The sequence below is a fragment of the Plantibacter sp. Mn2098 genome (assembly GCF_049319745.1).
Classification (GTDB): Bacteria; Actinomycetota; Actinomycetes; order Actinomycetales; family Microbacteriaceae; genus Plantibacter.
In genome coordinates this window covers 1-114288 of sequence record NZ_JBMOUH010000008.1, presented here as the reverse complement: position 1 = coordinate 114288, position 114288 = coordinate 1, and the positions used below count along the sequence as shown (strand labels likewise).

At 67.5% G+C, this 114288-nt stretch carries 110 protein-coding genes, 1 tRNA gene and 2 pseudogenes (1 of these 113 only partly in view); 40 read left to right on the top strand and 73 right to left on the bottom strand.

All coding sequences use genetic code 11. From position 1 onward, the window contains the following. From ACL9RL_RS13545 to ACL9RL_RS13485, 13 genes are all read right to left on the bottom strand, one after another. Positions 1–824: the 5' portion of a glycoside hydrolase family 1 protein gene (locus tag ACL9RL_RS13545; protein ID WP_422780794.1), read on the bottom strand. It extends 349 nt beyond the left edge of the window; 824 of the gene's 1173 nt are visible here — the first part of the coding sequence; it begins with the start codon at positions 822–824; the stop codon falls past the left edge of the window. A 192-nt stretch (positions 825–1016) separates the two neighbouring features. Continuing rightward, positions 1017–2027 carry an alpha/beta fold hydrolase gene (locus ACL9RL_RS13540; RefSeq protein ID WP_422780793.1) on the bottom strand — a complete coding sequence of 337 codons (1011 nt, stop codon included), beginning with the start codon at positions 2025–2027 and terminating at the stop codon, positions 1017–1019. Continuing rightward, on the bottom strand, positions 2024–3916 hold the full coding sequence (locus tag ACL9RL_RS13535; RefSeq protein WP_422780792.1) for an ABC transporter ATP-binding protein: 1893 nt from the start codon (positions 3914–3916) through the stop codon (positions 2024–2026). The genes ACL9RL_RS13540 and ACL9RL_RS13535 overlap by 4 nt, the downstream gene beginning before the upstream one ends. Beyond that, positions 3913–4830, bottom strand: a complete 918-nt coding sequence (locus ACL9RL_RS13530; RefSeq protein WP_422780791.1) for an ABC transporter permease — start codon at positions 4828–4830, stop codon at positions 3913–3915. Before ACL9RL_RS13530 ends, ACL9RL_RS13535 begins: the two co-directional genes overlap by 4 nt. Next, on the bottom strand, positions 4827–5807 hold the full coding sequence (locus ACL9RL_RS13525) for an ABC transporter permease (protein WP_422780790.1): 981 nt from the start codon (positions 5805–5807) through the stop codon (positions 4827–4829). The genes ACL9RL_RS13530 and ACL9RL_RS13525 overlap by 4 nt, the downstream gene beginning before the upstream one ends. Positions 5808–5811: 4 nt before the next feature. After that, positions 5812–7527 carry an ABC transporter substrate-binding protein gene (locus ACL9RL_RS13520; protein ID WP_422780789.1) on the bottom strand — a complete coding sequence of 572 codons (1716 nt, stop codon included), beginning with the start codon at positions 7525–7527 and terminating at the stop codon, positions 5812–5814. Between the two features lie 226 nt (positions 7528–7753). Next, positions 7754–8932, bottom strand: a complete 1179-nt coding sequence (locus ACL9RL_RS13515) for a LacI family DNA-binding transcriptional regulator (RefSeq protein ID WP_422780788.1) — start codon at positions 8930–8932, stop codon at positions 7754–7756. Between the two features lie 133 nt (positions 8933–9065). Beyond that, positions 9066–9935 (bottom strand): prenyltransferase, encoded by an 870-nt coding sequence (locus tag ACL9RL_RS13510; protein ID WP_422780787.1) that lies wholly within the window; start codon positions 9933–9935, stop codon positions 9066–9068. After that, a complete protein-coding gene (locus ACL9RL_RS13505; protein WP_422780786.1) occupies positions 9932–10360 on the bottom strand; it encodes a lycopene cyclase domain-containing protein in 429 nt (142 codons plus the stop codon). The genes ACL9RL_RS13510 and ACL9RL_RS13505 overlap by 4 nt, the downstream gene beginning before the upstream one ends. Continuing rightward, on the bottom strand, positions 10357–10764 hold the full coding sequence (locus ACL9RL_RS13500; RefSeq protein ID WP_422780785.1) for a lycopene cyclase domain-containing protein: 408 nt from the start codon (positions 10762–10764) through the stop codon (positions 10357–10359). Before ACL9RL_RS13500 ends, ACL9RL_RS13505 begins: the two co-directional genes overlap by 4 nt. Continuing rightward, complete coding sequence (gene crtI, locus ACL9RL_RS13495) at positions 10764–12395, bottom strand: phytoene desaturase family protein (RefSeq protein WP_422780784.1); 1632 nt, start codon at positions 12393–12395, stop codon at positions 10764–10766. Before crtI ends, ACL9RL_RS13500 begins: the two co-directional genes overlap by 1 nt. Then, positions 12392–13333, bottom strand: a complete 942-nt coding sequence (locus ACL9RL_RS13490; protein WP_422780783.1) for a phytoene/squalene synthase family protein — start codon at positions 13331–13333, stop codon at positions 12392–12394. Before ACL9RL_RS13490 ends, crtI begins: the two co-directional genes overlap by 4 nt. Continuing rightward, on the bottom strand, positions 13330–14400 hold the full coding sequence (locus tag ACL9RL_RS13485; protein WP_422780782.1) for a polyprenyl synthetase family protein: 1071 nt from the start codon (positions 14398–14400) through the stop codon (positions 13330–13332). The genes ACL9RL_RS13490 and ACL9RL_RS13485 overlap by 4 nt, the downstream gene beginning before the upstream one ends. A gap of 83 nt (positions 14401–14483) precedes the next feature. Between ACL9RL_RS13485 and idi the strand changes: the two are divergent. After that, positions 14484–15005 (top strand): annotated as a pseudogene (gene idi, locus ACL9RL_RS13480) (isopentenyl-diphosphate Delta-isomerase); the annotation flags it as partial. Positions 15006–15289: 284 nt separating this feature from the next. On the opposite strand, the gene ACL9RL_RS13475 reads toward idi, so the two are convergent. Further along, positions 15290–16180, bottom strand: coding sequence for an EamA family transporter (locus ACL9RL_RS13475; protein WP_422780781.1), 891 nt, complete (start codon positions 16178–16180; stop codon positions 15290–15292). Positions 16181–16237: 57 nt separating this feature from the next. Here ACL9RL_RS13475 and ACL9RL_RS13470 point away from each other — a divergent pair, with 57 nt between their 5' ends. Beyond that, on the top strand, positions 16238–16744 hold the full coding sequence (locus ACL9RL_RS13470) for a MarR family winged helix-turn-helix transcriptional regulator (protein WP_422780780.1): 507 nt from the start codon (positions 16238–16240) through the stop codon (positions 16742–16744). A 56-nt stretch (positions 16745–16800) separates the two neighbouring features. On the opposite strand, the gene ACL9RL_RS13465 is transcribed toward ACL9RL_RS13470, so the two are convergent. Further along, positions 16801–17355, bottom strand: coding sequence for a hypothetical protein (locus ACL9RL_RS13465; protein WP_422780779.1), 555 nt, complete (start codon positions 17353–17355; stop codon positions 16801–16803). Between the two features lie 46 nt (positions 17356–17401). Beyond that, a complete protein-coding gene (gene dcd, locus ACL9RL_RS13460; RefSeq protein WP_422780778.1) occupies positions 17402–18007 on the bottom strand; it encodes a dCTP deaminase in 606 nt (201 codons plus the stop codon). Between the two features lie 523 nt (positions 18008–18530). Here dcd and ACL9RL_RS13455 point away from each other — a divergent pair. Further along, positions 18531–19967, top strand: a complete 1437-nt coding sequence (locus ACL9RL_RS13455; protein ID WP_422780777.1) for a hypothetical protein — start codon at positions 18531–18533, stop codon at positions 19965–19967. Between the two features lie 302 nt (positions 19968–20269). Here ACL9RL_RS13455 and ACL9RL_RS13450 read toward each other — a convergent pair whose 3' ends face one another. Next, on the bottom strand, positions 20270–21010 hold the full coding sequence (locus tag ACL9RL_RS13450) for a CHAP domain-containing protein (RefSeq protein WP_422780776.1): 741 nt from the start codon (positions 21008–21010) through the stop codon (positions 20270–20272). Positions 21011–21796: 786 nt separating this feature from the next. Between ACL9RL_RS13450 and ACL9RL_RS13445 the strand changes: the two genes are divergently transcribed. Together ACL9RL_RS13445 and ACL9RL_RS13440 are read left to right on the top strand one after the other, a co-directional pair. Then, positions 21797–21870, top strand: a tRNA-Gly gene (locus tag ACL9RL_RS13445). A 686-nt stretch (positions 21871–22556) separates the two neighbouring features. Next, entirely contained in the window at positions 22557–23933 is a 1377-nt protein-coding gene (locus ACL9RL_RS13440) for an alpha/beta hydrolase family protein (RefSeq protein WP_422780775.1), read from the top strand. Positions 23934–24009: 76 nt separating this feature from the next. On the opposite strand, the gene ACL9RL_RS13435 is transcribed toward ACL9RL_RS13440, so the two are convergent. Next, the gene (locus tag ACL9RL_RS13435) at positions 24010–24969 is read right to left on the bottom strand and encodes an SDR family NAD(P)-dependent oxidoreductase (RefSeq protein WP_422780774.1); all 960 of its coding nucleotides are present in this window, start codon (positions 24967–24969) and stop codon (positions 24010–24012) included. A 106-nt stretch (positions 24970–25075) separates the two neighbouring features. Between ACL9RL_RS13435 and ACL9RL_RS13430 the strand changes: the two genes are divergently transcribed. Further along, positions 25076–25684, top strand: coding sequence for a TetR/AcrR family transcriptional regulator (locus tag ACL9RL_RS13430; protein WP_422780773.1), 609 nt, complete (start codon positions 25076–25078; stop codon positions 25682–25684). A gap of 99 nt (positions 25685–25783) precedes the next feature. On the opposite strand, the gene ACL9RL_RS13425 is transcribed toward ACL9RL_RS13430, so the two are convergent. The 3 genes from ACL9RL_RS13425 to ACL9RL_RS13415 all read right to left on the bottom strand — a co-directional run bounded on the left by ACL9RL_RS13425 (position 25784) and on the right by ACL9RL_RS13415 (position 27957). Then, on the bottom strand, positions 25784–25918 hold the full coding sequence (locus ACL9RL_RS13425) for a hypothetical protein (RefSeq protein ID WP_422780772.1): 135 nt from the start codon (positions 25916–25918) through the stop codon (positions 25784–25786). Between the two features lie 65 nt (positions 25919–25983). Then, positions 25984–26874 carry a S1 family peptidase gene (locus ACL9RL_RS13420; RefSeq protein ID WP_422780771.1) on the bottom strand — a complete coding sequence of 297 codons (891 nt, stop codon included), beginning with the start codon at positions 26872–26874 and terminating at the stop codon, positions 25984–25986. Positions 26875–26970: 96 nt separating this feature from the next. Then, positions 26971–27957, bottom strand: coding sequence for a quinone oxidoreductase family protein (locus ACL9RL_RS13415; RefSeq protein WP_422780770.1), 987 nt, complete (start codon positions 27955–27957; stop codon positions 26971–26973). Positions 27958–28043: 86 nt separating this feature from the next. Here ACL9RL_RS13415 and ACL9RL_RS13410 point away from each other — a divergent pair, with 86 nt between their 5' ends. From ACL9RL_RS13410 to ACL9RL_RS13395, 4 genes are all read left to right on the top strand, one after another. Beyond that, the gene (locus tag ACL9RL_RS13410) at positions 28044–28709 is read left to right on the top strand and encodes a TetR family transcriptional regulator (protein ID WP_422780769.1); all 666 of its coding nucleotides are present in this window, start codon (positions 28044–28046) and stop codon (positions 28707–28709) included. A 148-nt stretch (positions 28710–28857) separates the two neighbouring features. Next, positions 28858–29853, top strand: a complete 996-nt coding sequence (locus tag ACL9RL_RS13405; protein ID WP_422780768.1) for an alpha/beta fold hydrolase — start codon at positions 28858–28860, stop codon at positions 29851–29853. Between the two features lie 72 nt (positions 29854–29925). Next, the gene (locus ACL9RL_RS13400) at positions 29926–31278 is read left to right on the top strand and encodes a sensor histidine kinase (RefSeq protein ID WP_422780767.1); all 1353 of its coding nucleotides are present in this window, start codon (positions 29926–29928) and stop codon (positions 31276–31278) included. After that, on the top strand, positions 31275–31877 hold the full coding sequence (locus tag ACL9RL_RS13395) for a response regulator transcription factor (protein ID WP_422780766.1): 603 nt from the start codon (positions 31275–31277) through the stop codon (positions 31875–31877). The genes ACL9RL_RS13400 and ACL9RL_RS13395 overlap by 4 nt, the downstream gene beginning before the upstream one ends. A gap of 96 nt (positions 31878–31973) precedes the next feature. On the opposite strand, the gene ACL9RL_RS13390 is transcribed toward ACL9RL_RS13395, so the two are convergent. Continuing rightward, positions 31974–32342, bottom strand: coding sequence for a DUF2200 domain-containing protein (locus tag ACL9RL_RS13390; RefSeq protein WP_422780765.1), 369 nt, complete (start codon positions 32340–32342; stop codon positions 31974–31976). Between the two features lie 147 nt (positions 32343–32489). Here ACL9RL_RS13390 and ACL9RL_RS13385 point away from each other — a divergent pair, with 147 nt between their 5' ends. From ACL9RL_RS13385 to ACL9RL_RS13375, 3 genes are all read left to right on the top strand, one after another. Next, positions 32490–33338, top strand: a complete 849-nt coding sequence (locus ACL9RL_RS13385) for a MerR family transcriptional regulator (protein WP_422780764.1) — start codon at positions 32490–32492, stop codon at positions 33336–33338. An 83-nt stretch (positions 33339–33421) separates the two neighbouring features. After that, positions 33422–34252, top strand: a complete 831-nt coding sequence (locus tag ACL9RL_RS13380) for an oxidoreductase (RefSeq protein ID WP_422780763.1) — start codon at positions 33422–33424, stop codon at positions 34250–34252. A gap of 23 nt (positions 34253–34275) precedes the next feature. Beyond that, positions 34276–34614 carry a hypothetical protein gene (locus ACL9RL_RS13375; RefSeq protein WP_422780762.1) on the top strand — a complete coding sequence of 113 codons (339 nt, stop codon included), beginning with the start codon at positions 34276–34278 and terminating at the stop codon, positions 34612–34614. 225 nt (positions 34615–34839) lie between these two features. Here the strand turns inward: ACL9RL_RS13375 and ACL9RL_RS13370 are convergent, their stop codons facing one another. Beyond that, entirely contained in the window at positions 34840–35646 is an 807-nt protein-coding gene (locus tag ACL9RL_RS13370; protein WP_422780761.1) for an SDR family NAD(P)-dependent oxidoreductase, read from the bottom strand. 158 nt (positions 35647–35804) lie between these two features. On the opposite strand from ACL9RL_RS13370, the gene ACL9RL_RS13365 reads away from it, so the two are divergent. Continuing rightward, the gene (locus tag ACL9RL_RS13365; RefSeq protein WP_422780760.1) at positions 35805–36404 is read left to right on the top strand and encodes a TetR/AcrR family transcriptional regulator; all 600 of its coding nucleotides are present in this window, start codon (positions 35805–35807) and stop codon (positions 36402–36404) included. 6 nt (positions 36405–36410) lie between these two features. Here ACL9RL_RS13365 and ACL9RL_RS13360 read toward each other — a convergent pair whose 3' ends face one another. Then, positions 36411–36884 (bottom strand): DUF6790 family protein, encoded by a 474-nt coding sequence (locus ACL9RL_RS13360; RefSeq protein ID WP_422780759.1) that lies wholly within the window; start codon positions 36882–36884, stop codon positions 36411–36413. Between the two features lie 172 nt (positions 36885–37056). Then, positions 37057–37611 (bottom strand): hypothetical protein, encoded by a 555-nt coding sequence (locus ACL9RL_RS13355; protein ID WP_422780758.1) that lies wholly within the window; start codon positions 37609–37611, stop codon positions 37057–37059. A 360-nt stretch (positions 37612–37971) separates the two neighbouring features. Between ACL9RL_RS13355 and ACL9RL_RS13350 the strand changes: the two genes are divergently transcribed. The 3 genes from ACL9RL_RS13350 to ACL9RL_RS13340 all read left to right on the top strand — a co-directional run bounded on the left by ACL9RL_RS13350 (position 37972) and on the right by ACL9RL_RS13340 (position 40590). Continuing rightward, entirely contained in the window at positions 37972–38421 is a 450-nt protein-coding gene (locus tag ACL9RL_RS13350) for a Fur family transcriptional regulator (protein ID WP_422780757.1), read from the top strand. Between the two features lie 8 nt (positions 38422–38429). Then, the gene (locus ACL9RL_RS13345) at positions 38430–39926 is read left to right on the top strand and encodes a catalase (protein WP_422780756.1); all 1497 of its coding nucleotides are present in this window, start codon (positions 38430–38432) and stop codon (positions 39924–39926) included. 181 nt (positions 39927–40107) lie between these two features. Beyond that, positions 40108–40590, top strand: a complete 483-nt coding sequence (locus tag ACL9RL_RS13340) for a hypothetical protein (RefSeq protein WP_422780755.1) — start codon at positions 40108–40110, stop codon at positions 40588–40590. 83 nt (positions 40591–40673) lie between these two features. Here ACL9RL_RS13340 and ACL9RL_RS13335 read toward each other — a convergent pair whose 3' ends face one another. The 10 genes from ACL9RL_RS13335 to ACL9RL_RS13290 form a co-directional block, all read right to left on the bottom strand. Beyond that, positions 40674–41807 carry a hypothetical protein gene (locus ACL9RL_RS13335; RefSeq protein ID WP_422780938.1) on the bottom strand — a complete coding sequence of 378 codons (1134 nt, stop codon included), beginning with the start codon at positions 41805–41807 and terminating at the stop codon, positions 40674–40676. A gap of 282 nt (positions 41808–42089) precedes the next feature. Then, positions 42090–43685: a GH39 family glycosyl hydrolase gene (locus tag ACL9RL_RS13330; RefSeq protein ID WP_422780754.1), complete on the bottom strand. Its 1596-nt coding sequence runs from the start codon at positions 43683–43685 to the stop codon at positions 42090–42092. A 138-nt stretch (positions 43686–43823) separates the two neighbouring features. Then, complete coding sequence (locus tag ACL9RL_RS13325; protein ID WP_422780753.1) at positions 43824–44768, bottom strand: aldo/keto reductase; 945 nt, start codon at positions 44766–44768, stop codon at positions 43824–43826. Between the two features lie 11 nt (positions 44769–44779). After that, positions 44780–45673: an amidohydrolase family protein gene (locus tag ACL9RL_RS13320; RefSeq protein WP_422780752.1), complete on the bottom strand. Its 894-nt coding sequence runs from the start codon at positions 45671–45673 to the stop codon at positions 44780–44782. Then, a complete protein-coding gene (locus ACL9RL_RS13315) occupies positions 45673–46479 on the bottom strand; it encodes a ribonuclease activity regulator RraA (RefSeq protein ID WP_422780751.1) in 807 nt (268 codons plus the stop codon). The genes ACL9RL_RS13320 and ACL9RL_RS13315 overlap by 1 nt, the downstream gene beginning before the upstream one ends. Further along, positions 46479–48467 (bottom strand): hypothetical protein, encoded by a 1989-nt coding sequence (locus ACL9RL_RS13310; protein WP_422780750.1) that lies wholly within the window; start codon positions 48465–48467, stop codon positions 46479–46481. Before ACL9RL_RS13310 ends, ACL9RL_RS13315 begins: the two co-directional genes overlap by 1 nt. 7 nt (positions 48468–48474) lie before the next feature. Then, a complete protein-coding gene (locus ACL9RL_RS13305) occupies positions 48475–49401 on the bottom strand; it encodes a carbohydrate ABC transporter permease (RefSeq protein WP_422780749.1) in 927 nt (308 codons plus the stop codon). After that, positions 49398–50489, bottom strand: coding sequence for a carbohydrate ABC transporter permease (locus tag ACL9RL_RS13300; RefSeq protein ID WP_422780748.1), 1092 nt, complete (start codon positions 50487–50489; stop codon positions 49398–49400). The genes ACL9RL_RS13305 and ACL9RL_RS13300 overlap by 4 nt, the downstream gene beginning before the upstream one ends. Further along, positions 50476–51732 carry an ABC transporter substrate-binding protein gene (locus ACL9RL_RS13295; protein WP_422780747.1) on the bottom strand — a complete coding sequence of 419 codons (1257 nt, stop codon included), beginning with the start codon at positions 51730–51732 and terminating at the stop codon, positions 50476–50478. Before ACL9RL_RS13295 ends, ACL9RL_RS13300 begins: the two co-directional genes overlap by 14 nt. A gap of 142 nt (positions 51733–51874) precedes the next feature. Then, positions 51875–52516: a GntR family transcriptional regulator gene (locus ACL9RL_RS13290; protein ID WP_422780746.1), complete on the bottom strand. Its 642-nt coding sequence runs from the start codon at positions 52514–52516 to the stop codon at positions 51875–51877. A gap of 63 nt (positions 52517–52579) precedes the next feature. Here ACL9RL_RS13290 and ACL9RL_RS13285 point away from each other — a divergent pair, with 63 nt between their 5' ends. From ACL9RL_RS13285 to ACL9RL_RS13260, 6 genes and pseudogenes are all read left to right on the top strand, one after another. Next, positions 52580–53020 (top strand): L-rhamnose mutarotase, encoded by a 441-nt coding sequence (locus tag ACL9RL_RS13285; protein WP_422780745.1) that lies wholly within the window; start codon positions 52580–52582, stop codon positions 53018–53020. Positions 53021–53098: 78 nt separating this feature from the next. Next, positions 53099–53326: pseudogene (locus tag ACL9RL_RS13280) on the top strand (right-handed parallel beta-helix repeat-containing protein); the annotation flags it as partial. 274 nt (positions 53327–53600) lie between these two features. Beyond that, positions 53601–55451 (top strand): carbohydrate-binding protein, encoded by a 1851-nt coding sequence (locus ACL9RL_RS13275; RefSeq protein WP_422780744.1) that lies wholly within the window; start codon positions 53601–53603, stop codon positions 55449–55451. Between the two features lie 231 nt (positions 55452–55682). Then, complete coding sequence (locus ACL9RL_RS13270; protein ID WP_422780743.1) at positions 55683–56597, top strand: dihydrodipicolinate synthase family protein; 915 nt, start codon at positions 55683–55685, stop codon at positions 56595–56597. Between the two features lie 280 nt (positions 56598–56877). Continuing rightward, positions 56878–57654, top strand: coding sequence for a winged helix-turn-helix transcriptional regulator (locus tag ACL9RL_RS13265; RefSeq protein ID WP_422780742.1), 777 nt, complete (start codon positions 56878–56880; stop codon positions 57652–57654). Beyond that, the gene (locus ACL9RL_RS13260; RefSeq protein ID WP_422780741.1) at positions 57651–58466 is read left to right on the top strand and encodes a zeta toxin family protein; all 816 of its coding nucleotides are present in this window, start codon (positions 57651–57653) and stop codon (positions 58464–58466) included. Before ACL9RL_RS13265 ends, ACL9RL_RS13260 begins: the two co-directional genes overlap by 4 nt. A gap of 67 nt (positions 58467–58533) precedes the next feature. Here ACL9RL_RS13260 and ACL9RL_RS13255 read toward each other — a convergent pair whose 3' ends face one another. Next, positions 58534–59703, bottom strand: coding sequence for a sensor histidine kinase (locus tag ACL9RL_RS13255; RefSeq protein ID WP_422780740.1), 1170 nt, complete (start codon positions 59701–59703; stop codon positions 58534–58536). Continuing rightward, positions 59703–60476: a response regulator transcription factor gene (locus tag ACL9RL_RS13250; protein WP_422780739.1), complete on the bottom strand. Its 774-nt coding sequence runs from the start codon at positions 60474–60476 to the stop codon at positions 59703–59705. The genes ACL9RL_RS13255 and ACL9RL_RS13250 overlap by 1 nt, the downstream gene beginning before the upstream one ends. Positions 60477–60740: 264 nt before the next feature. Between ACL9RL_RS13250 and ACL9RL_RS13245 the strand changes: the two genes are divergently transcribed. Together ACL9RL_RS13245 and ACL9RL_RS13240 are read left to right on the top strand one after the other, a co-directional pair. After that, positions 60741–61196: a DM13 domain-containing protein gene (locus tag ACL9RL_RS13245; RefSeq protein ID WP_422780738.1), complete on the top strand. Its 456-nt coding sequence runs from the start codon at positions 60741–60743 to the stop codon at positions 61194–61196. Positions 61197–61201: 5 nt separating this feature from the next. Continuing rightward, on the top strand, positions 61202–61750 hold the full coding sequence (locus tag ACL9RL_RS13240) for a DoxX family membrane protein (RefSeq protein WP_422780737.1): 549 nt from the start codon (positions 61202–61204) through the stop codon (positions 61748–61750). A gap of 142 nt (positions 61751–61892) precedes the next feature. On the opposite strand, the gene ACL9RL_RS13235 is transcribed toward ACL9RL_RS13240, so the two are convergent. The 3 genes from ACL9RL_RS13235 to ACL9RL_RS13225 form a co-directional block, all read right to left on the bottom strand. Next, positions 61893–62963, bottom strand: a complete 1071-nt coding sequence (locus ACL9RL_RS13235; RefSeq protein ID WP_422780736.1) for a hypothetical protein — start codon at positions 62961–62963, stop codon at positions 61893–61895. 129 nt (positions 62964–63092) lie between these two features. Then, a complete protein-coding gene (locus ACL9RL_RS13230) occupies positions 63093–63260 on the bottom strand; it encodes a hypothetical protein (protein ID WP_422780735.1) in 168 nt (55 codons plus the stop codon). Between the two features lie 184 nt (positions 63261–63444). Next, the gene (locus ACL9RL_RS13225; protein ID WP_422780734.1) at positions 63445–63894 is read right to left on the bottom strand and encodes a VOC family protein; all 450 of its coding nucleotides are present in this window, start codon (positions 63892–63894) and stop codon (positions 63445–63447) included. A 240-nt stretch (positions 63895–64134) separates the two neighbouring features. Here ACL9RL_RS13225 and ACL9RL_RS13220 point away from each other — a divergent pair, with 240 nt between their 5' ends. Continuing rightward, the gene (locus tag ACL9RL_RS13220) at positions 64135–65904 is read left to right on the top strand and encodes a DUF222 domain-containing protein (RefSeq protein WP_422780733.1); all 1770 of its coding nucleotides are present in this window, start codon (positions 64135–64137) and stop codon (positions 65902–65904) included. A 152-nt stretch (positions 65905–66056) separates the two neighbouring features. Here ACL9RL_RS13220 and ACL9RL_RS13215 read toward each other — a convergent pair whose 3' ends face one another. The 6 genes from ACL9RL_RS13215 to ACL9RL_RS13190 all read right to left on the bottom strand — a co-directional run bounded on the left by ACL9RL_RS13215 (position 66057) and on the right by ACL9RL_RS13190 (position 72703). After that, a complete protein-coding gene (locus ACL9RL_RS13215; RefSeq protein ID WP_422780732.1) occupies positions 66057–67352 on the bottom strand; it encodes an acyl-CoA dehydrogenase family protein in 1296 nt (431 codons plus the stop codon). Between the two features lie 72 nt (positions 67353–67424). Then, positions 67425–67835: a putative quinol monooxygenase gene (locus tag ACL9RL_RS13210; RefSeq protein ID WP_422780731.1), complete on the bottom strand. Its 411-nt coding sequence runs from the start codon at positions 67833–67835 to the stop codon at positions 67425–67427. Next, positions 67832–68929, bottom strand: coding sequence for an ABC transporter permease (locus ACL9RL_RS13205; protein WP_422780730.1), 1098 nt, complete (start codon positions 68927–68929; stop codon positions 67832–67834). The genes ACL9RL_RS13210 and ACL9RL_RS13205 overlap by 4 nt, the downstream gene beginning before the upstream one ends. Beyond that, positions 68929–70092: an ABC transporter permease gene (locus ACL9RL_RS13200; RefSeq protein WP_422780729.1), complete on the bottom strand. Its 1164-nt coding sequence runs from the start codon at positions 70090–70092 to the stop codon at positions 68929–68931. Before ACL9RL_RS13200 ends, ACL9RL_RS13205 begins: the two co-directional genes overlap by 1 nt. Next, positions 70089–71660, bottom strand: a complete 1572-nt coding sequence (locus ACL9RL_RS13195) for an ABC transporter ATP-binding protein (protein ID WP_422780728.1) — start codon at positions 71658–71660, stop codon at positions 70089–70091. Before ACL9RL_RS13195 ends, ACL9RL_RS13200 begins: the two co-directional genes overlap by 4 nt. Next, a complete protein-coding gene (locus tag ACL9RL_RS13190; RefSeq protein ID WP_422780727.1) occupies positions 71657–72703 on the bottom strand; it encodes a BMP family ABC transporter substrate-binding protein in 1047 nt (348 codons plus the stop codon). The genes ACL9RL_RS13195 and ACL9RL_RS13190 overlap by 4 nt, the downstream gene beginning before the upstream one ends. A 201-nt stretch (positions 72704–72904) precedes the next feature. Here ACL9RL_RS13190 and ACL9RL_RS13185 point away from each other — a divergent pair, with 201 nt between their 5' ends. The 5 genes from ACL9RL_RS13185 (at position 72905) to ACL9RL_RS13165 (ending at position 79547) form a co-directional block, all read left to right on the top strand. Further along, positions 72905–73060, top strand: coding sequence for a hypothetical protein (locus ACL9RL_RS13185; protein ID WP_422780726.1), 156 nt, complete (start codon positions 72905–72907; stop codon positions 73058–73060). Beyond that, positions 73057–74439 (top strand): NtaA/DmoA family FMN-dependent monooxygenase, encoded by a 1383-nt coding sequence (locus ACL9RL_RS13180; RefSeq protein ID WP_422780725.1) that lies wholly within the window; start codon positions 73057–73059, stop codon positions 74437–74439. The genes ACL9RL_RS13185 and ACL9RL_RS13180 overlap by 4 nt, the downstream gene beginning before the upstream one ends. After that, a complete protein-coding gene (locus ACL9RL_RS13175; protein ID WP_422780724.1) occupies positions 74432–75649 on the top strand; it encodes an acyl-CoA dehydrogenase family protein in 1218 nt (405 codons plus the stop codon). The genes ACL9RL_RS13180 and ACL9RL_RS13175 overlap by 8 nt, the downstream gene beginning before the upstream one ends. A 75-nt stretch (positions 75650–75724) precedes the next feature. Next, the gene (locus ACL9RL_RS13170) at positions 75725–76606 is read left to right on the top strand and encodes an aldo/keto reductase (RefSeq protein WP_422780723.1); all 882 of its coding nucleotides are present in this window, start codon (positions 75725–75727) and stop codon (positions 76604–76606) included. A gap of 340 nt (positions 76607–76946) precedes the next feature. Beyond that, positions 76947–79547 (top strand): LuxR C-terminal-related transcriptional regulator, encoded by a 2601-nt coding sequence (locus ACL9RL_RS13165; protein WP_422780722.1) that lies wholly within the window; start codon positions 76947–76949, stop codon positions 79545–79547. 101 nt (positions 79548–79648) lie between these two features. On the opposite strand, the gene ACL9RL_RS13160 is transcribed toward ACL9RL_RS13165, so the two are convergent. From ACL9RL_RS13160 to nrdI, 13 genes are all read right to left on the bottom strand, one after another. Further along, positions 79649–80284, bottom strand: coding sequence for a hypothetical protein (locus ACL9RL_RS13160; protein WP_422780721.1), 636 nt, complete (start codon positions 80282–80284; stop codon positions 79649–79651). A gap of 82 nt (positions 80285–80366) precedes the next feature. Continuing rightward, the gene (locus ACL9RL_RS13155) at positions 80367–80987 is read right to left on the bottom strand and encodes a hypothetical protein (RefSeq protein WP_422780720.1); all 621 of its coding nucleotides are present in this window, start codon (positions 80985–80987) and stop codon (positions 80367–80369) included. Between the two features lie 263 nt (positions 80988–81250). Next, positions 81251–81817: a signal peptidase I gene (locus ACL9RL_RS13150; RefSeq protein ID WP_422780719.1), complete on the bottom strand. Its 567-nt coding sequence runs from the start codon at positions 81815–81817 to the stop codon at positions 81251–81253. Then, positions 81814–84348, bottom strand: a complete 2535-nt coding sequence (locus ACL9RL_RS13145; RefSeq protein WP_422780718.1) for a LuxR C-terminal-related transcriptional regulator — start codon at positions 84346–84348, stop codon at positions 81814–81816. The genes ACL9RL_RS13150 and ACL9RL_RS13145 overlap by 4 nt, the downstream gene beginning before the upstream one ends. A 162-nt stretch (positions 84349–84510) precedes the next feature. After that, entirely contained in the window at positions 84511–85092 is a 582-nt protein-coding gene (locus ACL9RL_RS13140) for a signal peptidase I (protein WP_422780717.1), read from the bottom strand. A 70-nt stretch (positions 85093–85162) separates the two neighbouring features. Then, a complete protein-coding gene (locus ACL9RL_RS13135; protein WP_422780716.1) occupies positions 85163–85831 on the bottom strand; it encodes a hypothetical protein in 669 nt (222 codons plus the stop codon). 27 nt (positions 85832–85858) lie between these two features. Next, positions 85859–86512 carry a hypothetical protein gene (locus tag ACL9RL_RS13130; protein WP_422780715.1) on the bottom strand — a complete coding sequence of 218 codons (654 nt, stop codon included), beginning with the start codon at positions 86510–86512 and terminating at the stop codon, positions 85859–85861. Then, the gene (locus tag ACL9RL_RS13125; protein ID WP_422780714.1) at positions 86509–87165 is read right to left on the bottom strand and encodes a hypothetical protein; all 657 of its coding nucleotides are present in this window, start codon (positions 87163–87165) and stop codon (positions 86509–86511) included. Before ACL9RL_RS13125 ends, ACL9RL_RS13130 begins: the two co-directional genes overlap by 4 nt. Beyond that, positions 87162–87734: a hypothetical protein gene (locus tag ACL9RL_RS13120; RefSeq protein ID WP_422780713.1), complete on the bottom strand. Its 573-nt coding sequence runs from the start codon at positions 87732–87734 to the stop codon at positions 87162–87164. Before ACL9RL_RS13120 ends, ACL9RL_RS13125 begins: the two co-directional genes overlap by 4 nt. 131 nt (positions 87735–87865) lie before the next feature. Further along, positions 87866–88534, bottom strand: coding sequence for a hypothetical protein (locus tag ACL9RL_RS13115; RefSeq protein WP_422780712.1), 669 nt, complete (start codon positions 88532–88534; stop codon positions 87866–87868). 211 nt (positions 88535–88745) lie between these two features. After that, positions 88746–89156 carry a hypothetical protein gene (locus tag ACL9RL_RS13110; RefSeq protein ID WP_422780711.1) on the bottom strand — a complete coding sequence of 137 codons (411 nt, stop codon included), beginning with the start codon at positions 89154–89156 and terminating at the stop codon, positions 88746–88748. 172 nt (positions 89157–89328) lie between these two features. After that, positions 89329–90360, bottom strand: coding sequence for a class 1b ribonucleoside-diphosphate reductase subunit beta (gene nrdF, locus ACL9RL_RS13105; RefSeq protein WP_422780710.1), 1032 nt, complete (start codon positions 90358–90360; stop codon positions 89329–89331). Further along, positions 90357–90827: a class Ib ribonucleoside-diphosphate reductase assembly flavoprotein NrdI gene (nrdI, locus tag ACL9RL_RS13100; protein ID WP_422780709.1), complete on the bottom strand. Its 471-nt coding sequence runs from the start codon at positions 90825–90827 to the stop codon at positions 90357–90359. The genes nrdF and nrdI overlap by 4 nt, the downstream gene beginning before the upstream one ends. Before the next feature lie 415 nt (positions 90828–91242). Between nrdI and ACL9RL_RS13095 the strand changes: the two genes are divergently transcribed. From ACL9RL_RS13095 to ACL9RL_RS13085, 3 genes are all read left to right on the top strand, one after another. Next, positions 91243–92220: a hypothetical protein gene (locus ACL9RL_RS13095; protein ID WP_422780708.1), complete on the top strand. Its 978-nt coding sequence runs from the start codon at positions 91243–91245 to the stop codon at positions 92218–92220. 320 nt (positions 92221–92540) lie between these two features. Continuing rightward, a complete protein-coding gene (locus ACL9RL_RS13090) occupies positions 92541–93557 on the top strand; it encodes an LCP family protein (protein ID WP_422780707.1) in 1017 nt (338 codons plus the stop codon). Positions 93558–93660: 103 nt separating this feature from the next. Further along, positions 93661–94812 carry an FtsW/RodA/SpoVE family cell cycle protein gene (locus tag ACL9RL_RS13085; protein WP_422780706.1) on the top strand — a complete coding sequence of 384 codons (1152 nt, stop codon included), beginning with the start codon at positions 93661–93663 and terminating at the stop codon, positions 94810–94812. Here ACL9RL_RS13085 and ACL9RL_RS13080 read toward each other — a convergent pair. From ACL9RL_RS13080 to ACL9RL_RS13055, 6 genes are all read right to left on the bottom strand, one after another. Further along, positions 94809–95675 (bottom strand): aldo/keto reductase, encoded by an 867-nt coding sequence (locus tag ACL9RL_RS13080; protein ID WP_422780705.1) that lies wholly within the window; start codon positions 95673–95675, stop codon positions 94809–94811. The two genes, ACL9RL_RS13085 and ACL9RL_RS13080, sit on opposite strands and share 4 nt — an antisense overlap. Positions 95676–95972: 297 nt before the next feature. Then, positions 95973–96767 (bottom strand): DsbA family protein, encoded by a 795-nt coding sequence (locus tag ACL9RL_RS13075; RefSeq protein ID WP_422780704.1) that lies wholly within the window; start codon positions 96765–96767, stop codon positions 95973–95975. Between the two features lie 152 nt (positions 96768–96919). Then, entirely contained in the window at positions 96920–97468 is a 549-nt protein-coding gene (locus tag ACL9RL_RS13070; RefSeq protein WP_422780703.1) for a hypothetical protein, read from the bottom strand. 32 nt (positions 97469–97500) lie between these two features. Continuing rightward, the gene (locus ACL9RL_RS13065; RefSeq protein ID WP_422780702.1) at positions 97501–98685 is read right to left on the bottom strand and encodes an SGNH/GDSL hydrolase family protein; all 1185 of its coding nucleotides are present in this window, start codon (positions 98683–98685) and stop codon (positions 97501–97503) included. A gap of 13 nt (positions 98686–98698) precedes the next feature. Continuing rightward, a complete protein-coding gene (locus ACL9RL_RS13060) occupies positions 98699–99325 on the bottom strand; it encodes a TetR/AcrR family transcriptional regulator (protein ID WP_422780701.1) in 627 nt (208 codons plus the stop codon). 117 nt (positions 99326–99442) lie between these two features. Further along, positions 99443–99958 carry a hypothetical protein gene (locus ACL9RL_RS13055; RefSeq protein ID WP_422780700.1) on the bottom strand — a complete coding sequence of 172 codons (516 nt, stop codon included), beginning with the start codon at positions 99956–99958 and terminating at the stop codon, positions 99443–99445. A gap of 210 nt (positions 99959–100168) precedes the next feature. Here ACL9RL_RS13055 and ACL9RL_RS13050 point away from each other — a divergent pair, with 210 nt between their 5' ends. The 5 genes from ACL9RL_RS13050 to ACL9RL_RS13030 all read left to right on the top strand — a co-directional run bounded on the left by ACL9RL_RS13050 (position 100169) and on the right by ACL9RL_RS13030 (position 104042). After that, positions 100169–100600: a MarR family winged helix-turn-helix transcriptional regulator gene (locus ACL9RL_RS13050; protein ID WP_422780699.1), complete on the top strand. Its 432-nt coding sequence runs from the start codon at positions 100169–100171 to the stop codon at positions 100598–100600. Positions 100601–100901: 301 nt separating this feature from the next. Next, entirely contained in the window at positions 100902–101471 is a 570-nt protein-coding gene (locus ACL9RL_RS13045; protein ID WP_422780698.1) for an isochorismatase family protein, read from the top strand. 205 nt (positions 101472–101676) lie between these two features. After that, complete coding sequence (locus ACL9RL_RS13040) at positions 101677–102423, top strand: GntR family transcriptional regulator (protein WP_422780697.1); 747 nt, start codon at positions 101677–101679, stop codon at positions 102421–102423. Positions 102424–102639: 216 nt separating this feature from the next. Next, on the top strand, positions 102640–103701 hold the full coding sequence (locus ACL9RL_RS13035; RefSeq protein WP_422780696.1) for a hypothetical protein: 1062 nt from the start codon (positions 102640–102642) through the stop codon (positions 103699–103701). Then, on the top strand, positions 103698–104042 hold the full coding sequence (locus ACL9RL_RS13030) for a GntR family transcriptional regulator (RefSeq protein ID WP_422780695.1): 345 nt from the start codon (positions 103698–103700) through the stop codon (positions 104040–104042). The genes ACL9RL_RS13035 and ACL9RL_RS13030 overlap by 4 nt, the downstream gene beginning before the upstream one ends. 135 nt (positions 104043–104177) lie before the next feature. On the opposite strand, the gene ACL9RL_RS13025 is transcribed toward ACL9RL_RS13030, so the two are convergent. The 8 genes from ACL9RL_RS13025 to ACL9RL_RS12990 form a co-directional block, all read right to left on the bottom strand. After that, positions 104178–104807, bottom strand: a complete 630-nt coding sequence (locus ACL9RL_RS13025) for an Abi family protein (protein WP_422780694.1) — start codon at positions 104805–104807, stop codon at positions 104178–104180. A gap of 256 nt (positions 104808–105063) precedes the next feature. After that, complete coding sequence (locus tag ACL9RL_RS13020) at positions 105064–105504, bottom strand: L-rhamnose mutarotase (RefSeq protein ID WP_422780693.1); 441 nt, start codon at positions 105502–105504, stop codon at positions 105064–105066. Next, on the bottom strand, positions 105501–106490 hold the full coding sequence (locus ACL9RL_RS13015) for an aldo/keto reductase (protein ID WP_422780937.1): 990 nt from the start codon (positions 106488–106490) through the stop codon (positions 105501–105503). The genes ACL9RL_RS13020 and ACL9RL_RS13015 overlap by 4 nt, the downstream gene beginning before the upstream one ends. 175 nt (positions 106491–106665) lie before the next feature. Then, positions 106666–107790: a mandelate racemase/muconate lactonizing enzyme family protein gene (locus tag ACL9RL_RS13010; RefSeq protein WP_422780692.1), complete on the bottom strand. Its 1125-nt coding sequence runs from the start codon at positions 107788–107790 to the stop codon at positions 106666–106668. A 40-nt stretch (positions 107791–107830) separates the two neighbouring features. Beyond that, positions 107831–108709 (bottom strand): carbohydrate ABC transporter permease, encoded by an 879-nt coding sequence (locus ACL9RL_RS13005; protein ID WP_422780691.1) that lies wholly within the window; start codon positions 108707–108709, stop codon positions 107831–107833. Further along, positions 108699–109682, bottom strand: coding sequence for a carbohydrate ABC transporter permease (locus ACL9RL_RS13000; RefSeq protein ID WP_422780690.1), 984 nt, complete (start codon positions 109680–109682; stop codon positions 108699–108701). Before ACL9RL_RS13000 ends, ACL9RL_RS13005 begins: the two co-directional genes overlap by 11 nt. Positions 109683–109686: 4 nt before the next feature. Then, positions 109687–110934: an ABC transporter substrate-binding protein gene (locus ACL9RL_RS12995; RefSeq protein ID WP_422780689.1), complete on the bottom strand. Its 1248-nt coding sequence runs from the start codon at positions 110932–110934 to the stop codon at positions 109687–109689. Between the two features lie 184 nt (positions 110935–111118). Next, positions 111119–112513, bottom strand: coding sequence for an alpha-L-fucosidase (locus ACL9RL_RS12990; RefSeq protein ID WP_422780688.1), 1395 nt, complete (start codon positions 112511–112513; stop codon positions 111119–111121). Positions 112514–112661: 148 nt separating this feature from the next. On the opposite strand from ACL9RL_RS12990, the gene ACL9RL_RS12985 reads away from it, so the two are divergent. Beyond that, positions 112662–114041, top strand: coding sequence for an alpha-L-fucosidase (locus tag ACL9RL_RS12985; protein WP_422780936.1), 1380 nt, complete (start codon positions 112662–112664; stop codon positions 114039–114041). The last annotated feature ends 247 nt before the right edge of the window (positions 114042–114288 follow it).

The following is a 114288-nucleotide window of genomic DNA, read 5'->3' as shown; positions in this document are numbered from 1 at the left end:
GTCGTCTCGACGTCCTCGGACACGGGCAGCGGACCGTTCGGGCCGATGAAGGTGCGCGTGTACGCCTGCACCCCCACGAAGTCGTCGCCCGCGGACTGCTCCAGGTACCAGTCGTCGCGCGGGTAGCCGTACTCGTGCAGCTTCTCGTCCGCACCCGGCTCGCCAGTGGAATGGAATGCCTGGGTCGCGATCGTCCAACCGGTCTTCAGACCGGACACCTGCGAGAGGACCTCGCGCGAGCGCCTGTGGGATTCAAGGAGCGCATCGGCGACCTCGAGATCCGGGTTCGGCAGACCGAACGCCACGAGGTTCGACGCGTCCTCGCCGCCCGCCAGCATCGCCGCGATGTTCGGCTCGTTGATCGTGCACACGTAGTCGACGCCCTCGGACACCACGGGGAGCGCGAGTTCGGTGTAGCGGGCGAACAGGTCGGCAGCGTCCTTCGCACGCCAGAAGCCGTCACGCTCGAACCAGCGCGGCACGGTGAAGTGCATCAGCGTCACGACCGGATTGAGACCCAGCTCGTGCGCGGTGTCGACCATCCGACGGTAGTGGTCGACCTCTGCGCGCGAGACGAAACCGCGCTCCGGCTCGATACGCGACCACTCGATGCTGAACCGGTACGTGTTCAGACCGGCATCGGCGAGGAGCTGCATGTCCTCCCGGTACCGGTGATAGCTGTCCATGCCGTCACCGGACGGTTCGACGATGGTGGTGCCGGCCTCGTGCTCGTGCACCCACCAGTTGCTGTTGATGTTGTTGCCCTCGGTCTGGTGGGCCGCGGTGGCGGCGCCCCAGAGGAATCCGTCCGGGAAAGTCAGCACGATGTTGCTCCTGTTCGTTGTGCGGGTTGGCCCTTCGACAAGCTCAGGGACCGGGGTCGTCCGGTCGCTGAGTTTGTCGAAGTGGGGGTGTGGTGCGGGGTCGTGGGCCCTTCGACAAGCTCAGGGACCAGCGGGGCGTGGGCCCTTCGACGGGCTCAGGGACCGGGGGTGCAGTGGGGCCCTTCGACAGGCTCAGGGGGCGGCGGGGGCGAGGGGCACGGACGCCCAGAAGGCGTCGAGGGCTTCGGCCGCGAGAGCCGGGGCCTCCAGCTGGGGCGAATGCGCGGCACCCGCGATGACCGAGTACCTCGCCTCCAGCCGCAACGCCATGTAGTGCTGCCACGGGATCGGCCAGGCGTCATCGTGCTCGCCGTGCACCACGTGCACCGGCAACCCGGTCGCGTGCAACAGCTCCGTCGTGTCCCGGTCGTCGCGGAGGATCACGGCGGCGGAACGCAGATTGTCGCTCGACGTCCGCTCCGCCCGCAACCGCACGAACGCCTCGTCAGCGCTCAGGCCGCTGTCCGGCACCCCGAGCGTGTGCGGGTTGTCGCGGTACCAGAGCCCGATCGAACCGCTCGCCTCAAGCGTGTCGATCGTGTCCTGATGACGCCCCTCCCACCCGCTCGGGCCGGAGCAGAACATCGTGAGCGACCGGAAGGACGACGGCGATGCGATGGCAGCGGCCCGCGCGACCACCCCACCGAAACTGTGCCCGAGCAGGTGCACGGGCGCCCCGCCGCCGACGAGCTGCGCGACCTCGACCGCATCGGCCGCGAAATCCTCCAGCCGGTAGTGCTCGAGGCCGACCGGACCGACGGAGTCCGCCTGCCCACGCTGGCTGTACGCCCACGCGTCCCAACCGGCGGCGGAGAGCCGCGGCAGGAAATCGGTGAAGTCCTCCTTCGAACCGGTGAACCCGGGGACGATGAGGACCGTCCCGCGCGGGGTCGTGCCCCGAGCCGGTGCGGCGTGGAACGCGGTGAGGGTGCCGACCGTCGCGGGGATGCTAACCACGTCGACCCCGCCCGGCACCGGTTTGGCGCCGAACGGGTCGATTGTGGGGAAGGGCCCTTCGACAAGCTCAGGGACCGGGGCCGGGTGACGACGGGTGGCGAAGGACCCTTCGACAAGCTCAGGGACCGGGGTCGGGTGCTCAGGGACCACCGGGGAGGGGTGCTCAGGGACCGGGGCGGACGTCATCGGCCGGCCGCCTTCGCCCTCGCGGGGTTCGGGACGGCGTCGAGCAAGCGGATCGTGTAGGGATCGGTCGGGTGCTGCAGGACGTGCGCCGTCTCCCCGCGTTCGACGACCGTGCCGGCGTTCAGCACCATGATGTTGTCCGTGACCAGCCGCGCGGACAGGAGGTCGTGCGTGATGTAGAGCATCGAGACGCCCCACTGCTCGCGCAGATCTTCGAGCAGTGCGAGCACTCCAGCGCGGAGCGAGACGTCGAGCATCGACACCGGCTCATCCGCGATGAGCACCTGCGGGTCGCTCGCGAGCGCACGGGCGATGACAACACGCTGCCGCTGCCCGCCCGACAGCTGATGCGGGAGCTTCGCCGCGAACTGCTCGACGGGACTGAGCCCGACGGTCTCCAGGAGTTCGAGCATGCGCGCCCGCGCGGCATCGCCCCGCAACCCGGTGAAGTTCACGATGGGCCGCGTGAGCGTGTACTCGACCGTGTGCAGCGGATTGAGCGCCGCATACGGGTCCTGGAACACCATCTGCACGTTCTTGTGGAGTTCCCGGATGCCGCGGCTCTTGAGCGACGGCACGTCGAGGTCCCCGAAGCGGATGCTGCCGCTCGTCGGCTTCTCGACGCCCGTGAAGAGCTTCGCGATCGTCGACTTGCCACTTCCGGATGCGCCGACGAGCGCAAGCGACTGACCCGGTTCGAGCCTGAACGAGACGTCGTTCACGGCGCGCACCGGCTGCTCGCCGCGGCGCGGAGGCGGGTAGATCTTGGAGACGCCGTCGACGACAATCGCCGACTGCGCAGAGCGGCCCTCGCGCGCGGATGCCGCGACCGCGGTCCCCGAGCCGGAGACCGTGGTCCCTGAGCCGGAAACCGTGGTCCCTGAGCTTGTCGAAGGGCGCTTCGACAAGCTCAGCGACCGGGCTTCACCGTCCGTGCCGACACCGGTCCCTGAGCCTGCAACACCAGTCCCTGAGCCTGCAACACCGGTCCCTGAGCTTGTCGAAGGGCGCCTCGCCGGGAACCCGGGCAGCTCGACGACCTCGGCCCGCGGGTCCGCGTAGTGGCTGAGCAGCATCTTCGTGTACGCGTCCTGCGGGCGTTCGAGGATGTCGCGGCTCGGCGCATCCTCCACGATCCGTCCCTCGTGCATCACGAGCACCCGCTGCGTCGCTTCGAGCACGATGCCGAGGTCGTGGCTGATCAGGATCGCCGTGAACCCCTCGGACGCCTGCAACGCCGTGATCGTGTCCATGATGTCGTGCTGCACCAGCACATCGAGGGCCGTGGTCGGCTCGTCGAACACCATCAGTCGCGGTTCGAGCGACAGCGCGAGCGCAATCGACACCCGCTGCCGCATGCCGCCGGACAGTTCCCCGGGGAAGCGGGCGAGCACGGCGACGGGCAACGCGACCTTCTGCACGAGTTCCGCCATCCGAGCATCCCACCGGTCGCGCTGGACGTGCCCGTGGGCGCGGAAGATGTCGATGAAGTGGTTGCGGATCGTGCGCACGGGGTTGAGCGCGTTCATGCCGGACTGCAGCACCATCGCGAACCCGCCCTGCCGCTGGCGGCGGAGCGCTTCGGTGTCGAGGTCGCGGATGTCGAGCCCGTCGAACAGGATCTGCCCGCCGTTCGTGCGCGCCGGCGGCTTCTGGAGCCGGGTGACGGCGAAGCCGAGGGTCGACTTCCCCGAGCCGGACTCGCCGACGAGGCCGATGAACTCACCAGCTGCGACATCGAACGACACGTGATCGACGGCCTGCACCGGCTCTGCGCCGACGGACTCGTACACGACCGACAGGTCGCGGACCTGGAGCAGCGCATCGCCGTTCGCGACCCGTGCACCGGCTGCGCCGCCGTCGGCCTCTGCCTGGAGGTTGGCGTTCATCGTGACTTCCCTTCGCGCAGGCGCGGATTGCTGATGGCGTCGACACCGAAGTTGACGAGCGTGAGGCTCATCGCGAGCAGTGCGATGCAGAGACCGGGGGCGAACAGGAGGATCCACTGGCCGGTCAGCAGTGCGTTGGAGTTCTGCGCCCAGTAGAGGATGGTGCCCCAGCTGACGATCGAGGAGTCGCCGAGACCGAGGAATTCGAGGCCGGCCTCAGCGAGGATCGCGCTGGTCGCCGCGCCGAAGAAGCCGCCGGCGATGAGCGAGGTCATGTTGGGCAGGATCTCGTTGAAGACGATGCGCCACGGACGGTCGCCCGAGAATCTCGCGGCCGTCACGAAGTCACGGGATCGCAGCGACTGCGTCTGGCTGCGGAGCACACGTGCACCCCACGCCCAGCCGGTGATCACGATCACCGCGACGATCATCAGGAGACCGCCGTTCTGCAGGTACGCGGCGATGACGATCATGAGCGGCAGGCCGGGGACCACGAGGAACAGGTTCACGAAGAAGTTGATCACTTCGGAACCGAACCCGCGGATGTAGCCCCAGCTGAGACCGATGACGACGGCGACGATCGTGGACAGCAGGCCGGCGACGAAACCGACGCCGACGCTGATCCTGGCGCCGTAGATGAGCTGGCTGAGGACGTCCTCCCCGGCAGCTGTCGTCCCGAACCAGTGCTCAGGGCTCGAATCCGCGTTCCGCGGGAACCCGTCCTGCGAGGCGCCGTACGGTGCCAGCAGCGGTGCGAAGATCGCCACGAGCACGAAGAACGCGAGGATGATGAGGCCGAGCCTCGACTTCCAGTTGGCCCACAGCGTCGCCGCCGCACGCCCGACGAAGGCGAGCTTGCGGGGCGGCTTCGCCGCGTCCGACCGGACTGCTTTCACATGCTGGGTCGTCGTCATCGTCGTGTCCTTGGGTCGAGTACGCCGTACAGAATGTCGACGAGGAAGTTGGCGATCAGCACACTCACCGTGATGAGCAGGAACAGCGCCTGCATGAGCGGGTAGTCCTGACCGATGACCGCGTTGAAGAGGAGGAACCCGATGCCCGGGTACCCGAACACCTGCTCCACCAGGATCGAACCGCCGACCACGCCACCGAGCGCCAGTCCGAAGCCGGTGAGGTTCGGGAGGATCGCGTTGCGGGCCGCGTACTTCATCGCGACCGTGCGGCCGCGCAGGCCGTTCGCCTCTGCGAAGGTCACGTAGTCGTCGCCGAGCGTGTTGATCATCGCGTTGCGCATGCCGAGGATCCAGCCGCCGAGGGAGGTGACGAGGATCGTGAGGGCCGGCAGCACCGCGTGATACGCGACGTCGACGATGAAGTCCCACGTGAACGCCGGGCTCGCCGTCGGACCGAAGGCGCCAGATGTCGGGAACCAGTGGGCGACGTACCCGGCGAAGAAGAGCAGGAGGAGCGCCGTCCAGAAGTACGGGAACGTGCTCGCGAACGTGCCCGTCAGCGTGGGGAGCGCATCGAGCCAGGTGTTCCGCTTCCACGCCGCGAGCACACCGATCAGGGTGCCGAGGATGAAGGCGACGATCGTCACGATGCCGAGGAGCACGATCGTGTACGGGAACGCCTGCCAGATGAGTTCCGACACCGACTGCGGATAGAAGGTGTACGAGACGCCGAAGTCGAACGTGACCACCTGGTGCAGGTACGTGACGTACTGCTCCCAGATGTTGCCGTTCGGGACGCCGAGCTGGGCTTCGATCGCGGCTCGTGTCGCCGCCGAGACCGGGCCGTTCTGCGCGAGCTTCGCGATCGCGGCATCGGTCGGGGAGCCGGGCATGAGCCGAGGCAGGAGGAAGTTCAGCGTGACGGCCGCCCACAGGGTGAGGACGAACAGCCCGAGTTTGCGGAGTGCGTAGGCCATGGGTCTAGTTCCCTCCGGTGGTGCGGGACGTGTCGGTGGCCGATTCCGAACCGGTTGCTGAGCTTGTCGAAGCACGCAGCTTCAGGTGCGTGAACACGAGAAGCGGCGTCTGGTCATAGGTCTGCAGCGGGGCGTACGGGTCCTTGGCGTCCGGCCACCCCGTGAACTTCTTGTCGTTGTAGAGCCCCCAGAGCCCGCCGTAGTACAGGCCGATCACGGGGAGGTCGTTGTAAACGATGTTCTGCATCTGGTGGCCGATCTGCTCCCGGCCGGCGGCATCGGTCGTCGACTTGTACTCCTGGAGGAGCGAGTCCATGTCCGGGTTCTTGAAGCGGCCGAAGTTGCTCGACGTCTGCTCCCCGACGGGCTTCGCGTAGGCGCTGTTGAAGCCGTTGTCGTAGGCCTGGAAGACGATGCCGCCACCCATGCCGCCCATCGCGACCTGGAAGTCGCCGTTCTGGATGGCCTGCTGGTATCCGGGCGGCTGCGGCTGCTTGATGGTGACGTCGATGCCGAGGTCGCCGAGTTCCTTGCGGACCTCCTGCACGGCGCGGAGCCAGTCGGCATACCCGTTCGCGGTGGTGATCGAGAAGGTGAACTGCTTGCCGGCGGCGTCCACGAGCTTGCCGCCCTGCTGGGTGTATCCGGCCTTCGCGAATGCGGCGAGGGCCGCATCGGTGTCCTTCGTGATGACGCCCTGGTTCGGGATCGTGGGGTCGAGGAGCGCCTGCTGGTTCGGCAGCATCAGTCCGGTCTGGCCGGCAGCACCGAGGTAGCCCTCCGTTGCGGCGTCGGCGATCTTGTCGCGGTCGAGGGCCAGCGCGATGCCGCGGCGGACGTCGACGTTGTCGAACGGAGCGACGTCGAAGTTGGGGACGAGGCTGATGACGCCGCCCGGCGGGAACCAGTACTTGTTGTAATCGTTGGCCGCCACCCACGTGCCGTCGACGTTGCTCATAAACGCGTAGGCCCAGTCGAAGCCCTTGGTCACGATGTCGAGGTCGCTCGTCGCGGCCGGGAGCACGAGGTGCTTGACCTCGACCTTGTCGGCCTGCCAGTAGTCCTCGTTCTTGTCCATCGTGTACTGCTGCGAGGAGAAGTTGCCGAGCGTGAACGGGCCGGTGCCGATCGGGTCCGGGTTCCGCCAGGTGTCAGGACTCTTGACGTCCTTCCAGATGTGCTCAGGGACCATCAGCGTCTGCGAGATGATGTCCGCGGCCGGGACGTCGGCCGTCTTCAGGTGGAAGATGACGTGATCGCCCTTGGTCTCGATCGTGTCGATGTGCGACCAGGCGCCCTTGACGTCGAGCGTCGGGAACTTCTTGATCAGGTCGAAGGTGAAGACGACGTCCTTCGGGGTGAACGGCTTGCCGTCCGTCCAGGTGACGCCGTCGCGGATCGTGTAGTCGATCGTCTGCGCGTCGGGAAGTGCCACGTCCTTCGCGAGCCACATGGTCTGCGTGCCGTCGAGCACGTTGATGACCGTGAGCGGTTCATACATGTAGCTCGCCGCGACCCGCTTGTTCACGAGGTACGGGTTGAAGTTCCGTTCGAGCATCGGTGTGCCCTTGTCGGCCGCCAGCAGCATGGTGTCTGCGGGGATCGAGGGGTCCTGCTCGCTCTTGATCTGGATGCTGCAGCCCGAGACGAGGAGTGCAGTCACTGCGATCGTCGCGAGGGCTGCGAGCCGTCTCCGTCTGGAGCGCTTGGTGTGCGTCATCGCTACCGTCCTTGCTTGTCTCCCCGAGTGTAAGCGCATACATTTCGTTTCTGCAACCCGGTGTGGAGGGGTTGCGTGCAGCGCGATGCGCTCGCGCACGCGCCACCCGGCGCCGCGAGCGCGGGTTGTACCGGGGTAGCGCTCGCGGCGCAGACCCGCGCTCACGATTGTCGGTGGCGTGGGGTCGTGGCGCGGATGAGCGGTGCGATGCGCATGCGCGCGTGACTCAGGCGGGCTCGGAACTCTCCCGCAGCAGCACCTCGACCGGCAGCCGCACCGACATCGATGCGCGCTCCGGGTCCTCGAGGCGACGCACGAGCACCTGCACGGCCGCCCGACCGAGCGCCTCCATCGGTTGGCTCACCGTCGTGAGCCGCGGTGTCGACAGCCCTCCGGCATCGATCCCGTCGAACCCGGTCACGATGAGCTCGCCCGGCACGTCGACCCCGGCGATCCGTGCGGCGTCGATCACCCCGAGCGCCATCTGGTCATTGGCGCAGACGATCGCTCGCGGCAGTCGGTCGGCGGCCAGCAGGACACGACCGGCCGCCCGGCCGCCCTCCCTGGTGAAGTCGCTGCGACGCCAGGGCTCATCGGGCGGGGTGATCCCGCGCTCACGCAGCGCCCGCCTGAATCCGGTCCAGCGTTCGTGGTCGTCCGGCGATTCGACGCTGCCGGCGAGGTACACGATGTCGGTCACCCCGAGGTCGTCGAGGAGATGGCCGGTGAGTGCCCCCATCCCCTCCTCGTTGCTGACCGAGACGTGGTCGAAATCGTCACCTCGGGGAGGACCGGCCATCACCACGATCGGGATGCGGCGGGCCAGCTGGGCGAGGTCCTCCTCGGTGGCGCTCCCGGCGAGGACGATGAGCCCGTCGACCCGGCCGGCCATCTCCAGCACCGTCTGACCCGAGGTCACACCCCGGCCCACTCCGACGAGCAGGACCCGGCCGCTCAGCCAGGCTTCAAGTTCGCTGCCGCGCAGCACCTCGTCAAGATACAGGTTGAGGGCGCGGGTGTCGGTGCGGGCCGGGATGTCTCGGATGACGGTCGCGCGCGGGAGGGGCGTGGAGACGGAGTCGGGTTCGCTCGGAGCATCGGTGTCGCGTCCGCCGTCATCGCGATCGGTCGCCGCCGCGACATCGTGCATCAGGAAGTCGGTGCGGCCACGGAGTTCGTCCATCGCGTCGAGACCGGGGAAGAAGAGGCCGAGGACGCCGGTGCGTCTGGTCGCGAGGCCGCGGGCGTTGCCGCTTGCGACGTATCCGAGTTCGTGGACGGCGGCGAGCACCCTGGCTTTCGTCGCTTCGCGCACGGTGTCCGGGCTGCTGAAGACTCGTGAGACGGTCGCGATCGAGACCTCGGCGCGTGTTGCGACGTCGTAAACGGTCGGCGGTTTCGCCATGGTCCCCTCCTCACCCTGCCAGCCCATGATACGAGGGTCCCTTTCCTCCCCTGCTCGCGAACTGTCACTCGTGGCTGGTTTCGGGCATGCCAAACCGGCCACGACTGCCAGCTCGCGAGCTGCCGGCCGACGGCTAGGTGGCTGGGAGGAGGACGGTCCAGATCAGCAGCAGGGTCACCAGGAAGCCGGTCAGGAAGTTGAGGCGCAGGAAACGCTTCCAGCCGGCGTTCGCGCGCTCCGCATCGGCGTCGGCGAGGTTCCAGAACGGCAGGATGCTCGCCGCGTACGGCAACGCGAGCACCGCCGCGAGCGGGCCCGGCCACGGCAGCACGAGCATCAACGCACCGCCGGCGAGGTACGCGATGAACGCGAACCGGACGGTCGCCCGCGCACCGATCACCGTCGCGATCGAGCCGATGCCACCCTCACGATCCGCGATGATGTCCTGCACCGCGCCGAACGCGTGACTCGCGACGCCCCACAGGAAGTACCCGACGAGCAACGCCCACAGCGCGGGGGTGAACACCGCACCTGCCAACACGAGTCCGTACACCGCCGGGCTCACGAAGTGTGTGCTCGACGTGAGCGAATCGATGAACGGCCGCTCTTTGAATCGCAGCTTCGGCGCACTGTACGCGATGACCGCGAAGACGCTCACGGCGAGCACGATCCACGACAACGGCGACCCGACGACCACAAGATATGCCACGAACGGAATGTTCGTCAGGACGGCGGCCCAGATGGTGAGCCGGTGCATCCCACGGTCGAGCACGGCGCCCTCGACGCCGCCCTTGCGCGGGTTGCGGAGGTCGGATTCGTAGTCGAACACGTCGTTGATGCCGTACATCGCGAGGTTGTACGGGATCAGGAAGTACAGCGTGCCGACCCAGAACGTGAGGTCGAGTTCACGCGTGGTCAGCAGGTAGGCGGCCGCGAACGGATACGCCGTGTTCACCCACGACAGCGGGCGCGATGAGAGGACGAGCTGTCCGAGACGGTTCACGATGCGGGCCCCTCGTTCGCAGGCGAGACGGGTGTCGGAGGCGTCCGCCGCGCCAGCAACACCCACAGCGACGGCAGCAGCACGACCGCGGCGATCGCGTACGCGAAGTCCTCGAGCGGTGCGATGCCGATCTTCGCTCCGGAGATGAGCGCCGGGTCGTAACCGACGAGCCCAACACCGATCATGACGTTGTCGAAGACGGCCGTCATCACCAGGAGGACGATGAGGGTGACGCCGACGGCGAGGAGCCAGGGGCCGACGGTGCGACCGCGGCGCCCGCGCCGCCCGTCCCGTTCTGGCCGTCCGTCCGGCGCGCGCTGCGCACCCCGCCCATCCCGCCCGTCCCGCACCAACCGCACGAGGGCGAGCACGCCGACGACGCCGACGACCGCCAGGAACCACGCATTGAGCGCCCAGTACGTCACTCGGCTCCCTCCCCGTCGATGTGCCGATCGCGCGCCCCCGGACCGGCCTCGCGGCGAGTTGCAGACGCCGCCCCGGCCGCTGCGCGGGCTGCGCCGCGTTCCACCACCCGACGCACCGCCCCGAACACGTTCATGGTGACATAGCCGAGCAGCGCGAGGAAGAAGACCTCCTCCACCGGCAGTTCGTGTGCGACCTGCACCCCCGTCATAAACGCCGTCTCACCGCGGAAGAAGATCCCGAGTCCGATGCCGAACAGATCCCAGACGAGGAAGAACAGGATTCCGACGGGCAGGATGATCGCCGCACGCCGAGCATCGTCCCAGAAGAACAGGCGGAATCGGCGATCGAGGACCACCATCCCGGTCAACGACACGAGCAGCGCGAGGAGGTAGAGCACACCCATCAGGCGTCGGCGCCCGCACCCGCTGGTCGCAGCGGCTCCGCCATCGGTCCGGTGCTCACGTCGCCGCGCATGCGCTTGACGACGAGCTCGGCGCTGATGAGGCACATCGGCAGCCCGATCCCCGGGGTCGTCGAGCCGCCCGTGTAGTACAGGCCGTCCACCTTCGTGCTCACGTTGCGCGCGCGGAACATCGCGCTCTGCGAGAGGATGTGCGCCGGCCCGAGGGCGGTGCCCTTCCAGACGTTGAGGTCGCGCTGGAAGTCGGCGGGACCGACATCGCGTCGCACCACGATACGCTCTGCAAGATCCGGGATCCCAGCCCAGGCGGCGATCTGCTCGATCGCGGCATCACCGATGGCGCGCACACGTTCGTCCCCGCCGCCACCGATCCCCGGGTCGGCCGGGACCGGGACGAGGATGAAGAGGTTCTCGTGACCGTCGGGGGCGACGCCGGCGTCGCTCGCACTCGGCTTGCACACGTAGAGCGATGCCGGGTCGGGGACGCTCGGCTCCTCGCCGAAGATGCGCCCGAAGTTGTCGTGCCAGTCCGCGGTGAAGAAGAGGCTGTGGTGCAGCAGCTCCGGCAGATCGCCGCGGACGCCGAGCATCACGAGCACCGCGCCCGGACCAGCCGTCCGCTGCTCCCAGTACGACTCCGGGTAGGTCTGCAACTCCGGCGGCAGGAGTGTCGTCTCGGTGTGGTGGAGGTCCGCCGCGGAAACCACCCGGTCGGCTCGGAGCAGTCGCCGCTTGCCGTCGGCGCCGCGATACGCGACACCGGCGACGCGGGCGCCCCGGCCTCGCCGTCTGCCGCCGCCGTTCCTGCCTCCAGCCGCATCGCCCGAGCCGCCGCGCCCCGGGACGGTCGTGATCCCGAGCGCCTCAGCACCGGTGATGATCTCGACGCCCTCTGCTCTTGCCAGATCGGCGATCGTCTCGATGATCCGCGTGAACCCGCCCTGCGGATACAGCACCCCGTCTTCGAGGTCCAGGTAGCTCATCAGGTGGTACATGCTCGGCGCGGCATACGGCGATGACCCGAGGAACACGGCCGGGTAGCCGAGGATCTGACGGAGCCGCGGATCACTCACGGTCTTCGCCGCGAAACTGTCGAGATCCTCCCGCAGCAGACTCACGAGCTTCGGCGTGCGCGCGAGCACCTCCGGTGTGACGAGCGTCCGATACGACTGGAACGTCGTGTAGAGGAAGGTCCGGATCGCGATGTCGTACGTCTCGCGTGCCGACCGCAGGTACTCGTCCATCCGAGCACCAGCACCGGCCTCGACGGTCTCGAACAGCGCGATGTTGTCGGCGCGGTTCGCCGCGAGGTCCAACGGCGCGTCCTCCCCCTCCGAGTACACCCGGTACGCGGGGTCGAGGCGGCCGAGGTCGAGCTGTTCGGCCGACGAGGTGCCGAGCAGCCGGTAGAAGTGGTCGAAGACCTCCGGCATGAGATACCAGCTGGGCCCGGTGTCGAAGGTGAAGCCATCCGCTTCCCACACGCCGGCACGACCGCCGAGCACATCTCGCTTCTCGATGAGCGTGACCTGCTGGCCGTCGCGTGCGAGGAGGGCGGCCGTCGCGAGTCCGCTGATCCCGCCGCCGATGACGATGGTGCGTGGAGCGTTCACGTGGCGTCTTCCTGGTGTGGTCGTGTGTGGGGCAGCCGACCGGCCACCACCCCCGCGGCGATCCGCAGCTTCACGGGATCCGGCACTCGCACACGTGTGTGCACGAGCGCACTGGCCGGCGTCGCCCGAACCCGCGCCGCGAGCTCGGTGAACAGGCCCTGAGCCAGAGCGACGGCGCGCCTGCTCGATGTCGGAAGCAGGCGCAGCACAGCTGCAGATCGGGCGAGGTCCTCGTCGATGTCGTCGAGCAGCTCGTCCTTCTGCGCATCGGTGAGGTCGTCGACCGAGACGCCGGGGAAGTAGCTGCGCCCGAGGAGGTCGTGGTCTGCGGAGAGGTCGCGCAGGAAATTGACCTTCTGGAACGCGGAACCGAGGCTCCGCGCACCCGCGATGAACGCCTCATGCTGCTGGGGACTGAAGACATGCCCACGCAGGAATATGCGCAGGCACATCAGTCCGACGACCTCCGCCGAGCCGTAGACGTACTCGCGGAAGCTCTCCGGCGTGTGCTCTGTCTGAGTCAGATCCGCGCGCATCGAAGCGAAGAAGGGCCTCGTGAGGTCGACGTCGATGCCGGCCGAGCGGGCAGAGATCGCGAACGCGTGCACCACGAGGTTGCTGCTGTAGCCCGACGCCATCGCGCGCTCGGTCTCACGTTCGAGTTCATCGAGCGTGTGCAGGACTTCGGCCTCTGCCAGTCCGGCATCGGCCGCGACACCGTCGACCACCTCGTCTGCGACACGGACGAGCGCGTAGACGTTCTCGACGTCCTGTCTGACCGGTGCACCGAGGAGCCTGGCCGCAAGACCGAACGACGTCGAGTACCGGCGGATGACGATGCTGGCCGTCTCCTGGGCGACCCGGTCGTAGAGCTTCCGACCCGTCGTCTCGGCCGTGGTGGCGGCATCGGCGGACGCGCGGGGGCGTTGCGCGTTCATCGGGCCCGTTCGAGGACGGCGGCCACAAACGGTCGCAGTTCGTCGCGAAGCGCCTCGGGGACGGATGCCGCCGCGAGTTGCTCCCAGGCGCGATTAGCGAAGTCATCCGCGAGCGACTGGGCGTACCGCTTCGCACCGGAGCTGACGAGCGCCTCCCTGATCCGCTCGGCCCCAGCATCGTCGAGGTCTGGGTCGCCGAACAGCCCGGCGACGTCGATCCACTCTTCGCGGTCGGCCGCGTACGCCACCATCACCGTGAGCTTGCCCTCGCGCAGATCGCCGATCGTCGTCTTACCCGTCGCCCGCTCATCGCCGAACACCCCGAGCACGTCGTCGACGATCTGATACGCGATGCCGATGTTCTTGCCGAACTCGGCGAGCGCATCGACCGTCGCCTGCGACGCCCCGGCCAGCACGGCGCCGGACTGCAGCGGGGCTTCGAACGAGTAGAACGCCGTCTTCAGCCGCTCCATGTCGATGATCTCCTCGACACTCGGCTGGCGGTCCCCGACCGTGAAGTCCACATCGGCCAACTCACCGGCGGCCGATGCCGACACGGCGTCATCGAGGATCTCCCGCAGGTGCGAACGCACGGCGTCCGCGGAACCGGCACGGTCGATCAGGCGGTACGCGGCCGACAGCGCGAGGTCGCCCGCGATGACGGCGACCGACATCCCCCGGTGCTCCGCGAGCGGCAGCGGGATGCCGGCGGTGCGCGCGAGATCGCGATAACTGCCCGACACGTTGGGGCCACCACGACGGACGAAGTCGCGGTCGATCACGTCGTCGTGCACGATGAGTGCGGTGTGCAGCATCTCGTACGCGGCGGCGACATGAGCGGCGGCGACGATGTCATCGCCGCCGAGCGCCTCGTACGCCGTCATCACCATACGGGGGCGAAACTGCTTCCCACCGGCCATGTTCCGCTCGATGGTCTCCCACAACTTGAGGTAGCCCGCGCCGAACCCGGTGGCCTGCGACTTGGCCAGCTCGAGGAACCGCTGCAGGGCTTCTTCCACCTGACGCTGCCGGCGGTAGGGCACATCGACGAGTTGATGGGTGTCCATGTTCCGAGGCTAGCCCACGAGTGTCCGATGAGTAAGCCAGCTTGCTATTTCGCTTTCGAACGTCTGTCGGCAAGAATGGGGGAATGTCGGTCGCCGAAGAGCTCGTGGTCCTCCTCGACGAGGATGGAGCGCCGATCGGGACCGCCGCCAAGTCGCTGGTCCACACCACCGAGACGCCACTCCACCTCGCGTTCTCCTGCCACGTCCTCGGGCCGGACGGACGACTGCTCGTCACCCGCCGCGCGCTGTCGAAGCGCGCGTGGCCCGGTGTCTGGACCAACTCGTTCTGCGGCCACCCTGGGCCGGGCGAGAGCCAGTCGGACGCGCTGCACCGCCGTGCGGAGACGGAACTCGGGATCTCCGTCACGCGGGTCGATGTCGCTCTGCCGGACTTCCGCTATCGCGCAGTCGACGCCTCGGGCATCGTGGAGTACGAGATCTGCCCCGTGTCGATCGCCTACACCGACGACCAGCCGACGCCGAACCCGGACGAGGTGGCCGAGTGGGCCTGGGTCGACCCCGCCGTGCTGCTCGAATCGGTGGAGCGGACGCCATTCGCGTTCAGTCCGTGGTTGACGTTGCAGCTGCCGTTGCTCGCGGGCGCGCTGCGCGCTGCCTCTGCTCCCGTTGCCGGCGAGGCCGCTGCCGGCGAGGCCGCTGCCGGCGAGGCCGCTGTCGGCGAGGCCGCTGCCGGCGCCGACACCGCCTCGACGCCGCGCGACAGCAGGTAAACCGCGCCGCAGAAGGACGTTTCTGCGCACAACGGCCTTCCCTCGCGCAGTTCTCCTTCTGCCGTGCAGCGTGTGTGCACACGACACACTCGCGCGCCGACGCGTCTCGACGGCCGGCTCCCGCTTTCCCTCTGCCGAGGGGTCGCAAAGTGCGGGTGTCAACGTCGCGCACCCACAGATTGCGACCCCTCGGCAGAGGAGGACAGGACCGGCCGGGCCGCGAACACGACCGCCAGCGCCCCGAGCACCACCACGACGCCCACCAGCTGACCGATGCTGAGCGTCTGGTGCAGGACGATGAACCCGACGAGCACCGCGACGACCGGGCTCAACAGCCCGAGGAACGACACGGAGGTGACGGGCAGGCGCTCGATCCCCCGGAACCAGAGTGCATACGCGAGTGCCGTCCCGACGAGTGTCAGATACGCATAGCCGAGGAGGTTGGTGGTCGTCGGCGGCTCGGTCGGCAACCCCTCGACGAGCAGGAGGACGGGGACGAGGACCACCCCGCCGGCGATGAGCTGCCACGAGGTGACCGCCAATCCGGACGCCGGCCGGCCCCATCGCTTGCTGAGCACGGCTCCCAACGCCATCGACACGGTGCCGCCCAGCGCGGCGATGACGCCGATCACGTCGAGCCGCGCCTGCGCCTGCAGGACCAGCAGCGCCACACCGCCGATGCCGGCGACCCCGGCGATGATGCGCCTGAGCGTGATCGCCTCACCGACGAGGCGACTCGCGAGCAGCGCGACGACGAGCGGTTGGATCGCCCCCATCGTCGCGGCGACGCCACCGGGGAGCCGATAGGCGGCGATGAACAGGAGGGCGAAGAACACGCCGATGTTGAGGGCGCCGAGGACGGCGGACTTCCACCACCACGCTCCACGGGGCAGGGTGCGGGTGATCGCGAGCAAGAGCAGGCCGGCGGGCAGTGCGCGAAGGACGGCCGCGAGGAGCGGGCGACCGGGTGGAAGCAGTTCGCTCGTGACGAGGTAGGTCGTCCCCCAGCTGAGCGGGGCGATCGCAGTGATGAGAATGGTTCGAGTCATATTGCTAAGCACTTAGCGATAATAGCTCAGTGCTTAGGCAATTGCTACGATGGATGCATGAGTGATGCGGTGAGCGGCGTCGAGGAGATACTCGCCCAGTGGGCGAGGGAACGACCGGACCTCGATGTGTCGCCGATGGCCGTCATCGGCCGGTTGACCCGCGCTGCGAGCATCGTGGAAGCCGAACTGGCCGACACCTTCGCGGCGAACGGGCTGGATGCGGCATCGTTCGACGTGCTCGCCACCCTCCTCCGCTCCGGCGCACCGCACGAACTGTCGCCCAAGGCGTTGTCGGCGTCGGCCATGGTGACGTCGAGCGCCATCGCGCAGCGCGTCAACAAACTCGAGGACGCCGGTCTCGTGGTGCGCCGTCGGAGCGAAACCGACGGCCGTGGCACCGTCGTTGCCCTTGCGGAGGCGGGCCGACGCCTGGTCGAGCAGGCCCTGCCCGACCACCTGGCGACGGAACGTCGGCTCCTCGCCGACCTCTCCCCCGCCGACCAGACAGTCCTCGCCGAACTGCTATCCCGCATCGGCAGCCCGCGAGGGGTCGCATACGGCTAGTCCGAGGTGTCTAGCACCCACCAATTGCGACCCCTCGCGGGCTGAGGCGTGGGCGGCTAGGAGGTGCGACGGCCCTCGTTGTGCTCTTGGAGCCACCAGGTGGAGCCCTCGTCGTCGGAGACCCAGCTCTCCCATCGGTAGGTGTCCGCGGTGATGTCGGAGAAGTTCCAGCGGATGAGCTTGTCGTCGTTGCGCGTGCCGTCCTGGCGGATGCCGTCTGAGCGATGCGGCGTGGCGACGAGCTGGCAGTACTCGCCGCGCTTCGGCTCCACGTAGCTCACCCGCCAGGCGCCGACCATGCGGTCGTAGACGCGGATGGTCGTGGAGATCGTCTCGTACCCGGACGGTGCGCTCTCGCTCGCGACGACGGCGACGTCCTGCACGGCCATCCCGTCGAGGATGTAGGACACGATCCACGTGAAGTCGGATTCGATCCAGTCGCCGCTCGTCTCATCCAGACGGCTCGAATGCACGTCCCACGTGCCGACGAAGCGGCCGAATCCGGCCATCCGACGCGGGTGTGCTGCTGTGGGGCCGTCGGCGACGATGGCGGCGGCGAAGTCGGGTCCGGTCGATGCGGCGGTCGGACGGGGTCCGGTCGAGTCGGTCATGGCGGATCCTTTCAGACTGGCCCGCCGCCGATCGAAACGACGGGACTCAGCTGCCCGAGCGTCCCGCTTCGGTCTCGCCGACGTCGGTCCGGTGGAAGTTGAGGAACGAACGGGAGGCTGTGGGTCCACGCTGTCCCTGATATCTGGAACTGTACTCGCTTGAACCGTATGGTTTGTCCGCGGGTGTCGACAGGCGGAAGAAGCACAGCTGGCCGATCTTCATGCCCGGCCACAGCTTGATGGGCAGCGTCGCGACGTTGCTGAGCTCGAGGGTGACGTGACCGGTGAAACCGGGGTCGATGAATCCGGCCGTCGAGTGCGTCAACAGACCGAGGCGACCGAGCGAACTCTTGCCCTCGAGGCGCGCCGCGATGTCGTCCGGCAGTGAGACCTGCTCATACGTGGCTCCCAGGACGAACTCGCCCGGGTGCAGGATGAACGACTCGTCGGCCGGCGTCTCGATGAGGCGCGTGAGCTCCGGCTGGTCCTCCGCCGGGTCGATGTAGGGGTACTTGTGGTTGTCGAACAGACGGAAGAAGCGGTCGAGCCTGACGTCGATGGACGATGGCTGGATCATCTCCGGCGCGTAGGGGTCGAGGCCGATGCGGCCTGCGTCGAGTTCGGCTTTGATGTCACGGTCCGAGAGCAGCACGGTGCAAGTGTAACGGGCACAGCGGCGCACTCATCGACAATGCGCTGGTTAGAGGACCGCTTGCTGCCAACCGCAACCGGTAGAGCACAATCAGAGCCTCGGAGCGACGCCGGGACCGGGTTCGGTTGATCGGTGGCACCTACCACGCGCCGGGATTCTGGCGCTTGATCTTCATTCGGCGATCATCCTCCGAATTCGTGTCAGCGACACGTTGCAGAATCCGGCCCGGAAGGGCGGCCCTCCGGTACATACCGCGCGATTCGCTGCTTCATCAAATCGGGTATGTGGACAGGATGCGGTATCCCTCCGCTGCAATCTTGCCGGCAGGTCTGACGCACTCGTCCCGCACGCACTGCTGCTCTGCGGAGAGGCGGAGAACAGCCACTGCGATGAACGGTATGGCATATTGGCGTTTCCCTATAGTCAGACGACCGACCGGGCCAGTACCTTTAGCTGAGCCGGCGAGGCGAAACGGTGGTCAGGTTGACCGATGGTGCCTCACGGCCTTCTGAGGGGGAATCACATGTCAGTCACTCGCCGAACACTGATCGCGGGCGCTGGCGCCCTCGTCCTCACGTCAGCATCAAAAGTGCCAATCCCAGAAAGCGCTGCCGCAGCTGTCCCCACGCAGGTGTCCACCGGCAGCATCGACATCACTCCTCCGATTGGCTACCCAATGGCCGGCTACGGAACCAATGCCCCGCGCCTGGCCACCGGCACGAACGAACCGCTTCGCGCACGCTGCACGATCATCTGGGACAACGGCTACCCCAACGTCATCCTCACGGCCGACGTCCTCGGTTTCGGCCCCACAATGCACCAGCAGATCCGAAGTGCCGTCATTGCGCTGGGGGTCACAGGTTCAGACTTCGTTCTCACAGCAACGCACACTCACAACGGGCCAGTCCTCACTGAGAAACTCGACCCATACATTTCTTACAACATGACGAATCTGACCGCCGTGACCGCGTTTTCGAATGCGCTCGTGACGAAGCTCGTCGGCCTTGTGCAATCTGTTCTCGCCGCTCCACGCACAACCTGCTCGCTCGACTACTACGTCCTGGACGAGAACTTCGCCTACAACCGTGAACCTGTGCTCGCAAATGCGCCCGCCAACAACGAACGCGACGTGCCGGTCTTGGTCGCTCGCGATGAAACTGGAACCCCCCGCGCCGTCCTGTTCAGCTACGGATCTCACCCAGTAGCGGCAAGCTCGTTGACTCTCTTCGACCCTGACTACCCCGCACAGGCCATCAAGGAGATCGAAGGCGCATTTGCAGGCGCCTTCGCGCAATTCATGCTCGGACCCGCCGGCGACCAAGACCCGATAGGCAACCGCAACGTCGCAACCGCAGACGCACACGGCAAGGACCTCGGCCTCACCGTAGCTGCAGCAATTGGCACACCTGGCCGAAACGTCACCGGGAACATCGCGACTTCCTACAGCACCGTAGCTCTTCCCTTAGACATCACCAACACTCCCACCAACCTGGCCGCCGTCCGCGCAGCATTTCAGGCGAGGGCGAACAACACAGCTGCGCTGGGGTTCCAACGACGACACGCTGCGACAATGGTCAGCGAAATCGACACGAACTCGTTCGCAACCTCAGTCAGCCTGCCAACGCAGGTGTGGACAATCGGCGGTCTATCCGGCCTCAAAATCGTATTCTGCGGCGGTGAAGTGGTATCCGGCTACGCAAGGTACCTGCGAAACGTATACGGCGGCAGCCAACGACTCTGGTTCAACGCCTACTCAAATGAGGTACCGGCCTACATACCCTCCGATGAGTTGCTCGCTCAGACCGGCTATGCTGCAGGGATCGACAGCGACTACCCCGGAATTGCCGGCGGATCCATGAGCGTCTACCGGTATCTGGGACACTTCCGACGCAAGCCGAACCCGGCGGCGCCGAACGGTGTCGAACAGACGCTACTGAACCACCTGCAGGCGATGCTCTGACAGTGGGCTAGCTGCGACCTCGTCGAGAACTGGGTCGGAGAGACCATCAACGTCGTCCTCTCCCAGATCGGGTTGAACAACGACAGCCCCTCGTGCACAAGCGTCTGTCAGGTGAGGCTGGGTTCGCCCCGCGCGATCCCGAGCGCCATGATGCGCCTCGCAGTCAAAGCGATCCGTTGGAAGTGCACCTAACTCACGACTCGGACCGCCGAACCAGCCTCGGGGCGCATCTCTCGTCACACGGAAGCGCCCCACCGGGTCCAGAAGTGACCGGATTCGGTGGGGCGCTGCAGAACCGTGAACTAGCCAGCCGATGGCGCCTTGATCTCACGGAACGTGCCCAGAGTTCCCGACCAGGCAGGATCCGAGAACGTCGAAACCTGCGTCAGCCCTGCGGCTACGAGATTCTCGACGACCATCACTTCGGACCGCCCGAGGAACCGGTACTCCATGCGCACGTTATCGACGGCTGCGATCATTCCGTTGCCCTGATACTTCCAGTACTGCACGTCTTGCTCTCCCTTGGGTAGTGGTTGGTTTGGTGAAGTTGAACCGGAATAGTCCGGGTAGGCGTAGAGGATCGACGAACTCCATGGCTGCCCATAGGCCTTCACGTACGTCTGGGTGTAGGGAAGCGCCCCTGGGGTGTTCCCCTCGATCGTTGACGCGACTCCGCCGGACACGTTCTCGACGATTCCGATGTGGAATATCCCATTTCGAGTGCCATTGTCCGAATAGAAGATCAGGGCACCGGGAGTGGGAATTGAGCCGGTTCTTCCTCGAGCGTTGTAGAAGTCGTAGATGGCCGTCGAAGACGCGGATTTCGGGCCGTTCTGGTCTCGGATCAACCAACTGACGAACATCGCGCACCAGTCTGTCGACAGCCCCCCGAAATAGGACTGCCATGGACTGCCGGCGAGCTTCGCCCCGATGTATGCGCGAGCCTCGGCTGTGACCGTTGAGGCGCTCCGCGGAGCTGCGTTGGCGGCTACTGCACCGAGAGGAACCGATGCAGCAACGACTCCGACCCCTGCGAGTACCATCAGCGATCGCCTTGTGAACGTTCCGTCTTTCACCTCCCGCAACGGGGAATTGGACGAATCAGGTTTCAATATGCTGCCCCTCACTGAACGGAAACCGCCGCGACTGCGACGACACGAACGGAGCCAATGCCACGCGCCCGAACCGGCTAGTTGCGGCGGCGCAGCGACCCCGAATCGAATCGTGGCAGAACGTCGTGATACTCGTATGTAGGAACATCTGAGGACTGCGCGCACGGTTGAATGCATGCAACACGTGCGCGAATAGCAACGCCGGAATTGACGGCGTCTTGATGCAAGACAGTGAAACTGACTGAGGACTCGCGGGAGTCGCACCATAGCAAACTCGGGTGTTCGACCAGTATCATTCCCGGCGCTCGAACGGCGCATCACAGTGCCCGACTGCACCCCACTCGAACCGCCACCGCGGGGACCGAGACGACAATGCAGGCAAGTACGAGTCTCAGCGCATGAACCGAGTGATCCTCTTCGATCGCGACACAGACGGCGAACCGGATCGCGAATCGAAGACCGAGGCGATCACTCTCGAGTCCGAGCTACTTCCCGTGCAGCTTTCCCAAAGTCGATGAACGCGACTTGGTGCGGAGCGCATCGCCCGAGGGCGCGTTCCCGCCGCCGACTCTCTATCGGACGCACCCCGCCCCCGCGAGCCTGATGTCACTGCTATCCTGAAACTGTTCGATGTTCTGAACGAAAACAGCGAGTTTAGTCCAGATCGAGAACAGGCTTCACCCCTACATCCCCGTCTTTTCAAGGGATGCAGACCACGCGGATGTAGTTCAATGGTAGAACTTCAGCTTCCCAAGCTGATAGCGCGGGTTCGATTCCCGTCATCCGCTCCACTTCTTGATTCAGATCAGGTGAAAGCCCCGGGCCTACAGGTCCGGGGCTTTCTGATTGTTGGCGGCCACCATCCACCTGAACTGAACACCCGCGAGACTCGCGCCAAATCGCGCTTCATAAATGCATATCTTGAATATATGAAGCTTAAGTAGGATCATGATGACAGGGTCCTCTGGTATCGCAATGAAGCGAACCGGCCCGCTGGCATAGCCAGGAAGGAGCTCTGATGACAATCGCATCGCTCAAGGTTCGAGTGATCGTCGCCGAGATGCCGCTGGAGACCATCGCGTGAGCGTCCCTCGAATTCTCGTGACAGAGGCCTTGCCTGCCGCAGCGATTGCTCTTGCGACGTTTCTCGGTTGTGGCGTGCTGGTCGGCTTCTCCTTCGCACTGCTGCACTGGTACGTGCCCGTATTCGCCGCCGTTGCGGGAGGAGCCATTGCTCACCTCATACGCTCAGCGCGTGAACGACGAGCAAATAGCGCTCGTCGAACGTCCGGCGACTAACCGCCCCCGCTTCGAATGGATGCCGCGCCGTGCGTCGTCCGGACCGCATCCCCGGATGCCCACCCGCCGTCCGCGAATCATCCTGCGGAATGACCACCGCGCACTCAGAGGCTGATGCCTCGGCGACCCGCACGAAACTACCGTGGGCATCTCACCCGTGCGTTATGAGGAGCCCGCCGTGCCTTGGATCGACATCGCCGCCATCGTTCTGATGCTCGCCACCCTCGTGGTGGGCATCGCGACTCGACGACGCCGCGCCGTTCCGGTCGTCATCGTCGGATCGACGGCGCTGGTCGCGCTGCTGCTCGCGTTCGTCTTGGAGGGTGCGCGTCCGCAGCTCCTCGCAGCCGCGATCGCCGCCATCGCCGTCGCAGCCGTTGTGCTCTGGACCCGTTCCGGCCGGACTCCGAAGCTCGCGGTCACCGGCGTCGTCGTTCTGGCGTTCGGCCTGGTTGGCATCGCGGCGAGCGCTTGGGCCCTCCCACCCGTGTTCCTGCCGGCACCGACCGGCCAGAACGCCGTCGGAGTCGCCTCGCACGTGTGGACCGACCCCACCCGCGATGCCCGCGGCGGGAGCACCGCGGGACAGGAACGATCGCTGCCGGTCACCGTCTGGTACCCCGCCGCAGAGACCGGACCGCAGTCCTCCTATCTGCCGAACGCTGCGGCCGCATCCGCGCTCACGACGGCCCTGGCGAAGCAATATGGTGCCCCACCGCTGCTGTTCGACAGTCTCCTCCGGGCGAAGAGCAACGCGAGCTGGCAGAGCGCCCCAGTACAGAGTTCCCCAGCACAGAGCCCCGCCGCGCAGGGCACCCGCCCGGTCGTCATCGCATCGCCCGGGTTCGCCAGCACCCGCTGGTTCTTCACCTCGTGGGCGGAGGAGCTCGCCAGCCACGGGATCATCGTGATCGCCGTCGATCACCCGTACGATGCGGCTGCGACCGAGCCCGCGGACGGTTCCATCGCGCTCGACGAGGCCCACACGACCGGCAACGACGCCCAGGACCAGGCCGCCGCCGATCGCGCGGTCGAGATCCGCGCCGCCGACGTGCGCGCCGTCATCGACCATCTGGCGTCCGCTCCCCCGACCCCGGACCTGACGGACGCTGATCTGACGCGCATTGTCGCCGCCGGACACTCTGCGGGCGGCGCCACCGCGATCGAGGCGGCCAGATTGGACCCGCGCATCGTGGGAGTCGTGGACATCGACGGCATGCCCAGGTCCCCGGCCGGCACGAGGCTCACCCAACCGCTCGTGGTGGTCGTCGCGGGCGACATGGATCCGAACCCGGCGTACAACGCCGCCGTGAGCGACCTCCTCGCCGACGAGAACGGCGCCAGCGTGACGCTCGACGGCGTCGCACACCTCGGCATGATGGACGTCGGTCGGCTGATCGCCCCGGTGCCCGGTGTCACCGGCGCCAATGGCCCCGACGGTGCGCGACTCGCAGCCCGCGCAACCCTGGCGCTCGTGACGGCGGCCGGCACGGGAGAGCCGGTCGATGTCGGAGCCCTCGGCCAGTTGGGATCGGTGGCGCCGGCGACCCGCTAGCACTCGCGGATACACGGACCACGGAGGATCCGGAGGACCCGGAGGACCCGGAGGACCGCTCGCACGAGCCGCCCGATCAGGGTCGTGATCGCACCGCGCGAGCTCGCTCAACCAGCTCGGTCGAGACGCGCCACAGCCGCGCGGCCTTCGTGGGATCGAGTGCGTAGGCGGCGACGCCGCGACGCACGGGTGGCTCATACGGCACGGCTTCCTCGCAGTCCTCGAAGTATCGGCCCGTCACCCCGTCGACGAGTGGCGAGGCGGCCAGGAGCACCGAGGTCGCCGCACCCTGCTCGATGCTCTTCTCCGACGTCCCCGTGCCGCCCTTCGGGTCGAAGGCCGATGGCGGGGTCTCCATGTGACGGCCGAGGCCGGTCGCCCAGATGCGCCCGGGATTCAGTGCGTTGACCATGATGTGATCCCTCGCCCACAGTCGGGCGGCCTGGACCGCGAAGAGGATGTTCGCGGTCTTCGACTGCGCGTACGCCGCCCACGGATCGTAGGGTTGCTCGGTGAAGTCCAGGTCGTCGAACAGCACCTCGCCGTTGACATGTCCGACGGAGCTGACCACCACAACACGGGCGCGTCCGGCTTGAACGAGAGCGCCGTGGAGACCGGTGATGAGTGCGAAGTGGCCGAGATGGTTGGTCGCGAACTGCATCTCCCACCCCTCTGCCGTCCGCTGCTCGGGCGTCGCCATCACCCCCGCGTTCGCGACGAGGATGTCGAGCGGGCCCGACCATCCGGCCACGAACGATGCGACCGAGCCCTGATCCGCCAGGTCCAGCACGGCGACGGACACCGCGGGGTTGCCGGTGCTCGCGATGATGTCGGCGGCGACCGCTTGCCCGGCCGTTGGATTGCGCACAGCGAGCGTGACCTCCGCACCGGCGACAGCGAGCGCGCGGGCCGTCTCGACACCGATGCCCGAAGCCGCTCCCGTGACGATCGCACGTTTGCCGGCGAGGTCGACCCCGGCGATCACCTCGGACGCGGTGGAGTGTGCGCCGAATGGTGTGGTGATTTGATCGGTCATGATCTGTTCCTGCTTCCTCGACGCCCTACACTCACAAGTGGAGCCGCATCCACTTAGGGCTTCACTCTAAGCGGAGCCGACTCCACTTGCAAGAGGGGGCACCAACATGACCGATCCGACCAACACGTCCGACCCGACTGGTCCCGCCGACCCGACCGACCCGGGGCTGCGCGCCGATGCCCAGATGAACCGGGATCGCCTCCTCGAAGCATCGGCCGAAGCGTTCGCGCAGACTGGTGCGGACACATCACTGAAGGCCATCGCGCAGCGCGCCGGAGTCGGGATCGGGACGCTCTACCGACGCTTCCCGACGCGCGAGGACCTCATCGAGGCCACCTATCGCAACGAGACGACCAAGCTCTGCCGAAGTGCGGCGACGCTGCTCGAATCGCTCGATCCCATACTGGCCCTGCGCAAATGGACGAACGACTTCATCGACTACATGCTCACCAAGCACGGCATGGCCGATGCGCTTCCCAGCATCCTGGCCGCCCGCGAGGGGCTGCGCGCCAGCAGCCGGAGCATGCTGCACGACGCGATCGAGACGATCCGAACGGCCGGAATCGAGGCGGGCGAACTCCGTGCGGACGTGCCGGCTGAGGACGTGCTCATGGCCCTCGGTGGCATCGCGCTCATCGCGGGAGGCGAACACGATCGCGCCCTCGCGAGCCGACTACTCGACCTCATGATCGTCGGGTTGACCCGGCGCGACTGACGTCGGCCGCGCGATCCGCAGTTCCCGCATCGCCAGCACCGAACCGGTGGTTGGAGCGCCCCCGCTGAAGCAGTGGCGTACGCGGTGAGAATGCCTCGGCTAGAGCACGTGCGGTTCGTAGTCGAAGAACGCCGCTCGGGGCAGCACCTGCTTCTCGCAGAGCCGACGCTTGTCGGCATCACCGAGACGGGACACTTCGGCGGCAGCATCCCAGTTGTCATGGATGTTCGACACCAGCTGGTCGTCGTGGGTGCAAGACAGCAGATCCGTCGTGGCCTCGCTCGATGCGGGCGCAGTGCCTACCCGTTGGCGGCGATGGTCTGCGTGATCCAGTCGCGGTACGCCGTCACGTTCGTGTAGAGGCCGGGGCCCTTCTCGCAGGACGGGCTCTTCGCACCCGGTCCGGAGGTGACGCCGATGAGTTCCCACCGATCGCCGCGACCGCGCTGGATCTGCGGCCCACCCGAGTCGCCGTTGCACGCCATCGCGTCGACCGCGTGGCTGAGGGTGCAGAGGCGCGTGTCACCGGCGAACCCGGGCGCGCACTGCGCAGGGTCGCCGCGGAAGGTGTCGAGTTCGCGGAGCTCGCCGGACATCTTCCATTTGGTGGCGTCGGCATTGGGCTTCGTCACGCCGAAGCCGAGGATCCTCGTTGCGGTCCCAGGGTCCGCGGCGGCTGCCGCGATGCTGATCGGCCGATTCTTGACGGGGTGATCCAGCCGGACGAGCGCGATGTCGTTCTGGTTCGGCTGCCCCTGGGCATACCCAGCATTGACGAACACCTGTGCGATGCTCCGCACGGTTCCGCCCGACACCCGCTTCTCGCTGCCGATGCGCACCGTCCCCTTCGCGAACGATCCGATCTGCATGTCCAGGCAGTGGCCGGCGGTCACGACCCATTCCGGATCGATCAGGGCCGCGCCGCAGTTGCCGTCGGTGAGACCGGCGAGCGGCGCCGTGATCGGGATGCTCGCCATGAACGGATACCGCTCGGACGCCTTCGAGCCGTTGACGATCGACTTGACCGCGACGCGATCCGCAGTTCCAGCACCGCCAGCACCACCTCCCGAGAACGCGCCGGCGGTCAGCGCGATGCAGCAGGCGGCACCGGCGACTGCCGCGACTGCGGAGCGGGTTGCGATGCGACGGAGGGTGGACGTTCTGGCGGGGAGTCTGGGCGTTGAAATCATGCTTCAACGCTAGGAATCCTCGCGGCCGGACCCCATCCGGTCGGCCCCCGAATCGATGGTTAGATCGACCCCCGCTACGCACGGAGCCCGCCCGACTCACACCCCCGTCGCGAGCACGATACGGCCGTCGACGGCCCTCTCCTCCATCCGACTGTGTGCCACGGCGGCCTCCGACAACGGCAGGACGTCGACGACGGTTTCAGCGAGGCCCGCCGCGACCGCTTCCAGAGCCGCTTCGAGCGCGGGACGCACGAACTGCGGGTGAGTGGGCAGGAATGCGCCTGAGTTGAATCCCAGCACCGCGATGCTCCGCAGCCAGAGCTGATTGCTGTCCAACCGGTGCCCCCAGTCCTCGCTCGCATTCCCCGAGGCGATGAGGCGACCGCCGACCTGCATCAGGTCGAGGCTCTGCGTGCGGAGGTCGCCGCCGACCGGGTCGATGACCACATCGAACCGCTCCTCGCCCAGGGCGGCGAGCATATCCGCGGAGTCGACGATCGCGTCGTACGGCAGCTTGGTCGTCGCGGCGGCAGCGAGCTTCGAACCACGCACGGTCCCGACCACCCGCGATGCCCCGAGCTGCTTCGCGATGCCGGCGAACGCGGCGGCGAAACCACCCAGCGCACCGTGGATCAGAACGCTCTCCCCCTCGCGGAGGTGGGCGACGTGCGCCAACGCGACGTGCGCCATCGCGGCGTTCGGGATGGCTGCGACCGCGAGCGCCGGGTCGATGCCGCTGCCCTCGATCGAGACGACCGATGCGGCCGGCGCAACGGACACGGTCGCGTATCCGCCAGTGCCGCCGGCCGACATCGTGACGACCCGCTCACCCGGGGTGAACCCCGTGACCCCCTCGCCGAGGGCGCGGACGGTCCCGGCGACTTCGAGCCCGGGGACGAACGGCGGCTGCGGCATCCCGGCGACGTCCTTGTAGCGGCCCTGCCGGAAGAAGAGGTCGATGAGCCCGACGGCCGAGTGCGTCACATCGATGGAGATCTGCCCGGCGGCCGGGGTGGGATCCGGGAGGGTGACGACCTCGAGCACACTCGGGTCGCCGAACGCGGTTGCCTGCACTGCCTGCATGGGATGGTCCCTTCGTTGATAACGCACCAAGTGATGCGTTAAGCACGAAAGCACATAACGCACCTCGCGTGCATTAACATGGGACGATGGCGATGCAACGAGCTCGATCAAGCGACGCGAAGGCCCAACGCACCGAAGACCTCCTGGAAGCGGCCGAGGACCTCGCGCGCGAACTGGGCGGAGTCCGGCACGTCACCCTGGCCCCCGTGACCGAGCGGGCCGGCCTTCATCGCACCGCCGTCCGCCGCTACTTCACGAGCAAGGAAGACCTGCTGCTCGAACTCGCCGAGCGGGGATGGTCGCAGTGGCGCGAGGCGATCGAGCTCGCCATCGACGGGCGCACCGGGCTGGGGCCGACAGACGTCGCGGACGTCCTCACTCGAACCATCGCATCGCTCCCCGTCTTCTGCGACACCCTGACGCACGTCACCCTCAGCTTGGAGGGCGACGTGCCGATCGAGCGGGCCAGACGATACAAGACGAACGCGTACATCCAGCACGACAGAATCGTGCAGACGGTGACGGCCGCGAGCAGCTTCGACACCGCGCAGGTCACCGCGCTCATCCCGGCGACCGCCGCGCTCGCCGCGAGCTTCTGGCAGGTGTCCAACCCGTCCCCATCGCTCGCCGAACTCTACGAGCAGGTCCCGGAGTGGGGCCACGTCGCCTACGACTTCAGGCCGAAGCTGCGGCTGCTCGTCGAGTCGACGGCCATCGGGCTCGTCCAGACGCTCGCGCGCCGGGACGCGTAGGAGCGGTCGCGGGCGCACCCCGCACCCATGACACGTGTCACCCACACCCGTGACACCACGCCACTTCTGCGCCCGCGGCCGCGCTGCGAGGCTGGTTCCACGCCGCAGACGCCACCCAGACGTTCGGCAGAACGAAACGAGCCCCGCAATGAACACCTCTCCCGAGAATCGCATCGAGGCGCGCACGAAGAAGCGCATGAACAAGCCGCTGAAGGTCACACTGATCGTCATCGGCGCCCTCATTGCGATCCCGGTGCTCGCCCTGGCGACGACGTCCATCGGCAATGCCGTCGCGACGAGTGCCGAGGTGGCCGCGGTGCAGCCCTACGGCGAGAAGGTCCCGGTCGACGGCAAGGAGATGAACGTCGTCGTGAGCGGCACGGGCGACACCACGATCGTGCTGCTGCCCGGTCTCGGCACGGCCGCCCCCGGCCTCGACTTCCAGCCGCTCATCACGCAACTCGACAGCACGTACCGGGTCGTCGCGGTCGAACCGTTCGGCACCGGTCTGAGCGACCAGACGGACAAACCGCGCACCGCCGAGAACATCACCGCGGAGGTGCACGAGGCCCTCCAGCACCTCGGCATCCACCGGTACGTCCTGATGGGCCATTCGATCTCCGGCATCTACGCCCTCACCTACAGCGCCGCGTACGCCGATGAGCTCATCGCGTTCGTCGGGATCGACAGCAGTGTGCCAGGGCAGCCCGGCGCCGACGAACCGATGCCCACCGAGGCGATCGGCACCCTCGGCGCCCTCGGCATCACCCGTCTCCTGGGCGCATCGCTCCCCGACCAGTACGACGGCCTGCCTTACTCCGCCACGGAGAAATCGGACATGAACGCGCTCGCAGCGAAGAACGGCGCCGCTCCGACTCTGCTGGACGAGATGGATCACGCCCCGGCGAACTTCGCAGCAGCCAGCGGCAAGACGTTCCCGAAGGACCTCCCCCTCCTCCTGTTCGTCAACACGAAGGACGACGATGTGGCCGGCTGGGTCGAACTCCACCAGCAGCAGGCCGCGAGCGTCGACAACGGGAAGGTCGTCCTCATCGAGGGCGAGCACTACCTGCACCACCGGTTCTCGGCGGAGATCGCGCAGGACACCGAGGCGTTCCTGTCCGCACTGCCGTCGGCGCAGTAGGCGAAAACGAGACGGCACCGGTGCCCATACCGCGCCACCCCGAGAACACGACGCACTGGATACGCTGAGGCCATGACCGACACCGAACCGCGCTCGACCAGGGGGATCACCGACCTCCGGGTCGTGCGCGGTTCCACCGCCGCCACCCTCGGGGTCGCGGTGGTGATCGCCGCTGGGATGCAGCTCCTCGTGGGGATCGATGCTCCGCTCGGCCAGCGGAGCATCGCCCTCGTTGCGCTGACGGTTGCGGCGGCGCTCGTCGCGCTGACGACCATTCCGCTGCTGTTGCGGGCGCCAGGGCGGGTCGCCCCGCATCATCCGCTCGTCGTCGCATCGCTCGTCCTCGCACTCGGCGTGTGGGTGCTGGCCGTGATCCCGCCCTTCGCCGGCTGGGCGTGGGGGTTCACGCTCGCGCTCGCCGGCGGTGTGCTGAGCTGCCTCGTGCGCGGATGGTGGAAGGCGGTCGTGATCCTCGTCGTCTACGCGGTGATCGGCATTGGCGGTGCGCTCGGAGCGGCGCTCTCCCCCACGACGACCCCCGCACCTGGGTCGACCGGCACCACCGAGGCGACGAGCGACCCGGTCATCATCGGCACCATCTTCCTGTTCGCGTTGATGCCGTTGAGCGCGGTGTGGGTGCTGCAGGTCGTCCTGCGATTCGACCGTGCCCGCCAGACGGCGGCCGAGCTGGCCATCGCGAAGGAGCGGCTCCGGTTCGCGACCGACCTGCACGACATCCAGGGCCACCACCTGCAGGTCATCGCGTTGAAGAGCGAACTGGCGGAACGACTCCTGGCGGAACGACCGGATGCGGCGAGGGCCGAGTTGGCGGACATCCGGGTGATCGCGAAGGAGGCGCTCGACGACACCCGTGCCGTCGTCAACGACTACCGATCGGTGACCGTCGCCGTCGAGGCACGCAACGCTGCCGCTGTGCTTCGGTCCGCCGGCATCCACTGCGAAGCACACCTCGAAGCACCGGGCATGCCGACCGCGGTGGGCGCGGTGTTCGCCGTCGCGATCCGGGAGGCGGCGACCAACATCCTCCGCCACAGTCGCGCGACCGAGGCGACGATCGACCTCATCCAGGAGCGCTCCGACGCGTACCTCCTGACGGTGACCAACAACGCACCCCGCGCGAGGCGTGCGGGCGGGACCGGACTCGCCGGGCTGACCGAACGCGTCGCCGCCCGGCACGGCACGGTTCAGACGACGCAGACCGATGACGCGTTCACGCTGATCGTGCGGGTGCCGGTGACGCCGGGCACTGCGGGCGCTGCGGGTACTGCCGCCGTACCTGGCGCTGGCGCCCCGGGCCGGTCCGCCATTTCGGGCCGGTCCGCCGTTTCGGGCCGGTCCGCCGTTTCGGGCCGGTCCGCCGTTTCGGATGCCCGGACAACCGGGCAGGAAGGGACCGACCGATGATCCGAATCGTGATCGCCGATGACGAAGAACTGATCCGTGGGGCGCTCGTCGCGCTCCTCTCGCTCGAGCCGGACATCGAGGTCGTCGCCGACGTCTCCGATGGGCTCGCCGCCGTCGCCGCTGCCGTCGAGCATCGGCCAGATGTGATGCTGCTCGACCTGGAGATGCCGGAGCTCGACGGCATCGACGCCGCCGAGCGCCTGCTGCGACTGGTGCCGACACAGGCGATGATCGTCACAAGGCATGCGCGGCCCGGCACCTTGAAGCGGGCGCTCGCAGCACAGGTGCGCGGATTTGTGCCGAAGTCGACACCCGCGTCCGAACTCGCCAAGATCATCCGATCCGTCGCCGCCGGCGAGCGCTACATCGACGCGCGACTCGCATCAGCGGCCCTCACCGAGAACGAGAGCCCGCTGACCCCACGGGAGACCGATGTGCTGCGGCTGACCCGCGACGGCCTGCCGACGAAGCAGATCGCCAAGGACCTCTCGCTCGCGCACGGCACGGTCCGGAACCACGTCTCATCCGCGATGGCGAAGCTCAACGCCGACTCGAAGACGTCCGCAGCCGCGATCGCGTGGGAGCAGGGCTGGATCTAGGGTGCTGCACAGTCGGTCGGCGGGTCGGCGGGTCGATGGGCTGACAGGCCGACGGGCCAGCGGTCGGACGCGTGACGGGTCGACTGAGCCGCCGAATCAGATCTTCGGGACCGGCGGCTGGCGCAGGATCGACGTCATCTTCTTGCCCCTGGCGACCTCGTCGACGAGCTTGTCGAGGTAGCGGATCTGCTGCATCAGCGGGTCCTCGATCTCCTCGACCCGCACCCCGCAGATGACGCCCGTGATGAGCGAGGCGTTCGAATTCATGGCCGGAGCATCGGCGAAGAACGTCTCGAAGTCCGCCTCGTCGGCGACCACGCGGGCCAGGGCGTCATCGTCGTAGCCGGTGAGCCAGGTGATGACCTGATCCACTTCGGCTTTGCTGTGGCCCTTCCGCTCCGCCTTCGCGATGTAGAGCGGGTACACACTCGCAAAGCTCGTGGTGAAGATCCGATGCCCCGCCATGTGCCCTCCCGACCACCTCGACGCGTGCCTCGCGCCCTGCGCATCCAGCTTCCCATAGGCGGTCCGCCCGGTCGAGGGGCGTGCCGCGCTGGACCTTCTCCCGGGAGCGCTGGACCTTCCCGCAGGGGGAGGGTCCAGGATGGGAGGGTGCCTCACACCATGACGATCGGCGACTTCGCCCGGGCGACCCGGCTCAGCGCGAAGACCCTCCGCTTCTACCACCAGGCCGGGATCCTGCAGCCGGCCGCGATCGACCCAGCCAACGGCTATCGGCTGTATTCGGCTGAGCAGGTCGTGGACGCCCAGGTGGTGCGGCAGCTGCGCGCCCTCGACGTCCCGGTCGGGACGGTCGGCGAGATCCTCGGGACGACCGATCCGGCTACGCGCAACGCGCTGATCTCCGCACATCTGCAACGGATGGAGGAACAGCTCGAAGCGACCCGTGCCGCCGTCTCATCGTTGCGGAACCTCCTGGGAACACCGTCCCCGCGCATCGCGATCGAGCATCGCAGTGTGCCGGCGACCCCCGTGCTCGTCATCCGGGAGACGATCGACCTCGCCGACCTCGGGCCCTGGTACACGGGCGCGACGTCAACGCTCGAGGTGACTGTGGAGACGTCCGGCCTGCGCCGGGCTGGACCGCTCGGGGGCGTCTGGGACACCGCGCTGTTCTTCCACGAGCGGGGAGAAGCCGTGCTGTTCCTCCCCGTCGACGGGCTGGACGGCCGCCCGAGCACCGAGTGGGCCGGCGCCTCCGGGAACGGCACCGGCAGGGTGCACGCTGAGATCCTGCCGGCCGTGGACCTCGCCGTCGCCGTCCATCGTGGACCGGACGAGACGATCGCTGCGACGTACGGGGCCCTCGGCATGTACGTCGCCCAACATGAGATCGGTGTAGACGGGCCACTCCGTGAGACCTATCTGCAGCAGTCGTCAGCACGATCGCCCGATGTCGTGACCGAGATCGGCTGGCCGATCTTCCGGACCGGACGGTGACGACGCGCTCAGACGAGCGCACGTCCGACGTCGCTACGCACACCGCTTGACCTTCCCCCGACGGGAAGGCCGATGCTGCCGGTATGAACGATTCAGCACACACCACCAGCTCACCCGGCACGCAGCCCGCTCCGTCCTATCCGCCCGCGCTCTCCCTGCACGGTCGACGCGCGGTCGTCGTCGGCGGCACGAAGGGCCTCGGCGCCGCCATCGTGAGCCGCCTCGCCGATGCCGGCGCGCACGTCATCGCCATCGGCCGTTCCCAGCCCGACGAGACAGCTGCCGACTTGATCCTCCGGGTCGATGTGACCGAGCCATCCGCAGCCGATGTCATCGCAGCAGCCGTCGCCGATCAGGGCGGCCTCGACATCCTCGTCCAGGTGACGGGCGGTTCCGCGACGCCGGCCGGCGGGCACGCCACGATGACGGACGCGCACTGGGATGCGGAGCTCGGGCTCAATCTGCTGGCCGCCGTGCGGATCGACCGGGCGCTCTCGCCCCTGCTGCTGGCGAGGGGGAAGGGGGCGATCGTGCACATCGGCTCGATCCAGGGCCGGATGCCGCTGTACGACGGGACCCTCGGCTACGCCGCCGCGAAGGCCGCGCTCCGTGCGTACAGCAAGGGCCTCGCGAACGAGCTCGCACCGCAGGGCGTCCGGGTCAACACCGTCTCCCCCGGGGGCATCCAGAGCGAGGGCGCATTCGCGCTCGCCGCGCGCATCGCGCAGGCGAACGGCGTCGACGAGGCGGCCGGCATGCGGATGCTGATGGACTCCCTCGGTGGCATCCCGGACGGCAGGTTCGCGCCGGCAGCGGAGATCGCGGAGGTCGTCGGATTCGTCGTCTCCGACGCCGCAGCATCGATCATCGGCGACGAGATCACGGTCGACGGCGGCACCGTCACCACCATCTGAACCCTGGAACGGAGCCAACAATCATGACCACACCGGACCTCTCCCCGGCTGTCACCGCCTACTTCGAGCTCATGCGGGAGCCGTCGAAGACCGGCGTCGCAGCCCTGTTCACCGCCGACGCATCGGTCACCGATGACGGGCGCACCTTCACCGGGGACGGCGAGATCCGCGCCTGGCTGGCCGGGCCGGCCAGCGAGTACACGGTCACGCACACCCTCGTCGGGGTGGAGCGGTCGGCTCGGAACACGATCGCCGACGTCCTGCTCGAAGGAGACTTCCCCGGCGGAAGGGTGCTGCTCAGGCACCGATTCCGCGAGGCGGCCAGCGGGCTCATCACCCGGCTCACCATCGCCGTGGAATGACGAGGGCGACGGCGCTCGTGGCCGCGATCGCGCCCGCGCCAGCGCGTCCGCCCGCACGTCCGCCCGCACGAGGGAAGGAGAACCGCCCCGCAGAAGGACGTCCTGCGACGTTTCGTCCTTCTGCGGGGCGGTTCTCCTTGTGCCACGCAGTCCCCCGGTCGGGCGGTTCTCCTTGTGCGGCGCAGTCCCTCGGCCGGGCGGGCCGTCAGTTGCGCGCAGCAGCCGTCAGTTGCGCGCCGCAGCCAACCGCACTTCGCCGAGGAGCCGGGCGCTCGTCGCCGCGATCGCTCGCCGCGGGAGCAGGCGGGTGCCCAGCGCGGTCAACTGGTTCATCCGCCCGGACACGATGCTCGGTCCGCCGTCGGCGCGGTCGAGCGCTCGGAACACGGTGTCGATCACCTGGCCGCTCGTCTGCTTCCGGCCGATCGCCGCCTGCTCGCCCGCTACATCGAAGAACTCCGTCTTGGTCGCACCGGGGCTGACCGCGAAGACCCGGAGACCGGTGCCGCGCGCCTCCGCCCACAGCGCCTCGGTGAAGCTCAGGACGAACGCCTTGGTCGCGCCGTAGACGGCCATGCCCGGTGTCGGCTGATAGCCGGCGGTGCTCGCGACGGTCACGAGCGCGCCCTTCCCGGCGAGCAGTTGCGGCAGGAACACGCGGCTCAATTCGACCAGGGTGCCGACGTTCAGCTGGATCTCCCGTGCGATGCGATCGGGGTCCGCCTCGTCGAACGCGCCGTGGCTGCCGAAGCCGGCGTTGTTCACGAGCGAGGTGATGCGGATGCCGCGCTGCGCGAGTTCGTCGTGGAGTCGCCGCCCGGCGCCGAGCACCCCGAGATCGGCCGGGACGACCGTCACCTCGACGCGGGACGAGGCGCGGAGTTCGGCGGCGAGCGCCTCGAGGCGGTCGGCGCGGCGGGCCACGAGCACCAGATTCGAGCCGCGGCCGGCGAACCGTTTCGCGAACTCGACGCCGAGCCCGGAGCTCGCGCCGGTGATGAGGGTAGTTCCGCCGCGGAGGTCGAGCGTCATGAGTGCGTCCTTCTGTTGATGGTGTTGGGGTTGGCGTTGGGGTGAGCGTGCCGGAGTGGTCGGGTTGGGGATTGCCGACATCCACGATGTTGTCAGTGACATCATCATGCACGCATCGAGCATTGTTGTCAATGACAACATCACGGTATGATCGATGCGTGCCCGATCAGCCCTATCACCACGGCAACCTCCGCAGCACCCTGCTCGAGGCCGCGGCGGCGAGCATCGAACGCGATGGCGTCGACGCCCTGTCCCTGCGGCAGCTCGCTCGCGACGCGGGAGTGAGCCACGCCGCCCCCAGCCGCCACTTCCGTGACAAGCGGGCACTCCTCGACGCGCTCGCCGAGGACGGGTTCAACCGTCTCGCGGACACCCTCGAACACGCCGTGGCGGGCGAGGCGACGACCCCGCGTGAGATGCGCTCCCGCTTCGACGCCCTCGCGAGCAGCTACGTGTCGTTCGCGCTCGCACAGCCCACGCTGCTCACACTGATGTTCGGGCTGAAGCACGCGCCGGACGCGAACGAGACACTCCTCGCCGCCGGCCACGCATCGATGGCGATCACGATGCGCGTGGTCATCGACGCCCAGTCCATTGGCGCGATCATCGACGACGACCCGCAGCGCATCGCACTCGTCGCCTTCGCGACGTTCCACGGCATCGCGACCCTCGCCTCGGGCGGCCTACTCGACGGCGTCCCGGCGGATGCGCTCGTGAGCACGGCCGGCGAGCTGTTCTGGCGCGGGCTGCAGCCCTGACGCCGGTCAGCTCACGAGCGCGCGGACGAGAACTGCGACGGCGAGCGCGACAACGACGACACCGACGATGAGATCGGTCCAGGTCGCGAGCGTCTCCTGCGCGTTCTTGCCGCGCTTCGGCACGTGCATGATGCCGGCGATGAGCAAGAACACGCCACCTGCGAGCCCAGCCGGAAGCGCCCAACCGGACACGAACGCGAGGAGCCCGGCGAGGCCCATCGCGACATTCGCGAAGCCGAGCTCACGCGTGAGCTGCTGCTCCTGGACGCTCGGCGTCGTCGCACCGAGAATCGCGCTCGTCATCCCGTTGCCGGAGACCTGGACGACGCCCGCGACGAGGAGACGGGTCCCGACACCCCAGAACACCCACCACTTGCCGAACACCAACACGGGATCACCGCCGACCGTCGCCAGCTCGATCACGCCGGACGCGATCGGCAGGATCACGGTTTGCAGGATGACGAGTATGAAATAGCCCATGATCGCGGACCTCACAGTCTCTCTGCGGCTCAGCGTAGTGAGCCGGGCGCGGCGGCGCATCCGGTATTTCTCGCCGCACGGCCACACGGCAGAAGGAAAACCGCACCACAGAAGGACGAAACGTCGCAAGACGTCCTTCTACGGCGCGGTTCTCCTGCTGCGGGGCAGCGCGTCAACCGTGCGCGAGCACCTGCAGACCGATGACGATCGCACCGAGGACCACGAGCATCGCGAGGGCGACGAGCTGCTTCCACGCCGCCATCTTCGCGCGTCGCACCGCGAACCAGCCGACGAGGCCGAGCGTCACGAGATACACGATGGACGATGCGCGCAGCGCGGCATGCAGGCTCATCACGTCGGCCCATGCCAGCGCAAGGAGGACGGCCGGGGTGCCGACCGTCGCGAGCGCACCTCCCGCAACTCGGAACATCACACGCCAGGCGGCTGGATCCGGGAACGCGCCGTGGGCGGCGAGGTGGGCGATGATGTCCGACACCAGACCGGCGATCGTGATGCCGACCACCCCGATCACGAGGGTGAAGAGCGCATCGGACGCCGTGTGGTGATCGATCGCTCCGGAGAGCACCAGGACGATCGCGAGACCCGTGAAGCTCGCGTACACCCGTTCCTTCAGGTACTGGGCGATGCCCTGCACATCGCCGGGCTCGAAGCCTTCGCGATCGAATCCGTCACGTCGCGATCGTCTGCTGCCCCGGTCTCGTGTCACCACAGCACCCTATCCGCTCACTCCCGATCCCCCCAGCTCGCGAGGGGAGGCATGCTGCTGCCCGCGGGCCTCCCGGGGGACGATCTGCTTCCCCTCGCGTCCCGGAAAAGACAGGGGCACAGGGCGCAACAGCCCTGGCCCAGGCAGCAGGTGTCGGCTAGCCTCGGGATCGGGTACCCGACCCACAGGCACGATGGCGGATTCAGCCGCACCGACGCGCAAACGGCCGGCACCGCGCCCGACTCTCATCCGAACACCCACCCGACGCACCATCGCTCCGCACCGCGTTCACCTGAACGTCTCCTCCCAGTCCCAACTCCGTAATTTTGAATGAATCAAAATAGTGTTAGGTTGAATGACATGACCCCCACCCCCGTCGAGCAGTTGCGCGCAGCCGATCTGCGCGTCACCGCGGGCAGGATCGCCGTCCTGGAAGCGTTGGACACGCTCCCGCACTCGGACGCCGACTCGATCTATCAGCACGTCCGGGCAAGCCTTCCCGGCACGTCGCTGCAGTCGACGCACAATGCGCTCAGGGACCTGTCCCGGGCCGGACTGCTGCGCAAGATCGAACCGGCAGGTTCTCCCGCGCTCTACGAACGACGGATCGGCGACAACCACCACCACCTCGTCTGCACCGAGTGCGGTGCGGTGGCTGACGTCGACTGCGTGGTCGGTCATGCACCATGCCTGGAGCCGTCGAACACGGCCGGGTACTCGCTGTCGACGGCGGAGGTCACCTTCTGGGGTCTCTGCCCGTCGTGTCAGCAGCGGGCGGCGGAGATCTCGTCACCCGTGGCACACCACTAAGGAGACACATGTCGGAGAACTACACCACCAGTCAAACCGGGTCCCCGGTCGCGAGCGATGCGCACTCGCTGAGCGCTGGGACGGACGGCGCGATCGCGCTGCACGACCGCTACCTGGTGGAGAAGCTCGCCCAGTTCAACCGTGAGCGCATCCCGGAGCGGATCGTGCACGCCAAGGGCGGCGGCGCGTTCGGCGAGTTCGTCGTCACAGGCGACGTCTCCGCGTACACCCGCGCTGCCGTCTTCCAGCCGGGCGCGAAGACCGAGACCCTGCAGCGCTTCTCCTCCGTCGCCGGCGAGCAGGGCTCCCCGGACACCTGGCGCGACGTCCGCGGCTTCTCGGTCAAGTTCTACACGACCGAGGGCAACTACGACATCGTCGGCAACAACACGCCCGTCTTCTTCATCCGCGACGGCATCAAGTTCCCCGACTTCATCCACTCGCAGAAGCGCCTCCCCGGCTCCGGCCTCCGCGACGCCGACATGCAGTGGGACTTCTGGACGCTCTCCCCCGAGTCCGCGCACCAGGTCACCTACCTCATGGGCGACCGCGGCATCCCGCGGTCGTGGCGCCACATGCCCGGCTACGGATCGCACACCTACCAGTGGATCAACGCGGCCGGCGAGCGCTTCTGGGTCAAGTACCACTTCCACGCGCTGCAGGGCAACGAGGAGATGGAGGGCGTCGAGGCCGAGGCCATCGCCGGTGCGGACGCCGACTACTACCGCCGCGACCTCTACGAGGCGATCGAGCGCAACGAGTTCCCGGCGTGGAAGGTCTCCGTGCAGGTCATGCCGTACGCCGACGCCGCCGACTACCGGTTCAACCCGTTCGACCTCACGAAGATCTGGCCGCACACGGACTACCCGCTCATCGAGCTGGGCGTCCACACGCTGAACCGCAACCCGGAGAACTTCTTCGCGCAGATCGAGCAGGCCGCGTTCTCCCCCGCCAACACCGTCCCCGGCATCGACATCAGCCCCGACAAGATGCTTATGGCGCGTGTCTTCTCCTACCCGGACGCCCAGCGGTACCGGGTCGGCGCCAACTACAACGAGATCCCCGTGAACTCGCCCATCGCGCCGGTGCACAACTACTCGCAGGACGGCAGTGCGCGTCACGGCTTCAAGCCGGCCGGCGCACCGGTCTACGCGCCGAACTCGTTCGGCGGACCCGTCGCGGACCCTGCCCGTGCCGGGGAGGGCTCGTGGGAGTCGGACGGCGCGCTGCTCCGCTCCGCCGCTGCACTGCACTCGGAGGACGACGACTTCGGTCAGGCCGGAACGCTCTACCGCGAGGTCTTCAGCGATGCAGCCAAGGCGCGTTTCCTCGAGACGATCACCGGCGCCGTCGGCGGCGTGCAGAGCGCCGAGATCCGTGAGCGTGCGATCGGCTACTGGACGAGTGTCGACGCCGGCCTCGGCCAGGCGCTGCGTGCGAACCTCGAGTCAGGGGCGCCGCAGACGGCCGACGAGGCCGCAGAGTACGTGGGCGTCGCCGAGTAGGCGCACCCTCAGCGCGCGTCGGCCGGCATCGGTCGATCAGCGGTCCGGACGGGTCGGGGAATTCTCGGCCTTCCGGCAGATCGGCCGATGACGGACGACGCGCAAACATGACGATGCCGGGGTTGCAGCCCCGGCATCGTCGTCCGCACCATGCACACCAACCCTTGGACAGGAGGCTCAGATGAGTCACGAACACCACCAACAATACGTCGCCCCGATGCAGCACGCGATGGGAAGCGCCTCGCAGGGTGACATCCTCCGTGAGGCGATCTCGCGGGCAGGCGGAGCAGCATCGGTCCCGTCGTCGGCTCCGCTGGATGCGATGCAGTCGGCGATGGGACGCGAGGGCCAGGTCCGCGCCGCCGTCGAAACGCTCCTGGTCGGCAACATCACCCCGGCGCATCTCGCGCAGCAGTCGACCCGGCCGCGCCGCCTCGCCGACGACGAGTACGTCGCGACGCTCCCGAGCGGCGGCCCGGGGGCGCCGAGTTACATCATCGGTCAGCGTGTCGCCGACGAGCCGTTCTCCCGTGTCGTCCTCGCGTTCGGCCCGGCCGATCGCCCGTGGCAGCGCACCTGGATCCTGGCGGCCGACCGCGGTGCGGAGGTCGACTATCGCCTCCTCGACGACACCTCCTCCACCGGCTTCGCCGCCTCCGCCTAACGCCCATTCCTCTGCCGAGGGGTCGCAAACTGTGGGTGTTTCACGATGACACCCGCAGTTTGTGACACCTCGGCAGAGGAGGGTTAGGGGGCGATGAGGTCTGTCAGGTAGGAGTAGAGGCCGAAGAGGAGGACGGGGACGCCGATGACGAGCCAGAGCCAGTCCGACTTCGGGGCGAGGCGACGGCCGGCGCGCGCGACCCCGCGGGGCGGACGGACGATGCGGGGACCGGCCAGCCCGGCCAGCCCTGCCAGCCCGGCCAGCCCGGCGAGACCTGGCACACCGTCGACGACAGGGGCGTCACCGAACGCCGAGTCGCGCCATCGACTCCACTGATCGGTCTTCTGCGTCAACGCATCGACCACCCCGAACAACCACTCCCACGTCTCGGGATCGAGGGTCGACAGATCCTTGCGCGAGTACAGGAACAGGTGATCGTCGACGATCTCGACGTCGAGTTCCGCCACTCGATCGATGAACCGCGCCATCACATCCGGCGTGAACAGATACAGCGCGTCTGCCTCGTACCCGGCCGGGCAGTACAGCGTGAAGTGCCGGTCGAAATCGCCCTCCAGGCCGAGCTTCTGGCTGGTCGAGAACTCCATCGGCAGGTTCGGCCGCCCGAGCGTGTTGTTACCCTTCGCATCGAGCACGATGTGCGGCAGCTCGACGCCCAGCCGCACCGCGACGTACCCCCACCTGTGCTGCTCGCGGTTCCGGCCCGATCCGGTCGACGACCGATAGTTCGCGATGGACACGGCCGGCCCCGCAGACGACCTCGGTCGGAACACCTCGTCGGATGCGGTCTCCTGATCACCGTTCCCGAAGATCATTCCCGGCAGTCGCGGCCGGTCGACGATCGGCGTGTAGGTCATCCCGTTCGCCCTCGCGAAACGGTCGAGGAGGAACTGGCGACGACCGGTCCGCCGCTGCAGGTCCCGCACGACGACGACCGCCAACGGCACCGCGACAATGGCGTAGACGCCGAGGATCAGCACGATGAAGAACCAGTCGCTGGAATCCGGGTCCGTGAACACCTCACCGATGAACACGATCCAGACGCCGATGCCCGACACGACCAGCAGGAGCAGCGCCCCCACCGAGATGACGCTCCGCAGCGACGGGATGACCGAGGTCGGCAGCGTCTCACGGAAGCGCCGGAGTTGATCGCGGTCGACCGGCGCGGTCAGCGGGCCTGTTTCGAGACCGTCCCCCATGCGCACCCGTCCACCCTAGCGAGCGCGGACGGTCGCAGCGTGGTCCGCGAGGGGAGGCGAAGCGTCGTCCGTGGGCGCTGCGGACGACGGTTGGGCTCCCCTCGCGGAGTGGGTGGGCGCTTCGACAAGCTCAGCGAGCGGGCCTCATGGAGCGGCGATACGACCGGGGTGGGCGCTTCGACAAGCTCAGCGACCGGACCTCACGGAGCGGCGATACGACCGGGGTGGGCGCTTCGACAAGCTCAGCGACCGGGCCTCACGGGGCGGCGATGCGACCGGGCTTCAGGGAGCGGCGATACGGGCGGGGGCCAGCAAGGCCACGGACCAGGGGGCGAGGGTCGTTGCGATGCGGAGGGTGCCGTCAGGCTCGACCGTGTGGGTCGACGTGAGCGTCGCCTCGGCCGCACGACGCAGGGACGCGACATCGGCACGGGACAGGTTGTTCGGGAACCCCAGCCGCTCCCACTCGCGCATCGCCGAACCGTGGTCTGGATCCAGCACCTCGAGCGTGTAGACGGCGCCGGGGCGCAACCCGTGCAGCACGACGTCGAGCGGCTCGTCCCGGCCGGTCGCGAGTGTGCGATCGGCGACGTCGCGCGTGTCGAAGGACGCCGGCACCGACAACCGGACCTCTGGCGGGTAGTGGGTGACGATGGCCGCCACCTCGCCTGAAGCCGAGAACCGAGTGACCGTCGTGCCATCCTGCTGGTGCACGAGCTCGTCCCCGAGCGCAGCGAGCATCCGATACGCGTGCATCGTGGGCTTCGGGATGCCGTGCTGGTTGAGCATCCCGAAGCCGCCGTGGAACGGCTCCTGACCGGCGCCGCTCTCCTCGAAGACATCGGTGAACGTCCAGTAGGCGAGGCTGTCGACAAGGCCGATCGACTGCAGGTTGGCCTGCACGACGTAGGTGGCCGCCTGCGTGTAGTCGTGGGTGTAGTCGCGTGGACTGGAGCTGGAGTTCCACTCGGTGAGGTGGATCTCGGCGTCCGGATACGGGCTCGCGTCCACAAGCGCGCGGAGGGTCCGCAGATCCGTTGGGGTCGCATCGACGCCCCGCGTGAGCTTCCGTCCCTGGTTGTGCTCGTCGAGCGCCCAGTCGGTCGGATACGGGTGGCAGGAGACGAAGTCGACGGGCAGCGACCGCTCGTGGCAGTACACGAGGAAGTCCGCCAACCAGACCGGCTTCCAGTCGAGGGCGTCGAGATCCTCAGCTTCGAGGACGACGGCGTGCTGGGTCGTGTCTTCGGTCTCGCCGTCGAATCTGGCATCCGGCACGAAGTTGCTCGTCGCCGGTCCGCCGACGCGGAGATCGCCCGACACGGCCTTGATCGCCTCGACCGACACCCGGTACAGCTCGAAGTACTCCGCCTTCGTGCCGCGGAAGAAGGGGTCGAGGTTCGGCTCGTTCCAGATCTCGAAGTACCATTCCCGTACCTCCTCGATGCCGTAGCGCTCCACCCAGTGCTCGACGGTCGCCCGCACCAGCTGCGCCCACTTCACGTTGTCGGTCGGCGGCGAACCGTTCGCACCCCACCAGAACACGGTCTTCGTCTCCCTGGCGAGCTCCGGCGGCGAGAACCCGAACTCCACGAACGGCCGCAGTCCCGCATCGAGGACCGCATCGAACAGCAGGTCGACGTACTGGAAGTACGGGGTCACAACGCCGTCGACCTCCCGGTACACGAACATGTCGTCGTGGAAGAGCCCGTGGAACCGCAGGTACTCGAAGCCGCCGTGCGCTTTCGCGAACCGGAGCTGCTCCTGCCAGTCCGCGCGGAGGCCCTCGTTGGCCCGGCCGGCGCCGACGACGCGGTTCCAGAAGTGGTCGAGGGGCTTCGCGTCGAGTGCGCCGCCGAGGTCGAGGGTGAGCTGCATGGCCTGCCTGTCGTTGAAGTCGATGAAGGTGGTGAGGTCGGTGGGTCGGTGGGTCGGTGGAGGTGATCGTGTGAACTGGTCGGCGTCGTCCGTCGGCTGGAAGGAATTGGAGGAATGGAAGGCGCGGGAGGAACCGGATCAGTCGCGATACGCGATGCGCACGGAAGCATCGATGAGTCCCTCCGCCTGCAACACCCGCCAGAGGGCGTCGAGGTCCGGGCGGCGCTCCGCACGGCGGACGTTGGTGAGGAGCTGCTCCGGCGTGTCCGCGCCGATCACGAGCGATGCGACGGGCGACGGGAGCGCGGCGAACCCCATCGCCGCCTCGGGGAGCGTCGTCCCGAAAGCTGCCGCGAAGGATGCGAGGCTCCGCGCCCTGGCGAGGAGCTCTGGCGGGACCGCCGCGTACTCGTATCTCGATGCGGCGTCCGGGTGTTCGTTCGCGAGGAGCCCGCTGTTGAAGATGCCCGCGTTCAGGATGGAGATGCCGCGCTCCTCGCAGACGGGGACGATGCCGGCGAGCGCCGGGTGGTCGAGGAGCGTCAGGCGCCCTGCGACCATCAGCGCATCCACGTCGGTCCGATCCGCGAACACCGACAGCACGTCCATGTTGCCCGTGCCGACGCCGACGGCCCGGATCACGCCCTCCTCACGCAGCCGTTCGAGGGCAGGATACGCCTCCCCGACCGCCTGCTCCAGGTGGTCCTCCGGATCGTGGATGAGTGCGATGTCGATGCGGTCGAGCCCCAGCCTGGTGAGCGAGGCGTCGATCGATCTGCGCACCCCGTCCGCGCTGAAGTCCCACTGGCGCACGGGGTCGCCGTGCGCGTCGGGGACGAGCAGCCGCCCCACTTTGGAACTCAGCGTGTACTCGTCGCGCGGTCGCCCGGCCAGTGCGACGCCCAGACGCCGCTCCGCGAGACCGACCCCGTAGTGCGGCGCCGTGTCGAAGTAGCGGATGCCGGCCTGCCACGCGGCATCGACGAGCGCCGTCGAACGGTCCTGGTCGAGCGTGTCGTACAGGTCTCCCAGCTGCGCCGTCCCCAGGCCGATCGACGTCACCAGGGCGTCGGAGCGTCCCACCCGAGCGGTCCTCACGATGCCAGACCGTAGCTCGTGCTGGCGGTGGCGGTGAAGAGCTGGTGGCGTTCCGACTCGGAGAGCCCGGCCGTCGCCTCTTGCCATCGGTCGAGTTCTGCATCGAGGTCGTTCCGCAGGAGCGAGACCGGCCAGTCGGATCCGAACATCACCCGCTCCGTCCCGAATGCCTGCAACGCGGCATCGATCGTCCGGGCGTCGGTCGTTGCGCCCGAGAGCTTCAACCGGACGTTCTGCCGCATCGCGAGGGCGCCGAGATTCGTGTGCCAGATGGCCCACCCGCCGCGATCAGCGGAGCGCTCGGGCGGGTTCCCCAGATGGTCGACGACGATGGTCGTGAACGGCAGGGCGTCGGCGCATCGCACCACGGACGGAAGGTCCCGATCCGCGACGAGCAGTTCGAGGACCTTCCCGGTCCGGGCGAAGGCGTCGAGGCCCCGACCGACGTCCGGCCGATCCAGCCATCCGGCCGCTTCGGCGACGACCGAATGCCGGATGCCGAGCAGCCCGTCGACAGCGGGAGCGCCGCCGCCACCACCAACACCAGCACCAGCACCAGCACCAGCACCAGCACCAGCACCGAGACCGTCAGCCCCGCCGCGACTCCAGACCGCCCGCGTCAGATCGACCCACCCGACGACGCCCGCCACAACAGCGACACCGTCGCACTCGGCCAGCAGCCGCGCGTTCTCCTCGACGCTCTGCCTCGCGGTCACCACGATCGCCGCATCGATGCGGTCCCCCGCGGGCGCGGCGGTGCGCCCGCCCACCGCATCGACGTAATCCGCGGCCCGGAACGGCCGGCGGATCGCATCGTTCGACGGATCCGCCAGCCACCCGGCCCGCACGGTCTGCTCGTCCCACAGGTGGACGTGGCTGTCGAGGACCACTACCGCTGCAGCGCGTTCTGCTCTGCGCGCCAGCGCTCGTACTCCGCGCGGCTGTTCGGGCTGAGCGGGTAGTAGTCGGAGAGGCGGGCGCCCTCCTCCAGGCGCAGACGGCTGAAGTCCTCCCAGTTCTCGTGGTCCTCTGCGTCCTCGACGAGTTCGAGCGCCTTGCCGGCCGGGACGATGACGGCTCCGTCGTCGTCGGCGACGACCACGTCGCCCGGGAGGCACAGCACACCGCCGGCCGCGATCGGCACGTCGTACGCCCACGGGAACAGGTCCGTCTGCGAGGCGTAGTGCGGGGTCGTTCCCGTGCACCAGATCGGCACACCGAGTTCGCGGACGCGTGCGGCGTCGCGGATGCGGCCGTCGACCACGATGCCGGCGCCGCCGCGACGTTTGAAGTAGCGCACGAGCATGTCGCCGAAGCAGCCGGTGAACTGACTGCCGTACGCCTGGACGACGAGCACGTCGCCCGGCTGCACCGTTTCGAGCACGGCCCACAGGGCGGTGTTGCGCTCGACGTATTCCTGGCCGAGCCCGGACGCGACGTCCTCGCGCTGCGGCATGAATTGCAGCGTCAGGGCGGAGCCGACGACACGGCTGCCCACCTCGAGCGCGGTCGGCCCCTGCACGGCGGTGCGGGAGACGCCCATGCCGTTGAGTTTCGCGCACGCGGTCGCGGCGCTGATGGCGTCCATGCGGCGCAGGATGTCGGCGTCGGCGCGCTCGAAGGCGTCCCCGCGGACGGGCAGCGGCCAGACGGACGATGGCGAGATGTCGGTGTCGATGTCGGTGTCGGTGTGCATCAGTTGTTCTCCCAGATTCGATTCGATGAAAAGTCGGTGTGCGACGCGGTGAAGGCGCGGCGCGAGATGGTGAGCCGGAGCGTGGTCCTCGTGAGCGGCGGCACGGAGACGATGAGGCGGGACGAGCCGACCTCGACGGGTGCCGTCCGCTGCGGGGTGACGTCCGGGAGGAGGTAGTCGTGCGAGTCGCCCGGGTAGGCCGGCGCATCGTCGCCGGGCGTCTGGCCGAGGCCGTCGGAGACGACCAGGTCGATCCGGTCCTCCCCGAACGCGCCGGCCTGCACCACGACCTCGCGGGTCGCTGCGGCGCCGAGGTTGACGAGTTCGAGCGTCACACCGTCGGCGTCGACCTCCCGGACGAGCGCCGCGACCTCCGGAGGCAGCCCGGGGCGCCCGAGGGCGGCATCGCCGAAGACGACCCTCGCAAGCGCGAGTCCCCCGTTGTAGAGCGCGGGCGGCGCACCGGTCACGAGCTGCGTGAGCACCTCCGTGACGACAGGGTTCAGCCGCTGCCACCAGTGGATGTCGTCGCCGGGCGGCCCGTACGGCGTCGCGCGCATCATCGCGAGCCGTCTGGCGACCTGCGCGAGCGCGAGGTCGAGCGCCTGCTCCGGGTACTCCGGGTTCCGCCCGAACAGGAACGAGATCCAGGGCGCTTCGTGCCCCTGCTCCTCCTTGTCCTGGAACCGTCTGGTCTCCCGCCAGTCGAATCCGGCGTCTGCTTCGAGCGAAGTGAGGCGACGGAGGTCCGCCTGGTCCCCGGAGAGCCACCAGAGCCACACGGGGTAGATGAGCGGGACGGGGTGGAAGTCGAACCAACCGTCGACGCCGTGGCGATAGGGGACGAGCTGGACGGGGACGGTGTCGTCGACCCCCATCTTCTGCGCCCAGCCCCACCCCATGCTGCCGCGGGTGGCGGCGCCAGCCTCCACGACCCCGTGGGCGATGACGGTGTCGAGCGGCACCCTGGCCAGGTCGAGGGCGTCGGTGGAACCCGTCACGACGGTCTCATTGACGGCCGCGATCATCGCAGCGGCCTCGACGGAGTGCAGGCCGTGCGGCCACGCCCAGCCGTAGTGGCCGCCGAACCAGTTGCCGTTCTGCAGCTCCCCGACCGCGCCGCTCGGTCCGACGTTGTCCGGGATCAGCCCGCCGTTCTGCGCGGCGTGCTCACGCCACGCGCCGACGTACTCGAGCACCCAGTCGGCGAACGCCGGCTCGTTGTCGTACAGCCAGGCGTTGGTGACGAGCGAGGTGGCAGCCAGGTTGATCGCCGTGTCTCCGTGTCCGAGCCTCGCCTGCATCGCATCGCCCATCCGACGTGCGTTGTCGCCGATGGCGAGATCGTCCCACTCTGCGATGCCGTCGACATCGCCGATCGGCAGGCCGTACGGACGCATCACGGCCTGGTCGGCGCGGTACTCGATCCACTCCGTCCCGAGGCCCGGGCGTGGACCGCCCGAGCCGGTGTGCGGGGCGACGATCGTGCGCGTCGCCTGATCGTAGTTGCCCGTGGGAGAGCCTGGGAGGTACAGGCGGGCGAACCGCTTCGCACGCTCCCGGAACTCAGCATCTGCCGGATCCGCAGCGCAGATCGCGTAGAAGAAGTTGAGGGACTCGCCCTGGTGGAACCAGTCGTACCCCAGCTCGTACTCGTCCTTGACGAACCCGAACTCGGTCATCTGGGCGGTCACGCCGCGCCAGTGGTGCTTGACCGAGGCCACCAGATCCGCCGAGCCGCCCAGGCGGTAGAGCGTCGGCCAGTTGAAGAACGGTTCGTAGAAGTCGTCGACGCCGTCACGGTGGTGCATCCGGCCCCCGTAGGCGAGCCGTCCGTCCTCCTCGCAGTACGTCGTCTCGAACTCCCGCCATGCGGCGTCGAGGACGTCGAACAGCCTGCGTTCGAGGAGCGCCCAGCGCGGAGTCTCCACGAGCGGGACCGATGCGGTGATCCGGGTGGGCTGCGTGTCGTCGTGTCGATTCGTCATCACGGCATCACCCCTTGATCGCGCCGGAGGTCAGCCCGCCGATGATGCGCTTCTGCAAGAGGATGTAGAAGACGATCACGGGTGCCGCAGCGAGCAGCATGTTCGGGTAGACGAGGGTGAAGTCGGTGGACAGTTTGCTGATGGCCGCGTAGATGCCGGTGGTCACCGTGTAGATCCCGGAGCTCGGCCCCAGGATGAACTGCGGGTTCACGAAGTCGGACCACACGGACACCGAGTTGAGGATGACGGCCGTCGCGACGACGGGTGTCATGATCGGGAAGATGACCCGCCAGAACGTGCCGTAGCGGCTCGCCCCGTCGATCTTCGCCGCCTCGTCCAACTCACGAGGGACGCTCTGCACGAACGCGACGAACAGGAACATCGTCGTCGGAACGGTGAGGGTCGTCTCGAAGAGCAGGAACCCGGGCATCGTCCCGACCAGACCGACGGCCTTCAGCACGTAGATCACCGGGATCACGAGCGTCTGCCCGGGGATGAAGAGCCCGGCGAGCAGCACGAGCATCACAACGCGGTGGTATTTGCGGGTGCCTCTCGCGATGACGTAAGCGGCCGGTCCGACGACGAGGAGGCACAGCACGTTGACCGCGACGACGAAGAAGATCGTGATGGCGTAGGCGCCGACGACGTTGAACTCCGGCGACGCGATGGCCCGCTGCAGGTACTCGAGCGAGAACCCGTCGGATGGCCAGCCGAACGGCTGCGCGATGATGTCGTGCTGCGACTTGAACGCGTTCGTGATGAGCAGGTAGACCGGCACGATCATCAGCAGGCCGACGAGGGCGAGCAGGACGATGCGGATGGTCTTCGTGGCGGTCGCTGAACCGGTGGGGGCACCGCCAGAGGCGCCGTGTGTGGCGCGGCGCGGGGCGTTCGAGGAGTCGCCGGTGCGCTTCGACGAGCTGAGCGCGGTCATGCGGACACCGCCTCTTCGCTGCGACGGCGGGCGGAGGTGATGCCGATGGTGACCGCGACGATCACGATCATCAGGACGATCGACTGCGCTGCGCCGTAGCCGAGCTGCGAGTTCTCGAACGACGAGGTCAGGATGTTGTAGACGATGGTGCGCGTCTGCCCGGCCGGTCCGCCGGCGGTGAGCGCGAGGATGAGTTCGTACACGCGGAGGAGTCCGATCACAACGAGGACGATGTTGACCGTCACGGTGGGGGCGAGCAGCGGCAGCTTGATCCGCCAGAAGATCTGCCAGCCGGATGCGCCGTCGATGCGGGCGGCTTCGACGAGGCTCTCCGGGATGGTCTGCAGTCCGGACAGGTAGAGGACGACGTTGACGCCGAAGCTCGACCAGACGACCACGGCGATGACCGAGACGGTCGCCCAGGTCGGGTCGGCGAGGAACGGGAGCGAGTCCTGCCCGAGCGAGCCGAGGATCGAGTTCACGGCGCCGTCGGTGCCGAGGATCGACGACCAGAGGAAGCCGAGGATGACGGGCCCGATGACGTAGGGGTAGAACACGAGCACCCGCATAAACGCGTTGAAGCGGGTGTTGCGGTTGAGCAGCAGGGCGATGCCGAGTCCGAGCACGTTGCAGGCGATGGCGCCGACGATCGTGATGACGCCCGTGAGACCGGCCGCGCGCAGTACGGCCGGGTCCTGCGTCAGCCGGATGTAGTTGTCGAAGCCGACCATCGTCGGCGGGTCGGTGAAACCGTCCCAGTTCGTGAAGCTGAGGTAGAGGGCGATCACGATGGGGACGAGGATGAGGCCGGTCACGAGGATGAGCGGCGGAGCGAGCATCCCGGCCTCGACCGCTGCCTCTCGGCGGCGGGCGCGCACCTGCGATGCGCGGACCTGCGGGACGTGCGGGCCGTGCGAGCCCCGCGTGGCCCGCGAGCCCCGCGGGCCCTGGCTCGCGCTCACAGCGGCATCGCGCGTGGAAGATCCGGTCCGCCCGGCAGCGCTGTGCCCGGCCGGGGTGTCGCCGGCCCCGGCCGGGGCGGCCGCGCGTGCGACCGTCCCGACCGAGGATTCGTCATTTCGCGACATTCGCGTCCCACCACTCGTCGAGGGCCGCTGCGGCCTCCTTGCCGGACTTGCCGGTGTAGAGCGACTGCACGGCCGTGTTCAGTTCGTTGCCGAAGCCGGAGTTGATACCGGGGCCGCTCGTCCCGATGACCGAGCCCGGCGATGCGTCGAGGACGCCGGCCACCTCGGTGTTGAGTGGGCTGCCCTCGTAGGTGACGCCCTGGCGGAAGTTGCCCTCCGACTTGAGCGAGGTCGCGATCGCATCCTTGTCCGACACGAGGTACTGCACGAGTTCGAGCGCGAGCTTCTGGTGCTTCGAGTTCTTCAGGATCGAGTACGGCTGGGCCGCGCCGCTCAGCTGCTTGGGCGCCGAACCGTCGATCGTCGGGGTCGCGAAGACGCCGACCTCGAACCCGAGCTTCGCTGCGTCGAGCTCGGGGACGAGCCAGTTGCCCATCACGAAGGTCGCGGACTTCCCGGCGACGAAGTTGTTGATCGAGTCCTGGTACTTGACGCCGAGGGCGTCCTTCGCGACACCGCCGGAGGCGATCCAGTCGGCGTACGCGTCGAGGTAGGTGGCGTAGGCGCTGTCGGCGAAGGTGACCTTCTTCTCGTTGCGCTTGGCGTACCAGTCCGGGTCGCTGCCGAGCAGTTCGGGGTTCGCCATCATCGCGAACTGTGCGCCGGTGACCCATTCTCCGGCCGTCTGGAGCGGGACGTAGCCGGCGCCCTGCAGGAGCGCGAGGTCGGCCGTGAACTCCTTGAGCGAGGTCGGCGGCTCGGTGATGCCCGCCTTCGTGAACGCGTCCTTGTTGTAGTAGACGAGCGATTGGATCTGGGCGCCGGTGGCGACCTGCCAGATCTTCCCGTCGACCTTGTTCTCCTCGGCGAGCGGCGTCGCCTTGACCCAGTCGGTGTCCGGGAACGCGGTCATCTGGGGGGCGACGACCGGGTCGAGGTTGCTGGCGACGATGTCGGGGGTCGCTCCGGAGGCGAGCTCCTGCTGGAGCGTGGACTGGACGTCCTTGCCCGAGGGCGATTCGATCGTGACGGTCACACCCGGGTGGCTCTTCACAAACGGTTCGACGAGCTTCTGGTAGTACTCCTTGGTGAGCGCCGGCGTGATGTTCGCCAGGATGCGCAGCTCGCCTTGGGTGTCTGAGCCGGAACCGCCCGGGGTGGAGCACGCGGTGAACAGCAGGGACGAAACGGCGACGACGCCGACGACGAGCGCCGTCTTCGCCGTGCGGGCGTGGTGTTTCATAGATCCTCCTTGACCATGAACTAATCGATTATCGATTAGCGACTACTTGTGGATGGTAGCCCTCGTCGCCCCGGCTGTCAAAGTCCGCATCATTCGGCGGTCCCCGACGGTCCCCGGCGCAACGGAATTGGGCCGTGCGGCCTCAGTCGGCGCCGAGCGCACCGGACGCGTGCGCGAAGAAGGCGGCACCGGCCACCTCGGCGTCACCGGACTCCAGAGCGCTGATGAGGTCCTCGTGCCATTGGATGACGACGTCCTTCTTCCCCGTGTACGCGGGGTCGCCGATCGCACGCTGGCTGACGAGCAGCGGTTCGAGCGCATCCCATACCCTTGACAGGACGGCGTGGTTGCCGATCAGGAGGACCCTGGCGTGGAACTTCGTGTCGAGGGAGCGGAACTCGGCCCAGTCCGATGCGGCGACGGCGAGCTTCATGCGCCCGACGATCGAGCGCAGATCCGACAGGTCAGCCGGCGTGAGGCTCGCGATGGCGGAGCGCGCACCGACCCGCTCGAGTGCAGCGCGGAGCTCCCGCGCGATGCCGAACTCGTCCTCGGAGATCTCGGTCACGTAACTGCCGCGGCGCGGCTCCGAGGTGACGAGGCCCGCATGGACGAGGCGCTTGACCGCCTCCCGGACGGGCGCCTGACTGACATCGAGCCCCCGCGCGATCTCGGACTCCACCACCCGGGATCCCGGCAGGCGCGAGCCGTCGAGGATCGATGCGCGGATCATGTCGTAGATGCGATCCGACAACAGCTCCCTGGGCAGTTCAGCATTCGACATGCGTGCCTTCTCCTTCAATCGATAATCGACTACCTTAGCTTCACTCGCCAGAATCGGAGACACATGACCACGGAAGCATCACGCGTCGCGCCGGCCGGATCCGCACCCGATCCCACACCTCCCCCGCACCCTGCGCCTCGCACTCACCCCGCTCACCTCACTCACCCCACCCGACCCACGGAGGTCTTCGCCTGGCGGACGCGACTCCTCCCCGGATCCGAGGAGTTGTACACGCGGACCCACAGTCGGATTCCGGAACCGGTCGCCGCGGCATTGCGTGCGGCCGGCGTCGTCGATTGGCGCATCTGGCGGGACGGCCTGACCCTCTTCCACGTCATCGAGACGACCGATGGGCAGGATGCGATGGGCGCCCGCATGGCCGAATTCGGCCCGATCGACCCGGCGTGGGACGCCCTCATCGCCACGATGCTCGATGCGAGCGCGGAAGCGCAGGCCGCACCGGAACTCGTCTGGGGCATGGACGGCAGCGGCCAGTTCCCGTGATGACCCCCGCAGGCATCCGTTGACGACACCCGCGCAGTCTTGTAGGTTTCAATCGATTATCGACTAACGATTGGATCAATGATGAACCATGCTCGTTCTCGCGTCGCCGCGCTCGCAACGGCGGTGATGGTGCTCTCGCTCGGCGGATTCGCCGCCGGTGCCCATGCCCAGGGCGGCGGAACCACCTATCACGTCTCCCCGGACGGCTCGGCCTCCGCCCCCGGAACCGCGTCGTCCCCGTTCAAGACCATCCAGCAGTGCGCCGACGTGCTCGTCGCCGGCGACACGTGCGAAATCGCATCCGGCACCTATCGGGAGACCGTGACCCCGGCCGCCAGCGGCACCGCCGGCGCACGCATCACCTACACGGCGGCGCCAGGCGCGCACGTCGTCATCACCGGCGCGGACACCGTGACCGGCTGGGACGCCGTGACCCAGGCCGACCTCACCGCGCTCGAAGCCGGCGACCCGTTCCTCGCGGGATCCGGGTTCGCGGACGCCGTCGGCGGCGGTCACGTCTACCGGACGTCGATCACCCTCGATCCGGCCCTCGCCGGCAACCAGCTTCGTCAACGGCGGCATGCAGCCGGAAGCGCAGTGGCCGTACCCGGGCGTCGACCCCATCGCACCGACGATGGCGTCCGCGCAGTCCGGAACGACGACGAGCCTCTCCGACACCGCACTCACCCAGCCGGCCGGATTCTGGGTCGGTGCACGACTGCGCGCCCACAACTGGTTCGTGAGCGAGACCGGGACGGTCACGAGTTCCGACGTCGGATCCCTGACCGCAGCCGACCTCCCGTCCTGCGTCAGCCTGAGCCCCAACCAGCAGACGAACTACTCGCTGAGCGGCAAGCTCGCCCTCCTCGCCCACGCGGGCAGCTGGTTCTACGACCAGGCGGCCGGCGACCTCTACCTGTGGACGCCGAGCGGAGCATCGCCGGACGACGTCACGGTCGAGGCGAAGCAGCGCAGCATCGCCGTCGACCTGAGCGACCGCTCCTACACGAGTGTGCAGGACCTCGACATCCGAGCGGCGACCATCGTCACCTCCGCGACCTCAAGCCACAACGTCCTCGACCGGCTGAACGCCCAGTACGTCTCGGCCGGCGCCGACCTCGCACCGGACCCCAACATGGTGACGACCCCTGACGGGTGCGCCGTGCTCACCGCCGGCGAGACCACGACCGGCATCCAGCTGAACGGCACCGCGAACGAGCTGAAGAACTCCCTCGTCAACTGGAGCTCCGGCAACGGCGTCGTCGTCTCGGGCACCGGCAACACCGTCACCAACAACACGATCACGAACGCCGACTACCTCGGCAGCTACGCCGCGGGCATCAACCTGTTGGGGGCGGACCACCAGATCACGCACAACACCGTCTTCCGCACCGGTCGCAGCAGCATCAACATCGACAACAAGGTCGCCGGCACCACCGCGTCCGGGATGACGATCGCCCACAACGACCTCTCCAACTACAACAACCTCGTCGTCGACGGCGGTGCAGTCTACCTGTGCTGCAAGGTCGATCTGGCCTCGACCATCATCCGCAACAACCACTTCCACGACCCGGCGCCCCACTCGCTGAGCGCTCCGTCGCCCGGCGTCTACCTCGACAACGGCGCGTTCAACGCCACGGTCGTCAACAACGTCGCCTGGAACCGCACCACCTACGGTGTGACCCTCATCAACCCTGACGGCGGGCCGACATCGGGCAACACCGTCCTCAACAACACCTCGGGAACGGACACGAACGTCGCGAGCACCTTCGGCGGCGTCTTCTCCACCACCCAGCTGAAGAACAACATCGGCATCGTCGGCTCCGGCGCAGGCATCACGACCTCGAACAACCTCGTGCCGGTGAGTTCTGCCCAGTTCACGAACCCGGCGGCGTACGACTTCACCCTGAAGTCCACCTCGCCGGCCAGGAACGCCGGCATCCCGGTCCCAGGGGTGACGGACGGATACACGGACGCCAATCCGAGCATCGGTGCGTACCAGTACGGTGCGACGAAGTGGACGGCAGGGGCGACGCGCACCGGCTCGAAGATCCAGGCGGAGTCGTACTCGTCGAGCAGCGGCGTCAGCACCCACGCTGCAGCGACGGGAACGGTCGTCGGCAGCTTCGACGGCGGCGACTGGATCGGGTACACGGGTGTCGACTTCGGCAGCGGACGCGACCTGTTCACGGCGAACATCGGTGTCGAGGACAACTACGCCGGACAGACGATCGAGATCCGTCTCGACAGCGCGACGGGTCCCGTGATCGGGACGCTGCACGTCGCGGGGACGGGTGGATTCGATACGGTCTCGGCGCAGTCGGCCGCGATCGCGCGCACCGCGGGCACGCACGACGTGTTCCTCGTGGCGGCCGGCACGGCGCCCGGCTTCGGCAACATCGACGACTTCACGTTCTCGACGACCCGCTAGCCGCGCCCCCGCGCCCCGACCACCCATCCACCCTGTTCCGCGAGGGGAGGCGTTCTGTCGTCCAGGCACACCTCGGACGGCATTCTGCCTCCCCTCGTCAGGTGTTCGTCGGGGTGGGCTCGGGAGGGCGGCGCTCCGGGGCAACGCGAGTTGCGTTTCAGCCCCGGGAACCGGAGACTGACAAGTCCGCGCGCGAATCTCGCGCATCGACCGCTTCAGGAGCAGCCACCCGTGTTCACCGGCCTCAGCGCTTTCCCGCTCACCCCGCTCAACGACGACCGCATCGACCAGCGCGCGTTCGCCCGCCTCGTCGAGAAGCTCGCCGCAGCGAACGTCGACTCGATCTCCGTCCTCGGTTCGACCGGCGCGTACGCCTACCTCGACCGCGGAGAACGCCACCGCGTCGCGACCCTCGCGGTCGAGCACGCCGGCGGGGTCCCGGTCGTCGCTGGCGTCGGCGGGCTGCGGACGCGCGATGTCCTCACCAACGTCGAGGACGCACAGAACGCGGGCGTCTCGGCGCTCCTCCTCGCACCGATGACGTACCAACCGCTGACCGACGACGAGGTCTTCGGACTGTTCGAGGACGTCATCGCCGCGGCGTCGGTCCCCATCATCGTGTACGACAACCCGACCACAACACGCGTCGACTTCAGCGATGAGCTGCACGCGCGCATCTCGAATCTCCGCGGTGTGCGTTCGATCAAGATCCCGCCGGTGGACGACGGCCAGTCCGGCCCGGTCGACCAGTCCGCCGTGAGCGCCCGCATCGCCGGGCTCCGCTCGCTCGTCCCGGACGACGTCACGATCGGGATCAGCGGCGACGGCGCTGCCGTCGAGGCGCTGCTCGCCGGCGCCGATGCCTGGTACAGCGTCCTCGCCGGACTCCTGCCGGAGCAGTGCATCGCGATCGCGCGCGCCGCCATCGACGGACGCGCCGACGAGGCCAGGCAGCTCTCCGCCGAGTTGCAGCCGATCTGGGATCTGTTCACGACGTTCGGCAGCTTTCGCGCCGTCGCCACGCTCGCCGAGCTGCTCGGTGCGGTGTCGCACGACAACCTGCCGAAGCCCGTGCGCGGACTCAACGCCGCCGGCCGCAAGCGTGTCGCGGAGGCCGCGGCAGCCATCGGCGTCCTGCCCGCCTAGCCCCCGCCGGTCCCTGAGCCTGTCGAAGGGCCCACCCGCCCGCACCAGTCCTTGAGCCTGTCGAAGGGCCCACGCACCCACCCCGGTCCCTGAGCCTGTCGAAGGGCCCACCCGCCCACCCCGATCCCGAACCGGTCCCTGAGCTTGTCGAAGGGCCCCACCCCGGTCCCTGAGCTTGTCGAAGGGCCCGCACCCGCACCGTTCCCTGAGCCTGTCGAAGGGCGAGGGGCATGATTCGCACGACCCGGTGATACGTTCGGTATCAAGGAACGGGGCGATCATGATGCCAGCTCACGACGAGACACCACGGGGACGCGGACGGGACGGTGCCAGGCGGCGACCGGACGATGCGCAGGCCGCGCGCCCGGAGCATCCCGAACGCCCCGACCGCCCGCAGTACCTCGGACGCGACCGCCGGCAGGTCGACGTCGAACGCTTCCTCAAGGACCCTCGCCTCGGCAGGCGGGCACCGACCGACCAGGAACGCCAAGCGCTCGAATCCGTCGTCGCCGACGCCGTCCGGTCCCGCGATCGCCGTCACCTCGCCGATCTGGATGTGCGCCGCAGCATCTTCGAACTCGCTGACGGCGGGGTGTCGCAGCGCGACATCGCGAACCTCGTCGGCATCTCGCAGCCGGAGGTATCGCGTCGCCTCAAGCGCCGTGCGCTGACCCCGGTCGACCCGTCGCCGCGCGAGCTCATCCAGCGCCGATCAGCGGGGCTGCTGTCGACCGAAGCGATGATGGAGGCGCTCAGCACGATGATCCTGACGTCGCAGCCGCCGACCCGCGCCGCCCGATTCGACCCCGGTGCGACGAGCACCGGCTCCGCGAAGCAGATCGCCGCATCGTTCCAGGAGGGTCTGCTCTCCAAGGCGGAGTACGAGCAGTTGCGGGGCGTCGTGCGTGCGGCCCGGGAGGCCGGAGCGGGAGGAGCCGCGATCGGCAGAGTCCCTGGACCGACGGGTGCCGACCCCGGTGGACCCGCCGCCCCTGCCGACCCGTCCGACCCCTCCGCCCCATCCGACCCATCCGACCCCACAGCCCAGCCCCGATGACCACACGCGACCGGGTCGCGGAGGAGCTCGCCGCCTACCTGCGATCGATCGGGCTGGATGACCCCTGGTCGGACGATCCGGCCGTGTCGACGAGGTGGCAGTACTCGGACGACGGCGAACTCTACGACCCCGACCGCCTCACGCTGCACCTCGATCTCATCGAGGCGGAGATGGCGAAGCACACCGGCATCACGAAGAAGAACAGTCTCGGGATCGTCGTCACCGCCGGGCCGCCCGGTGCGGGGAAGTCGACCGCGCTGTCGGCCGATCCCCTCCTGCGGAGCTATCGGAGCATCGACGCCGACGCGTTCAAGGATCCGCTGCTCCTCGGGGAACGCGATGGCGCACTCGCGCCGTTCCTGGAGCACCGCTTGTCCGATGGTCGTCCCGTCTCCCTGCGCGAACTCTCCGCGTGGGTGCACGCGGAGTCGACCACGATCGCCAGCACGATGCGCGAACGCTGCCTCGCCGACGGCGAGAACGTCATCGTCCATGGCACCCTGTCGAGTGCGGACCACACGACGGAGCTCCTGGAGCAGCTCGACCAGTATTCGTATCGTCATCTGGTGATCTACGACGTGGAGACGACGTCGGAGCGGGCCGTCGATCAGGCGCTCGGTCGGTGGTGGGCGGACCGGGAGGCGAACGGGGACGGTCTCGGCGGTCGGTTCGTCACACCGGACAGCATCCGTCAGCAGTACACCTCCGATGCCGCGGTGTCCGATTGCGCCGCGAACGCGATCGCCCTGCGCGACACCGCCGAGGCCCTCGACTGGACCGTCGACCTCAAACAGCTCCACACCCCCACCTAGCCCGCGAGGGGTCGCATATGGCTAGTTGGGCGGGGCTCGAACTAGCCATACGCGACCCCTCGCGGGATTAGGGGGCGAGGGTGGGGAGGGAGATGGAGAGGCGGAAGCCGGTTGGGACGTTCTCGGCCAGGACGTCGCCGCCGTGTGCCTCGACGATGCCGCGCACGATCGCGAGGCCGAGGCCTGCACCAGTCCCAGCACCATCAGCCCCAGCACCAGCACCAGCAGCCCCAACACCACCGCCGGGCGTCCTCGCGGAACCGGCCCGCCATCCGACCTCGAACATCCGCCCGAGGTCCTCGGTGTCGACGCCGCTGCCCTGGTCGAGGACGCTCAACACGAGCCGGTCGGCATCGCTCCGCTGCGCCGACACGAGGATCTCCGAACCGTCCGGCGCGTGACGGATCCCGTTGGTCAACAGGTTGTGGATGACCCGCGTCAGCTCGTGCGGGTCGGCGTACAACATGTGTCCGTCGACACCGGCCTGGGCGATGCGGATGCTCCGCACGGCCGCGAGCGGCTGGACGTCGGCGACGGCGTCGGAGACGACATCGAGCAGATCGACGGATTCGAGACGGAGACGCAGGGTTCCGCTGTGCAGTTTGGACAGTTCGAAGAGGTCGTCGACGAGTCGGTTCATCGTGTCGACCTGGGTGCGGATCCGCCTGGTGTAGTCGGTCGGGTCCGCGGCGACGCCGGCTTCGAGCGCTTCGGCGAGCGCACGCATCCCGGTGAGCGGGGTGCGGAGGTCGTGGGAGATCCAGGCGAAGAACTGGCTGCGCGCGGCATCCAGCTCCGCGACTTCGGCGCGGGCGGCGGCGAGACGTTCCGATGCGTCGGCCAGCTGGGCGGACACCTCGGTGAGCTCCTTCCATCCGCCGGTGTCAGCATCGACCACATCGCCCTGTCCGACCCGCCTGGCCGAGTCCCGCAACGCCACGATCGACCGGCGTGCGACGAATGCGGTCAGCAGCGACGCCACGAGGCTCATCACCGCTGACACACCGATGACCCAGAACAGCACGTGCAGGTCGTGTTGCGAGAAGTACATCTCGGCGGCGATGGCGACGGTCGAGCAGACGATCGACACGATGGCCGCGACGACGACGACCGCGAACTGCGACACGACGGAGCGCCGGCGGTTCAGATACAGCACGATGAACGTCACCACGGTGACGATGCCCGTGCACGCGGCTGTTGTGCCGACGATGAGGAGGAGGTCGGAGGGGCTCAGCATCAGCGGTCCTGTTCGATCGGTTCCTGGCGAGCAGGCGGTTCCGGCCGAGCGGACGGTTCCTGGGTCGCAGCATCGGCCCGTCCCACGGTGAAGCGATACCCGGCGCCCCACTGGGTGAGGAGGTACTCCGGCAGGTGAGGGTCGCGTTCGATCTTCTCGCGCAGGCGGCGGACGTGGACGGTGACGGTCGATGCTTCGCCGAACGTCCATCCCCACACCTCGCGGAGGATCTCGTCCCGTGTCAGCACCCGCTCCGGGTTCTGCAGGAGGAAGAGGAAGAGCTCGTACTCGCGGGTGGTGAGGGCGATCTCCCGGCCGTCGAGCCAGATGCGGCGTCGGGCGGGGTCGACGCGGAACGGTCCGACGGCGAACGGTACGCCCGAGCCGTGCGCGGCCCCGCTGCGTCGCACCATCGCGGTGATCCGCAGCTGCAGTTCCCGTAGCGCGAACGGTTTGGCGATGTAGTCGTCTGCGCCGTGTTCGAGCCCGTCGATGCGATCGTCGACCGTGTCGAGCGCGGTCAGCATGATGATCGGGACGTGCGGGGCGCTCACGCGGACCTCCCGGCAGAGTTCGTCGCCGCTGAGGCCGGGGAGCATGCGGTCGAGGACCAGGACGTCGGGCAGGGTGCGCTGCAACGCTTCGCGGGCGCGTACGCCGTCGCTGAACTGGGCGACGGACCAGCCGCTCGCCCGCAGGTAGTCGCCGACGACGGCCAGCACGGTCGGATCGTCTTCCACGATCATCACCTGCGGTCCCTGTTCCATCATCATGCGCGCCGTCCCATCCTCGTGAGGATAGTCTCGCCGCCTGCAACTGCCTGGGAGCCAGTTCTTACGACCCTGAAAGAAGTCGGCATCGGCCGTCCCGCCGTGCGTAACTTCATCTTCATCGCCGCTCGATCACCGATGCGGCTGAGACACCGGATCACCGGATCACCGCGTCGCCGGATCGGCTCACCCGTCGATCAGTACACCGGCACGCACCGCGATCCACGTCGATCCACCCATCGAATCCCCCAGAGAAGGAACTCCTCCATGCGTAAGACAGCATTCGTCGGTGCGGCTCTCGTCGCCCTCGCCCTGACCCTCACGGCGTGCAGCGCCACCGGCGCGAACGATGCAGGGTCCAGCCCGGCAGCGACCTCGCAGAGCTCGTCCTCGTCGTCCGACTCCGGCTCCGGCACCGCGGCGACGCGCACCGGCACGTTCAGCGGCCTCAACGACAAGAAGGTCGCCGGCACCGTGACCGTCGACGGCAGCGACATCGTGCTCTCCGGCTTCTCCTCCGACGAGGGCCCGGACCTCCACATCTACCTGACGAACGGCACCGACGAGGCAGCCGTCACCGCAGGAACCCAGGTCGACGCCGTCGCGTACGACAAGGCATCGCAGACGTTCACGCTCAAGGGCGTGGACGCGGCATCGTTCACCGATGTCGTCATCCACTGCGACAAGGCGAAGGCGGTCTTCGGGGCCGCGACGCTGAAGTGATCCCGATGAGCGCGTCACAGGGCGGGTCGATGACCGCCGCTCACACCCGTTCGCGGTTCGCGCTCCCGACCTTCGTCGCACCGGTCCTCACCGGTGCGGCGAGGGTCGCCCTCGGCATCCTCTGGGTGAACGAGGGCCTCCTGAAGTACCGGGCCGGTTTCGGTGGTGCTGACATCCTGCTCGTCGCGGGAAGCGCATCGTCCAACAGTCGTGTCCCCGAGTACTTCAAACTGTTCGCGTCGCTCGGGCTGCACTCCTTCCCTGAGCTGTTCGGGGTGGTGATGCCGTTGCTGGAGACCCTGCTGGGCGTCGCCCTGATCCTCGGCCTGTTCACACTGCCGGTCGGGTTGTTCTCCGTGCTCACGCTCGCGTTGTACTGGTCCGCCGATCAGCTCATCACCGAGTATCCGGTGATGATCGTGTTGTCCGCGGTGGTGCTCGCGTGGCGGGTCCCGGCGTCGCGGTACGGGCTTCCCGCGCTGGTGCGAGGCATCGGTCGGCGACGGAACGGCGATGGCGGGGAGCGTGTCGTCAGCACGGAACCGGTTGTTTGATCCCACTCGAGTACGGGCAGACCCGTGCGCCGCACGATCCTGCACGAGCGGTCGTGAGCCCTGACTGCCGGAGTTGGAAGCCGTCGAACAGCACAACGGTGACGCGGCAGAGCGCAGTGATCCTGTCGAGACGGCATTCCCCTCACTCCGGACCGCTCGCACCATCCGTCAGCCCGCTCGCACCATCCGTCAGCCCGCTCGCACCGTCCGCATGCCCGGGTGCGGCATCGACCGGGGCCGCTGCTCCATCCAACAGGCCTGCGTGCTCCTTCGCGTATCGGCCGACTCTGCGCAGTTGGATGATCATCGCCGGCAGAATCGCGATGAACACCACAACGAGCATCACGAGCAGCAACAGCGTGAAGACACTGCTGTGGCCGCGCAGCAGCGCCGCCATCTGTTGCAGGGCGAGCGCGGCGTACAACATGGCGAGGTACGCGAGCTGGAAACGCAGGGTCAGCGTGATGATCATCGCGTATTTCACCGCCACCACTTGCTCTGCGTCATCGAGCGGCTCCGATTTGCCGCGCACCACAACCCGACTGATCCTCCGCACCAAGCCCAGGTCGCCGCCGGCCACGCTCTTCAGCTGCCGGTTGATCGGACGGACCACGATGATCGCCGCCATCACCGCCGCGAGCAACGCGAACTGCACTCCGAACTGGATCACCGTGCCGATGCCTTCGTCCGAGTCGGCGCCGAGTGAGACGATCACACCGATGACGGCACCGGCCACCAGCAGTGTCACGAAGAAGGTGATCACGATCGCGAGGACCTTCCGTCGGACGACCGCTGGCGCGACGGGCGCCCACGACGCAGCCTCAGCTGCCGAGTCCGGCTCGGGCGGCAGGATCCGACGGACCAGCAACGAGAGCACGAGCAGCACGGCACCGACGCCGATGAACACGGTGGGTACCCACACGGCCACGCCAGAGACGAGGGCGTAGACGACGATGAGGACCACCGCGACGGCCTCCAACACGGACCCGACGATCAGCACCCGCCGGAAGTACCGTCTCGAACCGGCTGACCGCCGCATGTCCCAGTAGGACGTGAGCGCACCGATCAGCAACGGGACGATGGTCAAGATGGTCAGGGCCGACGTGGCGAGGATGACCAGCCCGCCGGCGTGAGGTGTCTGGAACGCGATGACAAGCGCCCCGCCAGCGGTGATCGCGGTCACCAACACGATGGACAGTACATATGCGAGCACTCGCATCGATCCCCCTGACGACGTGCGACCAGCATCGCCCTCCGCCGAGAACGAAGACACCCCTGGTGCCGAGTGGGGTGAACCACTACGGTGGGCGGGCCGTGGCAGATCATCCCGCCGTCAGGCGGTTCACCCGGTTTCGATGATCCGATACCCACGTTCGGTCAACGCACGGTGGATGTGCTCGGTGTACCAGGCCGGCCACGCCTCATCGAAGACGCCGCCGAGCTCCGCCTCCTCGTAGACACCGTGGGCAGCTGCTGCGCCCGTGAGGACCTCAAGGATGAGGGCTCTCATGTCATTCGCTGAGAGTGTGCGGGCTGGTGGTCGGGTGGGTTCGTCCGGCTGGACTGGCTGCTGCGCTGGTTGCTCGGACTGCTGCGCTGGTTGCTCTGGCTGCTGCGCGCCCAAGATGCGTCCCGATGGGTCACTCATGTCGATTCCGTTCTCTCGTCGTTCTCACGTCTCGTCACGGCCAGGCTCAGCGACCCGGCGCACGCGTGACGACTTCCTGGAGGATCCATCCGTTGCCGTCCGGGTCGGCGAACGATGCGAACGATCCGTAGTCGGCACGATCCGGGTGCGGTCCACTCACCCGGTTGGCGGTGCCGGCGTGGTGGAACACACCGTCCGCGTCGTGCCAGACCTCGCTGATGTCGACGCCGCGGGCCGCGATCTCAGCGCGGGCAGCGACGATGTCGGATACGACGAGGTGCAGATCCTGCGTCGATCCGGGCGCAGCAGAGGAGACACCGGTGCCGAAGATGATGGACGCCTCGGACTCCGGCGGTGTGACCTGCACCACACGGAACGCTTCGCTCGTGCTGAAGTCCGCGTCGAGGCGGAAGCCGAGTCCTTCGTAGAAGGCTTTTGCGCGATCGACGTCGGAGACGGGGATGACGAGGACTTCGAGTTTGAGGGCGATGCTCATGATGTTCACTCCTTGATCAGGACCGATTTGAAGTAACCGGTCTAAGTGGTTACTACCATGACGGAGATTGCGTCACCTGTCAAGATGGTTACTTTTGAGATGCGCTCCGCAGTGAACTCGCGGGTAACTTTGAGCACCGCGTGTTGCGGATTGTACGCAACACGCGTCTCGCAAATTGCCTGATGAGACCGCATATTCATCGGTCGTTGGAGTGTCAGTGGGTGATGCGATGATCGTTTCATGTCCACCACAATCGCGTTCACTCCAGCAGGATCGGCTGATGCCGCACCTCCTGCGGTGCTGGCGGCCATCCAGTTCGCGTTGACCGACGTCGCGCGCGAGTGGTCGGGTGCGTTGCCGGCGTGCGCGGGTGGTCGTGATGGCGGCGACGCCGCGGGCGCGTCCTTGGCGTCGATGTCGGATGCCGGACTGACGCGGGTGTGTGATCGGATGGGTGCGTTGCAGCACGCCCTCGATGCGTTGGAGGCGGAGGTCGCTGGTGCGCTGGCCTCCCGCTCGGGGAAGGAGCGTGGTGCTGAAGGGTTGGCGAAGTCGCTCGGGTATGCGTCAGCGGTCGCGATGATCTGTGACCGGTGGCGTGTGCTTACCGGTCGCGCCGCAGTCCTGGTGGATGTCGGGACCGCCATCGCACCGCGGACGTCGCTGTTCGGCGAGGTGCTCGACCCGGCGTTCCCCGCCGTCGCTGCCGCGATCCAGCCGGGGAGCGCCCAGCCTGGTGAAGCCGGTGACGATCCCGACACCGATCGGACCGGCGCCGACACGACCGATACCGACACGACCGACCCGGAAGCGACCGACAGCGACACGGATGGGACCGATGCCGATGCTCGCGCTGATGCTTGGACTCGTGGCGTGGTGCTGACGGTGGATGGGGCTGCGTCGATCGTGCGGGAGTTGCGTGCGGTGGGGCGGCTGTCGGACCCGGGCACACTGGTCGAGGCCGAGCAGTCGCTCGTGTCATTCGCCGCCGGTGCGCCGTTGAAGGATGTGCGTGTCTTGGCGGTGCGGATGCGGACCCTGCTGGATCAGGACGGGGTGGAGCCGCGGGATGACCGGTTGCGGCGGTTGCGGTCATTGCGGATCGTGGAGGGCGCTGACGGGATGACGAAGTTGACCGCGGTCCTCGACCCGGAATCCGCGATGTGGGTCCGCGGCGCGATCGACGCCGGCGTCACGGCGGGCCTGCGCAACCCAGCACTCAGCCCGACCCCCGAGACCACCCCCGCGCGTGGCGGAACATCGTCTCCCTCGGGCACCGCAGACGACAATCCGCCGCCCCTAAGCTGCCGTCTGAACGACACGGGAGATGTCGCTGGGGTCGGAGTTGCTGCGGATGGTGTGCCCGGGGACGGCGTTTCTGTGGACGGTTCGGATGCGGGTGCGGTGATGCCGGAATGCCGCACGATCGAGCAACGCCGCGTCGATGCGCTCGTGGACGTGTGTCGGCACGCTGCCGGTTGCGACCGGGCAGGGAACGAACTGGCACCAGTGAACATCGTCGTGCGGATGCAGTACGAGGACCTCCGCGATGGCATCGGTGCAGCATTCATCGACGGTGTCACGGAACCCGTCAGCGCAGCCACGGTGCGCCGACTCGCGGGCGATGCGAACCTCATCCCCGAAATCCTCACCGGCCCCTCCGAGGTCCTGGACCTCGGACGAAAACGACGACTGTTCACAGCAGGACAACGAACCGCCTTGGTCGAACGTGACGGCGGATGCGCGTGGGCCGGCTGCCCCCACCCGCCGTGCTACACCCAAGCCCACCACATCCGATGGTGGTCCACCGGTGGTCGCACCGATCTCGACAACGGAATCCTGCTGTGCTCACACCACCATCACCGCGTCCACGCCGACGGCTGGGGCATACGCGTCCGAGACACGATCCCCTGGTTCATCCCACCGCCACACGTCGACCCCGCCAGAACCCCCAGGCGAGGCGGACGCCTCACCCACCCAGCCACCAAAACGGTGAACCCCGGTCCCTGAGCCCGTCGAAGGGCGCTTCGACAACACCGCGTGCCCCGGACCCTGAGCCCGTCGAAGGGCTCCCGACAACACCGCGTGCCCCGGTCCCTGAGCCTGTCGAAGGGCGCTTCGACAAGCTCAGCGACCGGGCCAGACGCTCAGCGACCGGACTCCTAGGTGTAGAGCGACACCGGCTGGAGAGCACCGTTGAGCTCCCACGCCCCGACTTCGAGTTTCTTGAAATCGACCGGATCATGCAGCGAGTGCGTCCGCACATTCCGCCAGAACAGATCCAACCCGACAGCACTCGTCGCCGAACTCGACCCGGTGACCTCGAAGATGCGATTCGCCACCTCGACACCGACCTCGGTCGACACGACCTTCACCTTCGCGACCTCGATCGCGACCGCTCCCCGATCCTCGGCCGTGACCTCGAATCCCCGCGATACCGCCGATGCGTACACCCGTCCGACCCGATCGGCCAACGCCTCCACGGCAGCGATCCGCGACACGAACTCCCCGACCACCCGCTGCACGAACAGATCATCGCGATACCGCTCCGCACTGCTCAGGAACCACGAGTTCCGACGCGCACGAATCAGCTCGACACCCTTCGCCAGAGCCCCCTCGGCAACACCCAGATACAGGTTGCTGAATGCGAGTTGAATCCCAGGGGTGATGAGGTCGGAGAAGCTGCTGCCTCCGATCTCACCGAGGACGTCCTCACGCGACACCACAACATCGGTGAATCGAACCGCCCCACTGGCCGACAACCGTTGCCCGAGCGCATCCCAGTCACCGAGGAACTCGACGCCGGCTGCATCGTGATCGACCACGATCGACAGGATCTTCCCGTCGAGGTCGCCACCGCGGACGATGCCGTTCACGAGGATCACATCACCGGCCGACGCCCCGGTCGAGAACCGTTTCGTCCCGCTCAAGCGATACCCGCCGACGCCGTCCGGCACCAGTTCGTGGGACGGATCGACCGGATTGACCGAATCGCCCCACACCCAACGCCCGGCAATCGTCCGCCGATACCAGCGCTCCTGCTCCTCCGGCGCGACCGCGAATCCGATCGCCCCCGCATTGAAGTAGTGATACGCGAGGACCTGCGCGATCGATGCGTCCACCCGCGACAGCACCCGGATCGCAAGGAACGCACTCTCCCAGTGCCCACCTCCACCGCCGAACTCGACCGGATCGAGCAGCGTCACCAGCCCGGTGTCGCGCAGCAGATCGAGCTCCGCGGTCGGATCGAGGTTGGCCCGATCACGTTCGAGGACGTCGACGGCGAGCGCACGCGCGACCTCCTCGGCGATGCCACCCCAGTAGGCGAGTTCGTCGTCGCTCGCATTCCCCCGCCAGTAGCTGGCGGCCTGCCGAGGCGACGCGGCGCCCACGGAGGCGGGGCCCGACGACGCAGTGTTCGCCGAGTCAGGACTCGACGATGCGATGTTCACAGTCACGATGGTGTTCCTCTCAGGCTGCACGAGGCAGCACGGTTGCTTCGACTGAGGCGTTTGCTTCGGGTGAGGCGTTCACAGCAACCCGCGCGCATCCCCCACGGCGACGGGTGACAATCGGATGATCTCCCGCGGGACGGCGAGTAGCCCCTCGATCTCCCGGTTCAGATTCTGAACGGACTGCGCATCGCCGTGTGCCGTCCAGAGGTCGAGCGACTCCCACTTGCCGATCTGGATCAGTTGACCGTTCGGCGTGGTGTGGAGCGCGAGCAGCATGCATCCGGGTTCGTCGTGCGTCGCGATCGTCACCCGTTCAAGCGCGGCGAACACCCGGTCGTACGCCTCGGGCAGCGGGGTGAAGCGCGCGATGGCGACGAGCGGGGTGGCGGCGGACGGGGAGGCGACGGACGGGGAGGGTGGCGAGACGGATGCGGATTCCTGGGTCGACCGGGCGGTGTGGGGATCGGGCCCGTGGTCGCCGGTCATGTGTGCGCCGCTGTGGGGTCGGTGGATGTGAGAGCGTCCTTCGGGCCCTTCGACAAGCTCAGGGACCGGGTTTCGGGATCAGCTGCACCAGGGCCCTTCGACGAGCTCAGGGACCGGGGTCCGGGATCAGCCGGGCCAGCACCCCTCGACACGCTCAGGGCCCGCGGGCGAGACCGACCACCACCCGAACCGTCGGAACCGTCACGCTTGCGCCCGATCCCCGCCAACACGATCACGATGAGGGTGATCGCGTACGGTGCAGCATCGGTCAGCTGTTGCGGAGCACCGGCGCCCTGCAGGTGGAAGCCGATGGCCTCCGCCGCCCCGAATCCGAGGCACGCGAGCGGCAACCACAGCGGCCGGCTCGATACGAGGATGACGGCGGCGACAGCGATCCAGCCACGTCCGGCCGACATGTTCTCCCCGAACATCGTCACGTTGCCGAGCGACAGCTGCGCACCCGCGAGTCCGCACAGTGCACCCCCGACGAGCACCACGATCGTCCGGTATCGCCGCACATTGACACCGAGACTCGATGCCGCCTCCGGGTGCAGGCCGACGCCGCGCACCCGCAACCCGAGGGGTGTGACCAGCAACCACACGCCGACGACGACGATGAGCACCAGCGACAAAGGCACCAGGATCGTCTGCGTCCCGAAGATCTCGCCGACGACTGGGATGCCCTTCAGTCCGCTCAGCTTCGGCAGCCCCTGCAACCCGGCCGGTGCGAACGTCCCGGCGGCGTTGAAGATCGCCCCGAGCAGGAAGCTCGTCAGGCCGAGTGCGAGCAGGTTGGTGCCGATCGCGATGATGATCGGGTCCGCCCGCAGCCAGGCGGAGCCGATCGCGAGGATGCCGGAGAACACGGCGGTCGTCACGATCGCGGCGAGGACGCCCACCCACGGATTCCCGCTCAGATGACTCGCGACGACCGCCGCGAACGCACCCCACAGCATCTGCCCTTCGAGCGCGATGTTGAACACCCCGGCCTGCGCGCTGAGCGCACCGGCGAGTGCCGCATACATGATGGGCGTCGCAGCGAGGAGGACGGCTGCGACGAAACTCCATTCGAAGACGTGCGCGAAGATCTGCATCAGCTGTCCCCCCGTCCGGCCTGGACACGCGCGATGACGGTCCGCAACGCCAGGACGACGATGACGACCCCCTGGATCACGGTCGACAACTGCCCGGGGATGCCGGCGTCGCGTTGCATCGCCGGTCCGCCGACCTGCAGGATCGTGAACAGCGCGACCGTGATGGGCAGGAGTGCCGGCCTGCCACCGGCGAGGAACGCCGCGGCCATACCGGCCGTCGTGTAGCCGGGGCTGATGAGTGCACCGTCGATGAACCGGTAGGGCGGCGACAGCACGATGACCGCACCGACGAGCCCTGCGGCCGCGCCGGCGAACGACATCGAACCGAGTGTGAGTCGTCCGGCACGCAGTCCGCCGTACGCGGCGAACGTCCGGTTGGTTCCGGCGACGCGCAGTTCGAACCCGACGGAGGTCCTCGTGTCAACGAACCAGAACAGCACAAGCGCCGCGATGAGGATCAGCAGCCCGACGTTCGTGTACCGCAACTCGCCGAGCGGCAGGAGCTGGGCCGCGACGGGCACGGTCGGCGTCTGCGCGACGGGCGATCCCGGCTCGGCGAGCGGGTAGCGGACGAGGAACGAGGCGATGGCGACGCCGACGGGCGCCAGCATCAGCGTCGAGATGATGACGGGCACTCCGAATCGCGTCGCGAGCGGCGCTGCGATGGCCGAGAACGCGGCCCCCACGACGACCGCGGCCACCAGCGCTGCCATGACGGCGACGGGGCCGGGCAGTCCTGGGAGGCTCGCCACGACGACCGCGACGATGCCGCCCAGCGCCAACTGACCGTTGCCGCCCAGGTTGAATTCGGCCATCCGCAACGGGATCGCTGCGGCGAGCGCCATCCCAAGGATGTAGCCCCAGGTGGAGATCGTGTAGTCGAGGTTGCCAGGGTCGAGGGCCCCGGTCAGGATCGCCGAATACGCGGTGACCGGACTGTACCCGGCGGCGGCGATGATGCCGGCGCCGATCAGGAGCGCGAGGAGCACAGCGGCGATCGGCACTGTGGACGGATGCCGGGCGGCGCGGGCGAGGAGATTCGAGCGGGTCGAACCGCCCGGACCGCTCACGGGAACCTGCGCACCGGCAGCACCGGCAGCAGCACCAGCCCCAGCACCCCCAGCACCCCCAGCCCCAGCCCGCTCATCGAGACGCCCGCTCACAGCGCGACCCCCGACATCGCGGCTCCGAGGCGTTCGTTGGTGGCTTCATCGCGATCGAGGACGGCGACGATCCGGCCGTCGAGCATCACCGCGATGCGGTCGGCGAGGGCTTGCAGTTCGGAGATCTCGTGGGAGACGAGCAGCACGGCGTGCTCCTTCGAGCGGTAGGTGAGGAGGCGTTCGTGGATCGCTTCGATCGCGCCGACATCGACCCCCTGCGTGGGTTGCTCAGCGATGAGGAGGGGTGCGTTGTGGGTGAGTTCCCTCGCGAGGACGACCTTCTGCGCGTTGCCGCCGGACAGCGATCCGGCCGGCACAGCGGTCGACGGCGTCCGCACGTCGTACGCCGCTGCGAGTTCCTTCGACCACGCCTTGACCGCCCGTGGGGACAGCCATCCGCGTCGCAGACCGGAGTCCGCACCGAGCGGCGGTGTCCGGTGATGGCCGAGCGAGAGATTCTCCGCGATCGTCATCGTGACCGCGAGTCCTTCGCCCCGACGATCCTCCGGGATGACGGCGAGGCCGATGCCACGACGACGGAACACTGGCAGGGTGGTGACGTCCTCGCCGAGGAGGCTGATGCGACCGGATGACACCCGCTGGGTGCCGAGGATCGCGGCCACGAGTTCGTGCTGGCCGTTGCCGGACACCCCGGCGATGCCGAGGATCTCGCCGCCGCGGACCTCGAGCGAGACGTCGCGCACCCGATCGGTGCGCCCATCGCCCACCACGAGGCCCTCGACCTGCAACACGATGTCACCGAGCTCGGCCGTTCCGGTGTTGCGCACCTCCAGGACCTCACGGCCCGTCATGGCGTGCACGAGTTCGGTCGCGTTCGTGTCGGCCGTGCGGAAGCGACCGGTGACCCGTCCGCCGCGCAGCACGGTCACGGCATCGGAGATCGCAAGAACCTCTTGGATCTTGTGCGTCACGAGCAGCACGGTCGTGCCCTCGTCGACCGCCCGACGGATGACGGTGAACAGCGCCGTCACCTCGTTGGGCGTGAGCACCGCCGTCGGCTCGTCGAGGATGAGGATGCGGGCGTCGCGATGCAACGCCTTCAGGATCTCCACCCGCTGCCGCACACCGGCGGAGAGGGTGTCGACACGGGCTTCTGGATCGATTTCAAGCCCGAACCGATCGGCAAGTTCCCGCACACGACGGGCCGCGGCGCGCCGGTCGATGAGCCCGAACCGTCGCGGTTCAGCACCGAAGACGACGTTCTCGGCGACGGTGAACTCGTCGACGAGCCGGAAGTGCTGGTGCACCATCCCGAGGCCGACCCGGATGGCGTCGGCAGCTCCCGCGAACCGCACCGGAGCGCCTTCGACGGTGATCTGTCCGGCATCGGGTTGGGTCAGCCCGAACAGGATCGACATCAGCGTCGACTTCCCGGCGCCGTTCTCACCCATCACGGCGTGCACGGTGCCGGTCGGCACCACGAGGTCGATGCCGTCGTTCGCCACGACGGCACCGAACCTCTTGGTGATCCCGGAGAGAGCTACTGCGACCGTTCCCGCAACGCCGGACGCCGGCGTCGCTGCAGCAGGGTTCTCCGGATGGGTCATCCCGCGGCCAGCGGGTCGGGCACCACGATCTTGCCCGAGACGATCTCGTCCTTGATCTCCTTGACCTTCGCGATCACGTCGGGGTGATCTGCGATGAGGCACTGCGACTTCGCGACGTCCGGGTCGAGCGCCGTGACGCTCACACCGCCTTCGGCGAGACCGTAGACCTTGAGGCCGCCCGTCTTGCCGGCGAAGATCTGCGCGACGGCGTCGACGATGCCGACGTCCACCCGCTTGATGTTGTTGTCGATGACGGTTCCTGGAGCATCGGGGCACTGGTTGGTGGTGACGCCGAACGCGTGGATGCTGTTCTCCTTGGCGGCCTCGAAGGTGCCGCCGTTGCCGCCGGAGGACGCTGCCTGGATGAGGTAGACGCCGTTGCCGGCGAGGATCTGCGCTTGCGCCTTGGACCGGACGACGTCACCGAACGGGTTGTCGCCGCCGACGTACTGCGCGCTCGTCTCGACGGCCGGGTTGACGCTCTTCGCACCGGCGAAGTACGGGTCGATCCAGCGGTGGATGAACGGCGAGTCGACCGCGCCGACGACGCCGATCTTGTTCGTCTTGGTGAGGAGTCCCGCTTCGACGCCCACGAGGTAGGCGGCTTCGTACTCCTTGAAGACCACACTCGACAGGTTCGGCAGGGTGACCGACGCGGCCTGGTCGACGAGCAGGAACTGCTGCTTCGGGTCGGACTTCGCCGCGCTCTCCAGCTGTTCCTGGACGGAGTAGCTCACACCGATGATGAGGTCGGGCTTCGTCCGCACGGCCGCGTCGATGTTCTGCTGGATGAGCTGCGGATCGTTGTTGGATTCGTAGACCTTGACGCTCGCGCCGGACTTCTTGCCGGCCTCCTTGGCGCCTTCTGCCGCGAGGGCGATGAAGTTGTCGCCTGCGACGGTCGTCGGGACGACGATGATGATCGACTTCGCATCGGAGCCTGCTTCACCGCTGCTGCTTGCCGGTGTTGCACAAGCGGCCAGGCCCACAGTGAGGCCCAGTAAAGAAGCGCCGACGACAAGCCTGCGGAAAGTGGCGGACATGTGTTCCTTCCAACGCGACGGGTCGCGTGAATGTCGGTGCTCGGGGTCGGGTCGTCGCGGCGGGAACCGGTGGAGCGCACACGATGCGCTCCGACCGGTACTGCTGAGTGGTCGGCTGGATCTGCTTTTTGCCGCTCGTGCTGCTGCGGTGTTCAGCCGGTGCCGTGACGTGGTTGGGGAAACCGCCGCAACCATACGCAGATGGCCGAATCCGCCGCTGAAACCGTCGACATTTGTCGTAACGATGCAGCAAATGAGCCGTTCACCCGGGTTCTGGCCGCGCCGACATCGCTGCATATGCTGTCAGCGCCCGGGCACCCGACCTTCCCGGAAGACGACAGAGAGCGAGCACCGTGACTCGGCAGATCCACCTCAACGGGTTCGAGATGAACACCGTCAGCCACATCAGTCACGGGCTGTGGACCCACCCGGAGAACGAACGCGAACGGTATCTCGACATCGAGTACTGGTTGGAAACGGCACGACTGCTCGAACGCGGCTTCTTCGACGCGATCTTCCTGGCCGACGTCCTCGGCACCTCGAACGTGTACGGCGGCAGCCGTGACGCCGCGGTCGAGCGCGGCATCCAGATCCCGAACAACGATCCGTTCCTCGTGATCCCGGCGATGCTCGCCGTCACCGAGCACCTCGGCATGGCCGTCACCGTCTCGACCACCTACGAACAGCCGTACGCGAACGCCCGCCGCCTGTCGACCCTCGACCACCTGAGCAAGGGCCGTCTCGCCTGGAACGTCGTGACCGGCTACCTGCCGGATGCCGCGATCAACGCCGGCGCCGCAGAACGCGGCGCGAGTTCCGACCGCTACGGCATCGCCGACGAGTTCCTCGACGTCTCGTACCAGCTGTGGGAGGGATCGTGGGAGGACGATGCGGTCGTGCGCGACCGCGAACGTCGCGTCTACGCCGAACCGTCGAAGGTGCACGACGTCTGTCACGACGGCACGTACTTCACGGTCGCTGGGCCGCACCTGTCGGAGCCGAGCCGCCAGCGCACGCCCGTGATCTTCCAGGCCGGGACCTCCGCCGCGGGCAAGGACTTCGCGGCCAGGCATGCGGAGGCCGTCTTCGTGGCGTCGCAGTCCGAGCGCGATGTCGCGGACTACGTGACCGATCTGCGCACCCGAGCGGAGGCGACCGGTCGCGGACGGGACGCACACCGCGTGTTCCTCCAGGTGAACCTCATCATCGGCGAGACCGAGGAGGACGCCGCCCGGAAGAAGGCCGACCTCCTCTCCTACCGGGACTCGGTGGGGTATCTCGTGCACCACTCCGGTATCGCCGGCGTCGACCTCTCAGCTGCCGCGGCCGCCGAGTCCGGTGATCTCTCGAACGTCGCCGGGCACTCGCAGGGGTACCTGGCGCAGATCACCGACGGCGGACGACGCCACGCGGCCCAGGTGCTCGAGGTCCTCTCGGACCCGGAGCAGGACGAGTTCCTCATCGTCGGAACGGCCGCCCAGGTCGCCGACCGACTGCAGGAGATCCAGGAACGAACCGACATCGACGGCTTCAACATCGTTCAGTTCGTCTCCCCGGGCAGCTTCCGCGACGTCGTCGAACTCCTCGTCCCCGAGTTGCAGGCGCGCGGCGCCTACCGCACGGCGTACGAACCGGGCGAGACGCTGCGCGAGCGGCTGTTCCCCGGAGCCGGGCCGCTCCTGCCGGACACACATCCGGCGTCGGCGCATCGATGGACGGGTGCGGCCGATGTCTGAACCCTCGAGTCTCGACACCGCCCTCGCCCGGCTGCGACCCGTCTTTGCGCGGATCGCGGAGGACACCGTCGGCCGTGAGCAGCGTTACGACCTCCCCCACGATGCCGTCCGTCAACTCTCCGAGGCCGGGTTCGCGGGGCTCCGCGTCCCCGTCGCCGACGGCGGTTCCGGACTCACGATCGGCGAGTTCACGACCGTGCTGATCGAGTTGGGCGCTGTGGACGCGAACCTCCCGCAGATCTTCCGCGGACACATCGCGTTCGTCGAGGACCAGCTCGTCGCGCTCCCCTCGGCGGCCCGCGACGCCTGGCTGCAGCGGTTCGCGGCCGGCGAGGTCGTCGGCAACGCCTGGAGCGAGGTCGGTGCGGCTGCGCTCTGGACCTCGCAGACGCGGCTCGTGCGGACGGACGCCGGTTGGCTGCTGTCCGGCCGCAAGTTCTACACGACCGGCAGCATCTATGCGGACTGGATCGATGTCATCGCCCACAATGAGACCGACGGCACCGAGGTCTCGGTCCTCGTCCGCGCGGAGAGCACAGGGATCACGATCTCGGACGACTGGGACGGGTTCGGCCAGCAGCTCACCGGGACAGGCAGCATCGTGTTCGACGATGTGCTCGTCGACGAGGGCGAGATCCGGTTGCTCGACGCCAGGTTCCCGTATCAGACGTCGCTCTTCCAGCTGGTGCTGCTGAGCGTCCTCGCGGGCATCGCGAAAGCCGTGGAGCGTGACGCCGGCGAACACATCCGTGCCCGAAAGCGGGTCTACAGCCACGGGAACGGGCCGCTGACCCGCGAGGATCCGCAGATTCTCGCGGTCGCCGGCGAGATCGCATCGACCGCGTTCGTCGTCGAGTCGACCGTCGCAGCCGTCGCGGATCGGGTCCAGGCGGCCCATCTCGCGGCGCTCATCGGTCTGACGCACGACGAGACCGATGTCTACACGACGGCGGAGATCGCCTCGGCTGCGGCGCAGGTCTCCCTGTCCGCGCTCGTCCCCACTGCGGCGACGAGCCTGTTCGACACCCTCGGCGCTTCGGCAGTCAGCCGATCACACGGTCTCGACCGGCACTGGCGGAACGCCCGCACGGTCATCTCCCACAATCCGTGGATCTACAAGGCGCGCACCGTCGGCGACTGGTCCGTCAACGGAACACCGCCGCCGTTCAGCTGGACGGTTGGGCGGGCGGTCGCCGCATCGCCGCAGTAACTCTTCGTCACATTCCGTTCGAACCGAAAACGTAGAATCGGGCCGATGTCCTCGCCCGACCCAGCAGGAGACCCCATGACCGCATTCCCCACGATCACGCTCAACACCGGTGCGGCGATGCCGGCCATCGGCCTCGGCGTCTGGCAGCTCTCCGAGGAGGAGGCCGCGTCGACCGTCCGGTTCGCCCTCGAAACCGCCCGGTACCCGATGATCGACACGGCCGCCGGGTACGAGAACGAGCGTGGCGTCGGGCGTGGCATCGCCGAGTCCGGCCGGGCCGTCGACGACGTGTTCGTCGTGACGAAGCTCAACAACCCCGACCACGGCTACGACCGGGCACTCCGGGCGATCGACCGCAGCCTCGACAACCTGCGCCTGGAGGCCGTCGACCTGTTCCTCATCCACTGGCCGCTCCTCGACGACGCGCGTCTGGTCGACACCTGGCGTGCATTCGAGCAGATCAAGGCTGACGGTAAGGCCAAGGCGATCGGCGTGAGCAACTTCGAAGTGCGTCATCTGCAGCTGTTGCAGGATGCCGGGCTCACCACACCGGCGGTCAATCAGATCGAGCTGCACCCCGGCTTCCCGCAGCTCGAACTGCGTGCGGTCGCCGCCGAGCTGGGCATCGTCGTGACGTCATGGAGTCCGCTGGGCGGGACGAGCGGTTCGGGTTGGGGGCCTGCGAGCAAGCCGAACACGGTCCTCACCGATCCGGTCATCGGGGCGATCGCGGCGACGCACGGCGCGTCGCCCGCGCAGGTCGTCATCCGCTGGCACCTGCAGAACGGGCTCGTCGTCATCCCGAAGTCGACCTCCGAGGCCCGCATCCTGGAGAACATCGACGTGTTCGACTTCACCCTGAGCGATGTGGAACTCGCGTCGATCACGGCCCTCACCTCCCCCGGTCGCATCGGAGCGGACCCCCTCCTGGCGAACTTCGGGGCTCCCACTTCCTGATCTCCCAGTTCCCTGATACCCAGATCCCTGATACCCAGTTCCCTGATACCCAGATCCGCCCCTGCTCCCGCCCCTGCTCCCGCCCCTGTTCCGGCCGAGGAGGGCATCCGGTCGTCCTGAACGCCCGTGAACAGCCCGGAAGCCGCTCCCAAGCAGAAGTCCGGCCACGCACGCATGTTCTGCGCGCCCACACGCAGTTTCGGCGGTCTCGTCTGCGGGGGAACGCACCGACGTGCACTGTGGATGGATGAGCACATCGAGCGATTGGACCAGCGCCGGCCGGTGGGACCCGGGTCACTATGCTGAGGGATACGCAACGCTTGGTGGGAGGCTCGGACGTATGTTCGCACGGCAAGCAGAGGCAAAACGGACGACGCAGCTCCTCTCTGACGGGACGAGCGTCGAGCTCGTGGGAACTCGCTGGTCCGGACGCACCACCCTGCTCAGGGCGGTGCACCAGTCGCTCACCACCATCGGCGTCAACCTCATCACCGTGCGGGGGATCGGACAGGAGACTCCACTCGAAGCCGTCCGGATCTCGTTGCCCGCGCGGATGCGCAGCCAGATCGCGACATCGGGCGCAGCCCGTAGCGGTGAGGTACTCGACCACCTCCTGGAGATCGCGACGGATCAGGGGACCGTCATCGTCGTCGACGACGCGGACACGGTCGACGACGCATCGTGGTCCGTTCTGGAAGCGGTGCACAGGACGCTTGGCACACCGCTCCTCACCTCGACGCTCCACCGTCCGGGAGACGCGGACGCACTCGCCCCGCGCTCGATCATTCGTTTCGCCCAGCCGTCGGTCCGCATCCCCTTGACCGAGTTGCGGCTCGATGCCATCCACGACCTCCTCGAGCATCGCGCCGGCCACCAGCTCTCCCCCGCAGTGACTGGTCTGCTGCACGCCAAGTCAGGTGGAATTCCCGGATTCGCCGTCGTGCTCTTCGACGCCGCGGTCGCCGGCGGACTCGTCCGCGAGTTCGGCAACGGAGGCGCAGACACCGCGAAGGACTTCTGGTCCGACAGTCTGAACAGCGCATACGAGTCTCTGCTCAGCAGTTACCCGGATCAGACGAGGAAGTCCGTCGAGATGCTGGCTCTCGCCGGTGCCGTGCTGCTCCCGACCGCCATCACGCTCCTCGGTGCGGAGTCGCTGGAGGAGCTCGAAGCTCACGCGCTCGTCAAGATCATGACAATCGGCGGACAGACGCTCGTCGGAGTGAACCCGCCTGGACTCGGCGATTACTTCCACCACCAGCCCCCGTCCATCCGGCGCGCCCGCCTCACCGATCAGATGATGTCCGCCCTCGAAAGCGCGTCGACTCCGGATGCCGGAGATGTGCTTGAGCGTTGGTCGAGTGCCCTGCCCAATCCGAGCGACGAGAGCTCTGATCTCGACGTACCCTTCGTCATTCGGATGTTCTCGGAAGATCATCGAATCCGGCTGGCCGCTGCACGCCACTCGTGGTCGGTTGCTCCGACGCCCGCGAATGCTTCATTCCTCCTCGAACTCCACCTGTCGGGTGATCAGGATCCTGAGGAGATCGAGGCCATTCTCACGGGTACTGCACGCGGGGCCGCCCCGGTGACGATCGACATCCGGTTCCGGTGGGCGCATGCCCGCTGGTTGTTGTCACAAGGCGCTGAGCTCAACGAGGTCCTCGAGGTCTTGACGAGCGCGGACACGTCGGCGCCATCCCCGCGCGACCCTTGGGCCGGGCAACTCGACGACGCACTCTGGGTGCTGCGCTATGCGGTACGGATGGAGACCACTGGAGTGCCAGCGGACGTGGAGCGGACGCTCGGTTCTCGCATCGACGGTGACGGACCGGCAGGCGCACTCGCCCGACTCTGGCTCGGAATCGCGCGCGTGCTCCGAGGTGACGCGGCCGAAGCATTGGATCTGCTCCAGATGTCAGAAGCGGACCTGGCCTTCCTGCCGCACGGATCGGCAGAAGCCGCGCACGCTCTCGCCCTGTACGCATCAGGTGATTTCTCGGCAGCTATCCTGGCGGCCGATGCTGGTGTCACGACCGCGATCGCGCGACTCGATCGCCAGAGCCTCGTCGCCTTCAGCTACGTGACCGCTCTGGCGCGGTGCGCGCTTGGGCAGTTCGATGAAGCCATCGCCGCCTCGACGATCGCGATGGGAACCGGGGTGAGCGCTGCCGGCCTCGCCTTCGCACCGGATCGCGCACTGCGGTATCTCATGTCGGTCGCCGCAGCACGGGCCGGCCGTTTTCTGGCCGCCGAAGGTCTGTACACCCACGCCGAACAGATTCACGGCTCAAGTGACGCGTTGCCGGCCGGTACGGGTGCTGGCACGAGGGCCGCGTTGGTGGCGCTCGAGGGCGACTACGCCAGCGGCGCTGCCGAGACCCATCGGCTGGCGACAAGCCTCCGCGCAGACGGATTCCGTTTCGCGGGTGACGTCGCGACGATGATCGCGCTCAGCCTCGAGTACGACGACGACATCGCGTCACAGTTCCGTGAGCGCGCAGAGCGTACCGGTGGTTCGCTCTACACGACCATGCTCGATGCGCGGCACGCTGCGCTCCTCGGGGAACCTCACCGTGTGCTCCAGTGCGCCGGCGCCCTGCGAGAGCTCGGTGCCGAAACGGAAGCGATGCGGCACTTCACCGTTGCTGCGCGAATGTTCCGCGAGCTGGGCGACGACGACGGGAGCAGAACGGCACGTGTTCGCGCGAGATCGCTCGCCGACGACGTCGAGAACAGGGCCTCCGGAGGTCGCCAGGACCGACGCTACGGTTTCACAGCCCGCGAGTCGGAGATCGTCGGATTGATCGCCGGCGGGCTGGGCAACGGGGAGATCGCGTCTCGGCTGGTGATCAGTGTTCGCACCGTTGAGAGCCACATCAACAACATCAGACGCAAAACGGGTGCGATCGACCGGAACGATGTCGCGAGCTTCCACTAACAGGCCGTCCGATTCGGCTCTCGTGAACGATGGCGAATCCGGGGGGCGTCCTTTCCTGAACGGCCGCCCCTCGGACATCGCGTGCATGACGCACTCGCTCGCTAGTCGACCTGCGATGCGATCAGCTGCAGTGTGAACGCGGCGGTGCCGTGTTTTCCGCCGACGATCGACTCCTGCGAGGGTTCCACCATCAGGAAGGATTCGACGCACACGGTGCGTTGCGGGTCGTCGGCGCTCAGCCGCACCGAGCGGAAGAGGCCGTGGACGAGCCGCTGATACTTTCCGGACGGGTTCGCTCCGCATTCGCTGTCCGCCGGCATCCACCAGACCGCGCTCGCCATCATGCGTTCGATCTCGACGCGCTCAGGGCCGGCTGCTCCCGCGATCTCGCCATCCGCAGCGTTGAGCGCCAGCTCGACCACTGTGTGATCGCCTGTTTCGACTGCTGCCGCGTTCAGCCGCACCTGAAACGACTGCTGGACGAAGCGCCCGAGCGTTCCGAGAGGTGTGGCGCGGAACATCGGTCGCCCGAGGATGTCAGCCGGGACCTGTGCGTCAGGTGCCTGCAGCCACACACCTGGCCGGCCGGACGAGGACACTTCCAACCCTGGTTCCGATTCCGGATCCGGTACGAGCGAGGATGCGTCCCAGGAGAATGGGCTGCGGAGGAACACTGAAGCGTTCCACGCCGCGAGCGTCGAGATGACGCCCAGCCCCAGAACGAGCGCGAAACTCATCACAAGCCGAGCCTTCCGGCTCCAACGCGCCCGTCGCACGGACGGGAACCCCGAAACGTCCCGGGTGAGGGAGGGACTCGGCTCAGTCATGCTTGCTCGCCTCCACTGTCAGGGCGAACGCGCCCGTGCCGGTATGTCCCTGTGCACTGTCCGAGGTACCGGTGTCGAAGCTCATCATCACGCCGAAGCACACCGTGCGCTGCGGAACGTCGGGAGAGACGACCACGCGGGTTTCAGCTTCGCCCAGGTCTCGCCACTCTTGGGTGCTGCTGTCGGTGCAGCTCGTGTTCGCGTCCTGCACCCACATCCGTCCCGAGAAGCGATCCGCGAAATTCGGGAACGGCCCGTCTTGTCCGTCGATGCGGCCGTCGACCGCTGACGCGCGAAGGTTCACCTCGACGGAGCCCCCTGCAGTGATCGCCTCATCGTTCAGGCGCATCTGGAACGAGGTGAGCTCCGCCGCGGCATTCGGGGTGTGGACGAACTCGAGCCGGTCGAGCACATCAGCGGGCAGCTGCGGGTCGGTTGGTGACAGCCAGGTGTCAGGGGTTGCCGAGGAGGAGACCAGCACTCCAGGGGTGGCGGGGTCGACGGGTCCGATGCCTGAAGCATCCCAATCGAACGGGCTCTTCAGGTGCAGCGTCGCGTTCCAGGCTGCAAGCGTCCCGATGATCCCGACGCCGAGGAGGAGACCGGCACTCATCACGACTCGCGCTGTGCGACTCTGTCGATGCCGTTGGGATGGTTGCTGCTGAGGGGGGGGTATCGCGTTCCGGTCATTCGTCGCTCGCTTTCGATCGATGCCCTCTGCGGCTCCGTCACGTTGATCGAAGCCCATGGTCAGAGGACGCCATCAGCTTGGACGGCGAGCACGTGCCCGACTCGTCGGTGGGAGGCATCTACGCGCCGATTGTTCGTGGATCGGCGGAGTTCTTCCCCGTCTGCGACGTGTGCTCCGCCTCGGCGTCAGCCGTGGCGCCCGGTGTCAGTCACGCTGTACGGAGCCAAGACGGCTGGCATCCGTCGCGCTCTGCGCCGCCGGAGAACCGTGATGACCAGGAAGCCGACAAGTCCCGTGACGATCAGGCCCCAGGTGAACGGAGACGCGAGCACCGCTACAAGGGTGTGCGCGGAGATCGGCACCGTGAACAGGTGCCGTCGGGCGGTCGAGATCACGTACATCTCATCGTCGTCGCGTCCATTGGCATCACCACGCATCGTGATCGAGGACATCGCGGTGCCTGCGATCTCCGACACGCTCGTGACGCGATGGCTGATCGGATGCTGCCCAGGACGGTCGACGGTGAGGACGTCCCCGACCCGTACCTCGTCGGCTCGGACCTGCTGCGTGACCGTGACGGCGCCGCGTTCGATCGTCGGCGCCATCGATCCGCCCGTGTAGAGGATGAGCGACGTTCCCGTCGCCACCATGGCCACCGCGAGAATCAGGCTGATTGCGCCTCCGATCGCGGTGATCCACAGCAGCCCATCCGCCAGAACGGCCACGGTCCGGCGAATGCCGGCGTCTCTCACGCTCCACCTCGCTGGGTCCGCGCGGTCGTCGACTCGGTGGTGCCGAACGAGGCGATGTCTTCGCGCAGCAGCACACCGATCTTGCGTTTGACGTTGCGCAGATGCGTCTCGACGGTCCGGACGCTGATGCCCATCCGCTCGCCGATCGCCGCGTTGGACAGGCCCTCGGCAACACACCGCGAAACCTCGTGTTCTCGTGGCGTCAGGCTCTGCTCCGGCGGGAAGATGTCATGTGCACGGCCCCCTTCCGCGTACCGGGCACGTTGCCAGCCGGTGAGTTCCGTGCGCAGCGCGTCCGCTTTCGCCGATGCGCCTCTCGCGCGTTGGATCGATACCGCCTGCAGGAGCATCCGCACCGCTTCGTCGTTGGCCGCCATCGAGCGCATCCGCCGTGCGACCTCGGCCAGCGCGTCCGGATCCTTGTACGCGCTGGCTTCCCAGGCCTCGAGGTAGTTCTGTGACAACGGACTGCTCACCAGCTGGGCGCGGTTGCGGAAGGGGCGCGCGGTCTCGGCGTCGTAGTGTGCTGCCAGGGACAGCAGCGTGGCGGTGTCCGCCGCGAGTTGGTAGCCGCGTGATGTGAGGTCGTTCGCGATGGTGACGAACTGGTTGTGCGCCTCGACTCGACGCCCGTGCACCATCAGCCGCGCGGCATCGACCATCTGGACCTGGCCGAAGGGAAGTGCTTCGCTGAGGCCGGGGACGCGGCGTGCTCGATCCAGGAGTCCCTCCGCTTCACTCGTACGGTCGAAACGGATGGCCAGCGCAGCAAGAGCAAGCATCGCCGCTCGGTCGGGTGCGAACAGCGCCGGCACTCCGGCGAGGTTCGCGGTCAGCATCAGTCGTCCGGCCGCCATGGCCTCCGTGTGCCGTCCCAACATCGACAGTGAGCTCAACATGACCGAAGAATGGCCGACGAGCGCGGCTCGATCGAGTGCGTCGATCGCTCGTTCCACACGATCAGCGGACCAGCGGATCGCTTCCTCGAACCGGCCGAGTGCATAGAGCGCGAGGCCATGGACGACTTCGAACTCACTCGCAAGGGCTGACGGTTCGATGGTGTGCGTCCCGATCACGTCGAGTGCTTGCTCCGGGCACCCGGTCAGCACGTGGGCGTAGGCGAGGACGAGGCGTGCGACCGCTCCGTTCAGACCGGGACCGGCCACGCGGGGTTCCAGGAACTCGGCGTAATCGGATGGGATCCGTTCCCGTTCCATCCCGATCGCGTAGGAGAGCGACAGGATGGCGTCGGCGTAGACGAATCGCGGATCGAGGCCGTCCGTGAGCGCCCGTCGACACGTGCCGAGGTCGCTTCCCTTGGCGAGTTCCGATCGTGAGCGAAGGTATCGGAGTTCGAACTCCTCCTCCGGTGACATCCGCTGTGCGACGGGCGTCTGCCCCACCGCTTGCTCGTTCGGGATCAGCGTGGTCAATTGCAGGTGCAGCCGTTCCGCGTGATGTGCGCCGCTGCTGAATCGGTTGGACCGGACATCACGGTCGAACGCTTCGGCGAACCGGCGGGCGATGAACGGAAGTGCACGTGCGCCCGTGTCCTCTGCGCTCGCGGATGCCAGGTGTTCGAACCTCCTCGCGCCAGCGGCGAGCCCTTGGAACGCGCCGATCCGCTCGCCGATCCGGTAGCTTCGAGCGGACAACGGCTGGCGTCGGAAGTATTCCCCGAGTCCTGGCGGGCAGACGGCGACCCAGACCGTGCGTGCAGCGCGGTACACGGCGAGGAGCCCGTGTTCTTCGAGCAACTCGAGGGTTGGTTGTCCGAGCAGTGATCGCGCCCGACCGAACTCCACGGTTCCGATGAGCGAGAGCAACTCGACCGCTTCGCACACCTCCGAGCAGAACGTGGAGAGGAGCATCTCACACACGCTGTCCAATTCGCTGGACCACAGCTCCGGGGCGTCGGACCAGATGTTTCCCTCTTCGCGGATACGGCCGCCTTCGAGGGCAGCGTCCATGATGGCCAGAGCAAATCCGGGGATACCAGCCGATTTGGTGTACACCCGGCCGACGAGTGACGGGGAGGCGGATCCGCCGATGCGGTGCTCGATGAGTTCGCGGACTCCCACATCATCGAGACACTCCAGCGTGACCCGGGTCGGCAGCCGTCTGAGGCGAGCGGCCGCAGTCGTCTCAGCGGCGCTCGTGCCAGACCGTCCCCACCGGCGTGCGGTGACCGCGAGCGGGATTCCGGTGGACTTGTGCACGGCTTCGAGCACGGTCCACGATGCCTCGTCGAGATGATCCGCGTCGTCGACGAGAATCACTGCCGGTTTCAGCTCGATCAGACGCGTCATCAGCGCAGCCGAGCTCTGGGAGGCGGCGGAAGCAGCACGCACCGTGCCCGCCACGGCGAGGCGGATGGCGTCGAGCGGGAGTCGATCGCCGATCCCGTGGACGTGCACCAGCGCGAGGCCCGATTGCTGATATCGCGCCCGGACGCTCTCGAGTATCGCCGTCCGGCCGGACCAGTGTCCGCCGACGATCTCGACGCACATTCGGTCGATGGTCAGCCTCATAACCCGTTGGATCTCAGCTTCACGCACGTCGTGTCCTCTCTTCCTCGACCCGCGACGCTGCGGCACTGTTCGTGCCGCTGCGCGAGCCCAGTCGTTCAGATTACGAAGCAGACGATCCCGGAGATCTGCGACCAGAGGTTCTCCGAGTGGTGAGCGGTGCGACTACGCGTTTCCTCCCGCCGGAGCCGCACTCCGGCGACTGCTCTCCGTGGTGTCGGCGCTGCCCACGCGCGGTGACGAACCGGCACCGCCTGACCGACGTTTCGGCTCGAACAAGGTCAACGCGACAAGGCCGAGAAGCGCCGCGCCGCCGATGAGCAACCCCTGGAGATTCTGGAAGAACGCGGCGACGTCCCCCGCTCCCGGGATGGAGAACAGATACTTCCCCATGACCGCCTGGCTGTACGGCGCAGGATCGGGAATCGAGTTCGCGTCCCCTTGGAGGTGGAGTGATCTGGCCCCGTCTGCCTCATCGATGGACGCGACGCGGTGGGTGATGAGTCCACTCCCGTCCGGGCGGTCGACGGTGACGATGTCTCCGACGGAGATGTCGTCGACTGAACGGTCGGCAGCGAACAGGAGAGAGCCGGTCGGGATCCCGGGCGCCATGGAGCCGGAGATGACGATGAGCGGGCGGACGGAGAACACTGCTGCTGCGGCGAAGGCGACGATCGAGACGACACCGACGATGGCGGCGATCGTGAGGATCGCCGAGCGGACGCTGAGGTAGACACGGATGAGCATCGAGGACCTTTCGTGAGATCGTGCGGACGAATCGAGGGACTCCGGGCTGCCGGATGACGACGGCATCGACCTACTGCGGGACGGTGCTCGTGCCCACCAGTCGCAGGTCGAGGCCGGCGAGCCCACCTCCGAGACGAACCGATTCGGCTGTGCGTTCGAATGCGATCTGCACTCGAAGGGTCCGAACGCTCCCCTCTGCACCCGCGCGGAACGCCTCACCTGGACGGATGCTCTCCTGTCCTCTGGCGGCGAGTTGCACCCTCGTGTCGAGTCCTGTTCCGACTCCGGCACCGTCGAGCAGGACTGTCCCGTCCTCGTCGAAGACGCTCAACCGAAGGTGTGGGGTGATGTTGGGCGCCGAACCGACTGCGCCGTCGCCTCGGGCCTCGACGAACACATCGAGGGTGCTCGCCACTGTCGGCGAATTGTTGAACACCGTCACGTCAGCGGTCACCGCACCACCGGGGAGCAGCGTTTCCGCCCCGTCGACCGACAGGGCATAGGGTGCATCCGCGGATGCGGCCTGCGCGAGTCCGGCAGAGCTGACGACACCGTGCTCGAACCTTCCGGTCCCGATACCCGCAACGTTGACGTTCGCGCGTTGCGTCATCACTGCACTCGTCACACCGAGTCCTCCGAAGAGCACGAGGAGGAGCAGGGGGATTGCGGCGATGCGGGTGCGCGGGATGATGCGACGCAGGAGCCCGGTGCGGGTCAGGTGATTCGGCGGGGTAGTCATGGGATCTCCGTACTTGGGGGTGGACGCTCAGTCGGCGGTCGCGACGATCGACGTACTCGCTTCGGCATCGTCGCGACGGCGACGGCGACTCGCGAACACGATGATGCCGATGACCACGAGCAGCTTGGCGACGACGAGGATCAGGAGGGCGCCGACACCCGTCTCGGCGAGCCAGGACGGCACGGAACCCCCTGGACGCTCGGTCTCAGCTGGATCTGTCGCACCGACCGTCGCGAACGATTGCGTGAACAGCATCGACTGCGACGCGCCCTGGAATTCGTTCCCCGCATCAGCAGACAGATGTAGATGAGCGATGAGGTCGCGGGATTCGCCCGCTTCCAGACGGCCCACCGGGATGGGGGCGAGCGCGGACCCGATGACGACATCCTCGACGACGAATCCGCCCAGGACGGGATCGAACAAACTGAACGTGAGCGGTAGTGCGTCCGTCGTTCCCAGGACGGCTGCCTCGACGGTGACGTCCACCACATCGGCGTACGGGTTGACGGCAGGCATCACCCACGTCGTGACGTTGCCTGGTGCAGGGACCGGGACGGTGATCGACGTTGGCTCCGTTTCCGCGACGGCCTGCGCTGCGGCGGCCGGGGTCGTCGTCAGAGCGCCGAAGCCGATGAGCAGGGCCGTGAGCAGGGCCGTCGTCGGCAGGCCACCGCCTCTCACAGTTCACCACCGCGACCGGGGTGGAAGGCTTCGCCCGCGAACTGCAGTCTGACGCCGATCGAAGCTCCTGCGACGGCGAACGGCGCAGCGTCGTCGAGCGCGATCGAGAGACGAACCTCGCCCGGTGTGCACCCGCTGTCGCAGATCACGAACGTCCGGTCCGCGACCGCGTTGATGGCGTCCGCGGTGCCGACCAACTGCCGCCCATCGGGAAGCGTGAGTGACATCCGCAACCACGGAGCCGGATCCGTCCGGTGCGCGCCTGCGTCCACGACGATGGTCGACGTCACGCGCTGGGAGGCGGCATGGCCCTCCGCTGTGCGGAGCGTCATCGCGAAGAGGACTTCGTCGTCCGATCCGATCGATGTCGCCGAATTCGGCGCGAGATCCAGAACCACCGGTACCGACTCCGACAGCTCGAACTCACGGTTCTCGCCACCGCGCAGAAAGAGCAGAGGAACCTGCGGATCGCCGAGGCCCGAGCCTGGCTCCCCCGTTCCGAGCTGCACCGAACGGGTGTCCTGGAATGCAGCGGACGTCGTCCCTGCAGTCATCGCGAACACTGCAGCACAGGCCAGGACGGCGCGGACGCGTCCAGTGCGCGGCAGGCGGCCACGGGCTGGATGGCCCGGGTTGAGAACGATGGCGGTCATCGGTTCACTCCTTCGAATCGGAAGTCGACGAGCGGGGAGCCATCCGGCAATGCGAAACCGGCGGGCGCGGTGAGGGCGACCCGGAGCTGTTTGACGTCCTCGGCGTCGAACGAGTCGGCCCACTGGAGGATCGGGACACGATCACCGGGGGTATCGGCGAGCATGGTGTGGTCGCCATCGACGACCGTGAATCGGAGCGCCGCGAAATCGGACTCCGTCATCCCGTCTGGACGGCTGAGGTGCAAGGAGAGGGAGCCGCTGAGGGGCGCTGCATTCCGCGCGGCGATCACGAGTTGCACGGGTTGCCCGGTTGCGAGCAGTTCCCGCTGCGTAGCGGACAGATCGAGCGCGATCGGTTCGATGCTCGCGCTCCGCCAGTCACTCGGCGTCGGAGCCCAGTCCGGTTCGAAGGAGGCCGCGGACACCAGCGCGAAGCGGTTGTCCGTTCCGTCGAGGAGCACACGGTGATCTGCCGTTTCGAAGAGCGCGGCACCGGTCATCGCGAGAGCGGCTGCAACGAAGCCGAAGGCGGCGAGCGCCGGTCGGACTCGAGTGGTTGGGGTGTGCACAGGGTCTCCTTGCGACGATGTCGACGGACGGAAGGTCTGAGGGGCGTCGGACCCGAATCCGACGCCCCTCCGCCACGGCTCCGTGGCGAGCGGCGATGCGACCCGAACGCACCGCCGCGGCTGGTGACCGGTCAGGCTCGAGCGGGCTTCTGCTCTGCCTGGATACCGGTGATGACCGCTCGCAACGACGCGGTCTTGCCCTGAACGCTCGTATCAGCGGTGGGGAGCAGATCCACGGTCACCGTGATTCGACCGGCCGAGTTCGCGGAGAGCAGGACGGGGGACGCCGTCACCTGGTTGAGCGAGGCGTTGGAGAGGAGGGTGTGCTCGGCACCGTCGCTGTCGGTGAGAACAGCAGTGAATCGGAGCTGCTCCACGAGGGTCGCGTCGCTTGCATCGACACCATGCAGTTCAACGCCGACGGAGAGAATCGCGTCGCTTGCCTCGCTGATGTTGCGGATCGGCACCGTAACTGCCCCTGAGGTCCCGGGGATGAGGGACGACGCACCGGGGATGGCGTAGGTGACTCCGTCGGCGCTGGAGGCGGAGATCCACTTGCCGTCGATCGGCGCGCCGAGCTCGTCGACGTCGGCAACCTGCAGGGCGAAGTCCCAGTCGCCGACTCCGATGCCAGAGCCAGAACCGAGGTTGATGTTCGCGCGGTCTGTAAACGCTGCGGCGGTGAGCAGCGCACCGATGGCGAGTGCAGTGCCGGCCATCAGATACGCGCGGCGACGACCGGTCTTTCGCTCTGGTGCGGCTGGGATCTGGGCAGAGTGCTCAGTTTGGCTGATGGTCATATCGCTGATCCTTCATGTGTGGATGACGAGGGAGTCCCGGGAGTGGCCAGGGGACGACCCCGGGACCCTCCAAGCATTCGATGCAGGGCGGCGCCCTCACTCGGATGCTCCCGACCTCAGTGCCGTCAGCAGGATTCTGAGTGCGACGACCCCGCTCCTGCGTGCTGTGACACTGCACGCAGGAAGACCCGCACCGGTGGGCAGACCACGTTCAGGACCAGCCGATCTGCGGCGAGAACACGGTCCCCCAGGTGCTCAGCCAAGCGGTGCGTCCGTTTGGACAGTAGGTGATCTCCGGACTCACCAGATCCCGGGCTCCCCAGAACACGCTCACTTTCAGACGTCCCGATTCTGCGATCGGCACTCGCCCGCTCAACCGGACACGGGTGTTCGACAACACGGGGAGGTTCGTCGCTTCCGTCCACAGCTGCGTTCCGGGCGGATAGATCGTCCCGGTCGCCGACTCCAAGGTCAAACGGTCGACCACGAACCCCCCGCGTTGCTGGATGCCGATGTAGTTGTAGCACTCGGTCGAGATGCCGGCGGTCGCTGGGGCGGAGGCTCCTCCTGCAACGAGTGGCGCGACGAGGGCGAATGAGACGAGGGCTGACAGGACGGACATGGCTTCTCCATTCGACGGACACCCCGGCTCGTGCTCAGGGTGATGACTGTGACGAAGCGATCCTGCCCACCCCTCCCGGTCCACGACGTTGCCCTGCCCAGTCTCAGCGGTACGGAGCCATGTTCTGCGCTCGTCGCTGAGGGTCCTACGCGCGAGAGAAAACGCGACCCGCTCAGAAGTCCCAGTCGCTGTCCTCGGTGTGTTCGCCTCTCCCCATCACATACGAGGAGCCCGAGCCTGAGAAGAAATCGTGATTCTCATCGGCTCCCGGAGACAGCGCAGCGAGGATCTCCGGGCTCACCCGGCATGCATCGGCGGGGAACCGGGCCGCGTAACCGAGGTTCATGAGCGCCTTGTTCGCGTTGTACCGGACGAACGAGGCCACATCGTCCATGAGCCCGAACGGTTCGTACAGTTCGGCGGAGTACGAGAGTTCGAGCGTGTAGAGCTCGTCGAGCAGCTCGTACGTGAACTCGCGCATCGCCTCCCGCTCGGCGGGCGTGTACGCCTCCAGCCCGCGCTGGTACTTGTACCCCGCATAGTAACCGTGCACCGCCTTGTCGCGGAGGATCAACCGAATCATGTCGGCGGTGTTGGTCAGACGTGCGCGGCAGGAGAAATACAGCGGCAGGTAGAACCCGGCATACAGCAGCAGGGAGGACAGGAGGGTCGACGAGACCTTGCGTTTGAGAGGGTCGTCGCCGTAGTAGTGGGCCAGAACGGTCTTGCAACGGCGTTGCAACAACTCGTTGCCGATCGCCCACTGATAGGTGGCGTCGATCTCAGGGGTGCTCGTGAGCGTGGAGAACACCGACGAATAACTCCTCGCATGAACGGACTGCATAAACGCGATATTCGTGTAGACCGCTTCCTCGTGTTCGGTGCGGGCGTCCTGGATCTGGCAGATCTCTCCGACGGTGGCTTGCACGGTGTCGAGCATCGTGAGTCCGGTGAAGACCCGCATCGTCATCGTCCGCTCGGCGGGGCTGAGCTGCTGCCAGTCGGCGACATCGTTCGAGAGCGGGACCTTCTCCGGAAGCCAGAAATTGGCCGTGAGTCGATTCCACACTTCGAGGTCCTTCTCGTCAACGATGTCGTTCCAGTTGATGGGGCGGAGTGGGGCGAGCGGGTCGTCGCGGTACCCGGGTGGGGAGACCGCTGCGGTGTGCGTGGGGGTGGGGATGGACGGGATCGTATCAGTCATGATGACTCCGGTGCAGTTGGGATGTTGGTGGGGTGAGTCTGTGGTCGACGAGTCGGAGTGGGGAGTGCTGAGTCGAGTGGGAATCGATCGAGGCCCGCCGAGACGGCTTCGACGTCTGCGTCCGTGCCCAAGAGTTCGAAACGGTACAGCTGGGGGACGCCGCATTTAGCCGAGATGACCGTTCCGGCCAGGCAGTACGCCTCGCCGAAATTCGTATTTCCAGCCGTGATCACGCCGCGCAACAGTGATCGATTTGATGCATGGTTGAGGAATCGCACGACCTGACGGGGTACCGCGCCCGCGCCACCCCCGCCGTACGTGGGGACGACGAGCACAAAGGGCTGTTTCGCCATCAGCTCGCCGTCGACTCGAGGACGGAGCGGGATTCGAGTCGTCGGGCGTTCCAGCCGATCGACGAATCGTCGCGTGTTCTCCGAGACGCTCGAAAAGTAGATGAGTGCGCTCATCGTTCGGCATCCATCAAGATCTGTCTCCAAATCGCTATATGTAGTGGGCGCTCCTCCCAGAAGAGCCACATATAGAGATATCAGCACACGATGGCGAAGACTTCGAGACACGCGAAAGAAAAGTTAGAAATCTCTAACAAATGAGCGGAGAGCGGCGTGAGATCGTCGTCGCACCGGTGGATGCTCACGACGATTCACCGCACTGAGGCGCACCCGGCCCACACGCACATCATGCAATCGTTCACTGCTCACTCGGGGTCGCCGCACCTATATCCGGCACTGACGACCCGGAGGGTTCTCGCGGACCGGCAGGGTGTGGAGGAACCAACACGAATCCGGAGCACACACGATGACACATCCCGACAACGCCTCTCGATCTCGCCGTCCAGCTCATCTGCGCCTCGCTATCGGCTCAGTGACCGCGCTCACGCTGATTCTCTCCTCGGCACTGATCGGGTCGACGACCTCCGCCTACGTCACCGATGCTGCTGCCAGCACCGGAGCCATCGATGTGAATTGGCAAGCACCGTCGGTCGCCGTTCCGTCCACCCCGCACTCCGCGGTACCCGGCCGGACGTCCGATGAGGTCCTCATTACGCGGTCGTCCAAGGTGTGGAGCGTCTCGCTTGCTGCACGCACAATGCACGAGGTCGGCGCACCAGAGAAATCGGCCAGCGCACAGCACGATTGGGGTGTGTCGACGATCGTTCCCAGCGGCCAGCGCGACTCATGGCTCGTCACCACTTGGAACGGCTACTACGAAGGGATATTCATCCTGAAGCACTCCGATGCCGGCTTCCAATGGGAGACGTTGGGCGGCGGCTCAAGCAACCACATGCAGTTGACCCACTTGTCTGGCATGCGAGGCTCAGGCCAACAGCTCACCCTCAACGGCAACATCGTACGCATCCAAGGAGTGACGGAACGGCTGCAGCTCCCTGTCAGACCGCGCGCGGACGCCGGGGCGAACAGCACCTGGGTGCTGGCGACGACCAGAGAGCACCGTCACGACCTGTTCACCACCGGGGGCGAGCCCGTCACCGTTCTTGAAGTCGTCGCGAGCTCCGTCGCCCACGGCCCAGAGAATGTCATCTACGTCGCTGAGATTCGTGATGGCTCGCCGTTCCTCAGCACCGTCGAGCACGGCGTCTGGAATCCCGAGCATGCAGTTTCGTTGCCCGCGCAGCCATCGTCCATGGCATTCAGCGAACACAGCGGCACGCTATTCCTCACGACGGCTGATGAGCGCGTCATCGAAGTCGACCCTGCCGACGGCACGATCCTGACCAACGCACCCCGGCACCCGTCAACGACATTCACGTCACCGCACGCCTGGCCGCACTCACCGGTATTCACCACCCACAACGCACTGCGCTGGATCCCACTCCCCTGACACGACGATCAGTGTTACCCCGGCCCCGTCTCAGCGGGATGAAACCGCCTCTCCGAGAGCCGGCCATGAGCATTTGAGAACTTTGGAGGATACGCATGTCGGTTGAGACACTTCAACGATCCGCTCCCAACACCCGCCGGCGTCGGGCGAAGCGGAGGCGGCGCCTGCTTGTCTCCTTGTCCGTACTGGTGACGGCAATCGTGGCGGGGACGACGTACGTCTCGTGGAGGTATGTCGACTTCGTGGACAGCTTGCCGAGATCGTCCTTCACGCTCCCCGTCCGTGATGAAGACAGTGCCCTCACATCCGAGGACCTCAACGTGTTGATCATCGGGTTGGACAGCCGAGTCGACCAACACGGTGATCCGTTGGGGGCGGACGTGTATGGTGCTTTGCAGGCTGGCGATGAGACGGACGGCGGCTACAACGCCAACGTGCTGATGCTCATGCACATCCCGCGCGAGGGCTCCGCCACGGGGATATCCATTCCTCGCGATGACTACGTCGACCTCGCAGGTGCGCCGCGGGGCACTGCGCAAGGCAAGATCAAGGAGGCGTACGGCCTCGCGTTCTCCGAGACGCTCTCCGCTCTCACCGACGAAGGTATCGACGAGGCGGAGGCGTACCAGCTGGCGCGCGCGGCGGGCCGACAGACACAGATCAGCACGGTGTCCGACTTCCTCGGCGGCGTACGGATCGATCACTTCATCGAAGTCACGATGGGCGGGTTCTTCGAAGTCGCGAAAGCGGTCGAGCCGCTGACGGTTTGCCTGAATGCGGCGACTGAGGATGCGTACTCGGGCGCCGCGTTCCCGGCCGGTGTTCAAGAGATCGATGCGAAGCAGGCGGTGAGTTTCGTGCGGCAGCGGCGAGACACCGGCGACTCGGACCTGAACCTGACGGATCTGGATCGCACGCACCGTCAGCAAGCGTTTCTGAGGTCCCTTGCGACCAAGGTGCGTCAGGCCGAGACTCTGACGGATCTCGACCGCGTCCAGACTCTGCTCGACACTGTCTCGCGCACCGTGGCCGTGGATACCGACTTCGACCTTCTCACCTTCGCGCAGCGCGCCAAGCACCTTGTCGACGGGCAGATCGACTTTGTGACACTCCCCGTATCGTCCTTCGGGTATGTCGACGATCAGGCCGTCAACTTCGTCGATGTCGATGAGATACGAGCGGTGGTTGCCGGCATCCTTGCAGGGGCCGCCCCCGCTGAACCCGCCCCTGAACCCGTCCCTGAACCATCCGGTGTCGACGTTGACGGCGCACCCGGGCATTCCCTGGAGGAGCCGACGCAGCCGACGCCGCCGGGCGATGTGGCTTGTGTCAACTGACGGCGCGTCCACGCCAGCGCCTCGGCAGGCCAGATCGCCTCGTCGAGTTCGCATCGTTCTGCGCCGAACATCCAATCCTCTATCCACTCGTGCTGCGCTGCTGGTGGGGAGCACGACGGCGCTGCTCGCACTCGGCACCACCATGTCCCTCTCCGCCTCCACCCCGGGTGCGGAAACTTACCCGTTCGGCGGGTTCAAGCGGCACGCCCTGTTCGCGTTGCTCGCATTCGGGGCGATGTGGGGTGCACGGGCGGTCCCCGCCGCTTGGTGGCGCCGGCTGGCATGGCCCTTGCTCCTGGCGGCTCTTGTGCTGCAAGTGCTCGTGTACACGCCGCTCGGGTACGAGTCCGGCGGGAATCGAAACTGGCTCCGTGTGGGCGCGTTCACTGCGCAACCGTCCGAGGCCGTGAAGTTCGCACTGACGGTCTGGGCTGCCACGGTGTTGACCGCGAAACACCGACGGCTCCGCCGGTGGAAGCATGCGATCATCCCGGTCGTCCCGATCGCCGTCGCCTCCATGGGGATCAACCTCATCGGTGGAGACCTCGGAACAGTCTTCGTCATGGCCGCCCTCCTGCTCGGCACGCTCCTGTCCGCAGGCATCCGATTCCGTACGATCGCGCTCACCGCCGCAGGCGGAGCAGTGGCCGCGCTGATCATGACCGCTATCCGACCCAACCGGGTCATGCGGGTGCTGCACTACGTCAATGTGGACTGCCACACCGACACCGCGAGCTATTACGATCTCTGCTGGCAGCCGCTCCATGGGGAGTGGGCCCTCGCTCGCGGAGGCCTCGCCGGCGTTGGTTTGGGCAACTCCACCGCAAAGTGGGGCTGGCTGCCCGAAGCCGACAGCGACTATGTATTCGCAATCATCGGCGAAGAACTGGGCTTCATCGGATCGCTCCTCACACTCGGCCTGTTTCTCCTCGTGGCGCTCGGACTCCATCGCGTCATTCGAGCCGAAGCCGGGCTGTTCGGCCAGATAGCCATCGGAGGAGTCGCCTCTTGGCTCCTGTCGCAAGTGGCAATCAACATCGCTGTCGTCCTCGGGTTCCTGCCCGTCCTTGGAGTTCCGCTCCCGTTCCTCTCTGCAGGAGGAACCGCGCTGCTGGCCGCGGGTGCCGCGATCGGACTCGTCCTGTCGATCGAGCGGACCCATCCCGGCCCGATTCTCCGCGAGTCGCGGCACAGCGGCGATCCCCGGGCAGCGGGGACGACAGCGTGCCGCGACTCGCGAGGCGGAGCAGCCTAGGCCGAGACGGCCGCGGTCAACGCGTCGAACTCGGCATCGGTCAGCTCGATCGATGCAGCGGCGACGTTGTCCTCCAGGTGCGCGACCGACGATGTACCGGGGATCGGCAGCATCGCGGGCGAACGCCTGAGCAACCAGGCGAGCGCCAGCTGCGACGGCGACGCATCGTGCTTGGCGGCAAGCTCGGCGAGCGGACCGTCGTCCTTCGCGAGCGCGCCGGTCGCGAGCGGGAACCACGGGATGAAGCCGATGCCGTTCTCGGTCGCGTAGTCGAGCAGCGGTTCCGCGGATCGGTTGCTCAGGTTGAAGAGGTTCTGCACGGACACGATCGTCGCGATCTTCCGTGCGGCCTCGACCTCGGCGACCGACACCTCGGACAGACCGATGTGACGGATCTTGCCCTCCTGCTGCAGCGCGACGAGCTCACCGAGCTGGTCCTCGAGCGGCACAGCCGGGTCGATGCGGTGTAGCTGGAACAGGTCGATGCGCTCGAGTCCCAGGTGACGCAGGCTCAGCTCGGCCTGCTGCCGCAGGTACTCGGGGCGACCGATGGCGGTCCACTTGTTCGGACCTTGACGCGACAGACCGGCCTTCGTCGCGATGACGAGGTCGTCGGCGTACGGGTGCAGGGCACGCTTGATGAGCAGTTCCGCGACGAACGGGCCGTAGGAGTCGGCCGTGTCGATGAAGTTCACACCGAGTTCGACCGAGCGACGCAGGACACGCACCGCTTCATCCGGATCCTTCGGGTCTCCCCAGACACCGGACCCGGTGAGCTGCATCGAGCCGAAGCCGAGTCGATTCACGGTGAGGTCGCCGCCGAGGGCGAACGTGCCGCTTGCTGCGGCGTTGGTCTCTGTCATGACCGTTCCTTTCACACTGCTCGACCTGGACGTCTCGTCCGGTCGAGATCCGATGGCGGCGTGCCCACGAGTCCGTGCGCTCGTGTCGGTCGCCGCCCTCAGCAGGCAACCAGCGCGCGCGTCGCGGCATTCCGTGTGGCGTCATTTTGCCCTTCGACAAGCTCAGGGACCGGGCCAGACCGGTCAGGCGAATGACCTGACCCGCGGGTCACTGAGCCTGTCGAAGCGCCCGAAGCTGCCGCCCGAGCGCCCAAACCCGGTCGCTGAGCTTGTCGAAGTGCCCGACCAGGCGCAACCTCAACCCAGCGCACCCTCGATCGCCGCACGGATGTCGGCTTCGGATCGGATCTCGATCGGCCGGTCGTTGACGAAGATCGTCGGCGTCCCCTGTACTCCGAGGGCCCGCCCCGCATCGAAGTCGGCCTGCGCTCGCTCCCGGGTCGCAGGATCGGCGACCGCCGCATCGTACGCGGCCAGGTCCAGCCCGAGATCGCTCGCGAACCCGCGGAACACCTCCGCCTTGGAATCCTGCTGCTCGCCCCACTGGGCCTGCGTCTCGAACATGCGCTGGTACATCGCCTCGAATTCCCCCTGTTGCGCGGCGGCCTCAACGGCGACGGCCGCGTTCATCGAGTTCTGGTGCGCCGGGATCGGGAAGTAGCGGACGGCGAAGGTGACACGATCGCCGAACTCCGCGCGGAGCCGTTCCATGCTCGGGTGGACGGCCCCGCAGACCTCGCACTCGAAGTCGAGGAATTCGACGACCGTCACCGTGCTGCCGGCCGGGTCGTCGAGGCGATGGCTGTCATCGGCGATCGCCGGCGGATAGGAGGTCGATGCAGGCTGGGCACGATTGGCCTGGTTCACGGCAGAGGTGATCCACACGGTCGCGACGACGATGACGACAACGAGCGCCAACACGATCGTCCAGATGGTGCTGGCCTTCAGGCCGTACGGCTTCGGCTGGGCCACGGGTGAACGCGCTCCGAGTGTGGAGCGGGCGTCTGACGCGCGGGTGTTGGAGGTCTTGCGGGTGTTGGAGGTCTTGCGGCTGTTCGGGCTCTTGCGGCTGTTCGGCGTGCTGCGGTTCATGAGGACGGCTTTCTACGCTGACGACTGATCGCGTGGCGATCGTCGAGGGGGGGTGTGGACGGGTCCGGGTCGGCCCGGATGCCGTGCGGGCGCGCACGAAGGCGTGCTGACTCCTGCACGACTGGCGCGGGTGAGCGCGCCGCAACGCCCCACTACCTGCGCAGGATCCCCGTCGAGACGCGGGCCGATGCATACGGTGCTGCCGGTGTGCGCGAACCGACCCGCGGCATCGCGAAACCACCGGGCATCGGCCGGATCAGATGAGGCCGTGCGCCGATGATCCGCACGAGTGTCAGGATCGCCAGGCACGCGATGCCGGCGCACACGCCTTCGACGAGTTCCGTCGGTTCGTCGCCCGGCATCACGGTGTGCACGAGGTCTGTCGCGGTCCACGAGGCGACCGTGCTCAGCACGCCGACGGCGTTGGTCGCACCGACAGCATCGGCGCCGACGGCCGTTCCCCCACCGGCCAGGCCACCGCTCATCGCGCCGTGTTCACGATCGGCATGGCCGCCGAGCACACACAGCATCGCGAGGAGCACCAGCGCGATGGCGATCATCCCGCGCCAGAGCGCGCGATTCGCACGATTCACACCAGGCGCCGGTCGCCCAGGCGCCGGTCGCCCAGGCGCCGGTCGTCCGCCCGCAAATCCGCCGAGCGCACGTCCTCCACCCCACGCGGTCGACGACTCAGCACTCACCGCGCCACCCTAACAAATCCGGGAGCGCCCGCTCACTCCACGGCGAGCGGCGCCCCCTCGCTGAACGCGAACGCCGCAAACCGCTCACCCATCAGCTGATGGGTCTCGGAGTCGGGGTGCAGGCCGTCCGGCAGCGGTCGCTCCTCGGCGTCCTGCTCGCCGTAGAGGTCCAGCCCGTTCAACAGGTGCAGGTTCGGGTCGGTGGCGGCGCGCTCGCGCACGATCCGCTCCAACTCCGCACGGATCACCTGCAGCGTGAGCTTCCCAGCGGCGACCTCCGCCGGATCGCCCGTCGCGACGAACCGGACCGTTCCGGCGGAGAGCGCCTCCGCATCGAACCCGCCAGGGCCCGGAACGTCCTCGTGGCTCCCGCCGTAGATCGGTGTGACCACCAGCAGTGGCGTGTCCGGGTGCCCGTCGCGAATCGTGTCGAGGAATCCGTGGACCGCCGGCCCGAACGCACGCAACCGCATCAGATCCAGGTTGACCACGTTGATGCCGAATTTGACGCTGATGACGTCGGCTTCGGCATCGCGGATGGCACGCGCCGTGAACGGATCGAGCAACGCGTTCCCACTGAAACCGAGGTTGACGAGGTCGACGCCACCCAGCCGCGATGCGACGGCCGGCCAGATCCCGGTCGGCTTCGCGGCATTGGACCCGTGACTGATCGAGCTGCCGTGGTGCAGCCATACCGGCTTGCCCGTGGCGGGGATCGGCTCGACCGGCGCGTCGGTGCGGAGTTCGATGAGCTCCGTCGTCTCGTACTGCGGCAACCACAGCTCGACGTCCTTGACGCCGGCGACCAGCCCGTCCGCCGCACCCTCGAAACGGATCGTGGACACGGGTCCGTTGTCGACCTGCGGCTCACCCGCGCCGAGCGTGATGGTGTTGCCACCGCTCGTGGACGCCTCCGCCACGACCCGCCCATCGACGACCAGGTCGATCAGCCCGTCCGGGCGCGGCGGCATGCCCGCGTACGTCGTGCGCGTGCGCAGGGTGTCGAGTTCGATCGTCGTCGCCTCCGTGCGGAACACGATCCGCACCGCCGACGGCTGCGATTCGACCAGCGACAGGGCGGCGTCGTTCGCCTGCTCGCGCGCGATCGCGGGGAGACGATGCGGCAGCGTGCCGCGCTCGGTCCGCTCCAGTTCCCGGGCGCCGCGGACGTACGGTCCGTCGATCGGGGTCGTGATCGTCCAGATGTCGGTGGTCATGGTCGTGTCTTTCTCAGTTCGTCGAAGTCGCGTCGTTGGTGGGTGCATGGTTGGAGGGCGTGCCGCCGACGGCTGAGTGCGGCCAGTTCTGCAGCAGCTGGTGGAGCGCATCGATGATCCGCTCCCAGCTCTCGTCGGCCGGCGGATCGCTGTGATCGAATCCGCCGCTCGATTCGAGCGTCACGAACCCTTGGAACGTGCTGCCGATGAGCCTGACGGCATGCGTCTCATCGCGTTCCCCCAGCTCGTAGCCGCGCAGGATCGCCCGCGTCATCTGCGAGTGCCGAGAGCCAGCGCTCCTCGCGGCGGTCTCGGCATCGAGCCGATGGTGGGCGGCATCGAACCGACCGGGATGCTCCGTCGCGTAGGTGCGATAGGCGTTGCCGAGGGCCGCGATGGCGTCCCGCCTGGACCTCCCGGCGATGGCATCCGCCGCACGGTCCGCGAGTTCATCGAGGGCGACGAGCGCGATGCGCACTTTCAGATCCTCAGATCCTTGGACGTGCGAGTACAGGCTCGCCGGTTTGACGTCGAACCTGCGGGCGAGCTCGGCGACGGTGACCCGGTCGAACCCGATCTCGTCGGCGAGTGCTGCGCCGGCGTGCGCCAAACGCTCCGGTGTCAGTCCAGCGCGTGCCATGTCCCGTTCCTGTCGTCGTCCTCAAACCTAATGCTCGTAGGCAATCTACATCGCGTCGTAGTTTGGGTCAACCACCCCTCGTCCCGGACTCCGCACTCCACACTCCACCCCTCACACTCAGTGCAGCACCGCCTTCAGCAGGATGAGCCCGATCCCGAACGCGGCCGTGACGATCGACCCGAGGATGCGCGCCGGCATCCTCGATCCCCGGTCTTCGAACGCGAAGTAGCCGAGGAACGCGAGGATCCCGACGACGACCCACAGCGCAAGACTCGTCGACACCGGGCCGGGGATGATCCCGAGCGTGCCGAGTGCGAGGCAGGCGATCGGGATCGCGGCGGACAGCAGCAGGCCGCGCGAGTGGACCGCCGACTTCCGCAACGCCTGCCAGATCGGGATGACGCGGCCATCGACCACGGTGTGATCGGCGACGGCGTTCGCGTACACGTGCGCGAGCCAGAACGCGATCACCGTGGCGACGATCGGGAAGATGCTCGTGAGCGTCAGCACGTCCTTGCGGATGACGGCGACGATCAGGCCGGCCACGAGGATCGACCCGTAGACGGCGTCGGCGGTGCACATGCGCTCGGCCCACGCGTACAAGCGGGACGGCCATCGTTCGGCGGCGATCATGTGCTGAACCTATCGGCATTCCCGCCGCCCCGGCAGTCCGCAATTCCGGAACTCTGCGGCCGATTCCGCGCGACACGCCGCCGATCGGCCGCGAGGGGTCGCAACAAGCGTCGGCGTTCCGGAATTGTGAACAGTGCGGCATCCTGTGACCCTGCCGACAGATACGCAGGCAGACTTGGTAGTTGCGCTACCCAGGCGTACGCTGGGCGTATGGATGCAACATCGCGCGATGCAGAGGTCGCCGAACTGCGCGTGGTCTTCGGCATGCTCATCCGCCGGCTGCGCGAGGAGTCGGCATCGGGAGAGCTCACCTGGTCGCAGGGCGCCGTGCTCTCGAGGCTCGACCGCCACGGCCCGTCGAGCGTCACCGAACTCGCGAAGGCCGAGAGCGTCCGCACCCAGTCGATGAGCGCCACCGTCGCCTCCCTCGAAGAACGCGGCCTCATCGCCGGCAGCCGCGACCCGGAAGACGGACGCCGCACCCTCCTCAGCGCGACCGATGCCGGCCGAGCCACGCTCGCGACGGAACGCGCCGCCCGCGAGGACTGGCTCGCATCGGCAATCCACACACACCTCAGCGGAACCGAACAACAACAGCTGCTCGATGCGGGGAAGCTGATCCGCAAGATCCTCGAACAGTAGTCGGGCCAGGGCCGAGAACCTCGCCATCGCCCGCCGATCTCCATCCATTCACCGCCGCAGCGTCGCAGCAATCCACGCGCCGCCACTCGGGACGCGCGGGTCATCCGGGCTGTCCGGGCTGTCCGGGCAATCGGCGGCGCGAGCCTGCCTCCGCGGCGACACGACCGATCTCCACGCACCCACGACACGACGCCCCCACATCCGCAATCCCACACGACACGACACGACGCCCCCACATCCGCACCTCCACACGACACGACGAACTCCCACACGACGCAACCGAACACGAACAGGAACGCACATGCCCATCACCACGCTCGACGAACGCACCGCCCTCATCGTGGTCGACCTGCAGCGCGGCATCGCCTCACTGCCGACCGCGCACCCGGCCGATGCCGTCATCGCGAATGCCGCGGAACTCGCCGCCGCGTTCCGACGCCGCGACCTCCCCGTCGTCCTGGTGAACGTCGCGGGCGGCGCCCCCGGCCGCACCGATCTCGGCAACCGCAACGCCGGCGGATCCCGACCGGCAGACTGGACGGACCTCGTCCCTGAGCTCGATCAGCAGCCGTCCGACCACACGGTCACGAAGCTCACGTGGGGTGCGTTCCACAACACCTCACTCGCCGCGCACCTCACGGATCTCGGGGTGACGCAGGTGGTCGTCGTCGGCATCGCAACGAGCATCGGCGTGGAATCGACCGCACGCGCAGCGTACGAGCACGGATTCAACGTCACCCTCGCGACCGATGCGATGACCGACCTCGACGAGACCAATCACACGCACAGCGTCACCAACATCTTCCCCAAGCTCGGCGAGACCGGCCCCACGTCCGCGATCCTGGAGCTCCTGGCCCCAACCGCACCCTGACCTCCTCCCCGCGCCCGCCCCCACCCGCCGCCCCCACCCAAGCGGGTTCCACAATTCAGGAACTTTTGCGGCATTCAGGACGATTCGGGGCGATTCGCCGCGGCATCGTCCTGAATTCCGTGAACCTTCCTGAATTCTGCAATGTCGGAACTCGCGGGAACCCTATACGCTATTTGATTTTCTGAATCGCGCTAGGATTACGGACATGACCAGCGCGATCGATCCCGTCCGGGACTTGTTGCCACCCCGGCGCGCGCTCGTCGACGACGTGTACGACGCCCTCCTGACCCTGCTGATGGACCAGGTCATCGAGCCAGGATCACGCGCGAGCATCGAGGGCCTCGCCCGGATGCTCAAGGTCTCCCCCACACCCGTGCGGGAAGCGCTGACCCGCCTCGAATCGGAGGGACTCGTCACCAAGGAGACCCTCAAGGGCTACACGGCGGCCGAACTCCTCGACGCAGAGGGCCTCGACCAACTGTTCGCGATGCGCACCCTCCTCGAACCGGAGGGCGCCCGCCTGGCCGCCACCAGGGCGTCGCAGCACGATCTCGACGACCTCGGAGCGCTCGTGCAGCAGATGCACGAGGATGCCCGCGATCCTGGCCACCCCGCGCTTGCGGCCGCCGGCGGAGCATCGAGGACGGATGCTGCGGCCCGCGCCGAGGACACGTACGAGAGCTACCGCGCGTTCGCCGATCGCGATGCAGCGTTCCACCACGCCATCGCCGAGCTCTCCGGCAACGATCTCCTGGCGGAAGCCGTCGTCCGCCTGCGCGCGCACATGCACCTCTACCGCCTGTTCTTCAAGCACGGCATCGCCGAGGAGACATCCGACGAACACGATGCGATCCTCGCCGCCCTGCGCGATCGCGATCCCGACCGCGCCGCCCAGGCGATGCTCGACCACATCACGCAGTCCCACGCGCGCATGTCCGCGCGAGTCGTCTAGCCCGCACGCGCTCCCGCCCTCCCCGCGCCCGTCAACCCGCGCGAGGGGAGGCAACTCGTCGACAATCGGCGCACTGGACGACGAAATGTCTCACCTCGCGAGCCGGGGCTCCCCAGGCCGGCAACTTGCACTGCCCAGGTAGCACAAGTTTGTGCTAGCTTGGCAGCACAAGCCGTGAGCGACACCGCGACACCGAATCCTGGAGGCACGATACCGATGTCCGACCCCATGATGATCATCTTCACCATCCGACAAGCGCTGCCGCCACTCGAAGCGGCGATCACCTTCGGCGCCGCGCTCTTCGCACTGTCCTGGGTCGTCCCCCGTCGCATCGTCTTGCTTCCACCGTCCGGCCGTCGGGGCGCCACGCTCGTGTGGGCCGGAGTCGCCGGTTCCGTGTTGGTCGTCGCGGTGGCGACCGTGGTCAGCTGGATCGCGGCGTCGTCCCAAGACGTCTCCGGTTTCGACGGATGGTGGCGCCGACCCGCGCCGCTCGTGGCCGCGGCGATCGTCGTCGCGGTCGCCGGCATCGCCCTCCGCGCCGTGCCGCTGCCCGCTCCGGGAGAGCGCGCGATCGCCCCTCGCCGCCCGTGGAATGCCTTCGCTCCGCGAACACTGGTGTGGATCACGGGCATCCTCGCGGGAGCACTCGCCCTCACCGCGCTCTGGCAGATCGCCATCGCGACGACAGCTCCGGAGGACGGGACGTTCTTCGGGAACGTCCCCGAACACACCGATCTCCCGATCTACATGCCGTTCAACAGCGGTTTCGGCTACATCGGCGGTGTCGGCTGGCCGAACCAGCTCGCGATGCTCATCGCACTCGCCTGCGCCGGCGCCGCGTTCGTCGTCGCACTCCGCGCCGACGCGAATCGTCCGATGTTCGCACGGTCTTCCGCCTCCAGCATCCGCGTGGAGCGGGAGCTGACCGCTCGGATGTTCACCCTCATCCTGTTCGGCGGCCTCGTCACCACGCTTGGCGCCGAATGGATGCACGCCGGGTCGATCGGGCAGGCGACCGTCGGTCTGGATCAGGAATGGATCTCGGAGAACGTCTCGACGACACGGGTGTATGTGGGCAGCGGATACGATGCGTTCGCCAGGCCGATGAACCTGCTCGGCTATTTCCTACAAGCGGCAGGCGTCGCATTCCTCCTCCGACTCGCCGTCGACACCGCTCGGGCAGCGCGGGCCGCGCGAGCCGCGGGTCGCGTACGTCTCGCCTCGTCCGGCATCGACCCGGTCGGTCAGGACGCACACGTCGGGACCGCTCGATGACCGGGCACACGCCCAGCTCGGCCGATGAGATCGCCGAACTGTTCCGCGGCGCGATCCGCTCCGGCCGGCTCGGCGACGGCGAACGCCTGCCGACCGTCCGGCAGACGGCGCGCGATTTCGCGGTCGCGCAGGCGACGGCCGCGAAGGCCTACAAGGCGCTCGAGCACGATGGCCTCGTCATCACCCGCACGGCGGCCGGCACCCGGGTCGCGCCAGGTGCCTCCCGCGCGCCGCAGGCCGTCATCGAGCGCGCCCGTTCCCTCGCGGAGGCCGCCGACGATGCGCAGGTCTCCCTCGACGACGCCATCGCGATCCTCCGGGCACTCTGGCCGACCCCCTGACCGTCCAGCTGCTCCGCCGCCTGCCCCTCCGTCTGCCCCTCCGACCCGCCCGACCCGGCCCAGCCCGCGAACTGTCAGTCCTGGCGGTTCTCGCCCCGCCAGAACAGCCACAACTGACAGCTCGCGAGCTGAAACTCAGTCTGGTCGCCTCTCCAAAACGTCACCCACCGACGAGTGCGCTGCAAGCATGCGGGCCGCGCGCTCGTCGATATGGCGCGCGATGAAGAGCGCGTCGGCGATGTATTCACGAATCGGCTGATGAAAGACCGGTTCATGATGCGCAACCCGATTGCGAAGGTCGTGAAGCCTTAAAACTGCCGCTTCGAAGGATTCCCGATTTCGTTCATGTCTCAGCACCCCCGTGAATCCGGGTGCGATGCGGGGCCACACCGTGGTCTGATAGTGACTGGTCAGGAGGAATCGCCAGAAGCCGAACGACAACTCGGCCACGACCCTCCCCGGCGAGTCTCGCCCGGTTGCCAGCGCGCGGCGCTGCGCGAGCTCGATACTGCGCCGGGCTGGCTCCTGAAACGAGTACTTGGAGTCCACGTACCATCGACCATCCGGGGAATGCCGCGCGAGCTGGGTGTGCATCGCACTGCGGAGCAGTACCTCGACATGCCCGATGAGCTGAAAACAGGCAGCGGACAGCTCCGCGTTCCACAGATACAGTCCACACACATCGACACCCGCGGCGCGATATCGACCGAGTCGTTCATCGCTGACCCAACCCGACAGGGTGTCCTCGTCCGGCACAGACGCCATGGACTCCCCCAGAAGTGCTTGCTACGCTTGACCCGAAAGCCCCGGAACGATCCCTGCTCTGAAAAATCGAGCATATCGCCGGGGCTATTGCGTTGCGCTCACCCAGCAGGATGACATCGTCACCCGTACCTGATCACCCTGCATGGCAATCCCACATGGCAGTCCTGCTCGCCATACCAGCGCTGCGCTGCACTGCACTGCACGGCACTGCGCTGCACAGCTCTGCACCGCACCGCAGAGCGCCGCAGGCGGGCGGCTAGCGGACGGCGGCGCGCTGGACGGTCAGCCGCCAGACCTCAGGGACGAGCATGCCGGCCGGACCAGCGACCGTCGTGACGAAGTGATCGACGAACGGTCCGATGAACCCCTGCCACCGATCGTTCGCCGGATCGCTGTCGAGCGCCGTCATCGCGGCAACGAAGTCGTCACAATCGACCACGTGGAACAGATCGCGCCCACTGCGCCAGATCGTCCAATCATGGATGCCGACCCGAGCGAACGATGCGAGCAGCTCGTCGGGGACGGTCGCATGCGCCTCGTCGTACCCGGCCTCAGCACCCTCGCGGACGACCGAATGCAGGGCGACACGCTGCCGTGCACCCGCAGAGCCGCTGGCCGAACCGGCACCCCCAGCGCTCACGCCACCAGCACCAGCACCAGCACCAGCACTCAGGCCACCCGCACCAACCCCGCTCATGCCCCCACCGCCGCGACGAGGCCCTCTGCCTCAAGCTCTGCCCACAGCGCCTCCGGAACCTCCGGCGACCCGAGCGTCGCATTCCGCTCGATCTGCGCGGCGGAATCCGCACCGAGCACCACGGTCGACACGGCCGGGTGCCGCAGCGGGAACTGCACCGCGAGCTGCGGGACGGTCACACCGTACCCGGCCGCCACATCGGCGATCCGGTTCACCCGCGCGACGAGCTCCGGCGATGCCGCGGAGTAGTTGAACGTCGCACCCTCGATCGGCCGTTCGGTCGCGAGGATCCCCGAATTGAAGACGGATGCGACGGCCACGGTGACCCCGCGCTCGGCGGCGACGGGGAGCAGGTCCGCTTCCGCCGCACCGTCCAGGAGCGTGTATCGACCGGCACACATCACGATGTCGAGGTCGGTCTGCTGGATGAATCGCGTCAGCATCGCCGACTGGTTCATGCCGGCGCCGTAGGAGCGGATGACGCCCTGCGAGCGCAGTTCTTCGAGTGCCGGGAACGCTCCGTCGAGCGCCTCGCGTTCGAACTGGTCCGGGTCGTGCACGAACAGCACGTCGATGTGATCGACCCCCAGCCGCACAAGGCTGTCCTCCACCGACCGCAGGATCCCGTCCCGCGAGTAGTCGAGACGTCGCCGCCGCGTCGACGGGACGTCGAACAGGTTCGCGATGTCGGTGTCGCCCGGCCGGTAGTCGGGGTTCGGTTCGAGGACCCGCCCGACCTTGGTCGACAGCACGTATTCGTCGCGTGGGAGATCGCGCAGCGCCTCCCCCAGTCGCTCCTCCGACACACCGAGCCCGTAGTGCGGGGCGGTGTCGAAGTAGCGGATCCCGGCCTTCCACGCCGCCGGGACGCACTCCGGCCAGACGTCGTCCGGCAGCGGTCGGTACAGGTTGCCGAGTGCTGCCACGCCGTATCCGATGGGCCCGACCGTGAGGCCGGACCTCCCGAACGGACGTTGCGTCGGCAGGACGGTTGCGGAAACGGTTGCGGAACCAGTTGCTGAGCCAGCGGCTGAGCCAGCGGCTGACCCGGCGGCCGACTCGGCGGCAGCGCCGGAGCTGAGAGATGCGGTGGAGGCGTCGTTGCTATTCACAGTGCTCATTCTTCCCTAAAGATCCGATGTATGGGGACCGTCAGGACGATCATTCGACGCGTCGATCCTCGATCGCGTCGAGATCCCAATCGATGCCGAGACCCGGATCCGTCGGCGCGATGCCACGACCGTCGACGATCGCCATCTCCGTCCGTGTGACGGCCCGCAACTGCGGGATGTGTTCGAGGTAGAGTGCGTTCGGCACCGCACAGGTGAGCGACACGTGCAGCTCCATCAGGAAGTGCGGCGCGACGGACACGTTGAACGCCTCCGCGAGGTGCGCCACCTTCAGCCACGGCGTGATGCCGCCGACCCTGGCCACGTCGACCTGGATGATCGATGCGGCACCGGACTGCAGGTACTCGCGGAACTGGCCGATCGAATACATGCTCTCGCCGACGGCGACCGGCAGGGTGGTCGATGCTGCGAGACGGCGGTGCCCGTCCATGTCCTCGGCCGGGAGCGGCTCCTCGAACCAGAAGATGTCGAGCGGTTCGAACAGCGCCGCCCGCCGGATGGCTTCCGCGGCCGTCATCGACTGGTTCGCGTCGATCATGATGTCGAGGCCCGGCCCGACCGCGGCACGCACGGCCGCGAGCCGCTCGAAGTCCTCGTGCCCGCGCGGTTTCCCGACCTTGATCTTCACACCGTTGAGCCCCCGGGCCTGGGAGGCGAGCGCCTGCTGCACGAGCTCGTCGGTGTCGATGTGCAACCATCCGCCCTCGGTGTCGTAGAGCGGGATGCTCGGCCTGGCGCCTCCGGCCGCCTCCCAGAGCGGCTGGCCGGCCGCCTTGCAGCGCGCATCCCACACGGCCGTGTCCACGGCTGCGAAGGCGAGGGAGCTGATCACGCCGACGGTCGTCGCCCTGGTCGAGGTGAACAGCGCCCGCCACACGGCCTCCGGGCGGTTCGCGTCGAGGCCGATGAGGACGTCGAGCAGCCCGTTCCGCAGGAGGCTGAGCACCGCCCGGCCACCCGTGCCGATCGTGTAGCTGTAGCCGAGGCCCTCGACACCGCCGGCGGTGCGGATCCGCACGAAGATGGTCTCCTGCTTGAGGAACTGCTGGACCGCATCGGTTCGGAGGGTCTCGACCTCGAGGTCGCTCAGCCACGCCTCCGCGCTGACGATCGTGCCGTCGATGCCCGTTGTGAGATCTGGTGAGGTGAGAGTCATCTCGTGTGCTTTCTGTGAGGTGCGTGAGGAGTGGATCGCATCATCGACCGCCGAACCCGCCGAGCGCGACACCCTTGATGAGCTGCCGCTGGAGGACGGCGACGATGATGAGCGACGGGATGACCGCGAGCGTCGCGGCCGCCATCATGAGGCTCCACTGCGTCCCGTGCTCGCCCGTGAACATCTGCAGTCCGAGCGGAACCGTCGCGAGTTCCTGGCTGTTGATGATGATGAGCGGCCACAGGTACGAGTTGTAGTACCCGATGAACGAGAACACGGCGAGCACCGACAGCGGGGCCTTGAGCTGCGGCAGCAGCACGGACCACAGGGTGCGGAACCGGGAGGCGCCGTCGATGAGCGCAGCCTCCTCGAACTCGATCGGGATCGTGAGGAAGAACTGCCGCAGCAGGAACGTGCCGAACGCCGTGAACGCGAACGGGATGATGAGGGCTGCGTAGGAGTCGACGAGCCCGAGCTGGTTCATCATGATGAACAGCGGGACGACGAGCACCTCCTGCGGCAACACGAGCGTGAGGACGTAGAGCAGGAAGATGCGGTCGCGGTACTTGAAGCGCAGGCGCGAGAACGCGTAGGCGGATAACACGGCGACGATGATCGACAGCAGGGCGCCCATGATCGAGACGAAGAAGCCGTTGAAGATGAACCGCCCGAACGGGACGAGCGTCCACGCGTCGGAGAAGTTGGACCACTTGATCTCCGAACCGATGAACGACGGCGTCGGCGAGAACACCTCCGACTCCGGTTTGAGCGCGGTGAAAAACATCCAGATGAACGGGAACGTGAAGATCAGCGCGACGATCGCGACGGCGAGCGTGTTGCCCCACGTCTTGGCGGCCTGCACCCGCTGGGCGCGGCGCATGCGCGGCCGCACGACCCTGGTTGCGGTTTCACTTGTCATAGTTGACCCATTTCTTCTGCCCGGCGAACTGCAGGGCGGTGATGAGCATCACGACGATGAACAGGATCCAGGCAAGCGCCGACGCGTACCCGAGCCGGTCGAAGACGAAGCCGTTCCGGTAGAGGTAGAGCACGAAGGTGTTCGTCGACTCCCCCGGCCCGCCCTGCGTGAGGATCTGCGGCTGCACGAACACCTGGAACGCACCGATCATCGTCATGGTCATGGTGAAGAAGAGCGATGGCGAGATCATCGGGAGGATGATCGACTTCAGCCGCTGCCACGAGTTCGTGCCGTCCATCCTGGACGCTTCGAGGATCTCCTTCGGGATGCTGCCGAGGCCGGCAGAGAGCACGATCACGTTGTACCCGAACGACTGCCACACCGACATCGTGATGACGGCGCCAAGTGCGAACGAGGAGTCGGAGAGCCAACTGGGGCCCTGGATGCCGATCGATGCGAGGCCGGAGTTCACGATGCCGTTGTCGCTCAGCATCAGACGCCAGACGAGCGCGTTCGCGACCATCGGGGTGATGGCGGGGAGGAAGAAGATGACCCGCCAGAACCCGGCGAACTTGATGCGCGTGTTGAGCCACAGCGACACGGCGAGCGCGAGCGCCAGGTTCAGCGCCGTGTACACGAACGCGAAGATGACCGTGTTGAGGAGGACCGTGTAGAACGTCGGATCCGCGAACAGCTTCTGATAGTTGGCGATGCCGATGAACTTCGGTGTGCCGAACAACGGCCACTCGAAGAGGCTGATGACGAGGGATCCGGCGAGCGGCACGAGGATGAAGAACGTGAACCCGGCGAGCCCCGGCCACAGGTAGGCGAGGGCGACGAGACCGTCGCCCCGCTTCTTGCGTCCGGCGCGCGGCGGCGTCGGATGCGGCACGCTCACCGGGCGTGTCGCCGGGGCGGCGGGTGCCGCCTTCCCTGTCGGGAGGACGGCACCCGGGTGCAGTGGCGTGGCCATCTGTCTACTGCCCCACCGAGTGCTGGATCGTGCCCAGCACATCCTCAGCGGTCTTGTCACCCCGGTAACCTTCGACGCCGTACTGGGTGAACAGCGTCTCGACCTGGTTCCAGGTCGGGGTGGTCAGCTGCGCCGTCGCGTTCGCGAGGAGCGCCTGCACCGCCGCGAAGGACTCGGGCGACTTGCCCTCGGCCCAGGCCGCCTGAGCGTCAGGACGGGAGGGGACGATGCCGCGCTTCGCGGCCTGCGCCTCGAGGACGCTCTTCGCCGTCATCGCCTGGATGGCCTTGAACGCGCCCTCCGGGTCCTTGCAGTTCTTGGCGATGCCGAAGCCGGAGCCGGCGGTCATGCCGTGCGCCTCACCGGAGGTGCTCGGCACGATCGTGACGCCCATGGTGAACTTGGCGGCGTCATGGAACGTGCCGTACATCCACGGACCCTCGATGAGCATGTCGACCGCGCCGCTCGTGAACGCCGCCTGCGAGACGTCGGAACCGTCGGCTGCGCCCGGCGCAGCGGCGATTCCCTCCTTGCTCACGAGATCGAAGAACGACTGCACCTGGTCGACGAGCTTCTTGTTGGTCAGGTCGAGCTTGCCGTCCTTGACCGCCTCCGCACCATCGGCGATCGTCCACGCGTTGGTGCCGAAGAAGCCCGGTTGGATGGCGAGCGCCTTGTGGTCCGGTGTGGTGAGGGCCTTCGCATCGGCGATGAACTGGGCACGCGTGTACGTCGTGCCCGGCTCCGTGAGACCGGCGGCCTTGAAGGCGTCGGCGTTGTAGAAGAGGACGATCGGCTCGGCGTCATAAGGGATGGCGCGGATGGTGCCGTCGACGGTCATACCCTTGAGCATCGACGCGTCGTACTCGGACGTGTCGAACTTGTGCTCCTTGATGAGGTCGTCGAGGGGCAGCAGCAGCCCGCCGAGTTCCTGGGCTCGCGCCGCCTGCGTGGTGAGGAGGCAGGGCGGGTTGGATCCGCTCAGGCGGGTCTTGACCTTGGTCCAGTAGTCGGAGAAGCTCGGTCCGTCGATCGTGACGTCGAGCGTCGGGTCGACCTCTTTGCCGAGGTCGACGAACGCCTGCCACTGGTCGCGGTCGCTCTGACTGCCGACCCAGGTGTACATCGAGATGGGGCCGCCGGCGCTTTCGCCGCCGCTGCCTCCCGAGCATCCGGCCAGGGCGATCATCGATCCGGCGAGTGCGAGTGCGGTGCCGACTCTGGCCGCGGTGCGCTTGGTGTGTGTTCTCACGTGTGGTGCCTCCTTCATTGGATACAGCTGTGAACGTGTGTGGTGGTGTGTGGGTTTTCCGGGCCCTTCGACAAGCTCAGGGACCGGCGGTGCGGTCCCTGAGCCTGTCGAAGGGCTCCGGATGTTGAGTTACTGGAAAGCCCGGTCCCTGAGCCTGTCGAAGGGCAGCCCCCGGACCGTCAGATCACCGGAAGTCGATCGCGATCACATCGATGACCGACCCGGACGCCGCCGGCGCAGCGATCAGCACCTCGCCGAGCGGCTCCTCGCCGGCCGCGGTCTGCTCGTGCACTTCGAAGTTGATCTCGTACGGCAGCTGCTCCCCCGTCGCCAGGAGGCGGATGCCGCTGATCCGGCCGACGGGGATGCCGCGGACGACGACCTGCTCGATGGGCCGCATCACGAGGTGCAGGTACAGGGTGCCCTCGCGTGCGGTGGACGGGCCGTAGTAGTCGACGCCGACGGTCGGTGAGACGCCGATGACGCTCTCCGCGTGCCGGTCGAGCCAACCGCCGATCTCGTCGAGCGTCTCGACCTGCGACTCGTTGAGGCTGCCGTCGCCCTTCGGCCCGATGTTGAGCAGGAGGTTGCCGCCGCGGCTCGCGACCTCGACGAGCGTCGTCACGAGGGACGTGGTGCTCTTGCTCTTCGTGTCGCCGGGGCGCCAGGCCCACATCTGGCCGATGGTGAGGCACAGCTCCCACGGGCCGCTCGGCGCGGTCACGGGGAAGCCCTGCTCTGGCGTCTCGTAGTCGCCCTGCCCGAGGAGTCGGTCGTTGATGACGACATCGGGCTGGAGGGATTTGATGTACGCGCGCAAGCCGGCGCTGTTCCATTCCTCTTCCGAACGCTCCCATTCGCCGTCGAACCAGAGGAGGTCGATGGTGCCGTAGCCGGTGAGGAGTTCGGTGAGCTGTGCGCGCAGGTACTCCTGGTAGCGCGCCCACTGCTCTGGTGTGGAGCGGCGGTGCTTGTCGTCGGCGACCTCGGTGCCGGCCATCGCGGGGTCTCCTGCGGATGGCCAGTGTTCGAGCGCGTAGGGGCGGTCGCTCATCTCGAACTTGGGGTAGTCGGGGTGGTTCCAGTCGGAGAGGCTGTAGTAGATGCCGACGCGGATGCCCTCCGCGCGGATCGCCTCGACGAACTCCCGCGTGATGTCGCGGCCGAACGGCGAGTGCTCGATGCCGAAGTCGGACGTTCCCGTGTGGAACATCGCGTATCCGGCGTGGTGGCGTGCCGTGAACACGACGTAGGTGGCGCCGGCCCGCTTGGCGAGGCGGGCGAGCCGGACGGCGTCCCATTCCGTCGGGTTGAAGGTCGCGGCGGTGGACTGGTACTGCTCGACGGTGACGTCGTCCTCGACCTCGTCGACGCCGTGGATGATGGACCGGCCGACGAGCGGCCAGGAGATCTCGATGCCCTGCTGGCTGGCGTGATCCCAGTGCACGAAGAGTCCGAAGCCCGCGCCGATGAACCATTGACCGCCGGGCAGTCGGAAGTCCGTCGGCCGGATGAATGCGTCGCGCCGGGGTGTCGGCGCCGATTCCACCGGCGATGTTTCCAGGAGTGTTGATTCCACGAAAAGAACTCTCCTTTGAGCGATGATTCGACGTTTCGGATTGGCGCCCAGTCCCGGGGGTGGACTGAAACGCTATTGCCTATAGGATATGGGCAAGCGGCAATTCGCGCAATCCATCAATGGAGAAGGAAAGAGAATCAGCGTGGCAATGTTCACCGACAACCCCGTCCGCCCCGAGAACTACCAGCGTTTCGAGCGCGAGATCCCGGCCTGGTTCAGCGATGCGAAGCTCGGGATCTTCGTCCACTGGGGCCCGTACTCGGTTCCGGCGTGGGCCGAACCCATCGGCGAACTCGGCACGATCGAGAAGCAGCACTGGTTCAAGCACAACCCCTATGCGGAGTGGTACTTCAACACCATCAGGGTGGAGGGCAGCCCAGCTGCGGCCCACCAACGCGATGCCTTCGGCGGGGCGCCCTACGACGACTTCATCGACCGGTGGCAGGCGGAGGACTTCGATCCGACCGACGTCATCGACCTCGTCAAGCGCACGGGCGCCGGCTACTTCATCCCCACGACGAAGCACCACGACGGCGTCACCCTGTGGGAGGCCCCGGGCACCGACGGCCGCAACACGGTCGCCCGCGGGCCGAAGCGGGACCTCATCGGCGCGTTCGCGGAGGCGACCAGGGAGGCCGGACTCCGCTTCGGCGTCTACTACTCCGGCGGCCTCGACTGGCACTTCTCCGAACTGCCGCCCATCACAGCCGACAACCAGGCGTTCCGACGACCGGTCGACGCAGCCTACGCCGAGTACGCGTACGCGCACGTCGCGGATCTCCTGGAGCGTTACCGCCCAGACATCCTGTGGGGCGACATCGAGTGGCCCGATGCCGGCAAGCCGTCAGGGCCGTTCAGCATGGAGCGGCTGTTCGAGCAGTTCTACGCCCAGACCCCGGATGGCGTCGCGAACGACCGCTGGGGCGAGACCCACTGGGACTTCCGCACGAGCGAGTACCAGAACGGGCTGTCCGTCGAGGGCGACGGCGGGTGGGAGAACTGCCGAGGGGTCGGCTACTCGTTCGGGCACAACACGCGCGAGGACGAGACGCACCTGTTGGACGGGCCGGCCGCGGTGAAGCACTTCGTCGACATCGTGTCGAGGGGCGGGAACTTCCTGCTGAACGTCGGGCTGACGGCGGCGGGAACGGTGCCAGAGCTGCAGCGCCGCACGCTCGAACACCTCGGGGCGTGGAACGCCGTGAACGGTCACACGGTCTTCGCGTCGAGGCCGCTCGATGCGGCGATCGCCGCCCCGAGCCCGGCCGATGCCTCCCCCTGGGTCCGTTGGACCCGGACCGGCGGCGCCGCTGGCAGCCACGGCGCAGCGGGCGCTTACGCGCACGCGTTCATCGATGCAACGGGCGAGGTCTCGATCGACGGCGTCTCCCCCGCAGTCATCGCCTCCTCCGCGGTCCTCGCCGACGGCGCCCCGATCGCCGTCACGCGCATCGGCACCACGCTGCACCTGACGCTCCCCGCCCCCGCCATCGACGGCCCAACCCTGGTCACCTTCCCCCTGGCCTGACCCCGCCCCGGTCGCCCAGCCCCGGTCGCTGAGCCTGTCGAAGCGCCCCGCTCGCCGAGCCCCGGTCGCTGAGCCTATCGAAGCGCCCCGCTCGCCGAGCCCCGGTCGCCGAGCCCGTCGAAGCGCCCCGGTCGCTGAGCCCCCGGTCGCGGGGGGGGGGGGGGGGAGTGGTGGTAAGACAGGCAAAGAGACAGCGAAGAAAGGAGGGGTATCTTTTCTCAACCCTCCATCCCCCACCAAAAACACC

Excerpts from the sequence above, each read along its gene's own strand:
- ACL9RL_RS13050 (WP_422780699.1), top strand. The coding sequence starts at position 100,169 with ATGGATGCAACATCGCGCGATGCAGAGGTCGCCGAACTGCGCGTGGTC.
- ACL9RL_RS13340 (WP_422780755.1), top strand. The coding sequence starts at position 40,108 with ATGAGTCACGAACACCACCAACAATACGTCGCCCCGATGCAGCACGCG.
- ACL9RL_RS13525 (WP_422780790.1), bottom strand. The coding sequence starts at position 5,807 with ATGGCCTACGCACTCCGCAAACTCGGGCTGTTCGTCCTCACCCTGTGG.
- ACL9RL_RS13330 (WP_422780754.1), bottom strand. The coding sequence starts at position 43,685 with ATGCAGCTCACCCTCGACCTCGGCGGCGCACTCGACGCGAAGCCCCTC.
- ACL9RL_RS13515 (WP_422780788.1), bottom strand. The coding sequence starts at position 8,932 with ATGGCGAAACCGCCGACCGTTTACGACGTCGCAACACGCGCCGAGGTC.
- ACL9RL_RS13185 (WP_422780726.1), top strand. The coding sequence starts at position 72,905 with ATGGCCGAATCCGCCGCTGAAACCGTCGACATTTGTCGTAACGATGCA.
- ACL9RL_RS13375 (WP_422780762.1), top strand. The coding sequence starts at position 34,276 with ATGACCACACCGGACCTCTCCCCGGCTGTCACCGCCTACTTCGAGCTC.
- ACL9RL_RS13255 (WP_422780740.1), bottom strand. The coding sequence starts at position 59,703 with ATGCTGAGCCCCTCCGACCTCCTCCTCATCGTCGGCACAACAGCCGCG.
- ACL9RL_RS13165 (WP_422780722.1), top strand. The coding sequence starts at position 76,947 with ATGTTCGCACGGCAAGCAGAGGCAAAACGGACGACGCAGCTCCTCTCT.
- ACL9RL_RS13345 (WP_422780756.1), top strand. The coding sequence starts at position 38,430 with ATGTCGGAGAACTACACCACCAGTCAAACCGGGTCCCCGGTCGCGAGC.
- ACL9RL_RS13465 (WP_422780779.1), bottom strand. The coding sequence starts at position 17,355 with ATGACCGACTCGACCGGACCCCGTCCGACCGCCGCATCGACCGGACCC.
- ACL9RL_RS13040 (WP_422780697.1), top strand. The coding sequence starts at position 101,677 with ATGACCAGCGCGATCGATCCCGTCCGGGACTTGTTGCCACCCCGGCGC.
- ACL9RL_RS13430 (WP_422780773.1), top strand. The coding sequence starts at position 25,076 with ATGACCGATCCGACCAACACGTCCGACCCGACTGGTCCCGCCGACCCG.
- ACL9RL_RS13530 (WP_422780791.1), bottom strand. The coding sequence starts at position 4,830 with ATGACGACGACCCAGCATGTGAAAGCAGTCCGGTCGGACGCGGCGAAG.
- ACL9RL_RS13145 (WP_422780718.1), bottom strand. The coding sequence starts at position 84,348 with ATGAGGCTGACCATCGACCGAATGTGCGTCGAGATCGTCGGCGGACAC.
- ACL9RL_RS13230 (WP_422780735.1), bottom strand. The coding sequence starts at position 63,260 with ATGAGAGCCCTCATCCTTGAGGTCCTCACGGGCGCAGCAGCTGCCCAC.
- ACL9RL_RS13075 (WP_422780704.1), bottom strand. The coding sequence starts at position 96,767 with ATGAACCGCAGCACGCCGAACAGCCGCAAGAGCCCGAACAGCCGCAAG.
- ACL9RL_RS13295 (WP_422780747.1), bottom strand. The coding sequence starts at position 51,732 with ATGAAACACCACGCCCGCACGGCGAAGACGGCGCTCGTCGTCGGCGTC.
- ACL9RL_RS13115 (WP_422780712.1), bottom strand. The coding sequence starts at position 88,534 with ATGACCATCAGCCAAACTGAGCACTCTGCCCAGATCCCAGCCGCACCA.
- ACL9RL_RS13370 (WP_422780761.1), bottom strand. The coding sequence starts at position 35,646 with ATGACGCTCGACCTCCGCGGCGGAACTACCCTCATCACCGGCGCGAGC.
- ACL9RL_RS13125 (WP_422780714.1), bottom strand. The coding sequence starts at position 87,165 with ATGACCGCCATCGTTCTCAACCCGGGCCATCCAGCCCGTGGCCGCCTG.
- ACL9RL_RS13470 (WP_422780780.1), top strand. The coding sequence starts at position 16,238 with ATGAGTGATGCGGTGAGCGGCGTCGAGGAGATACTCGCCCAGTGGGCG.
- ACL9RL_RS13000 (WP_422780690.1), bottom strand. The coding sequence starts at position 109,682 with ATGGCCACGCCACTGCACCCGGGTGCCGTCCTCCCGACAGGGAAGGCG.
- nrdF (WP_422780710.1), bottom strand. The coding sequence starts at position 90,360 with ATGACTGATACGATCCCGTCCATCCCCACCCCCACGCACACCGCAGCG.
- ACL9RL_RS13350 (WP_422780757.1), top strand. The coding sequence starts at position 37,972 with ATGACCCCCACCCCCGTCGAGCAGTTGCGCGCAGCCGATCTGCGCGTC.
- ACL9RL_RS13010 (WP_422780692.1), bottom strand. The coding sequence starts at position 107,790 with ATGACTCTCACCTCACCAGATCTCACAACGGGCATCGACGGCACGATC.
- ACL9RL_RS13205 (WP_422780730.1), bottom strand. The coding sequence starts at position 68,929 with ATGCAGATCTTCGCGCACGTCTTCGAATGGAGTTTCGTCGCAGCCGTC.
- ACL9RL_RS13400 (WP_422780767.1), top strand. The coding sequence starts at position 29,926 with ATGACCGACACCGAACCGCGCTCGACCAGGGGGATCACCGACCTCCGG.
- ACL9RL_RS13360 (WP_422780759.1), bottom strand. The coding sequence starts at position 36,884 with ATGGGCTATTTCATACTCGTCATCCTGCAAACCGTGATCCTGCCGATC.
- ACL9RL_RS13435 (WP_422780774.1), bottom strand. The coding sequence starts at position 24,969 with ATGACCGATCAAATCACCACACCATTCGGCGCACACTCCACCGCGTCC.
- ACL9RL_RS13265 (WP_422780742.1), top strand. The coding sequence starts at position 56,878 with ATGATGCCAGCTCACGACGAGACACCACGGGGACGCGGACGGGACGGT.
- ACL9RL_RS13080 (WP_422780705.1), bottom strand. The coding sequence starts at position 95,675 with ATGACAGAGACCAACGCCGCAGCAAGCGGCACGTTCGCCCTCGGCGGC.
- ACL9RL_RS13475 (WP_422780781.1), bottom strand. The coding sequence starts at position 16,180 with ATGACTCGAACCATTCTCATCACTGCGATCGCCCCGCTCAGCTGGGGG.
- ACL9RL_RS13220 (WP_422780733.1), top strand. The coding sequence starts at position 64,135 with ATGTCCACCACAATCGCGTTCACTCCAGCAGGATCGGCTGATGCCGCA.
- ACL9RL_RS13490 (WP_422780783.1), bottom strand. The coding sequence starts at position 13,333 with ATGAACGCGCAACGCCCCCGCGCGTCCGCCGATGCCGCCACCACGGCC.
- ACL9RL_RS13155 (WP_422780720.1), bottom strand. The coding sequence starts at position 80,987 with ATGAGTGCCGGTCTCCTCCTCGGCGTCGGGATCATCGGGACGCTTGCA.
- ACL9RL_RS13285 (WP_422780745.1), top strand. The coding sequence starts at position 52,580 with ATGACCACGGAAGCATCACGCGTCGCGCCGGCCGGATCCGCACCCGAT.
- ACL9RL_RS13170 (WP_422780723.1), top strand. The coding sequence starts at position 75,725 with ATGACCGCATTCCCCACGATCACGCTCAACACCGGTGCGGCGATGCCG.
- ACL9RL_RS13190 (WP_422780727.1), bottom strand. The coding sequence starts at position 72,703 with ATGTCCGCCACTTTCCGCAGGCTTGTCGTCGGCGCTTCTTTACTGGGC.
- ACL9RL_RS12985 (WP_422780936.1), top strand. The coding sequence starts at position 112,662 with ATGTTCACCGACAACCCCGTCCGCCCCGAGAACTACCAGCGTTTCGAG.
- ACL9RL_RS13535 (WP_422780792.1), bottom strand. The coding sequence starts at position 3,916 with ATGAACGCCAACCTCCAGGCAGAGGCCGACGGCGGCGCAGCCGGTGCA.
- ACL9RL_RS13245 (WP_422780738.1), top strand. The coding sequence starts at position 60,741 with ATGCGTAAGACAGCATTCGTCGGTGCGGCTCTCGTCGCCCTCGCCCTG.
- ACL9RL_RS13395 (WP_422780766.1), top strand. The coding sequence starts at position 31,275 with ATGATCCGAATCGTGATCGCCGATGACGAAGAACTGATCCGTGGGGCG.
- ACL9RL_RS13210 (WP_422780731.1), bottom strand. The coding sequence starts at position 67,835 with ATGACCGGCGACCACGGGCCCGATCCCCACACCGCCCGGTCGACCCAG.
- ACL9RL_RS13520 (WP_422780789.1), bottom strand. The coding sequence starts at position 7,527 with ATGACGCACACCAAGCGCTCCAGACGGAGACGGCTCGCAGCCCTCGCG.
- ACL9RL_RS13305 (WP_422780749.1), bottom strand. The coding sequence starts at position 49,401 with ATGACCGCGCTCAGCTCGTCGAAGCGCACCGGCGACTCCTCGAACGCC.
- ACL9RL_RS13135 (WP_422780716.1), bottom strand. The coding sequence starts at position 85,831 with ATGACTACCCCGCCGAATCACCTGACCCGCACCGGGCTCCTGCGTCGC.
- ACL9RL_RS13055 (WP_422780700.1), bottom strand. The coding sequence starts at position 99,958 with ATGATCGCCGCCGAACGATGGCCGTCCCGCTTGTACGCGTGGGCCGAG.
- ACL9RL_RS13405 (WP_422780768.1), top strand. The coding sequence starts at position 28,858 with ATGAACACCTCTCCCGAGAATCGCATCGAGGCGCGCACGAAGAAGCGC.
- ACL9RL_RS13250 (WP_422780739.1), bottom strand. The coding sequence starts at position 60,476 with ATGATGATGGAACAGGGACCGCAGGTGATGATCGTGGAAGACGATCCG.
- ACL9RL_RS13485 (WP_422780782.1), bottom strand. The coding sequence starts at position 14,400 with ATGGACACCCATCAACTCGTCGATGTGCCCTACCGCCGGCAGCGTCAG.
- ACL9RL_RS13310 (WP_422780750.1), bottom strand. The coding sequence starts at position 48,467 with ATGACGAATCGACACGACGACACGCAGCCCACCCGGATCACCGCATCG.
- ACL9RL_RS13005 (WP_422780691.1), bottom strand. The coding sequence starts at position 108,709 with ATGACAAGTGAAACCGCAACCAGGGTCGTGCGGCCGCGCATGCGCCGC.
- ACL9RL_RS13420 (WP_422780771.1), bottom strand. The coding sequence starts at position 26,874 with ATGATTTCAACGCCCAGACTCCCCGCCAGAACGTCCACCCTCCGTCGC.
- ACL9RL_RS13025 (WP_422780694.1), bottom strand. The coding sequence starts at position 104,807 with ATGGCGTCTGTGCCGGACGAGGACACCCTGTCGGGTTGGGTCAGCGAT.
- ACL9RL_RS13060 (WP_422780701.1), bottom strand. The coding sequence starts at position 99,325 with ATGGCACGCGCTGGACTGACACCGGAGCGTTTGGCGCACGCCGGCGCA.
- ACL9RL_RS13315 (WP_422780751.1), bottom strand. The coding sequence starts at position 46,479 with ATGCACACCGACACCGACATCGACACCGACATCTCGCCATCGTCCGTC.
- ACL9RL_RS13500 (WP_422780785.1), bottom strand. The coding sequence starts at position 10,764 with ATGGGTGTGCTCTACCTCCTCGCGCTGCTCGTGTCGTTGACCGGGATG.
- ACL9RL_RS13275 (WP_422780744.1), top strand. The coding sequence starts at position 53,601 with ATGCAGCCGGAAGCGCAGTGGCCGTACCCGGGCGTCGACCCCATCGCA.
- ACL9RL_RS13160 (WP_422780721.1), bottom strand. The coding sequence starts at position 80,284 with ATGAGTTTCGCGCTCGTTCTGGGGCTGGGCGTCATCTCGACGCTCGCG.
- ACL9RL_RS13045 (WP_422780698.1), top strand. The coding sequence starts at position 100,902 with ATGCCCATCACCACGCTCGACGAACGCACCGCCCTCATCGTGGTCGAC.
- ACL9RL_RS13290 (WP_422780746.1), bottom strand. The coding sequence starts at position 52,516 with ATGTCGAATGCTGAACTGCCCAGGGAGCTGTTGTCGGATCGCATCTAC.
- ACL9RL_RS13450 (WP_422780776.1), bottom strand. The coding sequence starts at position 21,010 with ATGGTACTCGCAGGGGTCGGAGTCGTTGCTGCATCGGTTCCTCTCGGT.
- ACL9RL_RS13455 (WP_422780777.1), top strand. The coding sequence starts at position 18,531 with ATGTCAGTCACTCGCCGAACACTGATCGCGGGCGCTGGCGCCCTCGTC.
- ACL9RL_RS13175 (WP_422780724.1), top strand. The coding sequence starts at position 74,432 with ATGTCTGAACCCTCGAGTCTCGACACCGCCCTCGCCCGGCTGCGACCC.
- ACL9RL_RS13020 (WP_422780693.1), bottom strand. The coding sequence starts at position 105,504 with ATGAGCGGGGTTGGTGCGGGTGGCCTGAGTGCTGGTGCTGGTGCTGGT.
- ACL9RL_RS13240 (WP_422780737.1), top strand. The coding sequence starts at position 61,202 with ATGAGCGCGTCACAGGGCGGGTCGATGACCGCCGCTCACACCCGTTCG.
- ACL9RL_RS13260 (WP_422780741.1), top strand. The coding sequence starts at position 57,651 with ATGACCACACGCGACCGGGTCGCGGAGGAGCTCGCCGCCTACCTGCGA.
- ACL9RL_RS13225 (WP_422780734.1), bottom strand. The coding sequence starts at position 63,894 with ATGAGCATCGCCCTCAAACTCGAAGTCCTCGTCATCCCCGTCTCCGAC.
- nrdI (WP_422780709.1), bottom strand. The coding sequence starts at position 90,827 with ATGAGCGCACTCATCTACTTTTCGAGCGTCTCGGAGAACACGCGACGA.
- ACL9RL_RS13030 (WP_422780695.1), top strand. The coding sequence starts at position 103,698 with ATGACCGGGCACACGCCCAGCTCGGCCGATGAGATCGCCGAACTGTTC.
- ACL9RL_RS13540 (WP_422780793.1), bottom strand. The coding sequence starts at position 2,027 with ATGACGTCCGCCCCGGTCCCTGAGCACCCCTCCCCGGTGGTCCCTGAG.
- ACL9RL_RS13380 (WP_422780763.1), top strand. The coding sequence starts at position 33,422 with ATGAACGATTCAGCACACACCACCAGCTCACCCGGCACGCAGCCCGCT.
- ACL9RL_RS13065 (WP_422780702.1), bottom strand. The coding sequence starts at position 98,685 with ATGACCACCGACATCTGGACGATCACGACCCCGATCGACGGACCGTAC.
- ACL9RL_RS13035 (WP_422780696.1), top strand. The coding sequence starts at position 102,640 with ATGTCCGACCCCATGATGATCATCTTCACCATCCGACAAGCGCTGCCG.
- ACL9RL_RS13110 (WP_422780711.1), bottom strand. The coding sequence starts at position 89,156 with ATGTCCGTCCTGTCAGCCCTCGTCTCATTCGCCCTCGTCGCGCCACTC.
- ACL9RL_RS13390 (WP_422780765.1), bottom strand. The coding sequence starts at position 32,342 with ATGGCGGGGCATCGGATCTTCACCACGAGCTTTGCGAGTGTGTACCCG.
- ACL9RL_RS13410 (WP_422780769.1), top strand. The coding sequence starts at position 28,044 with ATGGCGATGCAACGAGCTCGATCAAGCGACGCGAAGGCCCAACGCACC.
- ACL9RL_RS13415 (WP_422780770.1), bottom strand. The coding sequence starts at position 27,957 with ATGCAGGCAGTGCAGGCAACCGCGTTCGGCGACCCGAGTGTGCTCGAG.
- ACL9RL_RS13335 (WP_422780938.1), bottom strand. The coding sequence starts at position 41,807 with ATGGGGGACGGTCTCGAAACAGGCCCGCTGACCGCGCCGGTCGACCGC.
- ACL9RL_RS13140 (WP_422780717.1), bottom strand. The coding sequence starts at position 85,092 with ATGCTCATCCGTGTCTACCTCAGCGTCCGCTCGGCGATCCTCACGATC.
- ACL9RL_RS13300 (WP_422780748.1), bottom strand. The coding sequence starts at position 50,489 with ATGTCGCGAAATGACGAATCCTCGGTCGGGACGGTCGCACGCGCGGCC.
- ACL9RL_RS13195 (WP_422780728.1), bottom strand. The coding sequence starts at position 71,660 with ATGACCCATCCGGAGAACCCTGCTGCAGCGACGCCGGCGTCCGGCGTT.